At 73.3% G+C, this 115,343-nt stretch carries 91 protein-coding genes and 2 pseudogenes (1 of these 93 running past the window's edge); 50 read left to right on the plus strand and 43 right to left on the minus strand.

From position 1 onward, the window contains the following. Nucleotides 1–116 precede the first annotated feature (116 nt). Nucleotides 117–1,388, plus strand: coding sequence for a DUF2716 domain-containing protein (locus ABT403_RS15140; RefSeq protein WP_344152433.1), 1,272 nt, complete (start codon nt 117–119; stop codon nt 1,386–1,388). Between the two features lie 27 nt (nt 1,389–1,415). Next, nucleotides 1,416–2,162 (plus strand): hypothetical protein, encoded by a 747-nt coding sequence (locus tag ABT403_RS15145; protein ID WP_344153004.1) that lies wholly within the window; start codon nt 1,416–1,418, stop codon nt 2,160–2,162. A 54-nt stretch (nt 2,163–2,216) separates the two neighbouring features. Here the strand turns inward: ABT403_RS15145 and ABT403_RS15150 are convergent, their stop codons facing one another. The 3 genes from ABT403_RS15150 to ABT403_RS15160 all read right to left on the minus strand — a co-directional run bounded on the left by ABT403_RS15150 (nt 2,217) and on the right by ABT403_RS15160 (nt 6,089). After that, complete coding sequence (locus ABT403_RS15150; RefSeq protein WP_344152436.1) at nt 2,217–3,368, minus strand: tetratricopeptide repeat protein; 1,152 nt, start codon at nt 3,366–3,368, stop codon at nt 2,217–2,219. A gap of 298 nt (nt 3,369–3,666) precedes the next feature. Continuing rightward, nucleotides 3,667–4,932: a ParB/RepB/Spo0J family partition protein gene (locus tag ABT403_RS15155; RefSeq protein WP_344152439.1), complete on the minus strand. Its 1,266-nt coding sequence runs from the start codon at nt 4,930–4,932 to the stop codon at nt 3,667–3,669. Continuing rightward, nucleotides 4,929–6,089 (minus strand): ParA family protein, encoded by a 1,161-nt coding sequence (locus ABT403_RS15160; RefSeq protein ID WP_344152442.1) that lies wholly within the window; start codon nt 6,087–6,089, stop codon nt 4,929–4,931. The genes ABT403_RS15155 and ABT403_RS15160 overlap by 4 nt, the downstream gene beginning before the upstream one ends. A gap of 1,170 nt (nt 6,090–7,259) precedes the next feature. Here ABT403_RS15160 and ABT403_RS15165 point away from each other — a divergent pair. The 5 genes from ABT403_RS15165 to ABT403_RS15185 all read left to right on the plus strand — a co-directional run bounded on the left by ABT403_RS15165 (nt 7,260) and on the right by ABT403_RS15185 (nt 12,884). Then, nucleotides 7,260–7,961: a hypothetical protein gene (locus ABT403_RS15165; protein ID WP_344152445.1), complete on the plus strand. Its 702-nt coding sequence runs from the start codon at nt 7,260–7,262 to the stop codon at nt 7,959–7,961. 63 nt (nt 7,962–8,024) lie between these two features. Continuing rightward, nucleotides 8,025–8,444, plus strand: coding sequence for a hypothetical protein (locus ABT403_RS15170; protein WP_344152448.1), 420 nt, complete (start codon nt 8,025–8,027; stop codon nt 8,442–8,444). Nucleotides 8,445–9,600: 1,156 nt separating this feature from the next. Next, complete coding sequence (locus ABT403_RS15175; protein ID WP_425580119.1) at nt 9,601–10,695, plus strand: bifunctional DNA primase/polymerase; 1,095 nt, start codon at nt 9,601–9,603, stop codon at nt 10,693–10,695. Continuing rightward, complete coding sequence (locus ABT403_RS15180; RefSeq protein WP_344152451.1) at nt 10,692–12,281, plus strand: DNA primase family protein; 1,590 nt, start codon at nt 10,692–10,694, stop codon at nt 12,279–12,281. Before ABT403_RS15175 ends, ABT403_RS15180 begins: the two co-directional genes overlap by 4 nt. A 216-nt stretch (nt 12,282–12,497) precedes the next feature. Beyond that, nucleotides 12,498–12,884, plus strand: a complete 387-nt coding sequence (locus ABT403_RS15185; protein WP_344152454.1) for a DUF6009 family protein — start codon at nt 12,498–12,500, stop codon at nt 12,882–12,884. Nucleotides 12,885–13,038: 154 nt separating this feature from the next. Here the strand turns inward: ABT403_RS15185 and ABT403_RS15190 are convergent, their stop codons facing one another. Beyond that, a complete protein-coding gene (locus tag ABT403_RS15190) occupies nt 13,039–13,404 on the minus strand; it encodes a hypothetical protein (RefSeq protein WP_344152457.1) in 366 nt (121 codons plus the stop codon). Between the two features lie 140 nt (nt 13,405–13,544). On the opposite strand from ABT403_RS15190, the gene ABT403_RS15195 reads away from it, so the two are divergent. Together ABT403_RS15195 and ABT403_RS15200 are read left to right on the plus strand one after the other, a co-directional pair. After that, a complete protein-coding gene (locus ABT403_RS15195) occupies nt 13,545–14,090 on the plus strand; it encodes a DUF6624 domain-containing protein (RefSeq protein WP_344152460.1) in 546 nt (181 codons plus the stop codon). 131 nt (nt 14,091–14,221) lie between these two features. Then, nucleotides 14,222–14,773, plus strand: a complete 552-nt coding sequence (locus tag ABT403_RS15200) for a hypothetical protein (RefSeq protein ID WP_344152463.1) — start codon at nt 14,222–14,224, stop codon at nt 14,771–14,773. On the opposite strand, the gene ABT403_RS15205 is transcribed toward ABT403_RS15200, so the two are convergent. The 3 genes from ABT403_RS15205 to ABT403_RS15215 form a co-directional block, all read right to left on the minus strand. Beyond that, on the minus strand, nt 14,767–15,606 hold the full coding sequence (locus tag ABT403_RS15205; protein ID WP_344152466.1) for a class I SAM-dependent methyltransferase: 840 nt from the start codon (nt 15,604–15,606) through the stop codon (nt 14,767–14,769). The two genes, ABT403_RS15200 and ABT403_RS15205, sit on opposite strands and share 7 nt — an antisense overlap. A gap of 404 nt (nt 15,607–16,010) precedes the next feature. After that, entirely contained in the window at nt 16,011–17,333 is a 1,323-nt protein-coding gene (locus ABT403_RS15210; RefSeq protein WP_344152469.1) for an MFS transporter, read from the minus strand. A 375-nt stretch (nt 17,334–17,708) separates the two neighbouring features. Then, entirely contained in the window at nt 17,709–18,365 is a 657-nt protein-coding gene (locus ABT403_RS15215; RefSeq protein ID WP_344152472.1) for a nucleotidyltransferase domain-containing protein, read from the minus strand. Nucleotides 18,366–18,490: 125 nt separating this feature from the next. Here ABT403_RS15215 and ABT403_RS15220 point away from each other — a divergent pair, with 125 nt between their 5' ends. Together ABT403_RS15220 and cutA are read left to right on the plus strand one after the other, a co-directional pair. Further along, nucleotides 18,491–19,060, plus strand: a complete 570-nt coding sequence (locus ABT403_RS15220) for a YrhB domain-containing protein (protein ID WP_344152475.1) — start codon at nt 18,491–18,493, stop codon at nt 19,058–19,060. A 55-nt stretch (nt 19,061–19,115) separates the two neighbouring features. Then, nucleotides 19,116–19,448 carry a divalent-cation tolerance protein CutA gene (cutA, locus tag ABT403_RS15225; RefSeq protein ID WP_344152478.1) on the plus strand — a complete coding sequence of 111 codons (333 nt, stop codon included), beginning with the start codon at nt 19,116–19,118 and terminating at the stop codon, nt 19,446–19,448. Nucleotides 19,449–19,474: 26 nt separating this feature from the next. On the opposite strand, the gene zapE is transcribed toward cutA, so the two are convergent. After that, a complete protein-coding gene (gene zapE, locus ABT403_RS15230; protein WP_344152481.1) occupies nt 19,475–20,554 on the minus strand; it encodes a cell division protein ZapE in 1,080 nt (359 codons plus the stop codon). 182 nt (nt 20,555–20,736) lie between these two features. On the opposite strand from zapE, the gene ABT403_RS15235 reads away from it, so the two are divergent. From ABT403_RS15235 to ABT403_RS15245, 3 genes are all read left to right on the plus strand, one after another. After that, nucleotides 20,737–21,519: an SDR family oxidoreductase gene (locus tag ABT403_RS15235; protein ID WP_344152484.1), complete on the plus strand. Its 783-nt coding sequence runs from the start codon at nt 20,737–20,739 to the stop codon at nt 21,517–21,519. A gap of 94 nt (nt 21,520–21,613) precedes the next feature. Continuing rightward, entirely contained in the window at nt 21,614–22,615 is a 1,002-nt protein-coding gene (galE, locus tag ABT403_RS15240; RefSeq protein ID WP_344152487.1) for a UDP-glucose 4-epimerase GalE, read from the plus strand. Nucleotides 22,616–22,743: 128 nt separating this feature from the next. Next, nucleotides 22,744–23,289, plus strand: coding sequence for a GNAT family N-acetyltransferase (locus tag ABT403_RS15245; protein WP_344152490.1), 546 nt, complete (start codon nt 22,744–22,746; stop codon nt 23,287–23,289). A gap of 73 nt (nt 23,290–23,362) precedes the next feature. Here the strand turns inward: ABT403_RS15245 and ABT403_RS15250 are convergent, their stop codons facing one another. The 6 genes from ABT403_RS15250 to ABT403_RS15275 form a co-directional block, all read right to left on the minus strand. Next, nucleotides 23,363–23,653: a hypothetical protein gene (locus tag ABT403_RS15250; RefSeq protein ID WP_344152493.1), complete on the minus strand. Its 291-nt coding sequence runs from the start codon at nt 23,651–23,653 to the stop codon at nt 23,363–23,365. Nucleotides 23,654–23,836: 183 nt separating this feature from the next. Continuing rightward, complete coding sequence (locus ABT403_RS15255) at nt 23,837–25,267, minus strand: NAD(P)/FAD-dependent oxidoreductase (RefSeq protein WP_344152496.1); 1,431 nt, start codon at nt 25,265–25,267, stop codon at nt 23,837–23,839. Then, nucleotides 25,264–26,454: an MAB_1171c family putative transporter gene (locus ABT403_RS15260; protein WP_344152499.1), complete on the minus strand. Its 1,191-nt coding sequence runs from the start codon at nt 26,452–26,454 to the stop codon at nt 25,264–25,266. Before ABT403_RS15260 ends, ABT403_RS15255 begins: the two co-directional genes overlap by 4 nt. Further along, a complete protein-coding gene (locus ABT403_RS15265; protein ID WP_344152502.1) occupies nt 26,451–27,626 on the minus strand; it encodes an MAB_1171c family putative transporter in 1,176 nt (391 codons plus the stop codon). The genes ABT403_RS15260 and ABT403_RS15265 overlap by 4 nt, the downstream gene beginning before the upstream one ends. A gap of 2 nt (nt 27,627–27,628) precedes the next feature. Then, nucleotides 27,629–28,222 carry a toxin-antitoxin system, toxin component gene (locus tag ABT403_RS15270; RefSeq protein ID WP_344152505.1) on the minus strand — a complete coding sequence of 198 codons (594 nt, stop codon included), beginning with the start codon at nt 28,220–28,222 and terminating at the stop codon, nt 27,629–27,631. Nucleotides 28,223–28,372: 150 nt separating this feature from the next. Then, nucleotides 28,373–29,128 (minus strand): helix-turn-helix domain-containing protein, encoded by a 756-nt coding sequence (locus tag ABT403_RS15275; protein WP_344152508.1) that lies wholly within the window; start codon nt 29,126–29,128, stop codon nt 28,373–28,375. Nucleotides 29,129–30,095: 967 nt separating this feature from the next. Between ABT403_RS15275 and ABT403_RS15280 the strand changes: the two genes are divergently transcribed. Beyond that, complete coding sequence (locus ABT403_RS15280; RefSeq protein ID WP_344152511.1) at nt 30,096–32,174, plus strand: ATP-binding protein; 2,079 nt, start codon at nt 30,096–30,098, stop codon at nt 32,172–32,174. Here the strand turns inward: ABT403_RS15280 and ABT403_RS15285 are convergent. The 3 genes from ABT403_RS15285 to ABT403_RS15295 form a co-directional block, all read right to left on the minus strand. Continuing rightward, complete coding sequence (locus ABT403_RS15285) at nt 32,161–32,517, minus strand: nuclear transport factor 2 family protein (protein WP_344152514.1); 357 nt, start codon at nt 32,515–32,517, stop codon at nt 32,161–32,163. The genes ABT403_RS15280 and ABT403_RS15285 overlap by 14 nt on opposite strands. Nucleotides 32,518–32,615: 98 nt before the next feature. Beyond that, nucleotides 32,616–49,613, minus strand: coding sequence for an SDR family NAD(P)-dependent oxidoreductase (locus ABT403_RS15290; protein WP_344152517.1), 16,998 nt, complete (start codon nt 49,611–49,613; stop codon nt 32,616–32,618). Nucleotides 49,614–49,672: 59 nt separating this feature from the next. Continuing rightward, nucleotides 49,673–51,283, minus strand: a complete 1,611-nt coding sequence (locus ABT403_RS15295) for an aspartate aminotransferase family protein (RefSeq protein ID WP_344152521.1) — start codon at nt 51,281–51,283, stop codon at nt 49,673–49,675. A gap of 284 nt (nt 51,284–51,567) precedes the next feature. On the opposite strand from ABT403_RS15295, the pseudogene ABT403_RS15300 reads away from it, so the two are divergent. From ABT403_RS15300 to ABT403_RS15340, 9 genes and pseudogenes are all read left to right on the plus strand, one after another. Then, nucleotides 51,568–56,268: pseudogene (locus ABT403_RS15300) on the plus strand (type I polyketide synthase); the annotation flags it as partial. A 31-nt stretch (nt 56,269–56,299) separates the two neighbouring features. Beyond that, nucleotides 56,300–62,005: a thioester reductase domain-containing protein gene (locus tag ABT403_RS15305; RefSeq protein WP_344152527.1), complete on the plus strand. Its 5,706-nt coding sequence runs from the start codon at nt 56,300–56,302 to the stop codon at nt 62,003–62,005. Continuing rightward, entirely contained in the window at nt 62,002–63,366 is a 1,365-nt protein-coding gene (locus tag ABT403_RS15310) for an FAD-dependent oxidoreductase (RefSeq protein ID WP_344152530.1), read from the plus strand. The genes ABT403_RS15305 and ABT403_RS15310 overlap by 4 nt, the downstream gene beginning before the upstream one ends. Before the next feature lie 168 nt (nt 63,367–63,534). Further along, entirely contained in the window at nt 63,535–63,960 is a 426-nt protein-coding gene (locus tag ABT403_RS15315) for a YybH family protein (RefSeq protein WP_344152533.1), read from the plus strand. 131 nt (nt 63,961–64,091) lie between these two features. Then, the gene (locus ABT403_RS15320; RefSeq protein ID WP_344152536.1) at nt 64,092–64,985 is read left to right on the plus strand and encodes an NAD(P)-dependent oxidoreductase; all 894 of its coding nucleotides are present in this window, start codon (nt 64,092–64,094) and stop codon (nt 64,983–64,985) included. A gap of 215 nt (nt 64,986–65,200) precedes the next feature. Beyond that, nucleotides 65,201–66,640 carry a flavin monoamine oxidase family protein gene (locus ABT403_RS15325; RefSeq protein WP_344152539.1) on the plus strand — a complete coding sequence of 480 codons (1,440 nt, stop codon included), beginning with the start codon at nt 65,201–65,203 and terminating at the stop codon, nt 66,638–66,640. 35 nt (nt 66,641–66,675) lie between these two features. Then, on the plus strand, nt 66,676–67,863 hold the full coding sequence (locus ABT403_RS15330) for a cytochrome P450 (RefSeq protein ID WP_344152542.1): 1,188 nt from the start codon (nt 66,676–66,678) through the stop codon (nt 67,861–67,863). A 47-nt stretch (nt 67,864–67,910) separates the two neighbouring features. Continuing rightward, entirely contained in the window at nt 67,911–68,678 is a 768-nt protein-coding gene (locus ABT403_RS15335) for a thioesterase II family protein (protein ID WP_344152545.1), read from the plus strand. 41 nt (nt 68,679–68,719) lie between these two features. Continuing rightward, the gene (locus tag ABT403_RS15340) at nt 68,720–69,451 is read left to right on the plus strand and encodes a 4'-phosphopantetheinyl transferase family protein (RefSeq protein WP_344152548.1); all 732 of its coding nucleotides are present in this window, start codon (nt 68,720–68,722) and stop codon (nt 69,449–69,451) included. Between the two features lie 7 nt (nt 69,452–69,458). On the opposite strand, the gene ABT403_RS15345 is transcribed toward ABT403_RS15340, so the two are convergent. Next, nucleotides 69,459–70,325, minus strand: a complete 867-nt coding sequence (locus tag ABT403_RS15345) for a DUF4232 domain-containing protein (RefSeq protein WP_344152551.1) — start codon at nt 70,323–70,325, stop codon at nt 69,459–69,461. A gap of 85 nt (nt 70,326–70,410) precedes the next feature. Next, nucleotides 70,411–70,677 carry a DUF6225 family protein gene (locus ABT403_RS15350; protein ID WP_344152554.1) on the minus strand — a complete coding sequence of 89 codons (267 nt, stop codon included), beginning with the start codon at nt 70,675–70,677 and terminating at the stop codon, nt 70,411–70,413. 117 nt (nt 70,678–70,794) lie between these two features. On the opposite strand from ABT403_RS15350, the gene ABT403_RS15355 reads away from it, so the two are divergent. From ABT403_RS15355 to ABT403_RS15370, 4 genes are read left to right on the plus strand one after another with little or no spacing between them, the layout of a single operon-like run. Continuing rightward, entirely contained in the window at nt 70,795–71,046 is a 252-nt protein-coding gene (locus ABT403_RS15355; protein ID WP_344152557.1) for a DUF6406 domain-containing protein, read from the plus strand. A gap of 10 nt (nt 71,047–71,056) precedes the next feature. Further along, nucleotides 71,057–71,752, plus strand: a complete 696-nt coding sequence (locus ABT403_RS15360) for a class I SAM-dependent methyltransferase (RefSeq protein ID WP_344152560.1) — start codon at nt 71,057–71,059, stop codon at nt 71,750–71,752. Then, a complete protein-coding gene (locus ABT403_RS15365; protein WP_344152563.1) occupies nt 71,749–72,573 on the plus strand; it encodes a phosphotransferase in 825 nt (274 codons plus the stop codon). Before ABT403_RS15360 ends, ABT403_RS15365 begins: the two co-directional genes overlap by 4 nt. Nucleotides 72,574–72,587: 14 nt before the next feature. Further along, nucleotides 72,588–73,109 carry a GNAT family N-acetyltransferase gene (locus ABT403_RS15370; protein ID WP_344152566.1) on the plus strand — a complete coding sequence of 174 codons (522 nt, stop codon included), beginning with the start codon at nt 72,588–72,590 and terminating at the stop codon, nt 73,107–73,109. 4 nt (nt 73,110–73,113) lie between these two features. On the opposite strand, the gene ABT403_RS15375 is transcribed toward ABT403_RS15370, so the two are convergent. From ABT403_RS15375 to ABT403_RS15420, 10 genes are all read right to left on the minus strand, one after another. Further along, complete coding sequence (locus tag ABT403_RS15375; protein WP_344152570.1) at nt 73,114–74,016, minus strand: DMT family transporter; 903 nt, start codon at nt 74,014–74,016, stop codon at nt 73,114–73,116. A gap of 33 nt (nt 74,017–74,049) precedes the next feature. After that, nucleotides 74,050–75,087 (minus strand): D-alanine--D-alanine ligase family protein, encoded by a 1,038-nt coding sequence (locus ABT403_RS15380; protein ID WP_344152573.1) that lies wholly within the window; start codon nt 75,085–75,087, stop codon nt 74,050–74,052. A 53-nt stretch (nt 75,088–75,140) separates the two neighbouring features. After that, nucleotides 75,141–76,190, minus strand: coding sequence for an ATP-grasp domain-containing protein (locus ABT403_RS15385; RefSeq protein WP_344152579.1), 1,050 nt, complete (start codon nt 76,188–76,190; stop codon nt 75,141–75,143). Nucleotides 76,191–76,282: 92 nt separating this feature from the next. Then, nucleotides 76,283–77,182 carry a D-cycloserine synthetase gene (gene dcsG, locus ABT403_RS15390; protein ID WP_344152582.1) on the minus strand — a complete coding sequence of 300 codons (900 nt, stop codon included), beginning with the start codon at nt 77,180–77,182 and terminating at the stop codon, nt 76,283–76,285. Nucleotides 77,183–77,252: 70 nt separating this feature from the next. Then, nucleotides 77,253–78,002, minus strand: coding sequence for an SDR family oxidoreductase (locus ABT403_RS15395; RefSeq protein ID WP_344152584.1), 750 nt, complete (start codon nt 78,000–78,002; stop codon nt 77,253–77,255). A 78-nt stretch (nt 78,003–78,080) separates the two neighbouring features. Further along, complete coding sequence (gene metX, locus ABT403_RS15400; RefSeq protein ID WP_344152587.1) at nt 78,081–79,199, minus strand: homoserine O-acetyltransferase MetX; 1,119 nt, start codon at nt 79,197–79,199, stop codon at nt 78,081–78,083. An 18-nt stretch (nt 79,200–79,217) separates the two neighbouring features. Continuing rightward, nucleotides 79,218–80,216, minus strand: a complete 999-nt coding sequence (gene cysK, locus ABT403_RS15405; protein WP_344152590.1) for a cysteine synthase A — start codon at nt 80,214–80,216, stop codon at nt 79,218–79,220. Further along, the gene (dapF, locus tag ABT403_RS15410) at nt 80,203–81,060 is read right to left on the minus strand and encodes a diaminopimelate epimerase (RefSeq protein WP_344152593.1); all 858 of its coding nucleotides are present in this window, start codon (nt 81,058–81,060) and stop codon (nt 80,203–80,205) included. The genes cysK and dapF overlap by 14 nt, the downstream gene beginning before the upstream one ends. A 76-nt stretch (nt 81,061–81,136) precedes the next feature. Further along, nucleotides 81,137–81,958, minus strand: coding sequence for an arginase family protein (locus ABT403_RS15415; protein WP_344152596.1), 822 nt, complete (start codon nt 81,956–81,958; stop codon nt 81,137–81,139). 77 nt (nt 81,959–82,035) lie between these two features. Further along, nucleotides 82,036–82,785: a YqcI/YcgG family protein gene (locus ABT403_RS15420; protein WP_344152599.1), complete on the minus strand. Its 750-nt coding sequence runs from the start codon at nt 82,783–82,785 to the stop codon at nt 82,036–82,038. Between the two features lie 317 nt (nt 82,786–83,102). Here ABT403_RS15420 and ABT403_RS15425 point away from each other — a divergent pair, with 317 nt between their 5' ends. The 8 genes from ABT403_RS15425 (at nt 83,103) to ABT403_RS15460 (ending at nt 92,429) form a co-directional block, all read left to right on the plus strand. Continuing rightward, the gene (locus ABT403_RS15425; protein WP_344152601.1) at nt 83,103–84,554 is read left to right on the plus strand and encodes an amino acid permease; all 1,452 of its coding nucleotides are present in this window, start codon (nt 83,103–83,105) and stop codon (nt 84,552–84,554) included. Between the two features lie 123 nt (nt 84,555–84,677). Further along, nucleotides 84,678–85,493 carry a helix-turn-helix domain-containing protein gene (locus ABT403_RS15430; protein WP_344152603.1) on the plus strand — a complete coding sequence of 272 codons (816 nt, stop codon included), beginning with the start codon at nt 84,678–84,680 and terminating at the stop codon, nt 85,491–85,493. 53 nt (nt 85,494–85,546) lie between these two features. Beyond that, a complete protein-coding gene (gene cynS / locus ABT403_RS15435; RefSeq protein ID WP_344152606.1) occupies nt 85,547–86,017 on the plus strand; it encodes a cyanase in 471 nt (156 codons plus the stop codon). Nucleotides 86,018–86,095: 78 nt separating this feature from the next. Further along, nucleotides 86,096–87,643 carry an AMP-binding protein gene (locus ABT403_RS15440; protein WP_344152609.1) on the plus strand — a complete coding sequence of 516 codons (1,548 nt, stop codon included), beginning with the start codon at nt 86,096–86,098 and terminating at the stop codon, nt 87,641–87,643. Continuing rightward, on the plus strand, nt 87,640–88,497 hold the full coding sequence (locus ABT403_RS15445; protein ID WP_344152612.1) for a class I SAM-dependent methyltransferase: 858 nt from the start codon (nt 87,640–87,642) through the stop codon (nt 88,495–88,497). The genes ABT403_RS15440 and ABT403_RS15445 overlap by 4 nt, the downstream gene beginning before the upstream one ends. A 49-nt stretch (nt 88,498–88,546) precedes the next feature. After that, nucleotides 88,547–89,617 carry an alanine racemase gene (alr, locus tag ABT403_RS15450; protein ID WP_344152615.1) on the plus strand — a complete coding sequence of 357 codons (1,071 nt, stop codon included), beginning with the start codon at nt 88,547–88,549 and terminating at the stop codon, nt 89,615–89,617. Between the two features lie 47 nt (nt 89,618–89,664). Next, nucleotides 89,665–91,371 carry a carbamoyltransferase N-terminal domain-containing protein gene (locus ABT403_RS15455; RefSeq protein ID WP_344152618.1) on the plus strand — a complete coding sequence of 569 codons (1,707 nt, stop codon included), beginning with the start codon at nt 89,665–89,667 and terminating at the stop codon, nt 91,369–91,371. Between the two features lie 119 nt (nt 91,372–91,490). Then, nucleotides 91,491–92,429 (plus strand): DMT family transporter, encoded by a 939-nt coding sequence (locus ABT403_RS15460; protein ID WP_344152621.1) that lies wholly within the window; start codon nt 91,491–91,493, stop codon nt 92,427–92,429. 18 nt (nt 92,430–92,447) lie between these two features. On the opposite strand, the gene fabV is transcribed toward ABT403_RS15460, so the two are convergent. The 4 genes from fabV to ABT403_RS15480 form a co-directional block, all read right to left on the minus strand. Then, the gene (gene fabV, locus ABT403_RS15465) at nt 92,448–93,662 is read right to left on the minus strand and encodes an enoyl-[acyl-carrier-protein] reductase FabV (protein ID WP_344152624.1); all 1,215 of its coding nucleotides are present in this window, start codon (nt 93,660–93,662) and stop codon (nt 92,448–92,450) included. A gap of 166 nt (nt 93,663–93,828) precedes the next feature. Then, nucleotides 93,829–94,833: a hypothetical protein gene (locus tag ABT403_RS15470; RefSeq protein WP_344152627.1), complete on the minus strand. Its 1,005-nt coding sequence runs from the start codon at nt 94,831–94,833 to the stop codon at nt 93,829–93,831. Between the two features lie 15 nt (nt 94,834–94,848). Continuing rightward, a complete protein-coding gene (locus ABT403_RS15475) occupies nt 94,849–95,388 on the minus strand; it encodes a hypothetical protein (protein WP_344152630.1) in 540 nt (179 codons plus the stop codon). Between the two features lie 87 nt (nt 95,389–95,475). Beyond that, nucleotides 95,476–96,486 (minus strand): glutathione S-transferase family protein, encoded by a 1,011-nt coding sequence (locus ABT403_RS15480; protein WP_344152633.1) that lies wholly within the window; start codon nt 96,484–96,486, stop codon nt 95,476–95,478. A 116-nt stretch (nt 96,487–96,602) separates the two neighbouring features. Here ABT403_RS15480 and ABT403_RS15485 point away from each other — a divergent pair, with 116 nt between their 5' ends. Beyond that, entirely contained in the window at nt 96,603–97,088 is a 486-nt protein-coding gene (locus tag ABT403_RS15485) for an HIT family protein (RefSeq protein WP_344152636.1), read from the plus strand. Nucleotides 97,089–97,099: 11 nt separating this feature from the next. Here ABT403_RS15485 and ABT403_RS15490 read toward each other — a convergent pair whose 3' ends face one another. Further along, a complete protein-coding gene (locus ABT403_RS15490) occupies nt 97,100–97,717 on the minus strand; it encodes a DUF6461 domain-containing protein (RefSeq protein WP_344152639.1) in 618 nt (205 codons plus the stop codon). A 55-nt stretch (nt 97,718–97,772) separates the two neighbouring features. Between ABT403_RS15490 and ABT403_RS15495 the strand changes: the two genes are divergently transcribed. Next, complete coding sequence (locus ABT403_RS15495; protein WP_344152642.1) at nt 97,773–98,132, plus strand: hypothetical protein; 360 nt, start codon at nt 97,773–97,775, stop codon at nt 98,130–98,132. 21 nt (nt 98,133–98,153) lie between these two features. On the opposite strand, the gene ABT403_RS15500 is transcribed toward ABT403_RS15495, so the two are convergent. Then, nucleotides 98,154–98,732 carry a TetR/AcrR family transcriptional regulator gene (locus ABT403_RS15500; protein ID WP_344152645.1) on the minus strand — a complete coding sequence of 193 codons (579 nt, stop codon included), beginning with the start codon at nt 98,730–98,732 and terminating at the stop codon, nt 98,154–98,156. Nucleotides 98,733–98,824: 92 nt separating this feature from the next. Here ABT403_RS15500 and ABT403_RS15505 point away from each other — a divergent pair, with 92 nt between their 5' ends. From ABT403_RS15505 to ABT403_RS15515, 3 genes and pseudogenes are all read left to right on the plus strand, one after another. Next, a complete protein-coding gene (locus ABT403_RS15505; RefSeq protein ID WP_344152648.1) occupies nt 98,825–99,271 on the plus strand; it encodes an anthrone oxygenase family protein in 447 nt (148 codons plus the stop codon). Nucleotides 99,272–99,297: 26 nt separating this feature from the next. Then, nucleotides 99,298–99,702: pseudogene (locus ABT403_RS15510) on the plus strand (DUF4267 domain-containing protein); the annotation flags it as partial. Nucleotides 99,703–100,109: 407 nt separating this feature from the next. Continuing rightward, nucleotides 100,110–100,430 (plus strand): hypothetical protein, encoded by a 321-nt coding sequence (locus ABT403_RS15515; RefSeq protein ID WP_344152651.1) that lies wholly within the window; start codon nt 100,110–100,112, stop codon nt 100,428–100,430. 78 nt (nt 100,431–100,508) lie between these two features. Here the strand turns inward: ABT403_RS15515 and ABT403_RS15520 are convergent, their stop codons facing one another. Beyond that, on the minus strand, nt 100,509–101,402 hold the full coding sequence (locus tag ABT403_RS15520) for a helix-turn-helix domain-containing protein (protein ID WP_344152654.1): 894 nt from the start codon (nt 101,400–101,402) through the stop codon (nt 100,509–100,511). A 249-nt stretch (nt 101,403–101,651) separates the two neighbouring features. Here ABT403_RS15520 and ABT403_RS15525 point away from each other — a divergent pair, with 249 nt between their 5' ends. Beyond that, nucleotides 101,652–102,416: an SDR family oxidoreductase gene (locus ABT403_RS15525; RefSeq protein WP_344152657.1), complete on the plus strand. Its 765-nt coding sequence runs from the start codon at nt 101,652–101,654 to the stop codon at nt 102,414–102,416. A gap of 70 nt (nt 102,417–102,486) precedes the next feature. Here ABT403_RS15525 and ABT403_RS15530 read toward each other — a convergent pair whose 3' ends face one another. Next, nucleotides 102,487–103,626, minus strand: a complete 1,140-nt coding sequence (locus tag ABT403_RS15530; protein ID WP_344152660.1) for an amidase family protein — start codon at nt 103,624–103,626, stop codon at nt 102,487–102,489. A 123-nt stretch (nt 103,627–103,749) separates the two neighbouring features. After that, nucleotides 103,750–103,938 carry a DUF6381 family protein gene (locus ABT403_RS15535; RefSeq protein ID WP_344152663.1) on the minus strand — a complete coding sequence of 63 codons (189 nt, stop codon included), beginning with the start codon at nt 103,936–103,938 and terminating at the stop codon, nt 103,750–103,752. Between the two features lie 193 nt (nt 103,939–104,131). Between ABT403_RS15535 and ABT403_RS15540 the strand changes: the two genes are divergently transcribed. Next, complete coding sequence (locus ABT403_RS15540) at nt 104,132–104,431, plus strand: DUF6479 family protein (RefSeq protein WP_344152666.1); 300 nt, start codon at nt 104,132–104,134, stop codon at nt 104,429–104,431. Nucleotides 104,432–104,594: 163 nt separating this feature from the next. On the opposite strand, the gene ABT403_RS15545 is transcribed toward ABT403_RS15540, so the two are convergent. Together ABT403_RS15545 and ABT403_RS15550 are read right to left on the minus strand one after the other, a co-directional pair. Next, the gene (locus ABT403_RS15545; protein ID WP_344152669.1) at nt 104,595–104,912 is read right to left on the minus strand and encodes a hypothetical protein; all 318 of its coding nucleotides are present in this window, start codon (nt 104,910–104,912) and stop codon (nt 104,595–104,597) included. A 91-nt stretch (nt 104,913–105,003) separates the two neighbouring features. After that, complete coding sequence (locus tag ABT403_RS15550) at nt 105,004–106,368, minus strand: NAD(P)/FAD-dependent oxidoreductase (RefSeq protein WP_344152672.1); 1,365 nt, start codon at nt 106,366–106,368, stop codon at nt 105,004–105,006. Nucleotides 106,369–106,621: 253 nt separating this feature from the next. Between ABT403_RS15550 and ABT403_RS15555 the strand changes: the two genes are divergently transcribed. The 4 genes from ABT403_RS15555 (at nt 106,622) to ABT403_RS15570 (ending at nt 110,692) form a co-directional block, all read left to right on the plus strand. Then, nucleotides 106,622–107,245 carry a 2Fe-2S iron-sulfur cluster-binding protein gene (locus tag ABT403_RS15555; RefSeq protein WP_425580120.1) on the plus strand — a complete coding sequence of 208 codons (624 nt, stop codon included), beginning with the start codon at nt 106,622–106,624 and terminating at the stop codon, nt 107,243–107,245. Continuing rightward, nucleotides 107,242–108,258 (plus strand): FAD binding domain-containing protein, encoded by a 1,017-nt coding sequence (locus tag ABT403_RS15560; RefSeq protein ID WP_344152675.1) that lies wholly within the window; start codon nt 107,242–107,244, stop codon nt 108,256–108,258. Before ABT403_RS15555 ends, ABT403_RS15560 begins: the two co-directional genes overlap by 4 nt. Nucleotides 108,259–108,288: 30 nt before the next feature. Next, on the plus strand, nt 108,289–110,427 hold the full coding sequence (locus ABT403_RS15565) for a xanthine dehydrogenase family protein molybdopterin-binding subunit (protein WP_344152678.1): 2,139 nt from the start codon (nt 108,289–108,291) through the stop codon (nt 110,425–110,427). Nucleotides 110,428–110,488: 61 nt separating this feature from the next. Beyond that, nucleotides 110,489–110,692 carry a hypothetical protein gene (locus tag ABT403_RS15570; RefSeq protein WP_344152681.1) on the plus strand — a complete coding sequence of 68 codons (204 nt, stop codon included), beginning with the start codon at nt 110,489–110,491 and terminating at the stop codon, nt 110,690–110,692. A 70-nt stretch (nt 110,693–110,762) separates the two neighbouring features. Here ABT403_RS15570 and ABT403_RS15575 read toward each other — a convergent pair whose 3' ends face one another. Together ABT403_RS15575 and ABT403_RS15580 are read right to left on the minus strand one after the other, a co-directional pair. Continuing rightward, nucleotides 110,763–111,284, minus strand: a complete 522-nt coding sequence (locus ABT403_RS15575; protein ID WP_344152684.1) for a SixA phosphatase family protein — start codon at nt 111,282–111,284, stop codon at nt 110,763–110,765. 183 nt (nt 111,285–111,467) lie between these two features. Next, on the minus strand, nt 111,468–111,719 hold the full coding sequence (locus ABT403_RS15580) for a hypothetical protein (protein ID WP_344152687.1): 252 nt from the start codon (nt 111,717–111,719) through the stop codon (nt 111,468–111,470). 149 nt (nt 111,720–111,868) lie between these two features. Here ABT403_RS15580 and ABT403_RS15585 point away from each other — a divergent pair, with 149 nt between their 5' ends. Further along, nucleotides 111,869–112,276: a VOC family protein gene (locus tag ABT403_RS15585; RefSeq protein WP_344152690.1), complete on the plus strand. Its 408-nt coding sequence runs from the start codon at nt 111,869–111,871 to the stop codon at nt 112,274–112,276. 78 nt (nt 112,277–112,354) lie between these two features. Beyond that, nucleotides 112,355–113,446, plus strand: coding sequence for a polyprenyl synthetase family protein (locus tag ABT403_RS15590; RefSeq protein ID WP_344152693.1), 1,092 nt, complete (start codon nt 112,355–112,357; stop codon nt 113,444–113,446). Nucleotides 113,447–113,752: 306 nt separating this feature from the next. Here ABT403_RS15590 and ABT403_RS15595 read toward each other — a convergent pair whose 3' ends face one another. Further along, nucleotides 113,753–114,592, minus strand: coding sequence for a class II glutamine amidotransferase (locus ABT403_RS15595; protein WP_344152696.1), 840 nt, complete (start codon nt 114,590–114,592; stop codon nt 113,753–113,755). Between the two features lie 139 nt (nt 114,593–114,731). On the opposite strand from ABT403_RS15595, the gene ABT403_RS15600 reads away from it, so the two are divergent. Beyond that, on the plus strand, nt 114,732–115,343 hold the 5' end (the start) of the coding sequence (locus tag ABT403_RS15600) for a glycosyl hydrolase family 28-related protein (RefSeq protein ID WP_344152699.1). Its footprint extends 753 nt past the window's final position; the window shows 612 of its 1,365 coding nt (coding positions 1–612); it begins with the start codon at nt 114,732–114,734; the stop codon falls past the right edge of the window.

Below are 115,343 nucleotides of genomic sequence, written 5' to 3' on the forward strand. Positions count from 1 at the left end.
GCCCGGTGGGTCTCCCGCGGGCCCCCTCTGTCGCCCCCCGCAACACCCCCCCCCCCCCCGCTCCGTGCCCACCCCACGGGCCGGGGAGGGGGGCACGCCCCTTTACGCTCCCGGTCATGGACATGGGGCAGCGGTGGGCGCGGTGGAACGAACTGCGGGGGCGGGTGCCCGCGTGGCATCCGGTCGGGGTCGTCGTCGCGGCCGACGGGCCGGTGGTGCGTCGGCACTACGGCACCCACGGCACCGTCGAACACTCCCCTCTCCCTCCCGGCATGGATCTCGCCGCTCTGGTCCGCCGGCAGCAGGCGGCCTTCGCTGAGCGTGGTGAGCCGGTGGAGTGGAAGGTGTACGGGCACGACTCGCCGGAACTGGGCCCGGTCCTGACGGCGGCAGGGTTCACCGCAGGCTGGGAGCGCTCCGTGCTGATCGCCGGCCCCCTGCCTCCCGCGACGGAGCCTCCCCCGGAGGGCGTACACGACCTGTACGGCGTGCGGGAGCAGGCCGAGCGGGCATGGGCGATCGCCGCCGGCTCCCCGGGCCCCCACGCGATTCCCTACGCCGAGATGATCGCGGACGGCGCCTCGGTCGAAGGGGACGTGTTCACGGAGGTCCTGCTGGGAGACGACGGCCTGGTCTCCGCGGTCGCCTGGGCCCAGGGCGATGAGCAGCCCTTCACCATCGTCGGCGGGCTGACGAGTGACGACGCGGGCTTCGTCCGGGCCTGCACCAACCGCTGGCGCCGTCGGAACGTGCTCGGGTCCCCCGTCCTCGCCGAGGCCGACGGCCCCTTGCGGGCCAGGCTCCTGGAGTCCGGCTTCACCGAGGCCACCACCGTCCGCTCCTACCGCTGGAGCCCGCTGGGCACCCCCGAGTCCAGCCGGCCCGCCCAGTTCCTCGACTGGCTCCACGACGACGGCCCGCTGTGGGACCGGGTCTACGCGGACTTCGCCTTCAAGCCGAGCGTGACCTGCCGGCCCGCGATCACCGACCCCTCCCCCTCCGCCGTATGGAACCTGCACTCCCACCACCGGCTCGTCCCGGACCTCCCCGCAGAGCTCGACGCGATCGTCCAGCGGGGGCTGCTCGCCGCCACCGAGCCCGGGGAGTTCGTGTACTGGCTCGACTGGCAGCACGGCGGCTACCGCTACGACCCCCGCCGCACGGACATGCCCGGCCGTCCGCCCCGGCCCGGCCTGGGCACCTACCCCGACGGCGACTACTACCTCCACCTCACCCACGACCTGCGCCTGGGCACCTTCGGGCATCCCTGGGAACAGACCCTCACCGTCTGGGGACCCACCCTCCTCGCCGCAGTCGAGGGGGAGCTGACGGAGCTCCTGGGAGACCCGATCAGACGCCGGAGCCAGCCCGTTTCGTTCGGATCTTGAGAGGCTCGCCATACTTCCCGAGTGGAGATGCGAGCCGAGGAGGCAGCGCGACGGTGGCTGGCCGATCAGGGCGTCCGCCAGGTGCGCGAGAACTGGGTGAGCGACGAAGAACCGGACGTGTTGCTCACCGCCAACCAGGTGGCGCACTCCTGGGCCGGTGATGTATTCGCCGAAGACCTGGATGCGGCCGACCAGCTGCGGCTGGCTTTCGGACTGCTGGACCTCCTCGACGAGTACTGGGTCACGTGCGAGATTCGGTTCGCGAACGAGAGTGCGGACGGTCCCTTGCCGGCCGACGTACTGTGGGACGGCTACCGTGAGCGGCTGGAGGCGGACCGGGACGCCGAGGCCGTCACCTACTCGCTGTGGGTGGACTGGTTCGAGGACCATGCCACTTCCGCGTCGGCCTTCGCCGCAGTTCTCGGTATCGACATCGACCGGGTGGTGGCCGAGCCAACGGAAGCCCTGCTCCGCCGCGCCGCTCGGGTTCTGGAGTGTTCGGGACCGGTGCGCTGGACGGTGAAGGAGCTCACGTACCGCACCGCCATGCGGCTCCCCGCCCTGCATGCGGCCGTTTTCCGCGGCCTCCTGGCGAGCTTCCACGACGTTTACGGCGACCTGGAGCCGGCTGCCGCACTCGCCTTGCTCGGCTGGCTGGATCTTCCCACGGACACCCCGCACCTTGCCGAACTGCGCCACGTACTTGCCGCGGGGCACAAGAACCACTACCGCAGCCCTGGTGCCTGGGACGATGCGGTTCGCTCCTGCTCCTGAGCCGTTGGCCTGGCAGAGCGGACTTTTGTCCGCGGACAAAAGTCGGCGGTCACGTCACGGCACGAAGGTCCCCGACCACACCGGGTCGAACGGTGTGGGTTCGCGTCGCCGGAGGATCCGCACGGCCTCTTCCACTCGGCCGAGGTCGATGAGATGACCGGCCAGCAAGGTGGAGTGGGCGGCGCCGCGAGCCTCCAGGACAGCGACGGCCTCCCCGGTACGGCCTGCCTCCGCAAGAAGGTCGGACAGGGTCCAGGCCGTGGCCCACGTACCGCCCTCGGGGTGCTCCCCCACCAGATCGATCGCCTCATCCAGTCGGCCGTCGGCCGCCAGGAGGTTCAGCCGCAGCCTGAGGGACTCCGTTTCGTCCTGGCCGTCGTGGCGCGCTGTGCGGGTGTCGAGGTAGGCCAGGCCATCGGCGACGCGGCCGTGGTCGGCGTACAGGGTGCACAGCATGTCGACGACCGAGTCGTCCGCACCGTCGGGGGAGTCCGCGAGGGTCCGCATCACCTCGACCGCCTCGTCGACGCGGCCGTGCCGGACCAGGAGGGCGGCCAGTGCGTGCGCGGTGTGGGACGGGGACGCCGGGGAATCGTTCGGCTGCCGGTATACGGCGAGGGCGCCGTCGAGGTCGCCGCTCTCCTCCAGGAGTTCGGCGAGACGGCGTACGGCGTGCCCGTGAGGGTCGGATCCCGCATACGCACGCAACTCCTCGATCCGGCCCTGCCGCGCCAACAGGTCGGCCAGCTGGTCCTGGCCGTTGACGGAGGCGATCTGCCGGGTGTGCAGCAGCGCGATCGCCTCGTCGACACGGCCCTGGCGCTCGCGGACCGCGGCGAGCAGGCCGAGGGCCGTATCGGGATCGAGGCCCCGGCAGCACCACGGCTCCTCACAGCGGTGCCCGGCGGGGATCCGCACGGCCAGCAGCCCGGCGATCTCCTCGTCCCGGCCCGCCCCCTCGCTGAGCTCGACGAGAGCGGAGGCGAGGCGGGGGTCCTCGATTCCGGCGATCAGGCGCGTGAGCGCTTCGTCCAGGCATCCGTGCCGGACGAGCAAGCGCGCGAGCAGCTCCAGCTTGAAGCCCCCACCACGGGCGTACGGCCGGGCCTGCGCGATGGCCTCCTCAGCTCTCCCCCACGCCTCCAGCAGTCGCACCTGTGCCTCGACGGCCGTCCACCAGCCGGTGGCGACGTACGGAGCGAGCACCTCCAACGCCTCCTCCTGCCGCCCCCGCTCCCCGAGCAGCCGTGCCCACTCAAGCGCGCAGAACCACTCGCCCTGACGGGCCTGAATACGAGGCTGCGGGACGGGGCGGAGACCCGATGGGGGTCCTCGACTTTTGTCCGCGGACAAAAGTCGGGCGCGGGCGCGGGAGGGTTCCCAGCGCTGCCGCTCCGGAGCTTTGTCCGCGGACAAAGATCTGCGGCGCGTCAGCGACAGCGGCCCCGACTTTTGTCCGTGGACAAAAGTCGGGGCCGCTGTGTCGTGCTGAGCAGACCGGTCGTCAGCGGGCGGTGGACCTGCCGTTGCTGTCGATCAGGAGCATGGTCAGCTCCGCGCGCTGCTTCGGCGGCATGTTCTGGCGGATCGCCTCGAAGACCGCCTGGGGGTCGGTCCATGCCACCGGGGTCGCCTCCCGGCTGCTCGCCTGTTCCGGGATGACCGTCTCCGGCTCGCGTGCGCCAGCCGGTTCGGGCTCGGTCGCTGCTGCGGGCTCGGGCGACGGGGGCGCCGCCTGGGGGAGGGGAGCGGCGATCGTCTCGACCGGTTCGGCCGGGGGAGTGGGGGCAGTGAGGGCTGCCCGGGGTGCCTCCGGGACCGCCGGACTTTTGTCCGCGGACAAAAGTCCGGGCTGCGGGTCGGACTGCTCCGGGGCGTGGGCGACAGGAGTCTGCGCCGTCACTGCCGGCGCAGCCACGGGATCCGGGGCCGGGGCCGATACAGGGGCCGGGGCCGGCGTCGGCATCGGCTCGCGGGTCGCCTCGCGGAGGATCTCCCGCTGGGCCGCCTTCGCCCGGGCCTCCTGGGTCTTGTTCTCCTGGAGGAGGTCCAGCAGCATCGCCGCGTCCGCCCCCGGGCGGTCCTTCGCCGCCCGCGCCAGAAGGCGTCCGTCACGCTCCGGCATGTCGCCCGAGCTGAGCATGCGCTGGATCTCCTCGGGGAGCTCCAGCAGCACCAGCTGGTTGGTCACCCAGGACGGCGACTTGCCCAGCCGCTCCGCCGCCCGCGACTTCGCCCCGTGCTCCCGTCCCTGCTCCGCGCAGCTGTCGACCAGCTGCTGCACACCCCGGGCGCGCTCGATGACGTCGAAGTCCTCGCGCTCGAGGTTCTCCGCCAGGAGGTGGTCGATGAAGTCGGTCCGGGAGACGGCCAGGTCGTCGCGTACGACGAAGTCCAGGGACTCCAGCCCCACGTGCAGCGCGCTCCGGAAGCGGCGCTCACCGTTGATGAGGATGTACGCGGCGGTGCCGATCCGGCCCTCGTGGTCGGGCCAGAGCGAGAGGTACGCACCGCGGCTGACGGCGACGCACGCCGAGAGCTGCGTCTGGCGGAGCTCCTCGCCGAAGCGGGTCTTCTCCTCGTCCGTGCCGAAGTTCCGGCGCGGGTTCAGGGGGGTGGGGGAGACCTGGTCGAGCGGGACGCGGATCAGTTCGTACGCCGGTACGTCGCCCTGCGCGATGGCCTTGGCCCGGCCGCGCTCGCTGCGGCCGGCGGTGCGGCGTGCGTTGCTGAAGGCCGCGCCGGTGCCGAGGAGGTCGCTCTTGCTCATGCCGCGATCCTCCGGGCGATCTCACGCATGGCCTCGGACTGCTCGCACTCCGGCGCGTAGTGCAGCAGGGGCAGCTTGACGCGCACGGCCTCGCGCTGCTCCTTGAGGTCGGAGATGACGGTGATGACGGGCGGGTCCCCGAACTCCTTCCAGCTGTTGAGGGAGGAGGTGACGACGTAGCCCTTGCGGCTGTCGTAGAGGTTGACGACGAAACCGAGCTGCGCGATGTCGATGTCGAGGTCGTCGATCAGGTCCTCGAGCTGCTCGCTGAGCATGTCGTACGCGTCGGCGGAGGTGTCCTCGGCCTGGACGGGGACGATGATGCCGGAGGTCTTAGGGGCCTCGCCCTCGCGGGTGCGGGCGTAGTAGAGGGCGGTGTCCATGGTGTAGCCGAGGCTGGGCGGGCAGTCGACCACGATGTAGTCGAACTCCTTCTCCAGCTCTTCGAGCGCCTTCTCCAGGGCGGTCTCCTTGGTGCGGACGTGGCGGGTGGTGGCCAGCCGGGCGTCGAGGAGGAACGCGTCCTTGCAGGAGGGGAGGAGGAAGAGGCGGCCGGCGAACACGCCGTGCTCGATGGGGACGAGGAGGTCGCGGACGCGGCCGTCGATCTCGCCGAGCATGTGCTTGGCGAGGCTGGGCTCCTTGATGCTGAGCATCTCGGCGCCGAGGTGGCGGGTGAGGTGGCCCTGCGGGTCGAAGTCGATGACGCAGACGCGGGCGCCGGTCTCGGCGAGGGCCTGGGAGAGGCCGTTGCTGATGGCGCTCTTGCCGACGCCGCCCTTCTGGTTGCAGACCACGATCCGGCGCGCACCCTCGTTCGCGGGACGGCGGCGGCCGGTGGGGGAGGGGTGGGTGTCGAGCCAGAGCCGGATGGACTGGGCGAGCCCCTGGTTGTACGGGACCTCGCGCACCCGGCAGTCCTCCTTGAACTCCCCGTACAGGCCGGTGGGGAGGTACGTCGAGAAGGAGGAGGCCCCTGAAGTGTCGACGGCGGTCGCCGCGGACGCGTCGGCACGCCAGGCGTGCACGCCCTCGGTGACGGCGTCCTGGATGTCCACGCCCAACTGCGCTGCGCGGACCTTGAGTTCCTGCCGCAGGGTGGCGGGCAGCTTGGCGACTACCTTTTCCCTGACTTCCGGATCGTATGGAGCGGTCATGCGGGTACCTTACTAACCTTCTCGCGGGAAGGCGAAGAGGCACACCGAAGTATGTTGGCCTGGTATAGGGCGGATTGCTCGGAAAAGATCAGCGGTTACCTTGGCGCAGGAGCGCATCACGAGGCCCTAGAGGGCGGGGTGAGGGGAGGGGAGCGTGATCGCCGGTGCCGCTCACATGCCGCAGCTGGAGTCCCCCGACCCGTTCAACTCCACACCCCGTCCCGCACTCGCGCAGCTCCGTTGAGGTGACGCTGAGGGCTCTGAGACGGCTTCAGCCCCCGCCGAAAGCGCTGTGTGCCCCGCTGACGGCCTCTCAGTGCCGCGAAGGTCGCGGGACACCAGGTGCATGGAGATCGGCGCCCTGAGGTGCCGTTCTGTGGGTCGATTTTCGTGCGCTGCGCCGGAAATCGACGGAGCCGCCCTGAACCCGGGCCCCTCATCAAGCCGCCCAGGGTCGGTAGCTCCTCAGCCCTGGCGGGCTTGCGGTGCCCCGCCGGGGTGGCCGGGCGTCGTCGGCGACTGCGGGTGGGTGGGGCCAGGACATGCGCAACGTGGCTGAGGTGGGCGGTGGTGCGGGTGGCCACTGGCCGTGATCGGTCGGCTCACCCCGCACGGGGGCTCGTGTTCGGTGGTGCGGGTCAGGGCGGGTCGGGTCGGGGCGGGTCGGGTTCGGCCTGATTGGCGGTGCTGCGGGTGCTGAGGCGCGGGGCTGTGCGTCGGCGGGGCTCTTTTAGTAAGAGGGCGCCGCGCTGAAAGGGCCTCTGACCTGCTGGTTTGCCCGAGGCGATGTGTCGCCCGGGACACATTCGGGGTGCGCGAGTGTGTACCTGGCGGGCACATTTCGCGGAAAAATCAAGCAGGGGTTGAGTTTTGGCGGGTGCGGGGCCGCGCGGCTGCTGCGCAGGTCAGGACGGTGCGGGGGAGGGCCGAAAACTGCACCCAAGGATGGGTGGCAGCTACATGTACGTGTCGCCATCGCGGCAACCGAAATCAAGCAGGCGTGTACTTTCGGCGCTTTGCGGAGCGAAAAGTACACGTGGCGTGGATTTTTGGCGCCGTGTTCGAACGAGACGCCGCCCGGAGGGCACCATCGGCGCGTCGCCGCGTCAAAAGACAAGCGGTGCTTGAGTTTTGGATAGCCTCGGACCGCCTGAGTAACAAGGAGGTCACGTGACATCTGATCCGCCCGCCCGTCGTCGGCGCGGGCCCCGACCCGTGCCCGCCCCCACCTCCGGGGGCAGCGAAGCCGAGTACGGAGACATCCTCGCGGTCCTGGGCCAGCAGCTCGGGGAGAAGGTCGCCGAGGCCGCCGATCCCGGGGGCCGTCGTCGGCTCAAGGGTGTACACCTCGAGTTCGCCGCCGACCCGAAGGCCGTGCACGACATGGCCGGGGGATCCGGCTACAGCCTGGCCAGCAACTGGTTCACGCAGCTGCTCGCCCAGCTGGCCGTCGCGAACAGCATCACCAAGTCCCAGCTCTGCGTCTTCCTCTTCGTGGCCGGCGGGCAGGTGCCGGGGACCGGCGTCACCCCGTACACGCAGCAGGAGATCACCGATGGGCTGAACAAGATCGCCGCTCAGAAGGGCGGCAAGATGATCACGCGTTCGACGGTCAACCGCGCCGTGCAGGCGCTGTGCGGCTACAACTGGGTGGAGAAGGCGGGCCGGGGCCGGATCCAGCTCAACGTGCGCCTGTGGTTCCACGGGAACAGCACGGCCCAGCACGACGTACTCGCCGAGATCGCCGGCCGGCACGAGCACGACGTCGCGGCCTTCCCCTACGCTGTGGGCCCGCAGGGTGCCCATCAGGAGGAACTCGACCTCGACTTCGGGGCGGCGGCCGACTATCGCGGAAGGAAACGTACCGGGTGATAGTGCTGCCAGGCCCGTCCTCCACCACGGACCACCGCCACCGCTCACGAGGAAGGCCGTCCCATGGCTAACGTCATGTCTCCGATCGTCGCGGAGCGCATCTGGGCCCTGCCGCTGTCAGGGTCCGCCGTCAAGTTCCTCCAGTACTTGGTCGCACGGAGCGACTTCGGGGGGGCGCTGACGGTCCGGCAGAAGGACATGGCGGCCGAGTACGGGGTCACTCCGCAGGCCGTCAGCGGGCTGATGGCGCCGCTGTGCGAGCTGAACATCGTGCTCAGGCCGCGTAGCGAGGAGCGCAACGGCAACTCGTACCGGCTCCATCCGCTCGCGGCGAAGTACGAGAGCCCGGAGAGCATGGAGGCGGCGTTCCGGGCGGCCCTCGTCCGCATCCAGGCGGGCGACCTGCCCAACCTGAAGCTCCCGACCTACCACCAGGCACCGCCCACGCCGACGACGGGCAGGCCGAAGCTCCAGGTGGCCTGAGCGGAGGTGGGAGGGGGGCCGGAGCAGGGACCGGCACGGCAAGACGAAGGGCCCTCCACTGGGTGGAGGGCCCTTCGTGCCTGAGTAACTTGTGCGCCCACTATATCCGCCGGGGCATGGGTTACGACAGCCGAACCGGGTAGCACACCGGGGCGATGTCAGGCGTCGCGTCTCCGAGGGCCCGCGGGCCGGGCGGCCGTTCCGTGGGTGCCAGAATCGCCGCCATGCCGCTGTGTGACTACTTCTCAGCCCCCGACGACCAGACCGCCACAGCGGTCCTCCGGACGCCCGGAGGACCGGGCGGGGCCCGGTGGCGGGGGAAGTGCTGGAGGGACTGAGCCGGCTGGCTCGGGGGGCTCGGGCTTGCGGGCTCCGGCTGTATTGCTGGTGGGCGTTGTGACCCGTCAGCGCCCGGCCGTTCAGTCCCTACGGTCTTCGGTCCCTCGTACTTCGGCCCAGGGACTGAAGCCAGACGTCGCTGACTGAGCCTGCTTGAGAGGGACCGGAGAGACTCTCCAGCGGGTCTCGTTCAGTCCCTTGGTCCCTCAGTCCCTCAGTCCCTTCGCGTTTCCGCAGGTCAGAGCAGTTTCAAGGACAGAGGCAGGGACTGAAGGGACTCAGTTTTCACTCTTCCAGCCTTTACGTGCGTGCGTGTATGCGCGGGCGTAAGCAGTAGCAGTGCCATATTCGCGTTATAACTAGAAAACTCAGTCCCTTCGGTCCCTGCGATTTCGGCGACGACGGCCTGACCTGCAGGTTTGTCAGTGACCGAAGGGACCAGGGACCGAAGAGGGTCTGACGGCCGTTCCGTCCCTGTTCCAGGGGAGTGGGGATGAGGGGGAGGGGGCGCGGAAGGGGCGTCAGAGTTCAGTCCCTGGCCCAGGGGACTCCCCAGGGACCCCAGGGACCGAAGAAACCGGCAATTCGGGCGGGGCTCCCTGGGCAAGCCCTTGGCAGGCCGCCAGGGGCGGAGGGACTCAAGGGACTGAAAAATCAAAACAGTCACAGCCACCTGCACCGTCTCGGCGTGTCGCTGCGCTAGGCTCCGGCATTGTGAAAGTTTGGTCCCTTCAGTCCCTGCCGGGGAGAGGGGCCAAGTCTCCGACCAGCTCACACAGCCCAACCGAGCCACGCCGCACCGCCGAGGAAGACACACGTGCCAGCCCACAGCGCAACGCCGCCGCCAGCGGCAGCCGTCGGCTCCGCGTACGGGCTTGAGACGGCGCTCCGGCTGGCGGCCGAGGGGATGCCCGTCCACCCCCTCGCCCCAGGGACCAAAACGCCGCCCGCGAACTGCGCCCGCTGCCGCGAGCACCACCACGCCCCCGCCGCCTGCGCCTGCCCGGGGGAGGGGCGCTGGTGCCACGGCTTCCACGCCGCCACCACCGACACCGGTGTCATCAGGGACTGGTGGCGCCGGGAGCCGCGGTTCGGCGTCGGAGTCTCCTGCGGTCCGGCCGGGCTCGTCGTCATCGACGTCGACACCCACCCGGCCCCCCTGCCGGACCGTCAGCGGCTGCTGCCCGGCATCCCCATCGACGAACGGGTCGACCTGAGCGGTCTCGGCTCCGGCTACGACACCCTCGCGCTGCTGGCCGCCCTCCGCCGCCGCCCCGACCCCGCACAGGACGCCGGGACCCTGCGCGTGCGCACCCCCAGCGGAGGCCTGCACATCTGGTACCGCGCCCCGCTGGGAGGCCCCGCCGTCCGCTCCTCCAGCGGCAACGGCACCCGTACCGCCCTCGCCTGGCAGGTCGACGTCCGGGCCACCGGGGGCTACATCGTCGCGCCCGGCACCCGTACGGCGGACGGCGGCTACGACCCCCTGCCCGGCTCCCGCACGCCCGCGCCGCTGCCGCTGTGGCTCAACGCCGAACTCGCCCGCACCGGCCACCACCCCGCCCTCCCGGCGCCGCAGCGGGCCGCGGCACCCCGCCGTGGCCGTACGCGGACCACCCGGGCGAACGGGACCGACGACGCCCACCGCATCCTCGCCCCGCTCCTCGCCGAGGTCCGGGACTGCGCCCAGGCGCCCTCGGGCACCGCGTTCAGCGAGAAGCTCAACCGGGCGGCCTTCACCGCCGGAGGCCTGGCCGCAGGCGGACACATCACCCCGGCTGAATGCGCCGACCTCCTCACCGAGGCCGCGAACGCGGCCCGCCCCGGCCAGTCGCGCCGCAGTCAACTCGTCATCGACTCCGCGCTCCGCGCCGGCAGCCACCGCCCTATCCACCCCAAGGGACGCTCATGAGCAGCGCAGGAAGCACCGGCACCGGCTTCGACGCGCACGCCGCCGCGGAGCAGCTCGCGGTCTTCGCCGCCGAAACGACCGGGACGGCGGCCGAAGCGGAACCGGCGGGGACCGCCGCCGCCCAGCTGCCCGCCCAGCAGGTCTCCACGCCCGGCGGGGCCGCCTCGCGCCCCGGTGACTTCGTCCAGTCCGGCCTGCTCGTCAACCTCACCGACCGCGGCAACGCCAAGCTCTTCGCCCACCTCCACAACCACCGCTTCCGCCACGTCGAAGGCCTCGGCTGGTACGTGTGGGACGAGTACCGCTGGAAGCGCACCGGCGGCGAGAAGGCGGCCATCTGGGCGGCCGGCGACATGGCCGAGGAGATGCCCCTGCACGACCCCCGGGGCCACTTCACCGACCGCGAGCTCGCCCAGCACCGCAAGCGCGCCATGTCGACCTCCGGCGTCAAGGCCATGCTGTCCCAGGCCAAGGCCTCCCCGGAGCTCGCCCTCGACCCCGACACCCTCGACGGCGACAAGTACGCCCTGTGCACCCCCGCCGGCGTCGTCGACCTGCGGACCGGGGAGCTCCGCAAGCCCGATCCGCTCCGCGACCTGCACTCGCGCGCGACCTTCCTGGCCCCCGAGGCCAGCCCCACCCCGCGCTTCGCCCGCTTCCTGACGGAGACCTTCGGCGACGACGACAAGGGCAAGGAGATGATCACCTTCGTCCATCTCCTGCTCGGCTACTCCATCACCGGCGACGTCGGTGGCCAGGTCCTGCCGTTCCTGTACGGCATCGGCGCCAACGGCAAGTCCGCGCTCATGGACATCGTGATCAAGATCCTCGGCGACTACGCGGACGTGGCACCGCCCGGCTTCCTGATGGAGCGCGGCAAGTTCAACGAGCACTCCACCGAGCTCACCGAACTCCACGGCCGTCGCCTGTTCGTGTGCAGTGAGCTCAAGCCCCACGACAAGTTCGACGAGGCCCGCGTCAAGCTCCTCACCGGCGGCGACCGGCTCAAGGCCCGCCGCATGCGGCAGGACTACTTCAGCTTCGAGCCCACCCACAAGCTGTGGCTGCTCGGCAACCACCGCCCCGAGGTCGGCACCGGCGGCCACGCCTTCTGGCGCCGGATCCGCCTCATCCCGTTCGACAGGGTCGTCCCCGACCACCGCAAGATCGACAATCTGGCGGAGGAACTCGTCAACCACGAGGGCGCCGGCATCCTCCACTGGATGATCCAGGGCGCCATGGCCTATCTGAAGACCAAGCCCTCCCTCACCGGACCCACCGTGGTCCGCACCGCCACCCAGGCCTACGCCACCACCGAGGACCACATCGGCCGCTTCCTGGCCGAATGCTGCACCACCGGGGACGGCTCCGACGAGCCGCGCGACTTCAAGGTCGAGCAGGGCGCCCTGTACCGGGCGTACAGCACCTGGTGCCAGGAGGGAGAGGGTCTGCGCCCCGCCACCACGCGCGCCTTCGCCACGCGCATCCGCGCCGAGGTCGGCATCTCCTCACCCGGCGAGATGCTCCGTTCCAACGGCCAGAAGTTCTACCCCGGCCTCGCGCTGCTCGCGGACGAGGCAGGATGAGCCCGTACGGGGCGCCCGGCGAACGGGGCAGCCCGGGGGTGAACCGCCCGGGCCTACTGTCCGCCACCCCATTCAGCCACCTACCATGGACACGCATCGAATGAGCCAGCCACAGCACGCCGACCCGCATTCGGGCATAGCCCGTGCCCGGCGCCCGGTAGCGTGGTCAGTCCGGCCCGTGCAGCAGCTACGTCAGACCGAGAGGGGACCAAGGCCATGAGCTCGCTACTTCAAGCAAGCGATCTCACCCACGAGGACAAGGTGGTGTGGCTGGAAGACCCCGCACAGCTCGACTACGTACGCCAGGCCCTCGACAAGACCCCGCGCCGGCGCGGCAAGCCCCGCTACTACCGGGACGGCCGCATGGTGGGCTTCGCCGAACTCTGCGACAGCGCGGAGGCCGACCCGGACAGCGGACTGCAGAAGCGGCGGGTCTTCTACCTCCTCCCGCACGACCGCGACGCGGAACCGGACGGCCTGTACCGCGCCGGCGCTCCGGGCGAGGCGGTGGATCCGCGCACGGTGGAACCGCGGCAGGTCGGCATGAAGACGGAGCGCTCCCAGCGGGGCGTCGCGGGCACCGGGACGCGCACGGTCGCCTGAGGCGGGCACTCAGCCGCCGAACGGTCGTCCGAAACGGTGTACGTAGTTCGAAAACTCGGTCCCTTCAGTCCCTGACGAGCCTCCGTCTACGCTCTGACCTGCAAGGACTCCCAGGGACCGAAGGGGCGATCCTCCCGGTGGCCCCCACCGGGCTTCAGGCCGCGGCGGACCCGCCCGCTGTGAGCTCGGGGAAGGCGTCCTCCCAGACCTGCCGGATGTGCCGGCTGACCAGGGTGCGCAGGACCGGCCACTGGGCCAGGAGCAGGTCCCGGTTGAGGAGCCGTACCAGTTCCTCGCGCGGCCCCTCGGCCAGGACCGTGCGGTACAGGCCCATGCGCAGGCGCGGCCGGTCCAGGTCGTAGGAGCGCAGCCCGGACCAGGCGACGTGCAGCGGCAGGTGGACCACACCGTGGGCGGGCCCGGTCAGCTCATCGAGGGAGGCGGGCAGCCGGCCCGCGTACCGGGCGCGGAGCGCCTCGGCCGCCGACGGGCCGGGGGTGGGGGAGGACGGCGTGACCATGCCCCTGATTATCCCGCGCCCCGCCCGCCCCGGGGGCGCATTCGTGTGCGTATCCGTCTTCGCCGGCCACGGCAAGCGGCATCCCGGTAGCGTGACGGTGCCCGTCTGGGTGGATGCCCGTCGACCGTGGAGGCCCTCGCATGGATCCGGACGAGCGGCCGGCCCTCCTCCCCGCCGTCGCCGCCGAGCTCCGCCGCCGCGCCTCGTCCGACCAGGCGGCCCGCCGACGGCTCCTTGAGGACGGTGAGCCGGGCGACCTCCTCCGTATCGACGCCGAGAACACCGCATGGCTCAAGGGGGTCGTCGCCGAGCACGGCTGGCCCGGCCTCGGGCTGGTCGGGGAGAAGGGGGCCGATGACGCGTGGCTCCTCGTACAGCACGCCGACCGCGACCCCGGCTTCCAGCGTGCGGCCCTCGCACTCCTCAGGGCAGCCGTCGACGCAGGCGAGGCGCCGCCCGGGCACCTCGCGTACCTCACCGACCGCGTACGGGTGAACGAGGGGCAACCCCAGCTCTACGGAACCCAGTACACGGCCGACGACGCCCACGGCCTCCGGCCGTACCCCGTCCAGGAACCGGAGTACCTGGACGAACGTCGTGCGGCCGTGGGGCTTGAGGCGGCCGCCGTGTATGACCGGCGCCTGCGCGCGACGTACGCCCCCGTGGCGGAGGAGGCCTCGGGATGAGCGGGCCGGCAGGGACTTTCGGCAGCGGGGTCGGGACTTTTGTCCCTTAGGTGGGCTTCATCCTCATGATCAACTTCAGGTGACTGATCAACAGATGCGTGCATCCGTACGCTTTGATGGGGGAAATCCACATGAACTCCGGTACCACCACGTCCCGTACGTTCCGGACCGCCTGCGCCACCGTCCTCGCCACCGCCCTGCTGGTCGCCGTGGCACCGGTCGCGTCGGCCAGCGGCGGGCCGGCCGCGGCGGCGCGGCCGGCCAACGCCGCCGAGGTGGTGAACGTCGACGGGGGCGGCGCCTACCTCGACCTCGCCTCCGCCGGCTACACCTACGAGGAGGCCGTCGAAGCCTTCAAGGACTCCGACGTCGTCACCGTCGTCCGGGGCGACCTGCCCCGCGAGAACGGCGAGGCCCCGTCCCGCGTGGCCCGGGGCGTGTCCCTCGGCTGGTACGTCTACGTCAAGCTGAGCAAGTCCCAGGCCAAGGCCATCAACGCCGGTTCGGCCGCGACCGCGGCCGGGCTCATCGGCGTCATCACCGGCGGCATCGGCGCCGCCGTCGCCGCCGGTGTCTACGCGTACATGGTCTCCCTCGGCAACGAGGGCATCGACCGGTGCAAGAACGGCGTGGAGATGAAGTTCACCTACACCGGCAAGGCCGCCGGGGTGAAGTGCTACTGATGAGGGAGGAGTCCGCCGTGCGCCGTCCCACCGCGCTCTCGACCGGGCTGGTCGTCGGTCTGTTCGTCCTCTTCGGGGTGCTCCTGTGCACCACGTGGAGGTCGAGCGGGGACGGGGTGGCCCAGACGCTGGCGGTCTACCTGACGGTGGCGGTTCCCGGCTGCCTGCTGGTGCTCTGGCTCATGCGGCGCGGGCGGCGGTAGCGGTACGTTCTCGCGCCCCGGATACGGCCGTGGCCCCGCCACTGCCGTGTCCCGGGCGCGGGGGTGGCGCAGGACGAGGACCGCGAGGCCCTCGGCCTCCCGCCGGGTGCTCCGCGCCCAGCCCGCCCGGAGCCGGGCGATCTCGTCCTCGTCGAGGGCGATGTCGCGCCGTTCGGCGGGGGTGCGGTCGGCGGTGGGGGTGATGACGACGAGCGCGCCGCCGGCGCGGAGGCGTTCGCCGAGGGAGCGCAGGACGCGGTCGCGGTCGCGGAGGAAGGCGTACGCCAGGCGCAGGGTGATCAGGTCGTAGCCGGCGGGGTGCAGGGCGGCGGGGTCGTCGCGTTCGACGTCCAGGCGCAGCCAGCGCACGCCGCCCTCGGTGTCCCGGGCGCGGGCCCGTTCGAGCGCGCTGTCGGCGTAGTCGACGGCGTCCACCGCGTAGCCGAGGGAGGCGAGGTGGACGGCCAGTTCGCCGGTGCCGCAGCCCACGTCGAGGGCGCGGCCGCCGTGCTCGGGGGCGGGGACGGGGGCGTGTTCGGCGAGCAGGGCGCGTTCGGCGTCGCCCAGGGGGCGGAAGCCGTGGCCGTCGGCGTAGTGCCGGTGCCATTGCTCGCGGACGGTGTATCCCATGGTGGGGCTCCTCTTCGATCGGGGGCGGTGGCCGGGGGGGCCTGGGGGGTGGGGGCGGCGTTCGACGTTCCGGGTCGCCCTGGCTGGGGGAGGGCCTCGGTGAGGTGCCGCTCTCACTTCCCCCGGGGCACGCCCGTGGCCGGGGACCGCAAGGGCAGGCGCACCGATGCCGAGGGCGACGACGTCGCTCAGGGCTTCGCCCTCGCTGCGGACGGACGAAGCGGCCCACGGCGGCGGTCACCCCGGTGCCGGTGCCGACGTTGAACCTCACCCGCCGGTTCGGAGGTTCAGGAGCCGCCGTGGGCCGGGCGGTCATGGGGAGGGTGCTGCTCGACGCCGCCGTGACGGGTCGTCCCGTGACCGGCGGCGGCCCTTCCGCTCGCGCGCCCGTGGGGCGGTCCGCGTCATGCCGGTCCTTCTTCCATCGAGCCCTTCCAGCCGCTGCGGGCGGCGGTGGCCGGAGCGGGAGCCGGGTGCCCGCCGTCCCCGGGCATGTGCCGCAGGCGGCGCAGCGGGGAGCGGGCCAGGACCAGGAACGGGACGACGAGCAGGCAGGCGCCCACCGTGAGCGCGGGCCGGACGCCCGCCCAGGTGGCGAGCCCGCCGGCCAGCAGCGTCCCCAACGGCCGGGCGCCCGAGGTCAGGCAGAGGCTCACCGCCTGCATCCGGGCCTGCATGCCGGACTCGGTGACCAGCTGCCGGATCGACCGCTGCGTGGTGCCCGCCGCCCCGGCGCAGGCCAGTTGCAGGAACAGGGCCGCGCCGATGACGGCCTGCCAGGCGGGCCCGGGGGAGGCGAGCAGCAGCGGGACCTGGGTGAGCGGCGGAAGGGCGAGGGCGCCGAGCATCATCGGCCCGGGCCCGTACCGCCGTACGAGGGCCGGGGCGACCCACGCGCCGACGGCCGCGCCCAGGGCGCCGACGCCCAGGACCGCCCCGAACACGGTCGGCCCCATCTCCAGCTCCCGCAGCAGGTACAGCGCCCAGAGGGTGTTGAGCAGCGCCAGGGCCAGCGAGGTCGCGGCGTTCACGGCCGTGAGCACGCTCAGCCGGTGGTCGGCGCGCACGTACCGCAGCCCCTCGGCGATCTCCGCCCGCATCCCGGTCTTCCGCGCCCGGGCCGGGCCGTCCTCGCGCATCCGGATACGGGCGGTGCACCAGGCGCTGAACAGGTAGGAGGCGACGTCGCCGAGCAGCGCGCGGGCCGGCCCGAGCAGTGCGGTCAGGGCGGCGCCGAGGTTGTTGCCGGCGGTGGCGGCGACCGCGAACAGCGTGCCCGTACGGCTGTTGCCCCGCTGGATCAGGGACCGGTCGACCAGCCTCGGCAGCAGGCTGATCGCGGCCGCGTCGTGCAGCACGCCGGCCGTACCCCGTACGACGGCGACGACCATGAGGTGTGCCAGGGTCAGCGACCCCAGCGCCCCCGCCAGCGACACGGACGCCAGCGCGGCGGCGCTGACCAGGTCCCCGGCCACCATCTGGCGGCGCTCGGGGTACCGGTCGGCGAGCGCGCCGGCGTGCAGCGCGAGCAGCGCGGGCGGGAGCTGCCCCAGGAACGCCAGCCAGGCGACCTGCCCGGCGGTGGCGTCCAGCCGGAGCACGGCGAGCACGGGGAGCGCCGTCGAGGTGATGGCACTGCCGGCCACGCCGGCGCTCTGCCCGGCGAGGTACCGGCGGAAGTCCCGGTGCCGCCACAGCGACGGTGATGTGGACGCCTCTTCGGTCACGCCCCCCACCTCGCATCGGGCCTTGCCGGGCGGCGGTCACCGACGCCGCGCCGGACGCGCGCGGCAGGGGCGGCGAATCGAACGGGGGCGGTTCGGGGGGCGAGGGGGAGAGCGGTCCGATGATGGGGCAGGGGATGCATGCTCGCCTCCGGGAAGGGGTGTTGAGGGTCGGTCGACGGGCTCAACGAGGGCGTTCGGCGTGTCGAACACACGTCTTTCAGACGTGCCGGAATCCCGGAGAACAGGCGAATGCGCGTTCGTGCCGCCTACACCGACCCGCGCCGGTCCTGGCCCGGGGCGGGGGTGTCGGTTGGCCGAAACGCCGAGGGCCGACGGCGGTGGTGCGGGCGATCCGGTGTGCCGTGTCGCCGTCGGTCAGCGCAGCCGGGCGGTCCAGGGGTGGGGGCCGAGGGTGTGGGTGATGGCGTCCGCGAGCCAGGTGCGTTGGCCCGTGCCGAGCAGCGGGAGGACGGCGTCGAAGTCCTGCTCGTCCTTCGGGCGGGGCCGCTTCGCCTTGTAGTACAGCTGGATCTCAGGCCGCAGGTACGGGATGCCGTCCGGGCTGACGGCCCCGATCCCGGCGACCGGCCGGCACACGGTGGCGTCGCGCCGGGACACCCACGTCCCGCCCCGCCCTTCGTCCAGCATGACCTGGATCCGCCAGGGCCCGCCCGGCTCGGGGCGGCACCAGACGTCGTGGACGCCGGGGTGGAGGTACTCGTCCCGGCGCCAGGGACGCAGGGATCCGGGCGGGTCGGCGGCCCACCACTCCCACCCGGCGAGGGCGTCCTGCACGGCGTGTTGGTCGTCTCGCAGGACCAGGACGTCGATGTCGGCGTGAGGGCGGAGCTCGCGCCCCACGGCCAGCTCGATCGCATGGCCCCCGGCGATCCACCACCGGCACCCGGCCCGGCCGAACAGGCCGACGACCTCGCGCAGGGGCGCGGGATCCCAGGGGGCGGCGCCGTCTGCGGGGGGCCGGCCGAGCCGGGGCTTCGGGTCGTCGGGGCACAGGGGGTCGTTCTGAGGCATCCGCGCACGCTATCGCCCCCTTCCCCGCGCCGGCGCGCCGGTTTTCCGGGGCCACTGCGGGTGAGAGGGCCTGGCGGCGGTGAATCCGCTGGCGCCGGGCCGGCCTGCCGGGCGATGCTGCGATCGTGATCGAAAAGGATGACGCGGTACGCCTCGTCGAGGAGCATCTGGAACGTCGCCACCAGGCGCAGGCCGCCGCCGGTGCGGGGCGGCTCCGGCGGATGGTGATCGTGCGCGTGGCCGAGCACGAGCTCGTCTGGAAGGTCTACGTCCAGTCCGAGGAGTACGCGCGAACGCGCGACCGCGCGCGGATGCTGGTGGGACACGGCCCCTATCTCGTCGACCGTGCCGACGGCGGCCTGCACTCGATCGGAGCCGTCTCCGAGGTCCGGGGGGCATGGGAGGACGACTACCGGGGTCGGATCCGGGGGCTGCCGGTCCGCACGCCGGTGGATGACCTGCACGAGGAACTACGGGCGGAGGCCGAAGCCGCGGACGGGCGCGCGGCGGCCGTTCGGGCCCTTCGCCGGAAGGTGACCGGGCTGTCCCCGGCGCAAGCCCACGCATACGTAGCCGGTCTCCTCGCGGGCGCGGTACCCGCTCAGCTCCTGGCGGTCACCCACCGGGAACTGGTGCCGCCGCTCCACCGTGTACTGGCCGTACGCACCAACGGCGTCGATCCCGACTTCCGCTGAAGGGCGACGGGGTTAGGGTCGTCCGACAGGGCGGACACGGCAGAAATGGGGAAGCGTGGCGACGACCGGCGTGGTGATCGCGCAGACGACGATCGATGACGAGGACGCCGCGCGACGGCTGGCCCGTGGGGCCGTCGAGGCCCGGCTGGCCGCCTGCTCGCACGTCGACGCTCCGATCCAGGCCACCTACTGGTGGAAGGGCGGGCTCGAAACGGCCACGGAGTGGCGGATCTCCTTCAAGACGCCCCGCGAGCGCCTGGAGGCCCTGTCGGAGTGGGTCCACCGCGAGCACTCCTACGACGTGCCCGAGTGGATCGTGCTCCCCGTCGAGGGCGGGTCCGAGGCGTACCTGGAGTGGGTGGCGCGGGAGACCGGCCCCCGCCCGTGACCTGACGGGCCCTCCGCCGGCTCCCGTCAGCGCTCGGCCCCCCGTACCCCGTCCGGGCGCCTGAGCATCGACAGGCGGCTTGCCGTGCGGTCCAGGTCGCGGGGTGGGGTCTGGCCGGTGGGGAGGGGGGAGGTCAGGGGGTCGGAGCCGATGAGGATCAGGCGGACGTCGCGGTCGCAGGCGACGTCCACCAGGTTCGCGAAGCGCTGTCGGCCGTCCGCCGAGGCTTCGGCCAGTGGCGGTACGCCGTCCAGGACCAGGGTGGCGAACCGTTCGGCGAGGGCCAGGTAGTCCGGCACCGCCGTCGAGGCCTCGCACAGGGCGTCGAAGCCGAGCCAGACCAGGTCGTCGCGCACCGCCCGGGCCGGCAGCTCCCGCAGGTGGGCCCGGACGGCGGTGGCCTCGGCGGGCGCCGGGGCGGTGAGACCGTGCGCGTCCAGCGCGGTGTCGTCCGGGGGCAGGCACAGGCCCGTCGCGAACCGGCGGCCGGCCTCCTCCGGTACGCGTAGGCGGCGGAAGTCCACCGGGCCCGTGACGTCCAGGACGTCCATCCGCTGCTCGATGAGCGCGATCGTCGGCTCGAACAGGTGGTGGTAGAGCGGGTCCGGCATCAGGCCGGCGGGCGGGTAGTTGGACGTCGTGACCAGGGTGATCCGGCGGTCCAGCAGCGTGCGGAAGAGGCGGGCGATCAGCATCGCGTCGCCCGCGTCGTGCGCGTGGAACTCGTCGAAGACCAGGACGCGGCTGTCCCCGATCAGCTCGTCGAGAGCGCCGTCGACGGCGCTCTGCCCGTCATGGCGGGCTCCCGGCCGGGTCACCCCGTCGTGCAGCCGCCGGAAGAAGTCGTGGAAGTGCAGGCGGCGTTTGCGGCCGTCGGGCAGCCCCTCGTAGAAGGCGTCCACCAGCCAGCTCTTGCCCCGGCCCACCGGCCCCCAGACGTACAGGTCGCGGGGCGGCTTCGGGAACGTCCAGGCGGGCCGGGCGAGTTCGCCCGCCAGACGCGACAGCCGCTCGACGGCGGCTTCCTGGGCGGGGGCGATCGAGAATCCGCGCCGCGCGGCGGCCTCGTGGAAATGGCGGCGCATGGCCTGGTCTTGCTTGGACACCTGTCAGCTCATTCGTCAGTTCGTGCGTGCGGGTGCGCGGGGGTGTTCTTCCTCTTCCGTGGGACGGGGCTTCGGAAAAGATCATGATCACACCGGGAAGGGCGGGGTGGTAGTGGGGGAGGGGAGATTCCGTCGCAGAACAGGTGCTCGTGGTTGCCGCCCTTGCGCCTCAGGATGGGGGCATGAACGACGACACACACGAGGCGTCCGCAGGGCGGCGGCCCGTCGCGCTCGTGACCGGGGCCGGGCGGGCGGCGGGGATCGCCGCGACCGTGGTGCTGGACCTGGCCCGGGCCGGATGGGACGTGGCCTTCACCTACTGGACCCCGTACGACGCGCGGATGCGGTGGGGCGGCGATCCGGCGGCGCCCGGCGCGCTGCGGGAGGAGGCGGCGGCGCTCGGGGCGAGGACGCTCGCGATCGAGGCGGACCTGAGCGATCAGGCGTCGGCGGGCCGGCTGTTCGACGGCGTGGAGGACGCGCTGGGGAACGTCACCGCGCTGGTGCTCAGCCACTGCGAGTCGGTCGACTCCGGCCTGCTGGACACCACCCCGGAGAGCTTCGACCTGCACTTCGCCGTCAACGCGCGGGCGGCGTGGCTCCTGATCCGCGAGTACGGGCTGCGCTTCCGCGGCCCCCACGGAAGCGGCCGCGTCATCAGCCTGACCAGCGACCACACCGTCGGCAACCTGCCCTACGGGGCCAGCAAGGGGGCGCTGGACCGGATCACGCTGGCCGCCGCCCGCGAGCTCGCCCACCTCGGGGTGACCTGCAACGCGGTCGACCCCGGCCCGACCGACACCGGATGGATGACCCCGGAGCAGAAGACGGACCTGATCCGCGCCACACCATTGGCCCGCCTCGGCACCCCGCAGGACTGCGCGAACCTGGTGACGTTCCTCTGCTCGGCGCGCGGCGGCTGGATCAACGCCCAGCTGCTCCGCAGCGACGGCGGCCTCACCTAGCCGCCCCGGCCGCCTGCGGCACAACGGCTAGGCTCCGCAGGACCTGAACCGGTAGTACGACCGCACCGACGAACGAGGAACAGGGAGCAGACCCTTGAAGGTACTCATCGCAGGGGGCGCCGGCTTCATCGGCAGCACCATCGCCTCCGCCTGCACGGACCACGGCATCACCCCCGTCATCCTCGACAACCTCGCCACCGGCCGCCGCGAGTTCACCGACGGCCGCATCTTCTACGAGGGCGACATCAGCGACGGGGACCTGATCGACCGGATCTTCACCGAGCACCCCGGCATCCGGACCGCCGTCGACTGCGCCGCCCTGATCGTCGTCCCCGACTCGGTCGCCAACCCGCTCGGTTACTACCGCGAGAACGTCGCCAAGGGCATCCGATTCCTCGAACACCTCGTCCGCAACGACTGCCGCAACCTGCTCTTCAGCAGCTCGGCCTCCATCTACCGGGCCGACCCCTCGGACTTCTCCGTCGACGAGGAGTCCGCCCTCGAACCCCTCAGCCCGTACGCCCGCACCAAGGCCACCTTCGAGACGATCCTGCGCGACGTCGCGGCGGCCGGAACCCTCAACGTCATCTCCCTGCGCTACTTCAACCCGATCGGCGCCGACCCGCAGCTCCGCACCGGCCTCCAGATCCGCACGCCCACGCACGCCCTCGGCAAGATGATCGACGTGCACCACGCGGGCGAACCGTTCACGATCACCGGCACCGACTACCCCACCCACGACGGCACCGGCATCCGCGACTACGTCCACGTCTGGGACCTCGCCGCCGCACACGTCAGGGCCGTCGAACGGTTCGAGGCCGTCACGCGCACCACCCCGTACCGGGTCATCAACTTGGGCACGGGCCGCGGAACGACCGTCCGTGAACTCGTCACCGCCTTCGAGGCCGTCACCGGCTCCCCTCTGGCGGCGGTCGAGACCGACCGCAGGCCCGGCGACACGGCGGGCGCCTACGCCCGCGTCGACCTCGCCCGCGAGCTGCTCGGCTGGAAGGCGGAGCACTCGGTCGAGGACGGCATCCGCGACTCCCTGCGCTGGTACGCCGAGCGAGACTCGGTGATCGGACCGCAGGAGTAGCCGGCTCCCCACCCCGTTTCGGCCCCGCCGTGCCCCCGTGGGTGCCCGACGGTGGAAAAACATGCGTGCGGATGCCCCTTCGCCGGTTATCTTGCCTCGTCATGAACCGGCCAAGGAGGTCCCCCAGTATGAGCAGCAGCAGCCCGTCGCCCCTGCCCGAGCGGATCGAGCTGTCGGGGGAGGGGCTCGTCCTGCGGGACTGGACGGAGGCGGACCTCGGTGCCATGCCGGGGCTGTTCGACCACCCGGACATCGCGTACTGGACGCCCATCGTCTCGCCCTTCGACGAGGCGGCGGCCCGCGCCCGGCTGGTCCGGGCCCGGGAGCTGCGCCGCGAGGGTACGACCATCCTGCTCGCCATCACCCTCGACGGCGGCGCGCCGCTGGGCGAGATCATGCTGCGGCGTTCCCCCGAGGGTACGGAGATCGGTTACGCGGTCGGTCCCGCGCACCGGGGTCAGGGGCTCGCGGCGCGGGCGGTGCGGGTGATGGCCGCGTACGCGTTCGAGGAGTGGGGCTCGGAGCAGGTGATCCTGGAGGTGGAGGCCGAGAACACCGCCAGCGTCGCCGTCGCCGGCAAGGCGGGCTTCACGCTGCTCGACGTGCCGGCGATCACCGGGGAGGAGAAGGGGCGGCCCTTCGTCCTGCAGACGTGGGGCCTGAACCGGCCTTGAAACCGGCCGGGCTCGCGGTGGCGCGGTACGTTCCCGCCGCGACCTGATCCGGTCCGGCCGGTCCGGACCGGCCTCAGCCGAAGCGGTGTTCGTCGGCGATGGCGATGAGCTGGACGTCCATCTCGTCCGCCTGCGCGCGCAGGATGCTCGCGACCGTGCGCATCGTGTCCTCGTCCAGACGGGCCGGGGCCGACTCGCCGTCCACCGCCCAGGCGGAGTCGCCGGACTGTGCGTGCAGGTCGAACGTCCGCGCCATGTCGCGGAGCATCGCGGTGACGTCCCGAGCGGCCACGTAGAACTGTCCGTCGGCGCCGCGCCGTACGGGGGTCTCCGCGTCCGTGTGCCGCCAGACCATCTTCCTCACCCCACTGAGATCACGCCCCACCAGGCGGTGCGTCTCTGCCCGGTCCCATCTTGCTCCCAACGGGTGCCGCCGGCGAAGGGATTCGGGGCAATCGGCGCGTCCGCGCGCCGATGTCCACCCTTCCGTGGTCAACCCGCCCGCACGCACCACCCCCGAGCGCGCGGCCTTCCGCCCGGCGCGACCTCAGCCGGCGGCGCCCCCGCCGTGGACCACGGCCAGTTCCCGTGCCGTCAGGGGCGGCCCGTCCAGCGGCGGGTACTGCGGTCCCCGTACGGCTCCCAGCAGGACGCGCGGCCGGACCAGGGTGGTCAGCGGCGCCTGGAGCGAGGTGACGTCCGAGAGGTCCTCCACCATGCTGAACCGTCCGCAGCTCGTCCTCACCAGACGGTCCACGTAGCGGGCCAGGACCCTGTCCTTGAGGCTCGGCCCGCCGCCCCGGGCCTCCGGATAGAACACGTCCTGCCCCATGGCCAGTTCCCAGGCCGCGTCGACCGGTTTCGCCATGGCCCGCTGCACCCGCCGCGCGAGGCCGGGGGCCTCCACCCCGTGGGCGTCGACCGCCCCGCGCAGGACGGCGGCCGTCTGCGCGGCGACCGACATGCCGTGCCCGTACAGGGGGTTGAACGCCGCGAGCGCGTCGCCCAGGACGACGAAACGTTCCGGCCAGTCCCGCACCCGCTCGAAGTACCGGCGCGTGTTGCGCGTGCTCCGGCTGAGGGACACGTCGGTGAGGGGCTCCAGGCCGGAGAGGATCTCCCCGACCACGGGATGGCGCAGCCCGCGCGGGAACGCGGCGAAGTCCTCGGCGTCCCCGCTCGGTTCGCCCGCCCGGGTGCCCGTCTGCGTGACGATCCACCGGCCGTCCTCGACCGGCAGGATGCTCGCGCTCTGCCCCGGCCGCCCGCTGCGCGGATCCGACTGCACGCTGACGATGGGGAAACCCGCGGCCCCCTCCGGCGCCCGGAAGACACGGGTCGCGTAGACCAGGCCGAGGTCCAGCGAGCGCTCGGGCGCGGGACGCACGCCCAGCCGCTCCAGGTGGCGGGGGGTCCGCGAGGCGCGGCCGCTCGCGTCGACGACGAAGTCGGCCTCCACCGCCCGCTCGCGGCCGTCCAGTCCGCGCACCCGCACCCCGGTGACGCGCGAGGCGCTGCCGGTCAGGCCCTCGACCCGGGTCCGCGACAGGACCGTGACCCCGCCCGGGGCCAGGACGTGGTCGCGGACGACGGAGTCCAGGAGGTCGCGGCTGCACCCCAGGACGAAGTGGGTCTCGCGGCCCCAGCGCCGGAACCACCCCTGGGCGCTGAGCGCGACCATCCCGGTCGGGATCGGGATGCGGTTCGCGCCCGCCGCCAGCCAGCGGTCGGTGATCCCCGGCAGCACCGCCTCCGCGGCGTGGACGCCGCCGCTCCAGAACATGTGCGCGTGACGTGCCTGCGGAAGCCCCCTGCGGGGGAGCGGCCCGTCCGGCAGCTCGTCGCCCTCGACGACGAGGACCTCCTCGACCGCGCCGCGCAGCGCGGCGGCCGCCAGCATCCCGGCCAGCCCGCCGCCGATGACGAGGGCCCGCCTGCGGGCCGGTCCCGCGGGAGCCGTACCCGTCGTACCGATCACGACACCGTCTTCCGGGCCACCGGGGGCCGGCCGTGCCCGCCGCCGCCCTGGCCGGCGGACGCGAAGCCCCCGCGCGCCGCCATGACCCGTACCGCCTCGGAGAGGCGCACGAGCCCCTCGTCACTGTCGATCAGCCCCTCCACACCGCCGCCGTCGCAGTCGCCGGGACGGGTACGGAGGGAGTCGAACGCGGCGATCACCAGTGCCGCGTGCGCCGCCGCTTCCGGCTTCAGCGCGCCCGGCCCCGTCGTCAGCACCCGCTCGTCCGGCCCCGTACCCCCTTCGAGGTAGGGGGCGAGGAGCCGCAGGCCGTCGCGGATGTCGCAGGTCCGCCGCAGGTGGCGCCTGCTCAGCGAGGACCACGGGGGGATGCGCACCAGCTCGTACGGGATGACCTCGCGCATGATCTCCCACAGCGGGCCGAGCCGGTGGTACCGCGACCGCAGCCGCCACTGCTTGAGCAGGCTCTGGCCGATGGCGGGGAGGGCGAACCCGACGCACTGGAGCAGCGAGGAGAGCGCGGCCAGCGACGGGGCCACCGTGGTGCTGACGCCGTCCCAGTCGTGGCCGGTCCAGCGCGCGCCGACGGCGAGGAGCTTGCCGGCCGTGTAGCCCATGCCCAGGACCCCGCCGGCCACGATGAGGACGAGCCCGGCGCGCAGCAGACCGGTGACCTCGCGCGCCCAGCGCCAGCACAGCACCGACAGGACGGCCGTCGCCACCGCGTGCGCGACGAGGTAGAGGACGATCATCTCGCGCAGGTACGGGGTGGTGGAGTAGTACGTGTCGAAGTCCTGGAGCCGCTCGTCCGGCGCGTCGCCGAGGGCGAACAGCCCCAGCAGCGCCACGATCACCGCCCCGTAGACCCCGGCGCACCAGAGGGTGGCCGCACGGCGCCGCTCCTCCGGCCCGCCCTGCCACGTCAGCATCAGGTTGATGACGCCGGCGCTCCCGGCGGTGACGACGGCGTAGACCAGCGGGGCCGAGAAGTTGGCGACCCCGGTCAGGGCGTTCACCTCGGACACCGTCGGCGGCGCGGCGAAGAAGAACACCACGGCGCCGAGGGGGATCACCACGCCCACGGAACGGACCAGCGGATCCCGCCAGTGCCGCACCAGCCCGGGCACCCGCACCGCGAAGGAGACGAGCAGGAGGAGGGCGGGGAGGTAGTAGTAGACGCTGCTCAACGGACGGCCCCCCCGGCTGCCGCCCGGACGGCGGCGGTCCTCTTCGCGGTGTGCGCGAGCGCCTGGGAGATGCGGACCAGGTCGCGGTCCTCGCCCGCCGGCTCCTGGAGGGTCCGCGACGAGGCGATCACCCGCCCCTCGGGGTCGGCGCGCATCGTCTCCACCGCGGCGAGCACCATGACGGCGTCCGCGCCGGCCTCCGCGTGGTCGGCGGCGGCGCCGCCGGCGACGGCCTCGGCCAGGGCGCGCGCCCGCAGGCCCAGGTCGAAGTAGGGGTTGAGGGTGAGCAGCCCGTCGTGGATCAGCGACTCGCGCTGGAGGCGTCGTACGCCCACGGACGCGAGCAGCGGCACGCTGACGGCCGCCGGCGTCGGTGCCAGCCCGCCCACCAGCTGGCACAGCGGCTCCAGCCGCCGGTAGCGGGTCCAGTCCTGCCAGCGTCCACGGAAGCGCCGTACGACGATCGGGAGCACCATGCCGGTCGCGATGAGGGGCCCGGCCGCCGAGGTGAAGGCCCGGGCCACCTCGGTACTGAGGACGTCCCAGTCCGCCCCGGCCCACCGGGCGCCGAGGGCGGTGAACTTCAGGAGGCCGAAGCAGATCGCGAGGCCGTAGCCCGCCACCACGAGGGCCAGGCCGGCCCTCAGTTCTCCTCCCACGTGGCGCAGCCAGCGCCAGCACAGGGAGGCGATGACGGTCGACGCCGCGGTGTGGCCGACGAGGTAGAGGACGATCATCTCGCGCATGTACGGGGTGTCGGCGTAGTAGGTGTCCAGGTCCCGCAGCCGCTCGACGGGTGCCTCCGCCAGCCAGAACAGGACGGCGATGGCGACGCAGAGGGCCACGTAGCCGGCGATGCACCAGCGGGTGGCCCGCCGGATCCGCTCGGGGGAGCCGCCCCGCCAGTTGATGACCAGCACGATGCCCGACGCGGCGCAGGCCATGGCCCAGAAGTAGTCCAAGGGGGCGGCGGCGTTCGGGACGCCCGTGAGCTCGTTGACCTTCGCGACCACCGGGACGGAGGTGAAGAAGAACACCCCCACGCAGGACACGAGCATGGCCATGACGGCGCGGAGCAGGGGATCGCGCGGGTTCCTCAGCAGGCCGGGGAGCCGGAGCAGGGCGGCGAGGCCGCCCAGCACCGTCGGGAAGACAACGGTCGGATCGGGCACGGTCAGCCTCGGACCCCTCGGTTGCAGAGCGCGGCCTCGATCCGGCCGGAGCGGGTCCCGCGGTCGAGCTCGGGGGCGTCGGAGACGGTGAGGAGGTGCCGTACGGCGTGCGCCAGTTCGAGCCCGTAGCGCTCCGCCGCCCGCTCCTCGATCCGGTGCTTGCGGGCGGCGGTCCCGTCCTCCTTCAGCAGGACGGGGCTCTGCCGGCCGGCCACCGCCAGCGCGGAGGCGACCACTTGCTGGAGGTCGGCGTCGTGGTGGAGGAGCCGGGCGGCCACGGAGCCCTCGGACACGTGCCGGTGGCAGTGGCCGAGTTCGAGGTGGCGCAGTTCGTGCCCGGTGATGACGATCTGGTGCTCTGCCACGGTCCGCTGCTCGACGATGATCAGGTCCCGGTCCCCGAGGTTCAGGGCGAGGCCGCTGGCGGTGCCGGGAGGGAAGGACGTGGCGCGGAATTCGATCTTCCGCCCGCGCCGCCGGCCCATGGCCTCGCAGAGCGCGCGGCAGATCACCTCGGCCGCCACCGGGGACTTCAGATGGCCGAGCCCGCCCACCATGGCGCTGACGGACTGCCGTATCTCGCGCTGCTTGAACACACCCGACTCCTCTATGCCCCTCTCCCACGGAGAGCAGGAACGCGACCCCGCGGATTCCACGCGACCGGCCCGTACCGCCCCGCACGACGGCCGTCCGCCCGACCAGCCCCCCGTCCGCGCCGTGAAGCCCGGCGGAGGTCGCCCACGTCCTCAGCCCCGCCCGCCGCCGGCGGTGACGCCGCCGGACACCGTGTCCGGCCCGGGGTCCGGCCGGTTGCCCGGTTTCGGCGCGGGTCCGTCCGTACTCCCGCCGGCGCCCTCACCCAGGCACTCGTCCATGTACTGGTCGAGCCATTCGAGCAGCTTGGTACGGGCCCGGTCCGGCAGCAGCGCCGCGCGCAGCGCGATGCCGTCGACTCCGTGCCGCTCGTACAGGCTCGGCCGCCGCCCGGCACCGGCCGCCGCGAGGGCGTTGCGCTCGCTGTGCTCCTGGTACTCCCGCAGCAGCGTCTTCTCGACGCCGGCCAGCGCGCAGATGAGCGCCTCGGCGTCCTCCGACTGCAGGAACCCGGCCGGGCGGCCGAAGAACCGCTCCAGCCGTGCGCAGTGGTCCATGGTGGGGCGGCGGTCCCCGCCGAGCAGGGCCTGCACCTGCTGCCGGGAGATACCGCTCTCGCGGGCGATCTCCCCGTGCGAGTACTTGCGGCCGTTGTCCTTGCGGTGGGTCTCGTGGAGCAGGTCCAGCCGCTGGCGGAACCGCTCGTGGATGTCGGGCTCACCGGCCGCACGCCCCTGGAGCAGCGCCCGTACGACGTCGAGGGGAACCCCGCAGGCCCGGTTCAGCGTCTCCGGGTCGAGCACCTCGTCCCGGCTCCGGCCGAGCTTGGCCCCCAGCCCGACGACCCGCTCGACGGCCGTGGCCAGCCGGGGGGCGGGCGCGGGTGGTACGGGGAAGGCTTCTGTCACCGGCTGTTCCCCCGAGGTCCACGCATGACGACTCCTCCCGGCCCGGCCGGAAGGACAGGGCCACGGCAGGGGCCCTTCACCGCCGATCCTGCCACAGCCGTGGCAGCCGGGCCATGGATCTCCGGCCAAACCGCCACAGTTGTGGCAGGAACGTGACGGTCCCTCACCTGCACGGACTGCGCGGCGGGTGGCGGTGCGGGTGGCGGTGCGGGTGGCGGTGCGGGTGGTGGGGCGGAAAAAAATCGGCCGCCCGTATTGATAACGGCGAGGGGAAAGTGGTGCATTCTGAGGATATTCGAGCCAGGTAAAGTTCTGGCATGGTAGCGGAAGTTGGGATTCAGTCGCCCGTCTGAACATCGTTGCGCTCGGCAATGATCAAGTGTTAATATCCGGCTACTTATACCTAGGTGCGGGCGAGGGGGATCGGATGGGCGCGAAGCGATGTCGACCGCATCGAATCACTCGTGTGTCCGGTCGCGCCGGTGTCCGTCCGCCGGGTCCTGGCGCGTCGTCCAGATAGGCGCGCGCCGGCCGCTGTCGGCGGTCCGGCGGTGCGGCCCTGCGGTGCGGCCCGGAATGATCGCCCTCGCGTGAGCGTCACGCTCGTGGCGCGGTGTCCCGTGTGTGAACAGCGTCGTTCACCACGGTGGGTGTGCCGCCCCGGTCGAGAGGGCGGGGGCCCGGAGAGCGTTCGGCCGCTCCGTCCCGCTGCCCTGCGCGGACCGTCGGCGTCGGCATTTCTTGGTCATGGCAAACGGGGGTCATCATGATTCAATTTCGCGTGCTCGGCCCATTGGATATCGTCCGGGACGGTGAGCGGGCCGTTCTGGGCGGGGTAAAGCAGCGTGCATTGCTGGGGCGTCTTCTCCTCGAACCCAATCAGGTGGTCGCGACCAGTCGCTTAGTCGATTCCCTCTGGCCGGACGGGGATCCGCCCATCACGGCGAGGAAAATCCTCCAGAATTCCGTGTGGTCGCTGAGGTCGGTCCTGCGGTCGCTTCGCGTCCCCGAGCAGCAGCCCGCGCTGATCACACGTTCTCCCGGCTACATGCTCCAGGTCGACCAGGAGATGGTCGACGTGCACGTCTTCACCCGGCTGCTGGAGCTCGGGCGCAAGAAGATGGCCGACGGGCTCCCGGCCGAGGCGGCCGCGGTCCTCCGGGACGCACTGGACTTGTGGCGCGGGAACGTCCTGGCCGACCTCGCGGAATCCGGGATCGTCTGGCCGGAGTCGAACATCGTCGAGAACGCGCGGATCGACGCCCAGGAGCTGTACTTCGAAGCCAAGCTGGACTGCGGTCAGCACCGTGAGGTGATCAGCGGCATCGAGAAAATGGTGGAGGCCGAACCGCTGCGCGAACGGGCCCGCGGGCTGCTGATGCTGGCCCTGTACCGGTCCGGCCGGCAGAGCGAGGCGCTGAACGTCTATCACCGTATGCACCTCGAACTCGTCGACCAGCTCGGCCTGGAGCCCGGTCCGTGGCTGCGGGACCTGCAAGGGCGCATCCTGTCGCACGACCCGACGCTCGACCAGACCTCACGTGCGGCGGCCGTCGGCGAGGTGCCGGAGGCGGCCGAGCGGCCGCCGGCGCCCGAGGCGGCTCCCCGGCCCTTGCCGCAGGCGGCTCCGGACGAGGGCGGGGGCGAGGAGGAGCTCGTGCACGGCCTGATGGACGCGACGGCCGGCGGGGGCCCTCTGCCGCCCTCCCCGGCGCTGTCGCACCGCCGGGAGGTGACGGTGATGATCGTCCGGGCCCACGTGGGGTCCGAGGTGGGTACGGCACACCCCGCCGGAGTCGACGAACTCCTCGACGGGATCCACACCCTGGTCAGGGCGGGTGTCGAATGCTGTGGGGGAGAGGTCCTCGCCTCCGTGGGCTCGGCCACGATCGCGTTGTTCGACCTCGACGACCCGGGGGAGGGCGCGGCACGGGCCACCCAGCTCGCCCTGCTCCTGCGGGACAGCCTCGACATGTCGGACGAGAACCGCCACGGGCTCACCATCCGCGCCATGGTGGCGACCGGTGAGCTGCAGCGGCACTTCGACCCCGCCCCCCGCCGGACCCGGGTCTCGGTCAACGGCACGCTGCTGGACCAGTGCTGGGAGATATTCCCCCAGGTCCCGGCCGGCACGATCTGGGTGTCCGACCGGACCAGGTCGCTCACGCTCGACCAGGTCTCGTACCTGACGATGGCGGCGGACAAGCTGCCGTACTGGGTCGCCGAGGCACGTTCGGTGGAGTACCCCGTCGAGACCAAGCCGTTCATCGACCGGGACCACGAGATGGAGATCCTGCAACGGACCTTCGAACGGGTCGAGCAGCGCAGCCTTCCCCATCTGGTCACCGTCCTGGGCGACCACGGCACGGGGAAGAGCCGTCTCCTGATGGAGTTCTGCCAGCTGCTGGAGGAGAAGGCCGGGGCGGCTCCGTTCGTCGTGAAGTACCGGGTGAGCCGGTCGGTGGGCATCGACCCGCTCGCGGTGATCGAGTCGTTGCGGTCGTACCACCGGGCCGCCGGCCTCCCGGTCGCGACCGGGGCGACCGGGGCGACCGGGGCGACCGGGGCCGGGAGGCCCGGGGAGGTGTGCCGGGAGGGCGAGGCGGAGGGCCTCGTGCAGGCGCTCGCTCTCCACCACCCCGTCGTCATCGCGGTGGACGACCTGCATCTCGCCGACGAGGCCACCCTCGCCTTCTTCGACCGGCTCGGCGCAGGCACCCAGTCCGGGATGCTGTTGATCGTCGCCTGCGCCAACGAGGACTTCCACCGCCGTTTCCCCCACTGGGGGCTGGGGCGGTGGAACAGCACGCGGATCCTGCTGGAGCCCCTGTCGGTCGATGCCGTCGGCCGGCTGTTCGAGAACCTGATCGAAACGATCGGGGACTGCATCGCCGAATCCACGTGGAGGACTTTCCACCGGATTTTCGGCGATCCCGATTCCGGATCAACGAAACGGGCGCGCCTTCTGCGGGCGCTTCCGCTGGTCGTCGGAACGAATTCGTTTCCCGGTGACCATGCGCCGGAAGAATGGGTCAGTAGCCTGTGAAGAAGCCGTACAGCTGGGCGATCCGGCCGTCCTCCAGGATGGCGACGTCGAACCCGCTCACCACGGGTGCGCCCCCGGCGGGGCCGACCTGCCAGGAGAAGTGGACCGCGTCGTGATGGGCGAGGACGGTGCCGGAGGTGAAGTGCATCCCCTTGAAGCTGCGTTGCGCCCCGGCGAGGTAACCGGCGATGGCGGATGTGCCGCGGGCCGCGATGTTCGGATCGGTGTACCTCGCGTCCGGGGTGAACACTTCCTCGATCAAGGCCTGCCGGAGCCGGTCGTCGGATTCATTCCATATCGCGATGTAATTCGCGACCAGCTGTACGGCACCGTTCTTGTCCATGACTCAACACCCTATCAACGAATATGTGATTGATTACGTCGTTCGGAGGAATTCCGGTCGGGGACGGCGCGAGCGCCGTCCCCGACCGGAAACCCGGCTCAGTCGAGGCCGTCGACCATGGCGAACAGGTCCGCGTCCTCCACGTGCTCCAGGCGCGCGAGGTCCCTCCCGGCCCCGTGGTCACCGTCGCCGCGGGCCCCCGGCGCGGCGCCCACCAGCTCCCGGAGCCGTTCCACGGCGTCCGCGTCCAGCGCTCCGTCGCGGATCAGCGCCTCCAGCCGGTCCAGCAGCGGTGCCGTCTGGCGGGCCGTCACGATGGCCCGCAGCTGCTCGGCCAGCAGGGCCGGCGTCGGATAGTCGAACACCAGCGTGGTCGGCAGGCGTTCGCCGGTGACCGCCGTCAGCCGGTTGCGCAGCTCCACCGCCGTCAGCGAGTCGAACCCGAGGTCCGTGAACGGTGCCTCGGCGGCGATGGCCGACACCCCCTCGTGCCCGAGCGCCGTGGCGACCTCCCGGCGGACCAGCTCCAGTGCGGCCCCCGGCTGGTCCCACGCGACACCCGGAGCCTGCCGCTCCACCCGGGCCGCACCTTCCTCCGGCACGGAGTTCCGTACGGGCCGGGGTGCGAGGTCCCGGAGCACGGAGGGCGGGTGGGGTGCGGCGCCGAGGGCGGCCCGGTCGACACCCGTCACCGCGAACACCGCGTCTGGGCCTGCCGCTCCACCCGGGCCGGCGAGTCCGGCCGTGGCGACGTCGAAGGCGGCCAGCGCCTCGGACACCGCCAGCGGCCGCAGCCCGAGCGCGAGGATGCGCCTCAGGTCCGCGCCGGACAGCCCGTCGCCCATGCCCGTCTCCCACAGGCCCCAGGCCAGGGAGACCGTCGGCAGTCCCCGGGAGACGCGGTATTCGGCCAGGGCGTCCAGGAAGGTGTTCCCCGCCGCGTAGTTGGCCTGTCCGGCCGTGCCGAGGAGCCCGGCGATCGAGGAGTACAGCACCAGCGGCCGGTCGCCGGCCGCCTCGTGCAGGTGCCAGGCGGCATCGATCTTGGGCCGCAGCACCGCGTCGACCTGCTCGGGCGTGAGCCCGTCCAGCGTCCCGTCGGCCAGTGTTCCCGCCGCGTGGACGAAGGCGACGGGCCGGTGACGGGCGACCAGCCGGGCCAGGGCCTCGCCGTCGGCGACGTCGCAGGCCGCCGCCGTGACCTCGACCCCTTCGCCGGCGCCCGCGATCTCGGGGGCGCCGCCGCTCCTGCTGACCAGGAGCAGCGAACGCGCACCGTGCTCCGCCACCAGGTGCCGGGCCAGCTCCGCGCCCAGCGCACCGCTCGCGCCGGTGATCATCACCGTCCCCTCGTCCCAGGGGACCCGCCCGCCCGCGAGGGCTTCCTCCCGGTGCGGCCGGGCGTCGTCCGGCCGCCGGTACCGGACCAGCCTCGGGACGAGGAGCTCCCCGTCCCGGACCCGGACCTGTTGCTCCTCCAGCTCGCCGGACGCGTCCAGGAGAGCCCGCACCGCGTCCCGGACGTCGCCGGGTCCGTCCCCGTCCGGGTGGTCCACCAGGAGGAAGCGGCCGGGGTGTTCGGTCGCCGCACTGAGGACGAGACCCCGCACACCGGCATGGGCCAGATCGGAGCCGACCACCACCGCGAGCCGTCCGGCGGTGTCGCCCGCCAGCCGGTCGCGCAGCACACCGAGGGTGTGGTGGACGGCGTGCCGGGCCCGCTGCGGCAGGTCACCCGTACCCGCCTCGACCCGCACGACCGTGTAGCCGCCGCCGTCCTGCGGCGGGCCGGCCGCGTCCGGCCGGCGCCAAGCGGAGGTGTACAGCAGGCTCTCGCCCACCGCCGAGGGCGCGAGGGAGGCGAGCGGCCGCAGGACCAGCTCGTCCACCTCGACCAGGACACGGCCGTCCTCGCCGGTCACCAGCAGGCGCACCGCCTCCGGACCCGTGGGCGTGATGCGGGCGCGCAGCACCGCGTCGCCCGCCCCCGCCGTGCCGTGGAACCGCACCCCGCTCCAGGAGAACGGCAGAGCCGCCGGCCGCCCGTCGCCGGCGACGCCGGGCAGCAGGGCGTGCAGGACCGCGTCCAGCAGCGCCGGGTGCACGGCGAAGCCCGGGGCGGACAGGGCCGGTTCCGCGGAAGCCACCTCGGCGAACAGCTCGCCGTCGTGCACGAGCAGCGCCCGCAGCCCCTGGAAGGCGGGCCCGTAGGCGTAGCCGTGGTCCGCGACCCGCTCGTACAGCCCGGTCAGGTCGATCTCGGCGGCTCCCTCCGGCCACGGCTCCGCCTCCGGCACGGGCCCGGGCGCGTCCACGGCCAGGGTGCCGACGGCGTGCCGGGTCCACGGAAGGCCGTCCGGACCGCCGTCCTCGCTCCGGGACCAGAGGGTGACCTCGGTGCCGTCGACCACCAGCTGCAGGACGAGGGCCCCGGATTCCGGCACGACGACGGGTTCGGTGACGGTGAACTCCGCGAGGTGGCCCGCCGACGCGGCCAGTTCCACCAGCGCGGTGCCGGGGACCAGCACGCTGCCCCGCACCCGGTGGTCGCCGAGCCACGGCTGGGCTGCCAGCGACAGCCGGCCCGTCGAAACGGTTGCCGCGCCCTCGCCCGTACCGCCCGCCGCGAGGTCGACCGCGGCGCCCAGCAGCGGGTGCCCGGAAGCACGCAGTCCGGCGCCGGCCACATCGGTCCGTCCGGCCGGGGCGAGCCAGAACCGCTTGCGCTGGAACGCGTACGTCGGCACGTCGACCGGTCCCGCGCCCGGGAACACCGCACTCCAGTCGATTGCGGCACCCCGGGTGAACAGGGCGCCGAGTGCGGCCGCGACGCCCTCCGCCTCCGGCCGGCCGTGTCGCCGCAACGGCACGGCGACCGGCGAGTCCGGCTCGTCGGCCGGGAAGGCGGCGGCGATCATGCCGGTGAGCACCGCGTCCGGACCCACCTCCAGGACCGTGCGCACCCCCGCGTCCCGGGCGGTCTCCACCGCCTCGTGGAACCGGACCGTGGCGCGGACCTGGTTCACCCAGTACTCCGGATCGGTCCACTCCCCGGCCGCACGGCCGGTGACCGTGGAGACCGCGGAGATCTCCGGGGCGTGATACGTGAGCTCCCGGGCCACCGCCCGGAACCCGTCCAGCATCGGTTCCATCAGCGGTGAGTGGAAGGCATGGCTCACGGACAGCCGCTTGGTACGCCGGCCCCGTCCGGCGAACCGCTCCTCGACGAAGGCCAGCAACGGCTCCTCGGCACCGGACAGGACGAGCGAGGCCGGGCCGTTGACCGCCGCGACCGACACCCCGGCGGGCAGCTCCAGCCCCTCCAGTTCGGCCGGGGCCGCCTCGACGGCGACCATCGCACCCCCTCGGGGCAGAGCCTGCATCAGCGAGCCCCGGGCGGCGACCAGCCGGGCGGCGTCGGCCAGCGAGAGCACACCCGCGACGTGCGCGGCGGCCAGCTCGCCGATCGAGTGGCCGAGCACCACGTCGGGCCGGACTCCCCACGACTCCACCAGGCGGAACAGCGCGACCTCCACGGCGAACAGCGCGGGCTGCGCCGTACCCGTCTCGTCCAGGCCCTCCCCGGTCGCGATCGCCGCGCGGACCGTGGCCCGCAGCGACGCGTCGAAGTGGGCGCAGACCTCGTCGAAGGCCGAGGCGAAGACCGGGTGGGCGGCGGCCAGTTCGAGGCCCATGCCGGCCCGCTGCGCCCCCTGCCCGGTGAACGCGAAGGCCAGACGGCCTCCCTGCGCCCGGACCGGTACCGCGTCCCGCAGGGCGGCCGGGGTCGTCGCGGCGATCCGGTACGGCAGGGCGGCGCGCGAGGCCAGCGTGTACGCCTCGTCCGCGGTGGACAGGCCCGCGACCCGCTCCGCCTGCTCGGCCAGCGCCTCCTCGGTGCGGGCGGACAGCACCCACGGGAGCGCGGCCGGCGCGGGGCCGTCCTGACCGCCGGAGGCCGGGGCCGCCGGGGCCGGGGCTGCGGAGACCGGGACTTCGGAGACCGGGACGGCCTCCGCCTCCTCGAGGATCACGTGGGCATTGGTGCCGCCGAACCCGAAGGAGGACACGCCCGCCCGGCGGGGCCGCGCCCCGCGCGGCCACGGACGGGCCTCGGTCAGCAGCGCGATACCGCTCTGCGACCAGTCCACGTGCCGGGAGGGGGTGCCGACGTGCAGGGTGGCCGGGGCGACCTCGTGCCGCATGGCCTGCACCACCTTGATGATCCCGCCGACACCCGCCGCCGCCTGGGCGTGCCCGATGTTCGACTTCAGGGACCCGAGCAGCAGCGGCTGCCGCCGGTCGCGCCCGTAGGTGGCGATCAGGGCCTGGGCCTCGATCGGATCGCCCAGCCGGGTCCCCGTGCCGTGTGCCTCGACGAGGCCGATGTCGGCCGGCTCTAGGCGGGCCGAGTCGAGCGCGGCACGGATCACCCTCTCCTGGGCGGGGCCGTTGGGTGCCGTCAGCCCGTTCGAAGCGCCGTCGGAGTTCACCGCCGAACCGCGCAGCACCGCGAGCACCCGGTGCCCGTTGCGCCGGGCGTCCGACAGCTTCTCCAGCAGCAGCATGCCCGCTCCCTCGGACCAGCCGGTGCCGTCGGCCCCGTCGGAGAACGACTTGCACCGGCCGTCCTCGGACAGACCGCGCAGCCGGGAGAACTCCACGAACGGCGTCGGCGTGGCCATCACGGTCGCGCCGCCCGCCACCGCGAGCTCGCACTCGCCACGGCGCAGCGCGCTCGCGGCCAGGTGCACCGCGACCAGCGACGAGGAGCACGCCGTGTCCACGGTGAGGGTCGGTCCCTCGAACCCGAACGTGTAGGCCAGCCTGCCGGAGGCGATGCTGCCCGCGCTGCCGCTGTACAGGTAGCCCTCCACGCCCTCCGGGGGCAGGTCCGCCCGGGAACCGTAGTCGCTGTACATGACGCCGACGAACACTCCGGTCCGGCTGCCCCGCAGGGCCTGCGGGTCGAGCCCGGCGTGCTCCACCGCTTCCCAGGTGGTCTCCAGCAACTGCCGCTGCTGGGGGTCCACGGCGAGCGCCTCGCGCGGCGACAGACCGAAGAACCGGGCGTCGAAGCGGTCGGCGTCGTGCAGGAAACCGCCCCGGCGGGTGGTGGAGGTGCCCGGGTGGTCCGGGTCGGGGTGGTACAGCCCGGCGGGCCAGCCCCGGTTCACGGGGAACCCGGAGGTTCCGTCGCGGCCGTCGGCGACCAGCTGCCACAGGTCCTGCGCGGAGGTGACCCCGCCGGGGTAGCGGCAGGCCATGCCGACGATCGCGATCGGCTCGTCGGGACCGTTCCCGTCCGTGACGGGCCCCGGCCGGGGCGCCGAGGGGGCGGGCCGCTCCTCGGCCGCCACGAGGCCGAGGAGGTGCTCGGTCAGCGCCGCCGGGGTGGGGTGGTCGAAGACCACCGTCGCCGACAGCCGGCGGCCGATCGCGGTGCCGAGCCGGTTGCGCAGCTCGACGGCCGTGAGCGAGTCGAAGCCGAGCTCGCTGAACGAGCGCTCCTCCTCGACGTCGTCCGGGTCGGAGTGACCGAGGACCGCCGCGATCTGAGCGCGGACGGTCTCCCGCAGGTCGCCGGGCCCGGACGGGTCCCGATCCGTCGCGCCGGCCCCGTCGTCCCGTACGGCCGCCGCCGGGAGCGCCGCCGGTCCGGCCAGGTCGCGCAGCACCCCGGGGAGGTCCGTGCGGCCCGACAGCACGGAGCGGTCGAACCGGGTCAGGGCGAGTACGGCGGCGCCGTCGCCGGCCACCGCGCCCAGGGAGGCGTCGAACAGGCCGAGAGCCTCCTCGGTCTCCAGCGGGCGCAGGCCCGAGCGGGTGAGCCGCTGGACGTCGGTGCCGGACAGTCCCGCGGAGATGGTGCTGGTCTGCGCCCACAGGCCCCAGGCCAGCGAGACGGCGGGCAGGCCCAGCGCACGGCGGTGCTCGGCGAGGGCGTCCAGGAACGTGTTGGCCGCGGCGTAGTTCGCCTGGCCCGCCGTGCCCAGCAGCCCGGCGACCGATGAGTACAGGAACAGCGGCCGGTCCCCGGCGAGTTCGTGCAGGTGCCAGGCGGCGTCCACCTTCGGGCGCAGCACCGCCTCGATCCGCTCCGCCGTCAGCCCGCCGAGCGTGGAGTCGGAGACGACGCCGGCGGTGTGCACCACGGCGGCCGGCGCGTGCGCCGCGAACACCTGTTCCAGGGCCGTCCGGTCGGTCACGTCGGCGGCCACCAGGCTCACCTCGGCGCCGAGGGCGGTCAGCTCGTCACGGAGGGCCGCCGCACCCGGCGCGTCCCCGCCCCGGCGGCTGAGGAGCACCAGGTCCCGCAGCCCGTGCCGGACGACCAGGTGCCGGGCCAGCACGGTGCCGAGGGTGCCGGTCGCGCCGGTGATCAGCACCGGTCCCGTCCCCAGTCCGGCACCGCCGTCCGGGGTGCCCCCGGGGCGGGCCACACGCGGGACCAGGATCCGGCCGTCCCGGAGCGCCAGTTCCGGCTCCGGTGTCCGCAGCGCGGCGTCGAGCAGTGTCGCGTCGGCCGTCTCGGCGGCCTCGACCAGCACCAGCCGCCCCGGGTTCTCCGCCTGGGCGCTGCGGACCAGGCCGCGCACCGCGGCGTGCGCCAGGTCCGGCGCGATCACGAAGGCGTGGCGACGGCCGTCGTCCTCCGCGAGGACCGTGCGGAGCTCGTCGAGCACGGTGTGCACCAGGGCCCTCGCCGTCTTCGCGACGTCGCCCCCCAAGGAGCCGGCCACGGCCGCGACACGGTGCGGGACGGCCGGTTCGAGGCCGTCCTCGGGGGCGGGGGCCTCCCGCCAGACCACGGTGTGCAGACCCGCCGGCGCATGGCTGCCGCCGACCGGCAGCAGCGTCAGCTCGTCGGCCGTCAGCACCGCCCGGCCGTCGCGGTCGTGGACCGCCAGGCTCGCGGCGCCGCCGCGCACCGTGACCCGCGCGGTCAGGGCCGTGGCGCCGGTCGCGTACCGGGTCACCCCTGACCAGGAGAACGGCAGGACCGCCGGCGCGGCGGGGTCGACGACGCCCGGCAGCAGGACGTGCAGGACCGAGTCGAGCAGGGCGGGGTGCACGCCGTACCGGGCGGCTTCGCCCGCGTACCGCGGCGCCAGTTCCACCTCGACGAAGCGGTCCTCGCCGAAGTGGCGCACCGACCGGAGTCCCCGCAGCGCCGGGCCGTACCCGTAGCCGTGCTCGCCGAGACGGTCGTACGCGCCGCCGAGGCCGACCGCCTCGCCGGCGGGTTCCACGGGTGCGGGGGCCGGGCGCCGCCCGGGGACCAGGACGCCCCGGGCGTGGCAGGTCCACGTGGCGGAGTCGTCGCCGGCGGCTCCCGGGCGGGAATGGATCAGCAGCGCGCGGCTGCCGTCCGGCCCGGGCGCGTCCACCCGCACCTGGACCGTGACGGTCTCGCCCTCGGGTACGGCCAGGGCGGTGGTGAAGGTCAGTTCGGCGACGGTCGGGCATGCCACGAGCTCCCCGGCGTGCAGCGCCATGTCCAGCAGCGCCGTACCGGGGACGAGGACCTCGCCGCGGATGCGGTGGTCGCCGATCCACCCGCCCCCGCCGATCTCGCCGGTCAGCACGGTCCCGCCGTCGACGAGGGTGACCGCGGTGTCCAGCAGCGGATACGCGGAGGACGGGGTCTCCAGCCAGTACCGGCGGTGCTCGAAGGGGTAGCGCGGCAGCGGGACGGCACCGGTGTGCGGGAGGACCGCCGACCAGTCGACCGGTACGCCCCTCAGGTGCAGGGAGCCGAGCGCCGCGAAGGCGGTCTCCAGGTCGTCGCGTCCGGCACGCAGCATCGGGACCGTGACGCCGACGCCCGGGCCGGCGTCCGCGTCCTCGTCCGCGACCGCCTGTCCGACCAGCGCGGTCAGCACGCCGTCCGGGCCCAGCTCGACGAACTCGGTGACCCCGCTGCGGCGCAGGGTGCGCACTCCGTCGAGGAACCGCACGGCTTCGCGGACATGGGTCACCCAGTAGTCCGGGGAGGTCAGCTGACCGGGGGTGGCGATCTCGCCGGTGACGTTCGAGACGACCGGGATCCGCGGCTCGTGGAAGGAGACCGTGTCCAGGGCGGCGCGGAATCCGGCCAGCACCTCGTCCATGTGGTGCGAGTGGAAGGCGTGGCTGACCGCGAGCCGCCTGGTCCGCCGGCCGCGGCCGGCCCAGTGCGCGACCATCGCGGTCACGGCGTCGTGGTCGCCGGACACCACCACGGACCGGGGTCCGTTCACCCCGGCGACCGTGGCGCCGGGGACCAGCACCTCGCGCACCTCCTCCTCGGACGCCTCCAGCGCGGCCATCGCGCCGCCGTCGCGGGCGGACTGCATGGCGGTCCCCCGGGCCGCGACCAGGCGGCAGGCGTCGGGCAGGTCGAACACCCCGGCCACGTGGGCCGCGGCCACCTCGCCGACCGAATGCCCGAGCAGGTAGTCGGGTACGACACCGTGGTGTTCGGCGAAGCGGTGGAGCGCGACCTCGACGGCGAACAGCGCCGCCTGGGTGTACGCGGTCCGGTCGAGCAGCGCCGCGTCGGCGGTCTCGGGCCCGGCGAACAGCACAGCGGTCAGCGGCCGCTCCAGGACCGGGTCGAGATGGGACGCCACCTCGTCGAGCGCGGCGCGGAAGACGGCGGAACGCTCGTACAGCTCGCGCCCCATGCCGGCCCGCTGGGAGCCCTGTCCGGTGAACAGGAAGGCGGTGGCCCCCCGGCCGCTTCCGTGGCCCTGGAGCACGCCCGGCGCGGTGGTGCCCGCCGCGACGGCGCCGAGGCGGCGCAGCAGCGACTCCCGGTCCGGGCCGATGACGACGGCCCGCCGCTCCAGCAGGGCCCGGCCCCCGGCGAGCGTGCCGGCGACGCCGACGAGATCGAGCCCGGGGTGCGCCTCCAGGTGGGCGCCGAGCTCCGCGGCCCGGGTGCGCAGGGCCTGGTCGGTCCGGGCCGACAGCACCAGCGGCAGAACCGGCAGACCGGTTCCGCTCCCCGCGTCGGGGCGGGCGGTGGAGGCCGGGGCGGCGACCGGGCCGGCCTGCTCCAGGATCACGTGGGCGTTGGTGCCGCTGATGCCGAACGCGGACACGGCGGCGCGCCGGGGCCGGCCGGAGTCGGGCCACTCCCGCTGTTCGCCGAGGAGTTCGACCGCGCCGGCGGACCAGTCCACGTGGGGGGAGGGCTCACCCAGGTGCAGGGTCCGCGGCTGGATACCGTGCCGCATCGCCTGGACCACCTTGATGACACCGCCGACGCCGGCGGCCGCCTGGGCGTGGCCGAGGTTCGACTTCAGCGAACCCAGGCGCACCGGTTCGGCGCGGTCCTGGCCGTAGGTCGCCAGCAGGGCCTGGGCCTCGATCGGGTCGCCGAGCCTCGTACCGGTGCCGTGCGCCTCGACGAGGTCGACGTCGGCGCCGGTCAGGCCGGCGTCGGCGAGGGCGGCACGGATCACCCGCTCCTGCGAGGGTCCGTTGGGAGCGGTCAGGCCGTTGGAGGCGCCGTCGGAGTTCACGGCGGAGCCGCGCAGCACCGCCAGCACCTGGTGCCCGTTGCGGCGGGCGTCCTCCAGGCGTTCGACCAGCAGCAGACCGACGCCCTCCGACCATCCGGTGCCGTCGGCGTCGGACGAGAAGGACTTGCACCGGCCGTCCTCGGACAGCCCCTTCTGCCGGGAGAACTCGACGAACGTGCTCGGCCCCGACATGACGGTGACGCCGCCCGCCAGGGCGAGGTCCACCTCGCCCGAGCGCAGCGCGTTCGCGGCCAGGTGCAGGGCGACGAGCGAGGACGAGCACGCGGTGTCGACCGTGATCGCCGGCCCCTCCAGGCCGTAGCTGTACGCCAGCCGTCCGGAGATCACGCTGGAGGTGTTGCCCGCCAGCAGGAAGCCCTCCACCTCGCGCGGGGTGGCGGGGAGCCGCGAGGCGTAGTCGTCGTACATCACGCCGGTGAACACGCCGGTCCGGCTGCCGCGCAGGCCCGTCGGGTCGATGCCGGCGTCCTCGAAGGTCTCCCACGCGGTCTCCAGCAGCAGCCGCTGCTGCGGATCGGTGGCGAGCGCCTCACGGGGCGACATGTCGAAGAACGCGGCGTCGAACAGGTCGGCGTCGTGCAGGAACCCGCCGTGCCTGGTGTAGCTGGTGCCGGTGTGGTCCGGGTCGGGGTGGTAGAGCCCGTCCAGGTCCCAGCCCCGGTTGACGGGGAACTCGGAGATCGCGTCCCGGCCGTCCAGCACCAGCTGCCACAGGTCGTCGGCCGAGCGGACACCGCCGGGGAAACGGCAGGCCATGCCGACGATGGCGATCGGCTCGTCGCTCCGGCCGCGGCCCTTGCGCCTCGGCCCGTCGGCGGCCCGCCGGTCCGTGCCCCCGTCCGGGTCCCGGGCGAGGAACGCGGCCAGGGCCTGCGGGGTGGGATGGTCGAAGACCAGGGTGGCGGGAAGCTGCCGCCCCGTGGCCGCGATCAGCCGGTTGCGGAGGTCGACGCCGGCCAGGGAATCGAAGCCCTGCTCCCGGAACGCCTTGCCCGTGTCGAGCGCGGCGGGGTTGGGCAGCCCGAGTACGGACGCGGTGGTGGCCCGGACGAGGTCCTCGGCCTGCTTCGCCGTCAGCGCCGCCCCGGTGCGCCCGGCGGCGGGGGCCGTCCCGGCCGCCTTCGGGCGGCGCCTGACCAGCCCCGTCAGCAGGGGCGGCACGGGGTCCGAGGCGGACAGCAGGGACGGCTTGAAGAGCGCCGGAACGGGCAGGGCCTGGCCGGCCGTTGCCCCCGGAGCCGTCGTACCGTCGCGCAGGGCCCGGTCGAACAGGGCGAGGCCCTGCGCGGCGGTGAGCGGCGCCACCCCGGAGCGGGTCCAGCGGCCGAGGTCGGAGGCGCCCAGGGACTGCCCCATGCCCTCCTGCCACAGGCCCCACGCCAGGGAGGTCCCCGGCAGGCCGAGGGCGCGGCGGTGCGCGGCCAGCGCGTCCAGATAGGTGTTGGCGGCGGCGTAGTTGGCCTGGCCGGCGGTCCCGAGCAGACCGGAGACCGAGGAGAACAGCACGAAGGCGTCCAGCTCCCGGTCCGCGGTCAGTTCGTGCAGGTGCCGGGCGGCGTCCGCCTTGGCGGCCATGACGGCGCGGACGCGGTCCCCGGTCAGTGCCGGGAGCGTGGCGTCGTCGAGCACACCGGCGGTGTGGATCACCGCCGTCAGCGGCGCGTCGGCGGGCAGGCCGTCGATCAGCGCGGCCAGCGCGGCCCGGTCCGTCACGTCGACGGCCTCGATGCGTACGCCGTCCAGCTCGGCCGCCAGCTCGGCGGCGCCGGGCGCGTCCGGGCCCCGGCGGCTGACGAGCAGGAGGTCGCGCACGCCGTGCCGGTGGTGGAGGTGCCGGGCGACCAGTGCGCCGAGCCCGCCGGTGCCGCCGGTGACCAGGACCGTACCGCCGGGGGTCAGGGCAGGTGTCAAGCCGTCGCCGCCTGCGGACACCTGGGCGGCCCTGGTGATCCGGGGTACCAGGAGCAGGCCGTCCCGCACGGCCAGTTGGGGTTCCCCGGAGCGTACGGCGGCCTCGACGGCGTCCGCGGCCTCGGCACCGCCCGGGAGGTCGACCACGATGATCCGGTCCGGGTACTCGCTCTGGGCGGTGCGGGCCAGACCCCACACCGAGGCCGCCGCCGGATCGCGCACGGCGTCGCCGGGTGCGGCCGCCACCGCGTCCCGGGTGACGAGGACCAGGCGCTCGTCCGGGCCGGGGCCGGCAGCCGTCCAGTCCTGGACCGCCGCCAGGGCCGCGGCGGCGGCGTCCCCCGGGCCGGCGGCCGGGGCGATCTCGACGACGGTGGGCCGCAGCCCGTTGGCCGCGTCCGTGGCCGGGGCGGTCCGGGGGTGCCAGGTCAGCTCGTACATCGGGACGGCGTCGGCGGCGGTGCGGGCCGACGTCCGGAAGGCCAGACCGTCGACGGAGGCCACGGGCGCGCCCGTGGCGTCGGCGAGCAGCAACTCGTAGGTGTCGCCGCCCGAGGGGGAGATCCGGGCGCGGAACTCCGTTCCGCCGACGGCGCCCGCGTGCAGCCGCACGCCGCTCCACGCGAAGGGCAGGCGGGTGCCCTCCCCGCCGTCGACCAGCCCCAGGACGATGGGGTGCAGCACCGCGTCCACCACGGCCGGGTGCAGGAGGAAGCCGGGTTCGGGGGCGAGGCCGTCGGGGATCCGGACCTCGGCGTACGCGGTGTCGCCGTCGTGGTGGACCGACCGCAGCCCCCGGAACGCGCCGTCGTAGGCGTAGCCGCGTTCCGCGAGCCGCTCGTACGCGTCCTCGACGGGCAGCGCCGCACCGGCGGGCGGCCACTCCGGCAGGTCCTCGGCGCCGGACTCCGCCCCGGTGTCGTCGAGCAGCCCGGAGGCGTGCCGCGTCCACTCCTGCTCGCCGTCGGGACGGGAGTGGACCGTCACCTCCCTCCCGTGCACGGTCACCTGGAGCTGGACGGAGCCGGAGGCGGGGAGCTCCAGCGGGCTCTCCAGCGTCAGGTCGGCCACCCCTGGCAGGCCCACCCGCTCGCCCGCGAACAGGGCCATCTCCAGGAACGCCGTCCCCGGCAGCAGCACCGCACCGTCGACCACGTGGCCGGCGAGCCACGGGTGCCCGGCCACGGAGACCGTGCCCGAGAGCACCACCTCGTCCCGGTCGACGAGTTCCACGACCGAGTCGAGCAGCGGGTGCCCCGACCCGGTGCGCGCCGCACGCGGCGGCAGCCAGTAGCGGTCCCGGCGGAACGGGTGCGTGGGCTCCTCACCGCGGGCCCGGGCGAGGCCCGCCGTGAAGACCTCCGCCTCGGACCCGGCGGACCGGCTCAGCGGGACGGCACGGCGCACCCCGGCGGACCTGATCAGCGGAGTGAGCGCGGCCGACGGCCCGACCTCGACGAACAGACCGGCGCCGGCCTCCCGCAGGGCGGTCACCGCGTCGTGGAACCGCACGGTGCCCCGGATCTGGGCGGCCCAGTGCTCGGCGTAGCCGGCCGGGTCGGCGGGCAGCGGGCGGCCCGTGACCGTGGAGATGACGGGGATCCTCGGCGGCCGGTGCGTGATCGTGCCGGCCACGGCCCTGAACTCGTCGAGCACGTCATCCATGTGGGGGGAGTGGAAGGCGTGGCTGACGGTCAGCCGGGTGACCCGGCGGCCGCGTTCGCGCCACCCCGCGGCGACGGTCTCGGCGGCCTCGGAGTCGCCGGCGATCACCACGGACGCCGGGCCGTTCACCGCGGCCACCACGACGCCCTCGACCAGGGTCGCGGCGACCTCCGCCTCGGTGGCCTCCACGGCGATCATGGCTCCGCCGGAGCGGGCCCGCTGCATCAGCCGCCCCCGGGCGGCCACCAGCTTCGCCGCGTCCTCCAGCGAGAACACCCCCGCCACGTAGGCGGCGGCGAGCTCGCCGATGGAGTGGCCCGCGAGCAGGTCGGCCTCCAGCCCCTGATCGGCGGCCAGGCCGGCCAGCGCCACCTCGAAGGCGAACAGCGCGGGCTGGGTGTACCGGGTCTGGTGCAGTGCGTCGGCCTCCGGCCCGTCGCCGAGCATGAGGTCCTTCAGCGGCCGGTCCAGGTGCGCGTCGAACGCGGCGCACACCTCGTCGAGGACGCGCGCGAACACCGGGAACCGGGCGTACAGTTCGCGGCCCATGCCGGGCCGCTGCGCCCCCTGGCCGGTGAAGACCATGGCCGTCGGGGTCCGTTCGCCCTCCTCCAGCACGACGTGGGCGTTGGTGCCGCTGATGCCGAACGCGGACACGGCGGCGCGGAGCGGCCGGCCGGCACGCTCCCAGCGCCGGGCCCGCGTGAGCAGCTCCACCCGGCCGGACTCCCAGTCCACCCGGGAGGTCGGCACGTCGGCGTGCAGGGTGCGGGGCAGCACCTCGTGCCGCATGGCCTGGACCGCCTTGATCACGCCGGCGACACCGGCGGCGGCCTGGGTGTGGCCGATGTTCGACTTCAGCGAGCCGAGGTAGAGCGGGACGTCGCGGTCCTGCCCGTAGGTGGCGAGGACGGCGTCGGCCTCGATCGGGTCGCCGAGGGAGGTGCCGGTGCCGTGTGCCTCCAGCAGGTCCACGTCGGCGCCGGTCAGGCCGGCGTCGGCCAGCGCGGCGCTGATGAGCCGCTGCTGGGACAGTCCGCTGGGCGCGGTCAGTCCGTTGGAGGAGCCGTCGGAGTTGATCGCGGTCCCCCGGATCACCGCGAGCACCGGGTGGCCCTGGCGGCGGGCGTCCGACAGCCGCTCCAGGACCAGCACGCCCGCGCCCTCGGACCATCCGGTGCCGTCGGCGTCGGCCGAGAACGGCTTGCACCGGCCGTCGGAGGCCAGTCCGTGCTGGCGGGAGAACTCCTCGAACATGCCGGGGGTGGCCATCACGGTCACGCCGCCGGCGACCGCCGCCGAAGCCTCGCCGCCGCGCAGGGCGCGCACTGCCAGGTGCAGGGCGACGAGCGAGGACGAGCAGGCCGTGTCCACGGTGAGGGTGGGGCCGACGAACCCGAGCTGGTAGGCGATGCGGCCGGAGAGCACGCTGGGCGTGGTGCCGGTGAGCACGTAGCCCTTGACCTCGTCGCCGGCCTCGTGCATCCGGGGGCCGTAGTCGGAGGAGGTGCCGCCGATGAACACGCCGGTGCGGCTGCCCCGCAGGGACTTCGGGTCCAGGCCGGCCCGTTCCAGGGCCTCCCAGGTGGTCTGCAGCAGCAGCCGCTGCTGCGGGTCCATGGCCAGTGCCTCCCGGGGGGAGATCCCGAAGAACTCGGCGTCGAACTCGGCCGCGGTGTCGAGGAATCCGCCGGTCCGCGCGTACCCCTCACCGGGCTGCCAGCCGCGGTCGGTGGGGAACGCGCCGGTCACGTCCCGCTCGTCGGCGACCACGCGCCACAGGTCCTCGGGAGAGGCGAGTCCGCCGGGCAGGCGGCAGGCCATGCCGACGATCGCGATCGCGTCCTCGTCGCCGCCGCCCGAGGGGGCGTACGGGCTCCGGCGGGCGGCGGCACCCGGATCGATCCCGGTCTCGGAGAAGTAGCCGATCAGCTCCCGGGGCGTCGGGTAGTCGAACAGCAGCCCGCTGGGCAGCGGGCGTCCGGCGGCGCTGGACAGGCTCTCGATCAGTTCCACCGTCATCAGGGACGAGAACCCGAGATCGCGGAAGTTGGTGTCCGGCTCCACGGAGTCCGGGTCGGCGACCCCGAGGGCCTCGGCCACCCGGACCTTGACCAGCGTCGCCGGATCCGTACCGGCCGGCCCGGCGGCGAAGGCCCCGGCGGCGGCCGTGGTGCGGGTTTCCCCGGTCCAGAAACGCTCCCGCTGGAACGGGTAGCCCGGCAGCCGGACCCGCCCGCCGCCGGCGCCCTCGAACGCCGGCGCCCAGTCGACGTCCTCGCCGCCGACGAACGCGGTCGCGAGGCCGCTCAGGAGGGCGGTCCGCCCGGCGGAACCGGCCCGCTCGGCCGCCGGTTCCGCGTCGAGCGGTGCCTCCCCGCCGGTCGTGGGCCCGTCGGCCGTGATCAGGTGGGGCACGGACCGCCCCTCGGCGAGGGCGTCCAGCCCCGTGCGCAGCTCGTCGGCGTCGGAGGCCAGGACCACGGCCCGGTACCGGAAGGGCGTCCTGGTCGTGGCGAGGGAGAAGCCGAGGTCCTGCGGGGTGGCGTCCGTCGCGCTCAGCAGGGCGGCGTGCGCCCGCAGCGCGGCCGGGGTGCGGCCCGAGACGGGCACGGGCACCTGCCGGGGAGCGCCGGGCTCCGGCAGCCCGGGGGTGGGCCGGCCGCCGGACGGCGGCTCGCTCAGGACGACGTGGGCGTTGGTGCCGCCCATGCCGAACGACGACACGCCCGCGATCAGCGGACGGTCCGGGTGCGGCCAGCCGGAGAGCTCCGTCGCCATCCGCAGCCCGAGCTCGTCGAACGGGATGTCCGGGTTGGGGGTGAGGAATCCGGGGCTCGCGGGCAGGAGGCGGTGCCGGATGCCCAGGACGGCCTTGAGCAGGCCGGTGATGCCGGCGGCGCCTTCGAGATGCCCGATATTGGTCTTCACGGACCCCACCAGCAGGGGGTCCGCGGCGCTGTTCCCGTCGGGCTGCCGGCCGGAGAAGACGGCGCCGAGGGCGGCTGCCTCGACCGGGTCGCCGACCGGGGTGCCGGTGCCGTGGAGTTCCACGTACTGCACCTGGTCCCGGGTGATGCCGGCGCGCCGCAGCGCGGCCCGGATCACCCGTTCCTGCGCCTGCGGGCTGGGGACGGTGAGCCCGGGGGTGGCGCCGTCGTTGTTGACCGCGCTGCCGCGCAGCACGGCGTAGACGTCGTCCCCGTCGGCGAGGGCCGCGCGCAGCGGCTTGAGCACCAGTGCCACGGCGCCCTCGCCGCGTACGTAGCCGTTGGCGCGGGCGTCGAAGACGTGGCTGCGGCCGTCCGGGGACAGACCGCCGAACCGCTGCGCTCCCAGCGCTCCCTCCGTGAGGAGGTTGAGGTTCACGCCCGCGGCGATGGCGACCGGGGACTCGCCCGACCGCACGCTCTGGGCGGCCAGGTGGACCGCGACCAGCGACGACGACTGGGCCGTGTCCACCACGACGCTCGGCCCGCGCAGGTCCAGGGCGTAGGAGACCCGGTTGGCGATGACCGCCCGGTGCACACCGGTGTTGGTGTGCGGGGTGATGTGTTCGTCGCCGCCGCTCAGCACGAGGCCGGCGTAGTCGTCGCGGAGCGATCCCACGAAGACCGAGGCGGCCGAGCCGGCCAGGGAGGCCGGGACGATCCCGGCGTCCTCCAGCGCCGTCCAGGCCAGTTCGAGCACCAGGCGCTGCTGCGGGTCCATCGCCGCCGCTTCCCGTGCGGAAATGCCGAAGAAGGCGGCGTCGAAGTCCCCGACCCCGTCGAGGAAGGCGCCGTATCGCGTACCGCCGTCGAGTCTGACCGAATCCGAAATGCTGTCCCGCCGGTCGTGGGGGACCTCGGTTATCGCATTGCGGCCGTCACGCAGGAGGTTCCAGAATTCCGTCGCCCCGGTTGCCCCGGGGAGACGGCAGGAAACTCCGACGATCGCCACCGATTCGTCGTGACCGTCCTTGTTCCCGTCGTGCCATGTCGTCATCTGAAAAGCCTTTTCCTTCGTCATCCTGGACAGTCGCAATGCGAGGGGTACCGAGATTCCTAGGCGGCGGAGGCCCCGGCCGGCCCGGCCTGGAGGAGGGCGGCGCCGTCCTGGTCGCGGAGCACGGTCAGCAGTCCGCGCAGGCCCGCTTCCAGCCGGGCGATCTCGGCGTTCGTGAGGTGGACGGACGGTTCGAGCCGGAGGGTGTTCACGGCGCTGGCGGTCGGCAGGACCCGCAGGGCGTGGACCCGCAGCAGATAGCCGGACAGCAGGTAGCCGAGCAGCCCCGCGCGGGCCTGTTCGGCGATGACCTCCGAGGAGGAGTCCGACTGGTCGTGGAACTCCAGGCCGAGCATCAGGCCCTTGCCCCGGACCTCCTTGACGACCGTCCCGAACTCCTGCTGGAGCTTCCTGAGCATGTCCGCGAGGCGGCTGCCGCGCTCGGCGGCCAGCTGGTAGGCCCGGCCCCCGTCCGCCTCCAGCAGCTCGACCGTCCGGATGGCGACCGACGTGGAGAACGCGTCCTTCGCGAAGGTGGAGCTGTGCACCAGCTCGAACTCCCGGCGGTAGCGGGAGGCGCGCACCAGCGTCACGGCCGCCTTGGCGACACCGCCGCCCAGGCTCTTGGCCAGGGTGAAGTAGTCGCCCTGGAGGCCGACGTGGGAGGCGGCGAAGAAGGCGCCGGTGCGCCCCATGCCGCTCTGCACCTCGTCCACGACGATCGGGATGCCGGCGGCCTCGCAGGTGCGCCGGACGTGCTCCGCGGTCCGGCGGTCGAACACCCGGATCCCGGCCTCACCCTGGACCGGCTCCAGGACGAAGGCGGCGACGGCCGGCACCTCGCGCTCGACGACGCGCACCGCGCCGTCGTCGACCGCGAGGTCGAACACGGTCCGGCGCACCGACTCGATGGTCTTGGCCAGGGCGTCCGGCTCGTGCACCGGAACGAAGCGGCACTGCGCGGCCAGCGCCGAGAACGGGCTGCGGAAGCCGGCGTTGTGGGTGAGCTGGACGCTGCCGACCAGCTTGCCGTGGAACGATCCCTCCGGGGCCAGGAACACCGGGGCCGCCGCCAGGCGCGGGGCGTTGGCGGCGCGGACGGCGGCGATCACCTCCTCCATGGCGGCCCCGAACGAGACCCCCGAGGCCGTGGCCAGACGGCCGTACGAGCCGCTCCCGTCGACCCCGGCCCCGGCCGCGACCGCCGCGCGGGCCCTCTCGATGTTCCCGTCGATCTCCCCGGCCAGTTCGGTGAGGCGTGCGACCCGGTCGAACTCGGCGTGCTTCATCGCGATCTCGACCGCTTCGGCGCCGCTGTTGGCGAAGATCGCCGAATAGCTCTCGGTCGTGGCGAACTCGCGGCGGATGACGGCGTTGATCTTCTGGGCCAGTTCGTTGGCGTACGGGTGCTTCGAGAACTGCGCGTGGACCGGCACGCCCTGGTCCAGGAGCTCCTTCGCGTACCCGACGATCTCGGGGTTGCTGTGGCCGAGGATCGTCGAGCCGTAGCCGCCGACGAAGTCGAGCACGGGTACCTCGCGGCCCGTCTCCTCGCGGAAGAAAAGGGTGTCCTTTTCCGCCCTGGAATAGTGGACGTCCAGGCCGAGCGAGGCGAGCAGCCCGCCGAGATAGGGCTCCGCAAGGTCCTGCTGTTCGGTGTCCGGATTCATTCGGGTCGGGTTCCCATTCTCTGAGGGCCTAGTTGCCCGGAACCCTACCGAGGGCCCGTAACGGGACCGTAATCAGACGCTAATCGGCGCATCAGTAACCGGTCACCGGAGCCGTTCTCCGGGTAAAGGACGCCGAGTTACCGCTGCACGGAAACCGCTGTACGAGACTGTGAGGCGATGACGAGTCGTAAGGGAAGTCCTCCGGAAAGGAAAAAGTCCGTGAACCGTAGCGAGGATTCGACGTGAGCACTGACGAGAACCAGCTCCGCCAGTACCTCAAGCGGGCCGTGGCCGACGCCCAGGCAAGCCGCAGGCGGCTGCGCGAGATGGAAGAGAAGGACCGCGAGCCCGTCGCCATCATCGGCATGGCCTGCCGGTACCCCGGCGGCGTGGACTCGCCGGAACGCCTGTGGCAGGTGGTCGCCGACGGCGTGGACGCCGTGAGCACCTTCCCGGAGCACCGCGGCTGGCCCCTGCACCGGCTCTACCACCCCGACCCCGACGCCGTCGGCACCTCGTACACCGACCAGGGCGGATTCCTGCACGACGCGGACCGGTTCGACCCGGAGTTCTTCGGCATGTCGCCGCGGGAGGCCCTGGCCACCGATCCCCAGCAGCGCCTCCTGCTGGAGACGGCCTGGGAGAGCTTCGAACGCGCCGGGATCCCCGCCGACTCCGTCGCCGGCAGCCGGACGGGCGTGTTCATCGGTTCGATGTACCACGACTACGGCTCCCGTCCGTACCTGCCGCCCGAGGAGTTCGAGGGCTACCTGTACAGCGGCAGCGCCGGAAGCGTCGCCTCCGGCCGGCTCTCCTACGTCTTCGGGCTGGAGGGCCCCGCCGTCACCGTCGACACGGCCTGCTCCTCGTCGCTGGTCGCCGTCCACCTCGCGGCGACCGCCCTGCGCCGCGGCGAGTGCGACCTGGCCCTCGCCGGCGGGGTGACCGTGATGTCCACCCCGCAGGCGTTCGTCGAGTTCTCCCGGCTGCGCGGACTCTCGGCCGACGGGCGCTGCAAGTCCTTCGCGGCCTCCGCCGACGGCACCGGCTGGGCCGAGGGCGCGGGCATCCTGCTCGTGGAGCGGCTGTCCGACGCCCTGCGCAACGGGCACGAGGTGCTCGCCGTGATCACCGGTACGGCGACCAACCAGGACGGCGCGAGCAACGGACTCAGCGCCCCCAACGGGCCCGCCCAGGAGCGCGTCATCCGCCAGGCCCTGGCCTCCGCCGGGCTGACCGCCGCCGACGTCGACCTCCTCGAGGCGCACGGCACCGGCACCCCCCTCGGCGACCCGATCGAGGCCAACGCCCTGCTCGCCGCCTACGGCAGGGGACGCCCGGCCGACCGGCCGCTGAGGCTCGGGTCGTTCAAGTCGAACGTCGGGCACACCCAGGCCGCCGCCGGAGTCGGCGGGATCATCAAGACGGTCGAGGCCATCCGCCACGGCGTCATGCCCAAGACCCTGCACGCCGACGAGCCGACCCCCCACGTCGACTGGAGCTCCGGCACGCTCTCCCTGCTCACCGAGGCGCGGGACTGGCCCGAGCTGGACAGGCCGCGGCGGGCCGCGGTGTCCGCCTTCGGCTTCAGCGGCACCAACGCGCACGTCATCGTGGAGCAGGCACCGCAGCAGGCCGCGGAGGAGCCCGCTGCGGAGCCCGCCCCCGCAGGCGTGCGGTCCGCTCCGGTCCTGCCGTTCCCGCTGTCGGCACGGTCCCCGAAGGCCCTGAGCGCGCAGGCCGAGCGGCTCGCCGCGCTGCTCACCGACCGCCCCGGCCTCGGCCTGACCGACCTCTCCTGGTCCCTGGCCGCCACCCGGACGGCCATGCGCCACCGCGCCGTCGTCCTCGCGGGCGACCGCGACGAGCTGCTGAACGGCCTCGCCGCCCTCGCCGACGAGGACTCCGGCACCATCACCGGCACCAAGGACGAGGGCCGGATCGCGTTCATGTTCACCGGCGGCGGAGCCCAGCGCGCCGGAATGGCCCGGGAACTCGTCGAAACCTTCCCGGTGTTCGCCGCGGCCTTCGACGAGGTCTGCACGGCACTGGACGCACACCTGCCGCGCCCGCTGCGCGAGGTGATCGAGTCCGGCGACGAACTGGACCAGATCGACTACACCCTCGCCGCCCTCTTCGCCGTCGGGGTCGCGCTGTTCCGCCTCTTCGAGACGTGGGGCGTCCGCCCCGACTACCTGGTCGGCCACTCGACGGGCGAACTGATCGCCGCCCACCTCGCCGGCGTGCTGTCGCTGCCCGACGCGGCGGTCCTGGTGACCGCCCGGGGGCGGCTGATGCGCTCCCTGCCGGAGGGCGGCGCGATGGTCGCCGTCGAGGCCACCGAGGAGGAGGTCCTCGAGACCCTCGACCCCGACGGCCGCGCCGTGATCGGCACGGTCAACGGCCCGCGCGCGGTCGTCCTCTCCGGCGACGAGGACGCCGTCCACGCCGTCGCGGCGCTCTGGAAGGAGCGCGGCCGGTCCGTCAAGGTGCTGCCGATCCTGCGCGCCTCGCACTCCCCCCGGATGGAGCCGATCCTCGACGAGTTCCGCTCCATCGCCGAACGGCTCACCTTCCACCAGCCCGGGTTCGGGATCGTCTCCACCGTCACCGGCCGGGTCGACCACGGCGACTGGACCACCCCCGAATACTGGGTGCAGCAGATCCGCCGCCCGGTCCGCTTCCTCGACGCGCTCCGGACCCTGGAGGCCGAAGGCGTCACCACCCTCCTCGAACTGGGCCCCGACGGAGTGCTGTCCGCGCTCGCCGCCGCCGGCGTCGACCACGCCGTCGCGGTGCCCGCCATGCGCCGCAAGCAGCCGGAGCCGCGGTCGCTGATGCACGCGCTCGCCGTGCTCCACACCCGGGGCGTTCCGGTCGACTGGGACGCCTTCCACGCGGCGGCTCCGGTGCGCAGGGTCGCCCTGCCGACCTATCCGTTCCAGCGCGACCGGTACTGGCTGGAGCCCTCGGCGGAAGCCGCGGCCGCCGCCGGGGCGCAGACCGGCGGCCCGGAACCGCTCGGTTCGCTCCACGAGATCGCCTGGCTCCCGGACCTCGTCCTCCCCGCCGCCCGGACCGTGCCCTGGGCGCGGCTCGCGGAGTCCGGCGACGCGGCGGACACGGTCCCCTCGTACCGCGGGCTGTCCGCCTTCGGGGAGGCCCTCGACGCCGGAAACGCCGTCCGGGCCCTCGTCGTCCCGCTCGCGGCCGGCCCGGACGGCGACCCGCACCGGCTCACCGGGCAGACCCTGGAGCTGCTGCGCACCTGGCAGGCCGACGAACGCTTCGCCGGCATCCGCCTGGTGCTCGTCACCCGGGGCGCCGTCGCCACGGCGGACACCGAAGCGCCCGATCCGGCAGCCGCCGCCGTCTGGGGCCTCGTACGCTCGGCCCAGTCGGAGACGCCCGACCGGATCCTCCTCGTGGACACGGACGCAGGCCTCGACACGGACGCAGGCCCCGACACCGGCGCCGGCCCCGACACCGGCGCCGGCCTCGACGCGGACGCCGAGCCGGTCCCCGCGGAGGTGCTCGCCGCCCTGCTGGGCGCCGACGAGCCGCAGGCCGCCCTCCGGTCGGGACGGGTCCTCGTCCCCCGGCTCGGCCGGATCCGCCCCTCCACCGCGCAGGACGGGGGCCCGGACGGCCCCGTGTGGAACCGCGAGGGCACCGTCCTCGTCACCGGCGGCACCGGAGTGCTCGGCTCCGCCGTCGCCCGCCACCTCGTCACCCAGCACGGCGTCACGGACCTCCTCCTGGCCGGCCGCAGCGGGCCCGACGCGCCGGGTGCGCAGCACCTGCTGGCCGAGCTGACGGAACTCGGCGCGAGGGTCCGCATCGCCGCCTGCGACGCCGCCGACCGCGAGGCCCTGGCCGCCCTGCTCGACGCGATACCCGCCGACCGGCCGCTCACCGGGGTCGTGCACGCCGCCGGAGTGCTGGACGACGCCCTGCTCCCGACGCTGACGCGGCAGCGGCTGGACACCGTCCTGCGCCCCAAGGCGGACGCCGCCCGCAACCTCCACGAACTCACGCGTGACGCGGACCTGACGGCCTTCGTCCTGTTCTCCTCGACGGTCGGGGTGTTCGGCGGGCCGGGCCAGGCCAACTACGCCGCCGCGAACACCTACCTCGACGGGCTCGCCCAGCACCGCCACGCCCACGGACTGCCCGCCACCTCGCTGGCCTGGGGACCCTGGGACACCGAGGGCGGCGTCAACGCCGCACTGGGCGAGGCGGACCGCGCCCGGTTCCTCCGCGCGGGCTTCGTCGCGACCGGCGTCAAGGAGGGGCTGGAACTCCTGGACACGGGGCTCGCCACGGGCCGGCCCGCGCTGGTCGCCACGGCCTTCGACACCGAGGCCCTGCGCGCGCTCGACCGGGTGCCCCCGCTGCTGCGGTCCCTGGTTCCCGCCGGGGGAGGGAGCACGGACGGCGACACCGAGGTCCCGATGGCCCGGCGGCTGTCCGCGATGAGCGCGGCCGAGCGCACCGACTTCGTCCTCGGCCTGGTCCGCGGCCGGGTGGCCGCGGTCCTGGGCCTGGCCGACCCGGACTCCGTCGACCCCGAACAGCCGTTCAGGGAACTCGGCTTCGACTCGCTGACCGCCGTCGACATGCGCAACCGGCTCAACACCGTCACCGGCGCACGGCTGCCGGCCACCGCGGTGTTCGACCACCCGACGCCGTCGAAGCTCGCCGCCTTCCTGCTCGCCCTCATCGCCCCGGACGAAACACCGCAGCCGAAGCCCGCGCCGCTCGCGGCCCTGGACGAACTGGAGCGGCTGCTCACCACCGAGGAGGCCGGCGGCACCCGCGACGAGATCACCGTACGGCTCCAGACCCTGCTCTCGCGGTGGCTGGAGGCCGGTACGCAACCGGACGACGAGTCCGGCGAGGACCCGGACGACTCCCTCGCCACGGCGTCCACCGACGAACTCCTCGACTTCATCGACCACGAGCTCGGTCGCGCCCCCCACTGACCTCCGACTTCTGGAACAGGTAATTCCCCTCATGGCGGATGAGAAAAAGCTCGCTGACTACTTGAAATGGGTCACCGCGGACCTGCGGAAGGCCCGCCAGCGCATCGCGGAACTGGAATCGGGCCGCACGGAGCCCATCGCCATCGTCGGCATGGCCTGCCGCTACCCGGGCGGCGTGCGGTCGGCCGACGACCTCTGGGAGCTCGTCGCGAACGGCCGGGACGGCATCACCGGCTTCCCCGCCGACCGCGGCTGGGACATCGACGCCCTCTACGATCCCGACCCGGACGTCCCGGGCACCACCTACACACGGGAAGGCGGCTTCCTCGACGGAGCCACCGAATTCGACGCCGACTTCTTCGGCATCTCACCGCGCGAGGCGCTCTCGATGGATCCCCAGCAGCGGGTGCTGCTGGAGACCGCCTGGGAAACCTTCGAGCACGCCAGGATCGACCCGACCTCCCTCAAGGGCCACGGCGTCGGCGTCTTCGTCGGAGCCGTGGAGCAGTCCTACCTGGGGCTGGCCGGCCCGGAGGAGTTCGAGGGCTACCTCCTGACGGGCAAGCTCGGCAGCGTCGTCTCCGGCCGGCTCTCGTACTCCTTCGGCTTCGAGGGCCCCTCCATGACCGTGGACACGGCATGCTCCTCGTCCCTGGTCGCCATGCACCTCGCGGCCCAGTCGCTGCGCACCGGGGAATCGTCCCTCGCCCTCGCCGGCGGTGTCACCGTCGCCGGCACCCCCGGCGGGTTCGTCGACTTCTCCCGGCAGCGGGGGCTGGCGCCCGACGGCCGGTGCAAGTCCTTCGCCGCCGCCGCCGACGGCACCAGCTGGTCGGAGGGCGTCGGACTCGTCCTGCTCGAACGCCTCGGCGACGCCGTGCGCAACGGACACCGGGTGCTGGCCGTCCTCAGGTCCTCGGCCGTCAACTCCGACGGAGCCTCGAACGGGCTCACGGCCCCCAGCGGCCCGTCGCAGGAGCGGGTCATCCGCAGCGCCCTCACCGGCGCCCGGCTCGACCCCGCCGACGTGGACGTCGTCGAGGCCCACGGCACCGGCACCCGGCTCGGAGACCCCATCGAGGCACAGGCGCTGCTGGCCACCTACGGCGCCGCGCACACCCCCGAACACCCCCTGTTCCTCGGCTCGCTGAAGTCCAACATCGGGCATTCGGTGGCGGCCGCCGGTGTGGGCGGGGTCATCAAGATGGTCCAGGCACTGCGGCACGCCGCCCTGCCCCGGACCCTGCACGTCGACGAGCCGACCCCGCTCGTCGACTGGGACGCGGGCGCGGTCGAGCTGCTCACCGCGCACCGCCCCTGGCCGCAGACCGGCCGGCCCCGCCGGGCCGCCGTGTCCTCGTTCGGGGTCAGCGGAACCAACGCGCACCTGATCCTGGAGCAGGCACCCGGACAGGAGGAGGCCCCCGCCCGGGACACCGTCCCCGTGCCCGCCCCCGCGCGGGACGCCGTCCTCCCCGTGCCCGCCCCCGCGCCGCTGCCGGTACCCCTGTCCGCCAGGAGCGGCCGGGCCCTCGCCGCCCAGGCGCACCGCCTCATGACCTTCCTCGACGACCGCCCGGACCTGCCCGTCGAAGACCTCGCCTACTCGGCGGCCACCACCCGGGCCGCGCTGCCGTACCGGGCCGTGGTGGTCGGCTCCGACGCCGAGTCGCTGCGTGCCGCTCTGCGCCCGCTGGCCGAGGGCGGGGCCCGGACCGGTGCCGCCGCCCCGGCCAAGGGCAGGCTCGCGATGCTCTTCACCGGCCAGGGGGCCCAGCGCGCCGCCATGGGCCGCCGCCTGTACGAGGCGTTCCCGGCGTACGCCGAGGCGTTCGACGCGGTCCGCGCCGCGCTCGACCCGCACCTCGACGTCCCCCTCGACGACGCGCTGGACGACGAGGCCCTGCTGAACGAGACCGGGAACGCCCAGCCCGCGCTGTTCGCGCTGGAGGTCGCCCTGTACCGGCTCTACGAGAGCTGGGGCATCACCCCGGACTTCGTCGCGGGCCACTCCGTAGGCGAGCTGTCCGCGGCCCACGTGGCCGGAGTGCTGACGCTGCCCGACGCGGCCGCCGTGGTCGCCGCCCGCGGCCGGCTCATGCAGGCCCTGCCCCCGGGCGGAGCGATGGCCGCCCTCCAGGCCGGTGAGGCGGAGATCGCGCCGCTGCTGGACCGGCCCGACGGGGCCGTGGCCATCGCCGCGGTCAACGGCCCCATGGCGACGGTGGTGTCCGGCGACGCCGACGCCGTCGCGGAGATCACCGACACCGTCCGGTCCTGGGGACGGCGCGCCAAGCGGCTCACGGTCAGCCACGCCTTCCACTCCCCGCACATGGATCCGATGCTCGACGAGTTCGGCCGGGTGCTGCGGAAGGTCACCCTCAACCCGCCGGCCGTACCCCTCGTGTCCTCCCTCACCGGCCGGCCCGCCACCGAGGAGCAGCTCCGCTCCCCGGAGTACTGGGTCGACCAGGTGCGCCACCCGGTCCGCTTCCACGACGCGGCCCGCACGCTCGCCGGCCACGAGGTCACCGTCACCCTGGAGATCGGCCCCGCCGCGGTGCTGTCGGCCTTCGTCGCCGAAGGCACCCCGGTCACCCCGGTGCCCGCCCTGCGCACCGGCCGGGACGAGGCGCGGGAGGTGCTCACGGCACTCGGCGGGCTGTGGTCCGCCGGGATCCCGGTCGACTGGCACGCGGTGTTCGCCCGCTCCGGCGCGCGCCCGCTGGACCTGCCCACCTACCCGTTCCAGCGGGAGCGGTACTGGCTGGAGTCCGCTCCCGCCGCTCCCGTCGCGGCCCCGCCGGCCGCCCGGGACTCGGTGTTCCACGTCGGCTGGTCCCGGACCGACCCGGTCGCACCCGCCGTCCCGCCCGTGACGGCGGTCCTGGGCCTCGCCGGAGCCGACGGCCCCGGCCTGCGGGAGGCGGCCCCGGGCGAACCCTTCGCCGACGTGGCGCAGGCCCTGGCGGCCCTGGGCCCGGAGGCCCGGTACGACGCCCTGCTGGTCCCCCTGGTGTTCTCCCCCGGCGGAGACGTGCCCCAGCGGGCCCAGGAGACGGCACAGCGGGTGCTCACCCTGGTGCGCTCATGGCTGGCCGACGAACGGACCGTAGACGTCCCCCTCGTCGCCGTCACCCGCCGGGCCGTGGCCGCGGACGGCTCCGGAACCGACGTGTCGGACCTGGTCGCCGCACCCCTGTGGGGTCTGCTGCGCTCGGCCCAGTCCGAGGCACCCGGCCGGATCGTGCTCGTCGACGTGGACGAGGACCCCCGCTCGTGGGCGGCCCTGCCGGCCGTCCTGGCGTCCGGACGCCCGCAGGCGGCCCTCCGGTCGGGCGAGATGCTCGTCCCCGGCATCGCCGACCTCCCCGAGCTCTCTGACCTCCCCGACCTCCCCGATCTCCCGGGGGACGGAGGGGGCAGCGGCGGTGTCCGGTGGCGAACCGACGGGACCGTCCTCATCACCGGCGGCACCGGGGCCCTCGGCGGCCTCTTCGCCCGCCACCTGGTCCGCGCCCACGGAGTCTCCCGGCTCCTGCTGGTCAGCCGCCGGGGTCCGCAGGCCGCGGGCGCGGCCGCACTGGTCGCCGAACTCACCGCACTGGGAGCCGACGTCCACCTCGCCGCCTGCGACCTCGCCGACCGGGACGCCCTCGCCGGCCTGCTGCGGACCATTCCCGAGGCGCACCCGCTGACCGCCGTCGTCCATGCCGCGGGCGTGCTCGACGACGGGATGATCCGGGACCTGACGCCCGACCGGCTGGCCGCCGTCATGCGGCCCAAGGTGCACGCCGCCTGGCACCTGCACGAACTCACCCGGGACCGCGACCTGGACGCCTTCGTCCTGTTCTCGTCCGTCGCGGGCGTCATCGGCGGCACCGGCCAGGCCAACTACGCCGCCGCCAACACCTTCCTCGACGCACTGGCCGCGTACCGGGCCGGCCTGGGCCTGCCCGCGACCTCGCTGGCCTGGGGCCTGTGGGCGCACGAGCACGGCATGAGCGGGCACCTGACCCGCGCCGAACTCAAGCGGATCGCCCGCTCCGGCCTCCTCACCATCACCGAGGAGACCGGACCGGAGCTGCTGGACCTGGCACTCCGCGCCGGCCCGCCGGCCCTGGTGGTCACCCCCGTCGACCGGCACGCGCTGCGCGGCAACCTGCGCAGGGCGCCGCTCCTGCTGCGGGGCCTCGTCCAGGACCCGGCGGCCGGGGACGGGCCCGAGGCAGGGGCCGAACTCCGGCCGGACCGGCTCGCGGGGCTGTCACAGGAGCACCGCGCGGAACTCGTGTCGGAGTTCGTGCGCCGCGAGGTGGGCCTCGTACTCGGCCACTCCGCGTCGGCACCGGTCGACGGGCACCGGCGCTTCTCCGACCTCGGGTTCGATTCGCTCACCTCGGTCGAGCTGCGCAACCGGCTGAGCGACGCCACCGGTCTGAGGCTGCCGCCCTCGCTCGTCTTCGAACACCCCACCCCGGCACGGCTGGTGGAGCATCTGGCCGCCTTGCTGTCCGCGGCGGGACCGGACGCCGCCGTCGGCGTCGACCTCGCCGCCGAGGTGCGCCTCGACGCGGACGTCCGGGCGGCGGACGAGGTCAGCCGGGTGGCCGCCGACCCCCGGGAGGTCCTGCTCACCGGCGCCACCGGGTTCCTCGGGGCCTTCCTGCTCCGCGACCTGATGCGGTCCACCCGGGCCACCGTGCACTGCCTGGTGCGGGGTTCCGACGAGGCCGAGGCGCTCCGCCGGCTGGAGGCGAACCTGGAGTGGTACCAGGTCCGCGACGCCATCGACCCGGACCGGCTCCGCGTCGTCGTCGGTGACCTGGAGGCACCCCGACTGGGCCTGTCGGACGAGACGTTCGACGCCCTCGCCCGCCGCGTCGACGTGGTCTACCACGCCGGAGCCACGGTCAGCTGGGTGCGCCCCTACGCCGAACTCGCCGCCGGCAACGTGGGCGGCACCCGGGAGATCCTGCGGCTCGCCGCGGCCCACCGGACCGTTCCGGTGCACTACGTGTCCACCACGGGCGTGTTCCCGGCCCCCGGCCCCGGTGCCGGGCCCGCCGCCGTGACGGATCCGACGGGCCCGGGGCACCTGCTGCACAACGGGTACCTCCAGAGCAAGTGGGTGGCCGAGCAGGTCATCGCCCTCGGCAGGAGCCGCGGACTGCCGGTGTCGGTCTACCGGGTGGACGTCGTGAGCGGCGACCGCGAGACCGGCGCCTGCCAGACCAAGGACTTCGTCTGGCTGAGCCTCAAGGGCCTGCTGGAGTCCGGAGCGGTGCCCGACGGCCTCGCCGGGGTCCTGCACATGGTCCCGGTGGACTACGTCAGCGGAGCGATCACCCACCTCGCCACGCGCGAGGACTGCGCCGACCGGGTCTTCCACCTCTACAACCGGCAGGACCAGACCTTCACCGAGTTCGTCGGCCACCTCCGCTCCTTCGGGTACGAACTGCCGGAGCTGGGCTGGGCCGACTGGTCGGCCCGGGTCCGCCGGGACCGGAGGAACGCCGTCGTCCCGCTGCTGGACTCCTTCGAGGGGATGAACGCCGGCAGCGGTACCACCACCTACCCGCCCATCGACGTCTCGGACACCGAACGTGCCCTGCACGGCACCGGCATCACCTGCCCGCCGGTCGACCGGGACCTCTTCGAAAAGTACGTGAACTTCTTCGTCCGCGCGGGCTGGTTCCCGTCTCGCGGACCCGCCCAGGAAGAACAGAAAGGGTGACCGACACCGTGGAGAACGCCGATCGTGAACGTGTGATCGTGCTCGGTGCGAGCATGACGGGCCTGCTGGCCGCGCACGTACTGGCGGACCGGTACGCCGACGTCGTGGTGATCGACCGGGACGACCTGCAGGGAGACGACTGCGGCCGGGCGCACAACGAGCCCCGGCGGGGCGTCCCGCACGGCGGACACCTGCACAACCTGCTGGCCGCGGGGCTGCTCGCGCTGGAAGACCTCCTCCCCGGCATGACCGAGGAGCTCGTCTCCGCCGGCGCGGTGGCCGGCGACGGTACGGCCGGCGTCCGGTGGGTCGTCAACGGCACCCGGATGCCCACACCGCACTCGGGCCTGCCCCTGCTGTCGGTGAGCCGGCCGCACCTGGAGCGCAGGGTCCGCCGCCGGGTGCGGGCTCTGCCGAACGTGACCTTCCTCGAACGCACCGAGATAGCGGAACCCCTGACCTCGGCCGACCGGTCCACCGTCGTCGGCGTCCGCGTCCTGCAGGGAGGCACCCACCGGGACCTGACCGCGAACCTGGTCGTCGACGCGACGGGCCGGCGGACCCGCACCCCCGCGTGGCTCGCGGAACTCGGCTACCCCGCCGTCGAGGAGGAACAGCTCACCGTCAACGTCGGCTACACCACCCAGTACTACCGGCTCTCGGCGGACCGGATGCCCGGCGAGGTCTCCATCGACGTCGGCGGCTCCGCCACCGTACCGAGGGGTGCGCTCTGCGCCAGGATCGAGGACGGCCGTGCCGTGGTCACCGGCTACGGCATGGCGGGCGAGTACCCTCCCCGCGACACCGCCGGATTCCACGACTTCCTCAAGTCGCTGGCCGCCACCGACATCTACGACACGGTCCACGACCAGGAGACGATCGGTGAGCCGCTGTCGTACCGCTTCCCGGCGAACCTGCGCCGCCGGTACGAGCGGATGGAGTCGTTCCCCGACGGGCTGCTCGTCCTGGGCGACGCCGTGTGCAGCTTCAACCCCGTCTACGGCCAGGGCATGACGGTGGCGGCACTGGGCGCCACCGTGCTGCGGGACCACGTGTCGCGGCCCGGGCCGGTGGACCCGAAGGCGTACCTCGCCGACCTCGCGGCCAAGGCCGTCGACCACGTGTGGGAGCTGACCACCGGCGCCGACCGGGCCTTTCCCGGCATCGGTGGCGAGCCGACCGCCGAGCAACTGGCCGAGTACGCCTACCTGGACCGGTTGCTGGACGCCGCCTCGCGGGACGGGGACCTGCTCGTCGCCTACGCCCGCGTCGCGTTCCTCCTCGACCCCGCGGCGGCGCTGGCCGCCCCGGAGATCCAGGAAGCGGTCGAGCGGGCCTCGGGCCTCGAGGCCCGGCCGTAGCGGACGGCTTCCGCCCGGCCGTTCCCGGGCGGTCTTTCGCCGGTAATCGCGGCCCGGCATCCCGAAGGTGCCCGCGATTACCGGCAGGAGACCGGATCGGGGAGTGCCCGCTGATAGCGTCCGGATCAATGTCCGGATGCCACGGAAAACGAATGGAGAAACGGCGTCGTGAGTGAAATCCAGTACACGCTGGTGGCTGATATCGAGAAGCATCAGGAAGCGTTCGGAATAGCCTTCAACTCCGGTGACGCGGATGCGGTCAACGCGATGTACACCGACGACGCGGTCGGAATGTGGGAGCCCGGCTTCCCGGTCTACGGGCAGGCCCGCCGGGATTACGTGGTGGAGTTCCTGGCGAAGCGCAAGCCCTCCGTGGAGGCGACCGTCCGCCAGCAGCTGGTCGTCGGGGACACCGCGATGCTGATCGTCGAGTGGCAGATGGAGGCGCTCGACGAGAACGGCGAACCCGAGCACCTGGAAGGCGTCGCGGTCGACGTGCTGCGCCAGGGCGAGGACGGCTACTGGCGTTACGTCGTCGACAACCCGTACGGCGTCAGCGGCCCGTGGGACGCCGAGAGCGAGCCGCAGGGCTGACCCGAAGACGCGGGTACGGGAGCCGGCCGCACACGGCCCCGTACCCGCCCCCCCCCCGCAACGCGCCCACCACGCGCCCCTCACCACCAAGCATCGCGGCCCGCGCCGCACGAAGACATGGAGAAACCCCTGTGACCACCTTCGCCCCCTCCGCCTCCCCGGTCACGGTCGTCGGACTGGGTCTGATGGGCCAGGCCCTCGCCTCGGCCTTCCTGGCCAAGGGCCACCCCACGACCGTCTGGAACCGCTCGGCGGGCAAGGCCGGCGAGCTCGTCGAAGCCGGCGCCGTCCTCGCGGACTCGGTCGAGAGCGCCGTCGAGGCGAGCCCGCTCGTCGTGGTGTGCGTCTCGGACTACGACGCCGTGCACGGGCTGCTCGACCCGGTCGGCGCCTCGCTGGCCGGCCGCACCCTGGTCAACCTGACCACGGCGAGCTCCACCCAGGCCCGGGAGACCGCCGCGTGGGCGGCCGGGCTCGGCGCCGACTACGTGGACGGCGCCATCCTGGCGCTGCCCCAGGCCATCGGCACCGCCGAGGCCACCCTGCTGTACGCCGGCCCGAAGAGCGCCTTCGAGAAGCACCAGGCCACCCTCCAGGCCCTCGGCGAGACCGGCACCGTCTACCTCGACGAGGACCACGGACTGTCCGCCCTCTACGACATGTCCGTGCTGAGCATCATGTGGGGCGTCCTCAACAGCTTCCTGCACGCCGCCGCGCTGCTGGCCACGGCCAACGTCAAGGCCACGGTGTTCGCGGAGATGGCCACCACCGCGATCAACGTGACCGCGGACTACGTCTCCGCGTACGCGCAGCAGATCGACGAGGAGAAGTTCCCGGCCACCGACGCCACCGTCAACGTCCACGTCGGCGGCATGCGGCATCTGCTCGAGGAGAGCGAGGCGCTCGGCGTCAGCACCGACCTGCCGCGCTTCTTCCTGGAGCTCGCCCAGCGCGCCGTGTCCGACGGGCACGCCGAGGACAGCTACGCGGCGCTGATCAAGCAGTTCCGCGGCCGGGCCGCCTGACCTTTTCCGGATCGCCCGGGAGCAGCGACGGGAAACCGGGGCGGGCGCCTTTGCCCGTCCGGTTTCCCCGGCCTGCCCGAATTCCACGCAGACACCACGCGGTTTCTTTGCCCAACCATACGGGGGAATTCATTGTGATCGACCGTCACGGCAGAACGCGCACGGCCGCGTCCCGCGCTTCCTTTTCGCGGAGGAACGTGCTGAGAGCGGGCGGCATGGCCATCGCGGGAACCGCGCTCGGCGCCGGTTTTCCGGGAATGGCCGAGGCCGTCGAGGGTGATGTCACCACCCGCACCGTCTATGACACGATCGTGGTCGGAGCCGGCCTGGCCGGACTCACCGCGGCCCGCGAACTCCGGAAGAAGGGCCATCGGGTCCTCGTCCTGGAGGCGCGCGACCGCATCGGCGGACGTACCTGGACCGACCGGTTCAACAGCTGGGAGATCGAGCGCGGCGGCGCGTGGGTGGACCCGTTGCAGCCCCACGTCTGGCGCGAGATATCCCGCTACAACCTGGCGATCGTGGCCGACCAGGGCCCCGAGCGCGTGCTCATGCCCACCCCCAACGGGTTCGCGGAGACGGACCCGGTCACGGCCTACACCCGCCAGGGCGAGCTGTTCACCCCGTTCTTCGAAGGTGCGCGCGACTACTTCCCCAAGCCCTACGCGCCGTTCACCCGCGAGGACCTGATCACGCCGCTCGACGGCCTCTCCCTGCGCGACCGGCTGAACCAGCTGAAGCTCTCGCCGGCGGACGAGATGCGGATGACCGGCACCACCGGCCTGTACGGCTCGCCGAGCTCGCGCGGCTCGATGCTCCAGCTCGCCCAGTGGTGGGCACTGGCCGGCTGGAACTACACCGGCTTCTCCGGCGTCAACACCTACCGCCTGGCGCGGGGCACCATCGCGCTCGCCGACGCGATCCTGGCGGACGGCCGCCCGGACCTCAAACTGGGCTCCCCGGTCGCCTCCGTCACCCAGCAGAGCGGCCGGGTCAAGGTGGTCACCCGGGCGGGGGCCGCCTACACCGCGACCGAGGTGATCATGGCGGTGCCGGTCAACGTCTGGAAGGACATCACCTTCAGCCCGGCGCTGCCGCAGCCCCACCGGGACGCCACCACCGAGGGCTACGGAGTGCCCCGCCAGCGGAAGCTCTTCCTGGACCTGGCCGCCCCCGCCGACCGGTTCATCGCCGAGGCACCCGAGGGCTCGCCGTTCGTCATCATGGGCCGCCTGAACGACGACGCGCCGGTCGTCGCCTTCTCCGTCGACGCCACTCTCGACGTCAGCAGCCGCGCCCAGGTCGAGGCCGCCGTGCGGAAGATCCTTCCGTCGGCGACGCTGCGGGACTACACCGTGACGGACTGGGAAGCCGCCGAATTCTCCCGGGGCGGGCCCGCCTACCGCCGGCCCCACCAGCTCACCCGCCTGCACAAGGCCATCAACCGGCCCTTCGGACCGGTGAGGTTCTGCGCGGACGACCTCGCGCTCGGCTGGATCGGGTACATGGACGGCGCCATCGAGTCGGGGCTGCGCGCCGCCGGTTCGCCGACGCTGTCGCCGACGCCCGGCGAGGCACAGAAGCAGGCCGACGCCGCGCGCGTGGCCCTGCCCGCGGTCGACCGCAGGATCCACCGGACCCTCTTCGGCCTGTGACGACAACCCAGCGGCACTCAGATCAGGGGGCAATCATGCCGGCACTCGAGAAATCCGCGACCGAACCCGTGGACGCGCTGTTCGCCTGGTTCCGCGACATGCAGGGACAGCACGCGGTCCACCACGACGACGAGTACGGCTGGCAGCTGTTCCGCCACGCCGACATCACGCGGGTCCTCACCGACCCGAAGACCTTCTCCTCGGACACCGTACGGCTGTTCAACGAACCCCAGCCGGACCTCGACCTGTTCCTCACGGGGAACCTGGTCACCAACGACCCGCCCCATCACCGCCGGCTCCGCCGGGCCATCAACCAGTCCTTCACCCCGCGAGCGGTGGCCGGTCTCGCGGAGCGGATCACCCGCACCACCGAGTCCCTCCTCGACGGGCTGTCCGGAGCGGACACCTTCGACCTGATCGACGCCGTGGCCTACCCGCTGCCGATCATCGTCGTCGCGGAGATGCTCGGGCTGCCGCCGGAGGACGTGCCGATGTACCGGGCATGGGGTGACGCGCTGGGCGCGCTCGACGCGGCGACCGTGCCGCCGAAGGTGATGGAGTCCGAAGTCGCCCCGGCCATCCGGGAGATGAACGAGTACATCCTGAGCCACGTGCACCGGCGGCGGCGCGACCCGGCCGACGACATGCTCACCGGGCTGGCCCATGCCAGTGTGGACGGCGAGCCGCTGCGGGACGAGGACCTGCTGGGCCTGGTCGGCCTCACCCTCTTCGCCGGCCACGCCGCCTCCATGGCGATGATCGGCAACGCCGTCCTCACCTTCGACCGGCACCCCGAGGTGCTGGCCGCCGTGCGGGCGGACCGGAGCCTCGTGCCCGGCGCCGTCGAAGAGCTGATGCGGCTGTACCCGCCCTTCTCCCGGATGGCGCGGGTGACCACGGCCGAGACCGAGATCCGCGGGCAGCGGATCGGTAAGGACGAGCTGGTCACCCTGTGGATCGGAGCGGCCAACCGGGACACGGAACGGTTCACGGACCCCGACCGGTTCGACATCCACCGCGACACGGGCGGCCACATCGCCTTCGGACAGGGCATCCACTTCTGCCTGGGCGCCCCGCTGGCCCGCCTGGAGGTCGGCATCGCGCTCAACGCGCTGTTCGACCGCTTCGAGCACATCGCCGTGGACCACGCGGCCGGCGTCGAGTTCGAGAACCCGATGCAGATCATCTGCCCCCGCCGGCTGCCGGTCCGGGTGTCCGGCTGACACCGGCCCGGGCGCCGTCCGGCAGCCTGACGAAAGGCCCCTCTCCCATGACCGACTCCTCCTTCCCTGAGGACCTCTGGCTCAGGAACTTCCATCCGACGCCCGGTGCCCCCGTACGGCTGGCCTGCTTCCCGCACGCCGGCGGGTCGGCCAGCTTCTACTTCCCCATGGCGCACGCCCTGTCCCCCGACGCCGACGTCCTGGCGGTCCAGTACCCCGGCCGCCAGGACCGGCGCTCGGAGCCGGTCGTCACCGACATCACCGTCCTCGCCGACCACGTCGCGGACCGGCTGGCGGCCGGGGCCGACGGCCGGCCCCTGGCCCTGTTCGGGCACAGCATGGGATCGCTCGTCGCGTTCGAGGTCGCGGACCGCCTCCAGGCCGCCGGCACCCCCGTTTCCGCCCTCATCGTCTCCGGCCGCCGCGCCCCCCACCTCCACCGCCCGGACGACATCCGCAACCGGTCGGACGACGGCGTCGTGGCGGAACTGCGCGAACTCAGCGGCACCGATGCCGGGCTGCTGGGGGACGAGGAGATCATCCGCATGATCCTGCCCGCCGTCCGCGGTGACTACCAGGCCGTGGAAACGTATCTGCGGGCCACCCCCGCCCGCCTGACCTGCCCCGTCCTGGCCCTCGTGGGAGACAGCGACCCCCGTGTCGCCATCGACGACGTACGAGGCTGGGCCGACCACACCACCGCCGGATTCGACCTGCGGATCCTGCCCGGCGGCCACTTCTACCTGGTCCCGGAACGGGCTGCGGTGGAGGAAGCGGTCAGGGAACGCCTGGGCACCCTGCCCGTGGCCGGCTGACGGCGGGCACGCGTGGCCCACCGGACACCCACGGACATCACATGATCGAGGAACTGCTGCCGGCCGCCGTCGCCACCCGGGAATCCTTCGGCCACCTGCCCGAGTCGGAGCTGTACGCGGAGGAACGGGAGCTCGTCGCCGCCAGCGTGGAGCAGCGCCGCCGCGAGTTCACCACCGTACGGGGCTGCGCCCGCCGGGCCCTTGCCGCACTCGGGGTCCCGCCCGCCCCCATCCTGCCGGACCGCCGGGGCGCGCCCCGCTGGCCCGACGGGATCGTCGGCAGCATGACCCACTCCACCGGCTACCAGGCGGCCGCCGTGGCCCGCAGGCACGACACGGTGTCGATCGGCATCGACGCGGAACCCAACGAGCCCCTTCCCTCGGCCGGAACGCTGGCCCTCGTCACGCTGCCCGAGGAACGGCGCTGGCTGTCCCGCCGGCAGGTCCTGAGGCCGGACGTCTGCTGGGACCGGCTGCTCTTCAGCGCGAAGGAGAGCGTCTACAAGGCGTGGTTCCCGATCACGGGCACCTGGCTCGACTTCGAGGACGCACTGGTCACCGTGGACCCGGACCGGGGCACCTTCCACGCCCGCCTGCTGGTGCCCGGCCCCCTGGCCGACGGCGTCCGGCTGACCGGGTTCAGCGGCCGCTGGATGGCCCGCCGGGGCATGCTGCTCACGGCGATCGCCCTCCCGGCCCGGGCCCGGGTGCGCCACACCCCGGCGCGCCACGGCCTCGGCACCGCCCACAGGGCACTGATGGGGAGCGGATAGCCAGGCCCTACCTGGTCGGGCGCGTCCAGGCGCGGACGGCCAGGAGGCCGGTGGTGCCGAGGTCGAGGTGCGGTGTCACGGTCACCGGGTCGGCGCCCTCCTTCGCCCGCACCCGGACGTGCGGGACGTTGACCGGGTCCCCGGATTCCGTGGTGTTGCGCCACATGAGGCCGGAGAGGGCGCTCTCGCCCGGCTTCAGGACCAGGGGCCGGGCCGGGTCGTCGAATCCGGTGCCGGTCGTGATGCCGCCGCTGCCCCGCACGATGCGGATCCCCCGCACGGGTGACAGGTCGCCGTCCAGGAGTTCCAGCTGCGGGTAGCCGTCGAGTGCGTAGTCGGTCTTCCCGCAGTTCTCCAGACGGAGTCCGACCACGCGCAGCCCCATCGCGGCGTCGCCGTCGTCGGCGGTGACGCGGACGCCGGAGGGCGGGCACGCGCCCGCCTCGGGCGGTGCCTCGGCGGCGGGCACCTTGGTCACCCGGGAGACCTTGACGCGGGTCACCCGCGACGACCCCGGGCCGGGCGCCCCCAGCCGGACCGTGCCGCGCACGGTGGCGCCGGGGCCGACCGCGCGTAGGGTCGCGGTGGTGTTGCCCATCACCTCGCCGGCGTCGGTGGTGAAGTCGAACAGGATCGTGTACGCCAACGCCCCGGTGCCGCCGTTGGTGACCTCGTAGGCGGCCGATATCCCGGAGTCGCCGGCCGGCATCGGATCGGCGCGGCCGCCCGGTCCACCGGAGCCGGAGGGGACGGTCACCGAGGTGATCCGGACCCCGTCGGCGGGCGGCGCGGCGGGTGCGGACGCCGGGGCACCGCATCCCGCGAGCAGGAGGAGGACGGTGAGGGCCGGCAGGAGGCGCTGGGGTGGACGCATGGGCCCACCCCATCAAGGGCGTCGGGACCGGGCCGTGGCGCACGCCACAGTTCCCGTCACAGACGTGTCACGGTCCCCGGCGTCGTCAGTCGACGTCGAGGTGGTAGGCGCCCGCCCGGGCGTCCGCGAACAACGTGAACTGGACGTGGGGCGGCCCGTCGACGCCGTCGGCGTCGCTATCCACCTCGACGGGCTCGGCGTCCACCAGGACGTACTCCCCGTACCCGTCGAAGTCACCCGGCCCGTCAGCGACCCCGACGTGGATCGGTGTCTCGTCGGGCAGATCCGCGAGAGCTTCACGCAGCCGCGCGGCGGTCCATACCTGCGGGGCGTGCTCGAACATGTCAGCCATGTACAGAAGCTAGAACCACCCCCGCCCGAACCGTGGTTCGCCGCGCCGTGTCTTGTGGGTGGTGGTACGGAAGAGGCCCCTGGGGAAGTCCGGGGCGGCTCGGATAGGATAAGAGAAATGATCAACGAAGTGAGGCTCTGGCACGGAACGGCCGGAGAGTCGGACGACGCCCGGTTCGCGGTGATTCACGTCTATGCCCCGCCCGGTGAGCCTCTCACCGTCCGCCTCGCCGTCGCTGCCGACGGGGAGCAGAAGTACACGCTGGGCGTCGGGGACGTCTTTCCGGTGCGCGACGAGACCTGGACCCTTGACCGCGTGGACGGGCCCGGGAGCGACGACTGGGTCGTCATCCTGCGCAAGGTCCTCTGACGGACGCCGCGTGGGGGAACACCGGAACGAGACCAGGGCCGCCTACGACGGGGTCGTCGAGCTGTACGCGTCGATGTTCGCCGATCGGCGGCTGGAGGCGCAGCCCTTCGCGCGGAACATGATCCGCACCTTCGCCGAGCTGGTGCGCGCGGCGGGGAACACGCGTGTGGCCGACGTGGGTTGCGGGCCCGGGCATCTCACGGCCATGCTGCACGACCTGGGCCTGGACGCCTTCGGGCTCGACCTCTCCCCGGGCATGGTCGCCCACGCCCGGCGGGCCCATCCGGAACTGCGGTTCGACGAGGCCCGGATGGAGGAGCTGCCCCTCGGGGACGGGGCGCTCGGCGGGGTGCTGGCCCACTACTCGACCATCCACACCCCGCCCGGTGAACTGCCCGCGCTCCTCGCCGAACAGGCCCGCGTCCTGGCCCCCGGGGGCCTGCTCCTGGTGTCGTTCTTCGGGACCGACGGCCCGGACCCGGTCCGCTTCGACCACAAGGTGACGCCCGCCTACAGCTGGCCGCCGGACCGCTACGCCGAACTGCTCACGGCGGCCGGCCTCACCCCGTTCGCCCGCCTGCTCCACGACCCGGCCTCCGCACGCGGCTTCCTCGACGCACACTTGCTGGCCCGCCGCCCGTCCCGGTCCCGCGGCCCTGCCTGCCGCCCGTCCGGTCCGGCCCGCACGGCTAAGCTGGCCCGGTGATCGAGGACGGTGCCACCGACCAGGGCAGTGTGACGACCGTGCGGCGGGTCGGCGAAACGATTCGGCGGCCGGGCGGGGTGTGGACCCCCGCCGTGCACGCCCTGCTCGTCCACCTGGAGTCGGCCGGTTTCACCCGAGCCCCGCGCGCACTCGGTACCGACGGGGGCGACGAGGTCGTGTCGCTACTGCACGGGGAGCCGGCCTTCAGCCCCTGGCCAGCCGTCCTGCGCTCGACCACCGGAATCGGGGAGCTCGGGACATGGCTGCGCGAGTACCACGCGGCGGTCCGCGACTTCCGGCCCCCGGCCGGCGCCCACTGGCGCGGCCGGGAGGAGCCGTGGGCGCCCGGCATGATCATCCGGCACGGCGACCTCGGCCCCTGGAACTCCATCTGGAACGGCGACCGCCTCGCCGGCTTCATCGACTGGGACTTCGCCGCCCCCGGCCACGCCCTCGACGACCTCGCCCAGCTGGCCTGGTACGCCGTCCCGTTGCGCCCGCCGCAGCAGCAGCGCAGGGCCTTGGAGGTCTCCGGGGACGCTGTCCTGCGCAGCCGTCTCGACTCCCTGTGCGGCGCCTACGGAGCGAGCCCGGCGGACGTCCTGGACGCGCTCGACGGGCTCCAGGCCCGGGAGGCGGAGCGCATCGAACGGCTCGGCGGGCAGGGGGAGGAGCCGTGGGCGGCGTTCCTCGCGCGTGGCGACGCGGCCGAGATGCGGGCCGAGCGGTCCTGGCTCCGCACCCGGCGCGCCGTCCTCCTCGGCGACGCCCACGGCCCGCCGGCCGGTCGAAATACCCGTGCGGCCGGTCCGCACGCGTGATAGTCCTCCCTGTCATGGGGGATCTCGTGACCGCACGGCTCGTACTGCACCCGCTGACCGCCGGCGAGGCCGAACGCGTCGTGGCGGGTGTGCCGGACGCCGCTGACCGGTGGGCGGCCGGGTACCCCACCGACGGGGACGTGCTCGCCGCCCGGCGCTACCTGGACGTCTGCGCGGAGACCGGTGACCCCCACCCGTTCGGCGACTTCGAGATCCGCCTGCGCGAGGACGGCCGCGCGATCGGTGGCGCGGGCTTCCACGGAGCGGCGGACGAGAACGGCTGCGTCACCGTCGGCTACGGCCTCGTCCCCTCGGCGCGGGGCAGCGGCTACGCCTCCGAGGCCCTGCGCGCACTGCTGGGCTTCGCCCGCGCGCACGGCGCCACCCGCGTCCGGGGCGACGCCGACCACGACAACCTCGCGTCCCACCGCGTCATGACGGCCGCCGGTATGCGGCCGGCCGGACAGGACGAGCGCGTCAGGTACTTCGAGATCGTCTGGGGCGGGGACGCACCGGTCGGCGCACCACCCGCGTAGTCCGTCACGACGACCGCGCCCGCTGCGTGACCACGATGCAGGCGAGGACGACGACGGCCGTCACCGGTGCGGCCGGCGTGAGGTGTTCGCCGAGCAGGAGGACGGCCCAGACGAGCGTCAGCAGCGGCTGCGCCAGCTGGAGCTGGCTGGCCCGGGGCACCCCGATGCGGCCCATGCCCTGGTACCAGAGGACGAACGAGCCGAACTGCGAGACCGCGGCGATGTACGCCATGCCCACCACGGCCTTCGTCGTGAGGTGCACGGGCTCGTGCGGGAGCGCCCACGCGGACACCGCCAGGTTCACCGGGGCGGCGAGCACCACCCCCCAGGCGATCACGCGCCAGCCCGGCATGTGCGCGGAGACCCGCCCCCCTTCGGCGTAGCCGGCGGCGCAGATCAGGAGGGCGGCGAAGAGGTAGAGGTCCGCGACCGTCGGGCGCCCCCGGTTCTGGGACAGGGTGAAGACGATCACGGCGAGGGCGCCGGTCCCGGCCGCCGCCCAGAACACGGCCGAGGGGGAGCGCCGGGTGCGCAGGGCGGCGATCGTCGCCGTGGCCATCGGCAGCAGGCCGATCACGACGGCCGAGTGGGCCGTGGACGACGTCTGCAGGGCGAGGGTGGTGAGCAGCGGGAACCCGATGCCGCACCCGGCGGCGACGACCAGCAGCGCGGGCCAGTCGGCGCGCGCCGGGGCCGGTGCCCGGGTCCACAACAGGGCCGCCGCCGCGATCAGGGCGGCCAGGACCCCGCGGACTCCCGCGGCGCTCCACGGGCCGAACCCGTCGAGCGCCCACACCGTGCCCGGGAAGCTGAAGGAGAACGTCGCGACGCCGAGGGCGGCGAGGAACGTCCCGTTCGATAACGGCGATATTCGCGTCAGTGTGAGCGTGCTGTGCTGTGCATCCATGATTCCCACATCGGTTGAGAGCGGATCGGTGGGTCAGCGGGTGGCGAGGGACACGATGCGCTCGGCCAGGTCGGCGTAGGTCCAGCCGGCGCCGGAGGCCCCGAGCGGCAGCAGGCTGGTGGCGGTCAGGCCGGGGAGGGCGTTGACCTCCAGGCACATGGGCTCGCCCGCCGCGTCACAGCGGAAGTCGGCGCGCGAGTAGGTGTGCGGGCCGAAGCCCAGGGCCTCGTGCGCGCGCAGGGCGAGCTGCTGGAGACGGGAGGCGAACTCCTCGGGGATCCGGGCCGGGCACACCTCGCTGACCGCGCCCGGCTGGTACTTGGCCGCGTAGTCGAACAGCGGCGTACTCAGCTCGATCTCGATCACGGGGAGCACCTGGCCGCCCACCACCCCCACGGTGAACTCCCGTCCCGACAGGAACGGCTCCACCAGCAGATCGCCGCCGTCGGCCCGCATCTGCGGTGCGAGGCGCTCCAGTTCGGCGAGGGAGTCGGCCCGGTGCACCGACACGCTCGATCCGTCCGCGACGGGCTTGGCCACCACCGGTCCGGCCGCGACCAGCCGCCGCACCTCCTGCGGGACCTCGTCCGCGGCGGCCGGCCACAGCGCGCGCTCGGTGACGGGCACCCCCGCCGCCGCCAGTACGGCCTGGGCCCGCTCCTTGTGCCAGGCCGCCGCGCAGGCCGTGCTGTCGGCGCCGGTGAAGCGGACGCCCGCCGCCTCCAGCCGCTCCTGCACCCAGCCGTCCTCGCCCCAGCCGCCGTGGAGGGCGGTGAAGACCAGGTCCGCGTCGCGCAGGAGCGCCGGCAGGGCCCCGCCGTCGAAGTTGGCCGCCATCCGCTGCCGCAGCCCGTGCCGTTCGTGGCCGGCCGGCGGCTCCTTGCCGACCTCGAACCCGTCCACCACGTCGCCCGGGTGCAGGGGCCCCGCCAGTACGGGCTCCCCGGCCGCCGGATCGACCAGCAGCACCTCGTGTCCACGCTCCAGCAGCGCGCGGGCCACCGAGCTGCCCGAGGCCAGGGAGACGTCTCGTTCGGGGCTTTCTCCACCACACAAGATCACGATTCGCATGCCCGTATTGTGTCCTCTTCCGTACCCTCCCGCACATGACGTCCGGCCGAAACTCACCAGTACGGACGCGACGGCAGCAGGGCCGGACCGGCTGTTCGCGGGGGGTACGCGGGGAGCGGCGCGGGGGAGTTGCCCGTGAGGGAACGCAGGTGCAGTTCGGCGAGCCGCGGGCCCGTAGCGGGCACCGGAACCCCCTCGGCCGCGCCGTCGCGGGCGCCGACGGAGATCCCGTCGAGGACCAGGGCACCGTCCCGGCCGCGCGACACGTCCGCGTGGAAGAGGCAGTCCCGGGGCGCGGGCAGGGCCCGCAGCGCCGCGACGGCCAGCGCGCACAGCGCGGCGGCCAGCAGGTCGTGCGGCTCGGGCGGCTCCGGGGGCTCCGGTGGAGCACCGACGGCCGGGAGTCCGCGGCGGGTGCCGGCGCCGGCGCCGCCACCGGGCGCGGCGCAGGACCGCACCAGCCGGATCTCGCCGTTCACGAGGACCCCGTCGACGTGGAACGCCTCGTGCTCCAGAGCGGTCTCGGCCAGCAGGTGGGCGCCGTCGTCCGTGCCCGTCTCGGGATGGCGTGCGAGGAACGCCGGGAGGTCGTCCGGCGCGTGGAGCACCTCGACGTCCTCCGGCCCGCCGCCCCGGCGCGGTTTCACCACGACCGGATACCCGTGCCCGGCGATGAAATCGGCCAGATCCGTGGCGTGGCGGACCGCGGCGAAGGGGAGCAGGGGGACGCCCGCCTCCCAGAGCGCCGACTTCATGGCGTACTTGTCGCGGAACGCGTCCACGCCCGCCGCGCTGTGCCCCGGGACCCCCATGGCGGCCCGCAGCCGCGCGCCGCGCGACAGGTCGGACTCCGAGAGGGCCAGCAGCCGTTCGAAGGCCCACTTCTCGTGCAGGCGCAGGGCCAGGAGCTCCACGGCCGGGTTGGCGTGGAACTCCTCCACGACCTCGACGTGGGCGTACCCGTCGAGCGCGGCGGTCCGCTCGTCCGGGTCGGCCGGCACGGCCGCCGCGTCGGTGATGAGGACGACGTCGTGCCCCTCGCCCAGGAACTCGGGGTAGCGGTACTGGGCGACCGGGGTTCGGTTGAGTACGAGGAACCGCATCTTCTCTCCATGGGGGGTTGCCACGCAGATGCACGCAGATGCACGCAGATGCATGCAGAAGCACGCTGCGGCCGGACGGGCCGCGCGGGCCGCTACGGCTTGAGCCGCTCGGCCAGGGCCTGGGCGAAGCGCAGGGCCCCGTCCTCGCTGAAGGTGAGGTTGAGGGAGGGCTCGCAGAGCTCCATCTCCAGCACCATCGGGCTGCCGTCGGCGTCGCGGACCAGGTCGACCCGCCCGCAGACCAGCGGCAGGTCCAGGCCCAGGTGCGCCACCGAGGCGGCCAGCGCGGCCGCCGCGACGGCGCGCTGGTCCTCGTCGGCGTCCCGGGCCTGGCGGAAGTCGAGCGTGGGGACGTGCACCGTGCCGTCCTGCATGAGCATCGCGCCCTTGTGGATGGCGTGGCTGTAGACGCCGTCGAAGAAGGTCAGGTCGGTCTCGCCCTGCCGGTCGACGGACTCCACGTAGGGCTGGAGTATGACGTGGCTGCCGTTGGCGAGGAGCCGCGCGACGTGCCGGGACGCCGGCTCCTCCAGCGACCTCGCGTACCGCTGGACGTCCTTGGAGTAGCAGCCGTCGGTCGGCTTGACGACGAACTCGGGGGTTTCGGGGCGGGCGGCGAGGAAGTCCCGCACCGCCGCCGGGGCGTCCGACCCGGGCGCGATGACCGTGGTCGGGATGACCGGGACCCCGTGCGCGGCGAGGTCGGCCAGATAGCGCTTGTCGAGGGCCCACCGGACCAGCGGCATCGGGGTGATGAGCCGTGTCACGTGCGAGACGCGCTCGCAGAAGGCCAGGAACTCGGCCTGCCGCTCCGCCCAGGTCCAGGGGGAGCGGAAGACGACGGCTTCGAAACGCGACCAGTCGACGGTCTCGTCCTCCCAGTCGCACACCTCGGCGGTGATGCCCACCGTCCTGCACGCCTCCAGCAGCGGGGGCATGTCGTAGTCGATGGGGAGGCTGACGGCGTCGGTGACCAAGGCGAGGATGCCCATGAGCGGATCCAATGCTGGGAGGTGGCTGAGGGGTCGGTCGGCGGGGGCGGTGCGGTGCGGTGGCGGCTGCCTACCAGGGGACGAGGTCTCCCCGGTGCACGTAGCCGCCCGTGGGGCCGTCGTCGTCGAGCAGGGCCATCGTGACGGCGGTGGACGCGCCCTCGGGGATCTCGAGGTCGCCCGCGCCCTCGTTCATGTCGGTCTTGGTGTATCCGGGATGGACGGCGTTCACCTTGATCGGCGTCTCGCGCAGCTCGTAGGCGAGGTGCACCGTCCAGGAGTTCAGCGCGCTCTTGGAGGCGCTGTACGCGGGCAGCGACTTGAACATGGGGCTGTACGCGTAGGACTCCGGGTCGCTGTGCGTGGCCAGGGAGCCCAGCAGGCTGGAGACGTTGACGATGCGGCCGGCCGGCGACTTCCGCAGCAGCGGCAGCAGGGCGACGGTCGTCTCGACGACACCGAAGAGGTTGGTGTCGAAGGTTTCGCGCCACTGGCCCATCGGCTGCTGGGACGGCTGCCTGCCGTACTCCTCGATGCGGATCCCGGCGTTGTTGACGAGGATGTCGAGGCGGCCGTGCTCGGCCTCGATCCGGGCGGCGGCCGCGGCGATGCCGTCGGTGCGGGTGATGTCGAGCACCAGGGGTTCGACGTCCAGGCCGGTGGCGCGCAGCTCCGCCGCCGCTCCGGCGACGGCGGCGCCGTCGCGGCCGCTGAGGAGCACGTGGACGCCCTTCTCGGCGAGCTGGCGTGCGATGTCACGGCCCATGCCGCGGTTGGCACCGGTGACGAGGGCTATCTTCTTCGGGGACTGCCCGGACAAGGGGGACTCTCCATATCGTGAAGTGCGCGTGGAGCGCGCGTGCGGTGCGCGGATGTGCGGGGGGCGGGCCGCGCCCCGTCAGGCGACGATCGCCAGGAACTTCGCCACCGGCGGACCGAAGCGCTCGATGTCCACCAGGAAGGCGTCATGGCCGGCCGGGGTGTCCACCGGCAGGAATCCGACCTCGGTGCCGCCCGCCGACAGCCCCTCGGCGATCTCCTGCTGCTGCGACAGCGGGAAGAGGATGTCGGACCGGGCCCCCATCACCAGCGCCCGCTCGACCCGCATCCGCGACAGCGCCCCGGCGGCGCCGCCGCCACCGCCGTCACCGAGGTCGAACTGGTCCATGGCGTGGCTCAGGTAGAGGTAGCTGTTCGGGTCGAAGCGGTCCGCGAACCGCTGGGCGTGGAAGTCCAGATAGCTCTCGACCTCGAACTCCGGCCCGAACCGCTCCTGGTCCGCCCGGTGCCGCCCGCCGATCCGGCTCCGGCCGAACCGGCAGTCCCACTCCTGCGCCGAACGGTAGGTCATCATCCCCAGCTTGCGGGCGGTGAGCATGCCCCGCCGGGGGCCGTCCTCCTCGTCGTAGTGGCCCTGGAGCCAGCCGGGGTCGGACCGGATCGCCTCCCGCTGGAGGGAGCGGACCGCGATGGAGAAGGGCAGCGCGTGCACGGCCCCGGACAGGCTGATGTGCGTACGGGCCAGATCCGGATGCCGGGCGAGCAGGGCCAGCGCGCTCATCGCGCCCATGGACGCGCCCACCACGCAGGCCAGGCGGCTGATGCCGAGCACCCGTACGGCGTGGGCCGCGGCGTCGGCGATGTCCTCGATCGACAGGTCCGGGAAGGAGAGCCGGTAGGGCTCACCCGTGCGCGGGTCGATGGAGGCCGGGCCGGTGGAACCCTTGCAGCTGCCCAGGGAGTTGACGCAGATCACGTGCCAGAGATCGGTGTCGAGGGGCTTGCCGGGCCCCACCATGGCCTCCCACCAGCCCGGGGTGGGGTCGTCCGGCCGGGACGCCGCGTGCGCGTCCGGTGAGAGGCCCGTGAGCACGAGAACGGCGTTGTCCCGTGCCGCGTTCAGGCTCCCGAACGTCTCGTAGGCGATGCGCGCGCCGTACAGAGCGCCGCCGCGCCGCATCGGAAAGCCGTCCGGCAGTTCGATGAAGCGGGAGGTCGGGGGTATGAATTCCCTCATGCGCCTGCTCCCGTCGCCCTAGTTACCGGAGCCGGAGCCGGAGCCGGAGCCGGAGCCGGCGTCCAGCGAGGCCAGCCAGGCGTCGTCCGAGCCCTCGTCGACCCCGTCGAAGAGGAAGGTCGACAGGTAGCGCTCACCGGTGTCCGGCAGCATCGCGAGCAGAACCGTTCCCTCGGGAGCCCGCTCGGCGATGGACAGCGCCGTCGCCACGGTGGCACCGGCCGAGATGCCCGCGAAGATGCCCTCCTCGGCGGCCAGCCGGCGGGAGGTGTCGCGCGCGGTCACCTCGTCCATGGTGACCAGGTCGTCGATGACGCTCCGGTCGAGGACGCCGGGGACGAAGTTGGGCGCCAGGCCCTGGATCTGGTGCGGGTTCCACTCCCCGCGGGCGAGCATGGCGGCGTTGCTCGGTTCGAGGGCGACGACGCGCACCTCGGGACGGGCGACCCGCAGCATCTGGCCGACACCGGTCAGGGTGCCCGTGGTGCCGAATCCGGTGACGAAGTAGTCCAGGCGGCGGCCCGCGAAGTCGGCGAGGATCTCCGAGGCCGTCGTCTCGCGGTGGTAGGAGGGGTTCGCGGGGTTGTCGAACTGCCGGGCGCGGAACCAGCCGTGCTTCTCCGCCAGCTCGTCCGCGATGAGGTTGCCGCCCTTGCTCCCCAGATGGCCGGGGAAGAGGACGAGCCTGCCCCCGTAGGCGCGGATCAGCTTGCGCCGCTCGACCGAGTACGTGTCGCCCATGACGGCCACGAACCGGTAGCCGCGCGCGGCGGCCACCATCGCCAGGGCGATGCCCACGTTCCCGGAGGTGCACTCGACGATCGTGTCGCCCGGCTTGAGCAGCCCCTTGGCCTCGGCGTCCAGGACGACGGAGAGCGCCAGGCGGTCCTTGACGGAGCCCCCGGGGTTGAAGGACTCCACCTTCACGTAGATGCTGGTGTGCTCGGGCGCCATCCGCTGGAGCCGGACGATGGGGGTCCGGCCGATGGTGTCGAGGATGCTGTTAAACAGAGGCATGGAGGAAGGTTCCTTCGTAGACGAATGCGGCCGGCCCGGTCATGAGGACGTCCGCGGCGTCGTCGGGCCAGCTGATGCGGAGCTCCCCGCCGGGCAGGACGACGGAGACGTTTCGGTCGACGCGGCCGCGCCGCATCAGCACGGCGGCCGCGGCGCAGGCCCCGCTGCCGCAGGCGAGGGTCTCGCCCGCGCCGTACTCGTGGACCCGCAGGTGCACGCGGTCGCGGGATTCCACCCGGGCGAAGCCCACGTTGACCGTGGGGAGGAAGAGCCCGGACTCCTGGACGGCCCGGCCGACCCGGGCGACGGGGGCGGTGGCCGTGTCGTCGACCTCGATCACCGCGTGCGGGTTGCCCATGGAGACGGCGGCGAACCGCACCCGCGTCCCGTCGCCCAGCTCGGCCTCGTACAGGTCCTGTTCGTCGCCGCCCTGGCCGAACAGGGGGATGCTCTCGGGTGCGAACTCCGGTACCGCCAGGGCGACGCGGAAGGTGTCCGGTCCGAGGACGTCCACCGCGTGCGTCCCGCTCGGGCTGTCGAGCGCGAACCGCGGGCCCCGTGCCAGGCCCGCGCGGACCGCCCAGGCGGCGACGCACCGCGCGCCGTTGCCGCACTGCGGCGAACGCGACCCGTCCGCCGTCCAGATGTCGAAGGCCACGACGGCCCGCGCGCTGCGCGGTCGCCTGATGCCGAGGATGAGGTCGCAGCCGGCGCCCTTGTGGCGGTCGGCCAGTGCGCGGCACAGCTCCGGGGAGGGGTCCGGCCCTTCACGCAGGTCCAGCACCACGAAGTCGTTGCCGGCTCCGTGCATCTTGGTGAAGGGAAGCGTGGTCGGCGTACTCATGCGTATCACACCCGTTGTCAGGTTCAGGCGGTCGGTCGTCGGCGGGCCGTCGTGGCCCTCGTGGCCTTCGGGGACGTCAGGGGCGCGCCGCGGCGGCGTCGAAGGCCGGGGCGACCATGTCGAGGATGACGGCGACGGCCTCCCCCGCCCGCTCGCTGTCGGCGGGGGCGTTGAGCTCCGCCAGCTCGACGCCGATGAGCCGCTCCGCCGGGATCGCCTCGAAGATGGCCCGGATCTGGGCCGGGAACATCCCGTCCGGAACGGTGTAGTCGGCCGGTATGGAACCCGGTTCGAGCACGTCCCAGTCGATGTGGATCCACACGGGCGCGTCCTTGACCGCGTCCAGGACGGCCTGCGCCGTGGCCTCAGCCGGGGGGATGACGCGTACCCCGGCCTCCCGGATGAGCTCGCGCTCGCGTGCGTCGATGTCGCGCGAGCCGACGAGGACCGCCTGCTCGGGGCGCAGGCCCGCGCCGTGGCCGCTGTCCCACAGTCCGCAGGCGCCGGAGAGGACCATGCCGCCCAGGTATCCGGTGTCGGTGGTCGCCGGGGTGTTGAAGTCGCCGTGTCCGTCGATGTAGAGCACCACGGCGTCGGGGTGCTCGCGCGCCACGACGGGCAGGGTGGCGAGGCTGACCGAGCAGGTGTTGTTGATGAGGACGGTGAGGTTGTCGCTCCTGATGCTCTCGGTAGCGGCCTCCCGCACCGCGACCAGGGTCTCGCGGGCCTGGGGGAGGGCGACGCTCCAGTCGTCGTCCGCGTGCGGCGCCGGCTGCCCGACGTAGTGGCCCTTGAGCCCGTACCGCTCCTCCAGCGCCCGCGCGGTGCGCGCCGCGCCCTCGATCATCCAGGCCGCCCGGTCGGCCACCCGGCCCTGGGAGACGATCAGATCAATCATCGGCTGAAATCCTGCTTTCGTGAGGGTGCACCACGTCTGCGGGGTGCACCGTGAAAAATGCGGCCGGAGTCGCCGGCTTATGCTCCGCGGAAGGCGAAGGGGCACACGTCCGCCCTCTCCCGGTTCTCCTCCACGAGGCCGTACTGCATCCATTCGAGGGCGCCGGTTCCGTAGGAACCGAGCTGCTGGGCGTGCGGGGTGCCGTCGTAGCGGGCGATGCGGCCGCGGATATTGGAGCGCACTTTTCGGCCGCTCGGCGTATCTCCCGCGAACACGTCGAACCGCTCGCGCGGATTGATCACGAGGGCGAAGTGCCGGCCGAGGTTGCGGCTGCGGCGCACCTGGTGGGCGGGGCTGCTCATGTTGATGAACAGCGGCATTCCATGGAAACACATGGACCATGCTTCGGACTGCGGGTCCTTGTCGACGCCTTCGGGCCACGGCGTGGGATCGATCGCGTGCAGCTCCTGGAGGACCCACCAGCCGAACGCGTGGTACCGCTCGACGGAGTCCGCCGTGACGGAGTCCGCTGAAAACACGACGACCAGCGGATACGCGGTGTCCAGCGCGCCGTCCCAGTCCCTCGACAGCTCGACGTAGTCCTTCAGACCGGCACCCAGGTGCCGGATCCCCTTCCTCCCGGACCCTTCCACGAAGATGAACTTCACGAGTTTTTTGCGGAAGGCGTTCCTCGAGAAAACGCAGGGGAAACCGGGGTCCGTGAGACGGGATGCTATGTCCTCGAAAGCATCACGACGCCATCCGTTCAGATCGTCGCCGATCTGTTCCTGACTGATTAATTCGGCGTTCTCGCCTGATTCATTCAACTGAACGTGTCCCTTCCCCGAGCAAATGGCCGGCGGGGTAGCAGCTCACTTCAATTCACAATCCGTGGATGATGCCATCGTCATTCAAGAGGTGTCAAGGCCGGTCGCAGTGGCTGGAAACGTGCGATTCCGAACGACCCGTATTTTTTGCGGGCCAGGTCGGCGGGCGCGGGACGCCGAACCGGCAATCATTTGCCGGTCGACCGGCAAATGATTGCCGCTTGACGGCTGCTTAAGATCATTGGCAGCATCCTTGAGGTCACCGCCCGATTTATTCACGGGGGAACAATGGATTTTTTTGATAAGGACTTATCGGCATGACCGTTCCGCAGCCCGAAGAGACGGAAAGCGGGTACCACCGGGGGCTCGGCACCCGGCAGGCCCAGATGATCGCCATCGGCGGGACCATCGGGACGGGGCTGTTCCTCGGCGCGGGGACCGGAATCTCCCAGGCGGGCCCCAGCCTCATCCTGTGGTACGCCGTCGCCGGGGCCATCCTGTTCATGGTGGTCCGGGCCCTCGGCGAACTCCTGATGTACCGCCCCGCCACCGGGAGTTTCGCCGATTACGCGAGGGAGTTCCTCGGGCCGTTCTGGGGGTACGCCACCGCGTGGACCTACTGGATCATGTGGGTCACCACCGGCATGGCCGAGATCACCGCGGCCGGCACCTTCGTCCGCTACTGGGCCCCGGGCTTCGAGCAGTGGAAGACGGCCCTGATCTCCCTGGTCGTGCTCACCGTCGCCAACCTGATCACGGTGAAGATCTTCGGTGAGCTGGAGTTCTGGTTCGCCATGATCAAGGTCACCGCGATCCTGGGCATGATCCTCATCGGCGTGGGCGTGCTGACCCTCGGGTTCAGCGACGCCGGCGACACCGCTTCCGTCACCCGCCTGTGGGCCGACGGCGGCGTCGCGCCCAACGGGGTCTGGGACTCGCTGATGACCCTGCAGATCGTGCTCTTCGCCTACCAGGGCGTGGAACTCGTCGGCGTGACCGCCGGGGAGACCAAGGACCCGCACAAGAACGTCCCGCGCGCCATCAACACCCTGCCCGTCCGCTTCGCCCTGTTCTACCTGGGCGCCCTCATCGTCATCCTGTCCGTCGTCAGCTGGACCGAGTTCCGCCCGGGCACCAGCCCGTTCGTCGCCGCCTTCGTGAAGATCGGCATTCCCGCGGCGGCCGGCATCGTCAACTTCGTGGTGCTCACCTCGGCCCTGTCCTCCTGCAACGCGGGCGGCCTGTACGCCACTTCGCGCATGCTGCGCGCCGCGGCCCTCAACGGTGACGGCCCCAGGTCCCTGGCGCGGCTGACCGCGCGGGGCGTTCCCCGGACGGCCCTGATCGTCTCGGCGCTCGTCATGGCGGTGGGGGTCGGCGTCAACGCGATCGACCAGGAACACGCCTTCACCTACATCACCAGCGTCTCCACCGGCGGGGCCATCGTCGTGTGGAGCATCATCCTCGTCACCCACCTGCGCTACCGCCGGGCCGTGAGCGAGGGGCGGGTGGCCGGTTCGCCCTACCGCATGCCCGGTGCCCCGTACACGAACTGGCTGGCCCTCGGGTGCTTCGCCTTCATCACGGTGCTCATCGGCTGGGACGACGACACCCGGATCGCGCTGTACGTGATGGCCGTCTGGGCGGTCGGCCTGACCGTCGGCTACGCCTTCCGCCGCCGGCGCACCGGCGGTGGTGACGGGTCCTCCGGAACCCCGGACGGATCAGCCGCGCCGGCGGTCGGGGCCGCCTCCCGCGACGGCGGCTGAGACCACGGCTGAAAAGCATCTGCAAGCTGTTCGCACCTGCGGTATGACCAGAATAAAACGCTACCATTGCCTCACATTTGCGCCGTACCGGTCGGTTGTGGTCCGAGGGAGACTTTGAAGCCCATGGGGTGCTTAGACGACGAAGGGCCCCAGGACAGGGCCGCGGAGCACAAGAGGCTCGCCCCCCTGCTCCGCGCCTGGCGGCTCACCGCCGGTCTGACCCGGGGACGCAGGAAGGCGCTCTCGCAGAAGGAGGTCGCCGAAGCGGCCGACGTCAGCGAACGCTGGTACCGCAGCCTCGAAACCGGCGGAACCGTCTCCCTGCCCCCGGAGGTCCTCGACCGGCTGGCGCAGGCCCTCTCCCTCGGCGTCGACGAACGTCTCACCCTCTACGCCCACGCCCTCAGGGGCTCCGCCTTCACCCGTCCGTACACCGTCGGCCGCGAGGGTCTGCCGGACAGCCTCCGCCGCCTCGTCGAAAGCCCGCTCCACGCACCGGCCTACCTGATGGACCACGCGTGGAACGTCATAGGCCACAACGCCTACATGGCCGTCTGGTTCCCCTGGATCGTCCGCGACCCCGCACCCAACCTGCTGCGCTGGGCGCTCACCTCGCCCGAGGCGCGCGCACAGCTCACCGACTGGCATGTGCATGCCGAGCACTACCTCGCCCAGCTCCGTTTCTCGCTGCTCAACTGGCCGGAGGACCGGACCCTCGACGAGCTCCTCGACGAGGTGCTGGAGGTGGCCGAGTGCCGCCGCATCTGGCACGGCCCGACACAGGTGCTCGCCTACCGCCAGGGACACCGCTTCCGGCTGCGGCTCCCGCACGTCTCCGCCCAGGACCTGACCGTCTCCACCCAGGTCCTCCTCTCCCCCCACCACCCCGGGGTCCGCTTCGTCATGCTCCTCCAGGACCGGGCCGGGCCCGCCCGCTGAACGGCGGCCGCCCGCCGCACCCGGCCCCTTCACAGGGAACGGAAGTACCGACCATGCTGCACGCCCAGTTCGACCCGACCGCCCGCCAGGCCCTGGCCGCGACCGCCGTCGAGGCCAAGACCCGGCGGGACCTCAGCTGGCAGGACATCGCCGACGCCGCCGGCCTCTCGGTGGCCTTCACCACCGCCGCCGTCCTCGGCCAGCACCCGCTGCCCGAGAAGTCCGCCGAAGCCGTCGCCGCACTGCTCGGCCTTGACGAGGACGCGGCGCGGCTGCTGCGCACCGTCCCGCTGCGCGGCTCCCTCCCCGGCGGTGTCCCCACCGACCCGACCATCTACCGCTTCCACGAGATGCTCCAGGTCTACGGGACCACCCTCAAGGCCCTGATCCACGAGCAGTTCGGCGACGGCATCATCTCCGCCGTCAACTTCCGGCTCGACGTGAAGAAGGTCGCCGACCCCGAGGGCGGCGAGCGCGCCGTCATCACCCTCGACGGCAAGTACCTGCCGGCCGAGCCCTTCTGACCGCAGGGATCCGCCGCCCCCCTCCACACACGCTTTCAGAGATCCAGAGATCCAGAGATCAGAGAACAGTGGGAGATCATGTCAAACCCGTTGGTCCAAGGGCTCATCGACCGGCTCCAGGACGCCACGGACACCGGAGTCCTGACGGACTGCGCCTCCGGCCGGACCGTGACGGCCCGCCAGTTCTGGGACGACTCCCGGCAGGTGGCCCTCAGACTGCGGCGGATGGGGATCGTCCGCGGTGACCGGGTGGCCGTCACCATGCCGGCGGGCGAGGTGTTCGCGCACCTCGTCTACGGGTGCTTCATCATCGGAGCGGTCCCGGCCTTCGTCGACGCCGGCACGAGCCGGGAGGTCCTCGCCCGCTGCGTCGAGGAGCTCGACCCCGCCCTCTGGGTGAGCGCCACCCCCGTACCCGGCCACACGACCCACACCCCGGACCGCTTCGACGTGCGCTACGACCTCCCCTCGCAGGAGGAGCCGCCCGAGCCCGAGCCGGCGCACCCCGACGACACCGTCCTCCTCCTCTACACCAGCGGCACCACCGGACTGCCCAAGGGCGTCCCCTGGACCTGCTCCCAGCTGGCCTCCTACCTGCGCGTCCAGCGGCAGTCCTACGAGCGCTTCGGCGTCCGCTCCGAGTTCGCCTTCTTCCCCCACCTGGGGATCAAGGCCATCGCGATGGGCCGCCGCGCCGTCATCCCCGACCTGGCACAGACCCAGCCCGCGCTGCTCCCGATCGCGGACGCGGTGCGGCAGATGAGCACCTACGGCTGCGACTACGTCTTCGCCTCGCCCGTCTTCTGGCAGCGCCTGACCGCGTACTGCGCCGACGCCGCCGTGCCCGCGCCCCCGGTCAAGGTCGGCGCCACCGCCGGAGCGGCCGTGAACCAGGAGATGCTCGCCGGCCTCGCGCGGGTGATGCCGCAGGCCCGCCTGTACGTGCCCTACGCGAGCACCGAGGCCCTCATGCCGATCACCCTGATCGACGCGGAGACCCTCGCGGACCTCACCGAACGCGGCACGAAGCAGGGCCGGGGCGTGCCGCTCGGCCGGGCCGTCGACACCCGCGTCGCCGTCATCGACTCCGCCGCCACCGAACTGCGCCACCTCACCGACGCGGACTTCCTCGCGCCGGGCCGGATCGGCGAGCTGGTGGTCAGCGGCCCCCGCGTCACCACCGAGTACTTCCGGCGCCCCGCGCTCACCGAGTACGCCAAGCTCCGCCACACGGAGGACGGCTCGCTCTGGCACCGGATGGGCGACGTCGGCTACCTGGACGAGGACTCCGTCGTGTGGTTCCTGTGCCGCAAGAAGCACGTCGTCGACACGGAGTTCGGGCGGCTCTACCCCGACCAGCAGGAACAGGTCTACAACCACCACCTGGGCGTGTACGCCAGCGCGGTCGTCGCGCGGGAGGGCGGCTCGCGGGTGTTCCTGATCCTGCCCGAGTCCTCCTCGGGACAGGTGAGGCAGGAGGACGTCGTCCCCGTCGCCGAGCGGTTCTCCCTGCCCGTTCCCACCCTGCTCTTCTACCCCGGGCCGCTGCCGGCCGACCGGCGGCACAACAGCAAGATCGACCGCGAAGAACTGCTGGTCTGGGCGACGGCGAAGGAGGGCGCATGAGGGAGGAGATGCGTTTCTCCGAACTGATGGAGTACTACCTCGAGGCCTGCTCCGACCGCAAACAGGTGACCGAGCACCTCGACGAGCTCCTGTCGAGCTTCACGGGCGCCACCGTCATGGACTGCTCGGTCGGCACGGGCTTCATCACCCTCGACCTCATCCGCGAGGGGCACAGCATCATCTGCGCGGACGGCAGCGCCGCCATGCTGGAGCGCTTCGAGGCCAACGCCGCCGAGCTCGGCCTCGACACCAAGCCGATCCACCTGGACTGGGCGGACCTCGGCGGGACCTTCCCCGGCGTGTTCGACCTGATCATCTGCCGGGGCAACTCCCTGGTCTACGCCGACGTGTGGGACGAGGACACCCACGACGGGGACACCCACGACGAGGACACCCACGACCAGGACACCCCGGCCGTCGGCGCGGCCGCCGTCGCCGGGCACCTCCGCAGCATGTACGCGGCCCTCAAACCGGGCGGCTTCCTCTACGTCGACATACCCGTGCCCGCCGACCCCGCGCGCCCGCAGGAGCGCATCCACCACACCCCGTGCGAGGTGCGGGGGCGCAGGGTGTCGGTCTCCGAGACGATCACCCTGCTCCCCGGGGCGGGCCTGCGCCGCTGGGACGTGCGCATGGAGATCGGCGACGAGGTCTTCTCCTTCACCCGCCACTCCCACGTGCTCGACCGGGAGCAGCTGACGCACGCGCTGCGGCGGGCCGGGTTCACGGAGCCCGTACCGCTGGAGGGCAACACCCTGCGCGACCACTACGAGGTCCTCACGGCCCGAAAACCGTTCCCCAACGTCATGACGAGGTTCGCCGCGCCGGTGCCGGCCCTGACGGAGTCCCGGTGACGGGCTCGGGCCCGCACCTCGCGGCGGCACGAGAGGATGAGGTCCAGGGATGTCCCGACCGCTGAAGGCGATCGTCCACGCTTCCGCCCTCGCCCACAACCTGGCGGTGATGCGCAGGATCCAGCCCGGCCGCAGGATGGTGGCCGTCGTGAAGGCCGACGGCTACGGACACGGTCTGGAGAACGTGGTCCGCGCCGCCGCCCCGGAGGCGGACGCCTTCGCCGTCTCCTCCGTCGAGGAGGCCCTCGCCCTGCGCGCGGTCGAGGCCCACAAACCCGTCCTCCTCCTCGAAGGGTTCTTCGAAGAGGCCGAGTTACCCCTGCTGGAACGATTCGGCTTATGGCCGGTGGTGCACTCCCCGGAGCAGCTCGAACGGCTTGCCGCGTACCGCTCGGAGCTCACCGTCTGGCTGAAGGCCGACACCGGCATGAACCGCCTCGGGTTCCGCGCCGCCGAATGCGCGCGGATCGTGGAGCGGATCAGGACGTCCATGCCCCACATCACCCTGCGGGGCCTCGTCAGCCACCTCTCCTCGGCCGACGACCCCGACAGCCCGCTCACCGGCTGGCAGTACAAGGAGTTCGGGCACCTGGCCGTGGCCGGGGCCGAGTACTCCGTCTCCAACTCCGCCGGCATCTTCACCGCACCGACGCTCCCGGACGAATGGCTCCGCTGCGGCATCGCCCTCTACGGCGCCTCCCCCCTGGTGGGGCGCTCGGCGGCGGAGCTGGGCCTGCGGCCCGCCATGACCCTGGAGAGCGAGCTCATCAGCGTCCGCCCCTGCCTGCGCGGCGACACCATCGGCTACGCCGCCACCTGGGAGTGCCCCGAGGACATGCCGGTCGGCGTCGTCGCCGCCGGCTACGGGGACGGCTACCCGCGGCACGCGCCCGCCGGCACCAGAGTCCTGATCGGGGGCACCCCCGTCCCGGTCATCGGCCGGATCTGCATGGACATGTTCATGGTCGACCTGCGGGCCCTTCCCGGCGCGCGGGCCGGCGACCGGGTCGTCCTCTGGGGCGAGGGCCTGCCGGTCGAGGAGATCGCGGCGGGCTCCGGAACCATCCCCAACGACCTGCTGTCCGGGCTGACGTCCCGCGTCCCCCGCCTCGTCGCCTGACCCCGTACGCAAGCGATTCCGAACAGAGACACCGGAGGAACCACCAGATGCTGACCTGTGGACTCAAGCTGACGCACGACGGATCCGTCGCCCTCTTCGACGACCGGAAGCTGCTGTTCAGCGTCGAGGTCGAGAAGATCGACAACAACCCGCGCTACAGCTCCCTCACCGACCTGCAACTGATCCCGCGCATACTCGGGGACTTCGGCGTCAAGGTCGATGACGTCGACGAGTTCGTCATCGACGGATGGGACGGACAGGTCAACGGCCGGGTGGACGTCACCGACCGGGGGACCGCCGCCGAGATCCTGCTCGCGCCCTACCACGAGGGCGGCACGGCGAACGTCCTGCGCGCCGCCCACACGGGCACCTTCACCCTGGACGGGCGCGAGCGGCCCTTCAGCAGCTTCTTCCACGTATCCAGCCACCTGATCAGCGCCTACTGCACCAGCCCCTTCGCCGGCCGCGGCGAACCCTCGATGGCCCTGGTCTGGGACGGCGGCATGTTCCCCCGCCTCTACTACGTCGACCCGGCCCGCAACACGGTGGAGAACGGCGGCCCCGTCTTCCCGCTGATCGGCCACGCCTACGCCACCGCCGGCCACCACTTCGGCCCGTGGAAGCGCACCGCCCACTCCGAGACCGCCGACGACCTCTCGGTCGCGGGCAAGCTGATGGCCTACATCGCCCTCGGCACCTCCCGACCGGAGGTCAAGGCCGTCCTGCGCCAGGAGTTCGAGAACCACTTCGCCGGCTCCACGGAGACCGCCCGCGCCTTCCGCGCGCAGATCGGCGGCTGGGGCACCCAGTTCGAGCGGTCGGTCACCCACCTCCACCCGTTCTACGAGGCCGTCTCGCGCGGTGTCGCACCGCTCGGCGTCAGCGACGAGGACGTCCTGGCCTCCGTCCACGTCTTCCTCCAGGAGCTCCTCATCGAGAAGCTCAACGAGAAGATCCGGGCGTGGAAGGGCGCCGGCCCCTGGAACCTCACCTTCTCCGGCGGCTGCGGCCTCAACATCAAGTGGAACAGCGCCCTGCGCGCCGACGCCCTGTTCGCCGACGTCTGGGTCCCGCCCTTCCCCAACGACTCGGGCGCCGCCCTCGGCACCGCCGCCGCGCGGATCGTCGAGACGCAGGGTCTGGTCCCGCTGGAGTGGCACGTACGCAGCGGCCCGCAGCTGCGTCCGACCGAGACCGTCCCCGCCGGCTGGACCGTCGAGGACTGCACCCCGGCCCAGCTCGCCGCGGTCCTCCACGACACCGACCAGCCGCTGGTCATGCTCAACGGACGGGCCGAGCTCGGCCCGCGCGCCCTGGGCGGCCGCAGCATCCTCGGCGCCCCGGTCAGCCCGGGCATGAAGGAGGCCCTCAACAAGATCAAGGGCCGCGAGCACTACCGTCCCGTCGCCCCCCTGTGCCTGCTCGACGCCGCGCCCGAGGTCTTCGAACCCGGCACGCCCGACCCGCACATGCTCTTCGAGCACCGGGTCCGGCCCGAATGGCTGGACCGGGTCCCCGCCATCACCCACCTCGACGGCACGGCCCGCCTGCAGACCGTCAGCACCGAGGACGACCCGGTGCTGGAGGAGGTGCTGCGCGCCTACCACCGGCTGAGCGGCGTCCCGGTGCTGTGCAACACCAGCGCCAACTACAACGGCAGCGGCTTCTTCCCCGACGTCGCCTCCGTCATCGAGTGGGGCGGCGTGGACCGGGTCTGGAGCGAGGGGAAGCTCTACCGGCGCACGTCGGTGTGACCGACGGGTAACCGGAAAACCGGAAAACCGGACAACGGCAGGACCGATCGACCGGCCCGGGGGCATCGCACCATCGCCGCCCCCGGGCCACACGTGCGGGCGACGACGGAGGCGACAGGGTGGAAACGGCGGTACCGAAGGGGAAGGCCCCACGGCGGATCGACGGGAGAACGCTCGGCATCCTGCTCGGCGCGCTGGGCGTGCTGTGCTTCAGCTTCACCCTCCCGGCGACGAAGTTCGCCGTCCGGGAGTTCCATCCCGTCCTGGTGGCGGCCGGGCGTACCGTCCTCGCCTTCCCACTGGCCGCCGGCTACCTCCTGCGCGCCGGAGGGGCCAGGCCGCCCGCCCGCGCGCTGAAGAAGATCGGCTTCCTGGTCTTCGGGAACGTGGTGGGCTTCCCCCTCTTCACCGCCTTCGCCCTCGTGTACGGCTCCTCGGCCAACGCCGCCGTGATCCTCGGGCTGATGCCGCTCGCCACGGCGGTGATGGCCTCCTTCCGGGGCGACGAACGCCCGACCCGCGCGTTCTGGGCCTGCGCGGTGGGCGGGGCGCTCGCCGTGATGAGCTTCAGCCTCGCCCGCAACGGCCTCCAACCACCCGCCCCGGGTGACGTGTTCACCGCGCTGGCCGTCGTCACCGGAAGCCTGGGCTACGCGGAGGGCGCCGCCCTGACGCGGGAACACGGCGCCATCCGGGCCATATCGTGGGGCATCGTCTTCGGCATGCCGCTGGCGCTGACGACCTGCGTGGTCACCTGGATCGTCACCCACCAGCGCCTCGACGGCCTCACCCTCCCGGGCGCGTCCGGCTTCCTCTACGTGGCCCTGGTCAGCTCCTTCCTCGCCTTCATCCCCTGGAACACCGGCCTGGCCCGGGGCGGCGTGGCCCGCGTCAGCCAGGTCCAGCTCCTCCAGCCCCTGCTCACCCTCGCCTGGTCGGCCCTCCTGCTGGGCGAACACGTCTCGGCGTGGGCGATGGCGGTCTCCCTCCTGGTCCTCCTCTTCGTCCTGGGCGCGGCCCGCACGAAGACCCCGCGCGACCGCCCCCCGACGGCGTGACCCGGCCCCCGGGCCCGGTCAGGAGCCGGTCGCCGGCCAGGGGACGTCGGTGGCCACCGGGGCGGTGTAGTCGATGCCCGGGACGGAGAAGCCGTACAGGCGCCGCACTTCGGCCTGGAACCAGTCGAGGTCGGCGAGAGCGGCGATGGTGTCCGTCGTGGCGGCCTCCCAGCGTTCGGCGACGGACGCCTGGACCTCGGGCGTGAGTTCCCAGGTGTCCAGGCGGACGCGGCCCTCGTCGTCGACGGCGAGCGGGGCGCCGCCGGTGAGCTGGTCCCACAGGGCGGCCAGCTGGTGGACCGGCGGGACCAGGGCTTCGCCGAGAACCCCGCGCAGCAGGCCCGTGTACAGGGCGATGCCGGGGATGGCGGTGGAGGACTGGGTGACGGCCGCGCCGTTGACGGAGGTCACGGCCCGCCCGCCCACCGTCGTGCCGAGCCGCTCGTCCAGGGCGCGGGCGGTGGCCTCCAAGTGGGCCTTGGCCGCGCCGATCGTGCCCTGCCGGTAGATCGCGGCCGTCAGCGGCGACCCGATGTACGACAGCGCGACGGTGGTGAAGCCCTCGCCGAGGAGCCCCCGGCCGGCCAGGTGGTCGACCCAGCGTTCCCAGTCCGCACCGCCCATCACGGCCACGGTCTGCTCGACGTCATCGCCCCCGGCCGGCGCGGTCTCGACCTCGCGGACCTCGGGAACGCCCCGGTCGTCGAAGACGAGGGTCTTGGTGCGGTTCGCCTCGCCGATCGGCCGGAGGACGGAGGCGTACGTGGCGCCCGTGTCCGGGTCGGTGCGCCGGGGCGCGGCCACCGAGTAGACGAGGTAGTCCAGCCTGCCGCCGAAACGCCGCTCGATGAGGTCGGCGACCTGCTCCTTCATCGCGTCGGAGAACGCGTCACCGTTGAGGAAGACCAGGTCCCGCCCGGCGGCACGGGCGATGTCGGCGGTGGCGGCGGTCCGGTACCAGCCGGCCGTGGCGGTACGCCGTTCCGTCGGAGCCTTCTCGAAGGAGACCGCGATGCCCCGGATCCCGGCCCGCTTGAGGCCGGCGACGGTGGCCGCCAGACCGTACCCGGCCGAGGAGCCGATGACCAGGGCCACCGGCCCGTCCCCCTCCGGCACGCCGGCGGAGTCGGGACACGCCCGCCACATGTCGGCCACCAGCCGTGCGCAGCCGGCCGGATGGGAGTCGAGGAAGAGGAAGCCCCGGTTACGGGGGATGAGAACGCGCTCGCTCACGATGGCAGTCCTTGGATCGACGACGGGTTCGCGGGCGCGGCGCCGGCCGGCCGGGCCACCGCGCCCTGCAAGTCTGCGACAGGACGCACACGGTGGGTCGCCCCACAGGGGACAAGGATCACGAAGTGATCTTGGAGTGTTCCGCCACTTCCGTCAGTCCCCGCGCCTACTGGATGCTCCAGCGGTGCGGATGTCCGGGGTCGCGGGGACAGGCGAACACGTTCAGCTCACCCCAGCGTCCGACCGTCACCTCGGTGGGGGTGGCGCACCCGTGGCCGGAGGGGCCTCGGTCCTCCAGCGGTGTCCAGCTGCCGCTGCCGCCGTCCCATTCCGTGGTGTCGACGGTCAGCAGCAGGTCCATCGGCGCCGCGCAGGTCAGGCAGTCCATGGGGTACGGGTCGGTCGCGTGCCAGGAGGCGAAGCCGCCCACGCGCCAGCCCGGCGGGATGGAGAGGTCGTACTGGTACCCGGGCGGCTCCGCCTCATCTTCGAGGGAATCCTCCCAGGCGTCGATCCGCGCGCACAGTTCCTCGGGCAGCAGCCCGGCGAAGGGGTACGTGACCACCTGCTCCGGGTGCAGCACACAGGGCTCGGGCAGGAAACCGTCGGCCCCGACGACCGACGGCTGCGGCGGCGCGGCCAGCACCTCACCGACCTCCCACGACCGCCGCCAGCGCAGGTGAAGCGCCAGGTCGTACCGGCCCGGGCCGTGCGCGGCGAAGGGACACCAGAACACCTGGAGCAGATCGCAGTCGCCCGGCCCCGCCGGCAGGTCGGGAACGTCGCGCCGGTACAGCTGGGCGAGGCCGACCATCGGCAGCGGATCGCTCTCGTCGGCCCCCGGGATCCGGTGCTCCCGCCGCAACGCGCCCAGGAGCTCGCGCTCCTCGTCCGTGGGGCCCGGCGCCTGCTCGCGGGCCCATGCGATTGCCAGGATCCGCCGCGAGCGGCGTATGTCGGCCGGGCGCCGGCCCCGCCCACGACCGTGCGCCTCGCCGCACACCGGCCACGGCTCGCCGGCGGGCCAGAGCAGAGGACCCCCCACGGAACTGTCCGAGGGCCCGGGCACACCCGGCCGCGGATGCAGCCGCGTCGTCGTCCCCCGAAAGCCGCCCAGCTCCGGGAAGAGCGCCTCGACGTCGAGCGGGCGCGGGGGAGTGGTTCGTGTCATGGACGAGACCCTAAGTCAGATCCGTTCGTGGATCAGTCGCAAGCGTGGACCGAGGCGATCGCCGAGTTCGAGGATGAAGGCCTCGCTGAGCGGCGGCCAGTTGTGGAAGCGCACCGCGAGGTTGGCGACGTGCAGGGCCCAGGGCCCGCTCCAGTCGCCGAGGAGTGCGGCGGTGGCGCAACTCTCGCAGGTCACGTGGGGTTCGGTGCGCGCCAGCCAGGTTTCGACCAGCGTGAAGTGAGTGTCCGGATCGAGCGAGACGGAGCAGTTCGGACAGGCCGGCGGGGTGTAGTTGCCGCCGGGGCCGTGGACTTGGCGTCGACCGATGACGTCGACTCCGTCCCCGAGGGGACCCGTGTCGTGGCGCGGGTCGCGGACCGCCGCCGCCGCGTCCGGGCCGGGGACGTACCGACTTGGTCGCCAGAGCGGGTCAGGCCGGTCGTTGGGCCGAACGATCCGCCGCTCGACCAGCCAGTCGGCGACGTCCGCCGCCCGCGCGGGCGCGTCCCCGGCCGGGACGGTCAGTTCCACGATGATGATCGCACTGTCGCTCATGGCCGTGATCCTGCCATCGGCCTCCGACAACGGAGCGACCGGACGCGGTAGGGGGCGGGGCGCCGGCCGGTCCCCGCCCGGCGCGCGTCAGGCCTGCGGCGCGGACCGCAGCGGCGGGACCGTCTCCGCAGGGGAGGGGGGCCCGGGCGGCGTGCCGTCGCCGAAGGGGCGGCCGCCGAGGGCTTCGCGGCCGTGCGGCTCCAGCCAGCCCGACGGGTCGGGGCCGGCGGGCACGATCCCCGTCGGGTTGATGTGTCCGTGGACCACGTAGAAGTGCTGCTTGATGTGCCCGAAGTCGACGGTGTCCCCGAATCCGGGCGTCTGGAACAGGTCCCGCGCGTACGCCCACAGCACCGGCATCTCCGTCAGCTTCTGCCGGTTGCACTTGAAGTGGCCGTGGTAGACCGCGTCGAAGCGCACCAGCGAGGTGAACAGCCGTATGTCCGCCTCGGTGATCGTGTCGCCGACGAGGTAGCGGGAGCGCTCCAGCCGCTCCGAGAGCAGGTCGAGGCGGGCGAAGAGGCGCCCGTACGCCTCCTCGTACGCCTCCTGCGACTTGGCGAACCCGGTGCGGTAGACGCCGTCGTTCACGTCCCGGTAGACGTCCTCGCCGACCGCGTCGATCTCCGCGCGCAGCGCGGCCGGGTACAGGTCGGGCGCGCCGTCGCGGTGGTACGCGGTCCACTCCAGCGCCATGTCGAGGGTGATCTGCGCGTAGTCGTTGGTGACGACCTTGCCGCTCGGCACGTCCACGATCGCGGGCACGGTGATGCCCCGGTCGTAGTCGGGGTCGCGGGCGAGGAACGCCTCCTGGAGCCGTTCTATCCCCAGCACCGGGTCACGGCCCCCCGGATCGAGGTCGAAGGTCCAGCTGCGCTTGTCGTGCGTCGGCCCGGCCACGGCCATGGGCAGGGCCTTCTCCAGGCCGAGGAGCCGGCGGATGATCACCGCACGGTGGGCCCAGGGGCAGGCGCGGCTCACCACGAGACGGTAGCGGCCGGGCTCCACGGGGAAGCCGTCGCGTCCGTCGGCGGTGATCCGCGTGGTGATGTAGCGGCTGTCGCGGGAGTACCCCTTGCCGGGGTTTACGTTGCTCACCCCTGGGCCATACCCAGGTTTCACGCCGCCGAGCGCCCGCTCCACCACCGCTCCGCCGTCCCTCGTCCCGGCGTGGGCGCAGGGCGCGCACACCGCCGCCGACGACAGGAGTACCGATGGAACGACGGCCGATGGACCTCGGAGCGTACGTCGAACGGACCCGTAGCGGCCCGTGTTTCGTCTGCGCGTTCCTCGCCGGAGACCCCGGCTATCCGCACGAGACCGTCCACGAGGACGAGGAGCACATCGCCTTCCTGGACCGGTGGCCCACGCTGCCGGGCAAGGTCCTCGTCGCCCCGAAGGCGCACATCGAGCACGTGGTGCGCGACCTGGACGAGGCGGCCTACGGCCGGCTGATGCTCTTCGTCCGGGAGGTGGCCCTCGCCGTCGAGGCCGTGTGCCGGCCGGAACGCACCTACCTGTACTCGCTCGGCAGCCGGCAGGGCAACGCGCACCTCCACTGGCACATCGCCGCCCTGCCGCCCGGAGTCCCGTACGCCGAACAGCAGTTCCACGCGCTGATGACGGAGAACGGGGTCCTCACGCCGTCGCCGCAGGAGTCGGCCGCACTGGCCGCACGCCTGCGCGAGGCGCTCCGCTAGATCGGGCGGCGTCAGCGGGTCCGGATCCGGGCGGTGGCGCAGGTGAACGTCGTGTCCTGCAGCAGCTCCGGAGTGACGGCGACGCCGGTCAGGTGCTCCGCCAGGGCGAACGCCGCCGGCGCGGACAGGTCCGTCTCCGGGGGCTCGCCGTCGAGGTGGAAGCCGGTCCGCTCCATGACGCCGAGGAGTTCGTCGGGCGTGCTGCCGCTGCGGTCCTGCGGGAACATGGGGTCGAACTCCAGGCGCAGCACCCCGTCCTCGGCCCAGAGGAACGTGCCGACGGCGTTGACGTTGATGAAGTGGGATATCCAGCTCGTCCCGGCGGAGGCCGGCAGCGCCCGGTCCCCGGTGACGCCGAGGTAGCCGTTCGGCTCGATCAGGAGCGTCCACTCGCCCACGGTCGTCATGCCGATCAGCTGTTCGTCGCCGTCGCCGCCGGCCTGGTCGTACCGGGCGAAGGCGGCGTCGGTGAGCGCGGCTATGCCCCGCAGGGGCGCCTCCGTCCGCCCGCCGAGCCGGGCCACCACCTCGGCGGGGGCCAGCCCCCGCACCAGCGTGAAGCAGTACGCCTCCGCGATGTCGGGAAAGTCGTCCTCGAACCATGCGTAGTCCGCCGCGGTCTTCATCATGCCGTCCATCCTCGCCCCTGCCTCTGACAACGGCGGCGCGTGCCATGATCTGCCGGTGAGCGAGTACCTCTGGCCCGGGGAGGACGGCGGGCGCGTGCCCGATGTCGCCTCGGCGTGGCCCGAGACCGTCCGCCGGCTGCCCGTCGGTACGCCCGTCGCGGGTGAGGTCGTCGGCCGTCGGGCCTTCGGTGTCTTCCTCGCTCTCGACGGCCACCCCGACGCCCTGGGCCTGGCCAGGATCGACCGGATGCCCAGGGGCAGGGAACTGCCGCCCGTGGGACGGCGCGTGACCGGCGAGGTCGTCTGGCACGCGCACCACAACCACCAGGTCGGGGTCGCCCTCGACGAGTGGGCCGGGCCCGGGAACCCACTGCCCGGCCTCCGCGCCGGCCAGGCCGGGCAGGCCTTCCGCTAGGGCTTCCGCCGCGACGGTGGGTCAGGCCACGGCGAGCCGGTCCACCAGCAGTTCCACCCGCCGCGCGGCGTCCTGCGGCAGCAGCCTTCCCGTCCGGGTCAGGGTCGCGAGGCCGTGCAGGGACGCCCAGAACACCTCGGTGAACAGCCCTGCGGGGACGCCGTCCCCCGCGACCTCGCCCAGGGTCTCCATCAGCGCCGCGAACGCGTCCTTCAGCGGCTCCGGGGTGTCCTCCCGCGCGTACGCCAGGCCGCCGTCGAGCTGGAACAGGGCGTCGTAGACGGCGGGGTTGCGTTCGGCGAAGTCGAGGTAGGCGCGGGCGAGGGCGGTGACCCGCTCGCGCGGGCCGTCGGCGGCGGCCGCCGCGGCACGCACCGCCACGGCCATCTCGGCAGCGCCCTCCAGGGCGACGGCGCCGATGATCTCGCGCTTGCCCCGGAAGTGGCTGTAGAGCACGGGCTGGCTGTATTCGATGCGCTCGGCGAGCCGGCGCGTCGTGACCGCGTCCCAGCCCTGCTGTTCGGCGAGTTCGCGGGCCGTCGCCACGATGAGGCGCTCGCGGACCGCCCGTTCGCGTGCCTTGCGTTCGTGTACTGACATGACCTGGATCCTAGCACCGCTAGACAAGCAAGCGGCAGCAGGGCTAGCGTTGCTAACGACACCTAGCAACGCTAGATCCCAGGAGGGGCTCCATGCTCAGCGCACTTGAGGTCATCACCACCGTCGTCGTCGGCCTGATGGTGGGGGTGGAGTTCTCCGTCGCCTTCGTCATGAACCGGATCTTCAACGCCCTCCCAGAGGACGCCGGTCAGCGGGCCCGCTCCCACGGCGGCCGCATGCTCGGCGCCGTGATGCCGTTCTGGTACGTCGGCTCGCTCGTCCTCGCCGCGCTCTGGGCCGTGGCAGGGCGGCACCACCCGGGCACCGGCCTCGTCGTCACCGCCGCCGCGCTGCTGATCGTCAGCGTGATCATGTCGGTCCTGCTGCTCGTCCCGATCAACAACCGGAGCAAGACGTGGACTCCCGACAACCGGCCGGCCGACTGGAAGGAGCAGATGAACCGCTGGGACCGCTACCACTACGTCCGCGTCGCCGTCATCATCGCCGCCTTCACCCTGCTGGTCACCGCCCTCACCTGAGACCACCGCCTCAAAGGAGTTCCACCATGTCACTGAAGAAGATCAATACCGTCCTGGCCGCCGTCGTCACCCTGTTCGTGCTCTACCTCGGACTGTCCTTCATCGTGATCCCCGAGACGTCCACCCCTGGCGTCGGCCTGCCCACCTGGCCCGAGGGCGACGGCGGCGGCTTCCTCGTCATGAAGGGCATCCGCGAGTTCTCGATGGGCCTGGTCATCGCCATCCTCCTGGTGACGGGCCACCGCCGCGCCCTGGGCCTGGTCCTGCTGATGGAAGCCGTCGCTCCGTTCGGCGACATGATCAACGTCCTGGCCCACCACGGCTCCGTCGCCGCCGCGTTCGGCATCCACGGCCTGACGGCGGCGGTGATCGCCACCAGCGGCCTGCTGCTCCTCCGCGAGACGGCCGGACCCCCGAGACCTCCGCCCCAAGGCCCGCCACCCGGACCGCCTGACGCCTGCCCGCCCGCCACCACCCCGGCCGTGGCACCCCGGAACCCCCGTCCCACTAGCCTGCTTCCGGGGCGCGGGTACGTCCAGGAACCGGCGCGCACGGCCGGAGGATCCACCGCCCCTCAGCCCGTCACCCCTCGGGAGCTCTGCGACATGCCGGCACGGCCCACCCTCATCGTGGTCAGCGGTCGCCGAGGCCGCCTACCAGGACCGGCTCTGGCGCCCCGGCCTCGAACGGCTCCACCCCGCGGGCCGCCGAGATCGCGGCCTTCGCCCGCGCCCCCGCGTAGCCGGTACGAGCGGCGGGTGCGGTGAGTACGAGGCGCAGGGCGGCCCTGAGTACCTCAGCGCTGCCGGCCGCCGCCGGGAGCCGCTTGGCTGTGCCCATGCGCGAAACGACCCAGGACCCGACCGCCACCCCTCCCGCCGGGGCCGAACCCTCGTGGCGGACGACCGGCTGGGCGCTGGCCCTGATCCCCGTGGCCTTCTTCTTCGGCGCCCTCGCTCCGATGGCGGGGGACGCCCACCCCCGTACCGTGGCGGTCACCACCGCCCTGTGGTGGGCGGCCTGGACCGTCAGCCCGCTGCTGGTGCTGGTCTCCCGCCTGCTCCCCGACCGCCCGGCCCCGGCCAGGGCGGGGCGCTGGGCGGGGCGGGCTGCGCTCGTCCCCCCGGTGGCCGTGATCCTGCTGACGCTCACCCTCTGACGGTGCGGGAAACCGTTCGGCGGCCCCCGCGCCCCGTCCCCGCCCGCACCGGTGCCGCTGATCCTGCGCGGCCCCCGCTCAGCCGCCGGCCGGCCCGCGCCCCCCGTCCCTCCGCAGGGCCCCGGGCGTCAGGCCGGTCGTGCGCCGCAGCACGCGGGTGAGGTGGCTCTGGTCGGCGAACCCGTGCGTCACGGCGATGTCGGCGATGCTGGCGTCGGTGTGCAGCAGCGCACTGCGGGCCCGTTCCACCCGCTGGCGCAGCACGTACTGGTGCGGGCTCTCGCCCACCGAGGCGCGGAACAGCCGGTTGAGGTGGGCGGAGCTGACCCCGGCGACCGCCGACAGCTCCTCCAGCGTGATGCGCCGGCCGAGGTGGAGGTGGATGTAGTCGCGCAGCTCCGCCAGGCGCCGTGCGGGCAGACCGCCCTCGCGTGCCGGCGGGCCGCCCCCGGCGGCGCAGCGCCGCAGCACCACCGCCGCTGCGGCCTGCACCAGCGACTCCGCGTACAGGGCGTCGACCGGGCCCCCGTCCTCGTACGCGCCGACCAGGCGCTGTACGAGCAGGGTCAGCAGCGGGTCGGTGAAGTGGAAGTCCGGCGCGAGCTCCAGCTCTCCGCGCACCCGGGCCCCGCCCTCCTGCGCGTACTCGTCCAGCCAGCGCGGGTCGAGGGCGAGCAGCATCAGCTCGACGTCCTCCCGCCAGCGCGGCCGTGACGCGTAGCCCGCCGGGTTGACGAGGGCCTCGCCCGGGTGGAAGCGGGCGCGGCGCGCGGTGCCGTCCGCGTTCCACGCCAGGCTCGCGGGCGTGCCCGTGTGCACCACCAGCACGTGCCGGTCCGGCGGTTCGAGCGGGGGGTTCGCGGTCCCGGATCCGGCGGCGTGTTCCACGGCGCGCTCCACGACCGCGTGCCCCATGTCCCGGGCGCTGCCGCTGAGACGCCGCAGCCCCGGCTTGATGTGCGAACCGACCACGCCCACGATTCTCCCCGTCCCCCACCCGCGAGGCGAGCGGTGCCACTGTACGCACAGGTCCGCGGGCACACGGTGACCAGTGCGCCGCCGCGCGCCCCGTACCGGCGATGCGCGGATCGTCCCACCGGCCGCGCGGATCGTCCAAGAACGCGCCCCCGGACGCCGTGCATGCTGCGGGAGACGGGGCGCGCCGGATCGCACGTCCCGGGGGCAGTCCCTGCCCTCCCGTGCTCTCTCAAGGAGAACGACATGGTGAACACCCCCACCAAGACGCTGGCCGGCAAGGTCGCCTTCGTCGGCGGCGCCTCCCGCAACCTCGGCGGGCTCATCAGCACCACCATCGGCGCCGAGGGCGCCAAGGTCGCGGTCCACTACAACAGCGCCTCCTCCAAGGCCAAGGCCGAGGACGTCGTCGCGCAGATCAACGCCGGCCCCGGTGAGGCCTTCGCCATCCAGGCCGACCTGACCGACGTGTCCGAGATCGAGCGCGTCTTCGACGAGGTCGTCAGCCGCTTCGGGAAGCTCGACATCAGCGTCAACACGGCGGGCATGGTGCTGAAGAAGCCCCTCACGCAGATCACGGAGGAGGAGTACGACCGGATGTTCGCGGTCAACTCCAAGGCCGCGTTCTTCGTGATGCGCGAAGCGGCACGCCGGATGGAGGACGGCGGGAAGATCATCACCATCGTGACCTCCCTGCTCGCCGCCTACACCGGCCTGTACTCCTCCTACGCCGGCAGCAAGGCCCCGGTCGAGCACTTCACCCGCGCGTTGTCCAAGGAGCTGTTCGGCCGCAACATCTCCGTCAACAACATCGCCCCCGGCCCGATGGACACCTCGTTCTTCTACCCGGCCGAGGACGAGGACTCCGTCGCGTACCACAAGTCCTCCGCGATGAACGGAGACCTCACCAAGATCGAGGACATCGTCCCGTGGGTGCGGCACATGCTCACCGACGGCTGGTGGGCCAACGGCCAGACCCTCTTCCTCAACGGCGGCTACACCACCCGCTGACCCCGCCCGACGGGCTCCCGGCGCGCGCCCGCCGCCGGGAGCCCGGTGCTTGCCGCCTGCGGCCCGGCGGTCACGTGCGGTGCCACGCCCCGGCGGCTCCGAGGAGCAGGGCGTCGGCGTGGTGACGGGCGATCAGCTGGAGGCCCACGGGTTCGCCGTCCGGCGTGCGGCCCGCGGGCAGGGTGATCGCGGGGTGGCCGGAGAGGTTGAAGGCCCAGGTGAGGGCCACGCTCATGCGCGTCCCGGGGCCGTCGTGGCCGTGCGGCGGGTGTGGCGTCGTGGGGGTGGCGAGGAGATCGGCCTCCTCGAAAACCCTGTGCAGGGCCCGGGCGTTGGCCTGGACGAGGGCCTCGGTGTGCGCGTCGGCGGTGCCGGCGCGCAGAGCGGTCCAGGCCGGGGCGGGATCGCGCAGCCGCACCGGGTGGTCGACGAGGCGGCACAGCCCGGCGCGGGCGATCCGGTGCAGGGCGCGCAGCGCCGTGGCCGCGACGGCCGGGGCGGTGTCGGCGTAGCCGAGGGAGGACGTCCAGACGACCCGCAGGCTCCCGCCGACCGGGACCGGGACCGGGACGGGTGCGACCGCGCGGAGGTAGGCGAGGGCGTCGGCCGGGTTGCGGACGATCACGCCGGGGCTGGCCAGCCCGGCCCGGTCACGGGCCGGCAGCAGGCCGTTGGTGGGCTTGAAGCCGATGGCACCGCACCACGCGGCGGGTATGCGTACGGACCCCGCTCCGTCGGAGCCGGTGGCGAGGGGCACGAGACCTGCCCCGACGGCGGCCCCGGACCCCGCCGAGGAACCGCCCGGGGACCAGGCGGGGTCCAGCGGGTTGAGGGTGGGGCCGCGGTCGGTGGAGCCGTAGGTCTGCCAGCCCGTCCGGGCGCGCGGCACGGAGGTCGCGCCGATCGGTACGCACCCCGCGGCGACCAGACGCCGGTTCTGCGGGGAGCCGGCGCCCTCGATCGCCTTGACGGCGATCGGCACGCCGGCCAGCGGCAGGCACACCCCACGGGCCACGGCCGCGTCGACCTCCGCCGCCCGGGCCCGGGCGGCCTCCGCCCACAGGGCGGTGAAGGCGCGCAGCGCGCCGTCGCGTCCGGCGCTGACGGCCAGCGCGGTGTCCACCACCTCGCGGGCCGTGACCTCGCCGCAGCCGACCAGACGGGCGATCCCGACGGCGGGAAGCGAGGTGTACAGGCGGTCGTCGAGCATGCGGAACTCCTGGCCCGGGTGTCGTGTCGCAGGGCCCCATCGTGCGTGCTCGACCCGGCCGCCCGCCACGGGTTTCGCGAGTGCCCCGCGCTCACCGTGGGGCCGGCCGAGCGGTCGGGCCGGCTACATGGGATCCATGGTCCCGCTGCCCGGGCCGTTCTCCTGCTCGCTCTTCTCGCGGATGTGCAGGGCCTTGTCCCGCAGCCGCTGCCGCTCGGCGGGGTCCGTCGCCCGCTGGGCCGCCTGCTCCAGCTCCTGCGCCTTGTCCCGCATCTGCCGGGCTCGTTCGCTCGGCCCGCTGTCCTTGCCCATGACCGCTCCTCGTGTGGTGGGGGAAGTGTGAGCACCCCGAGCCAAACAGGATCGGGCCGGGTCCGCCACCGGAGCCGCCGGTGACGGGCGCGGTCCGGCCGGGCCGTTTCGCCGCCGACCCGGCGGGCAGCCGCGACGTGGAGAAGAGGGCCGGAGGCGCCGGGTGGCGGCGCCCGGCGAAAGGAGCAGCTCCATGATCGACTCGGCCGCCGTGCTCGCCTTGAGCGCTACGGGAACCGCGTTCGTCTCCGCGCTCGGCGTGATCGTCATCGTTCTGCTGGTCGGCGCGGTGTGGTGGGGCGTGAAACGGCGCGCCGCCGAGCCGGAGCCGCCCACCACGGCCGGGCAGCCCCGCCGGCCGGCCGGTGCCGGGCGTCCCGAGGTGCGCCGCGAGACCGACGGGCAGCCGTTCCCCTCGGACGGCAGCCGGCGCACGGCGCACGAGCTGAAGGGCTACGGCAACTTCGGCTCCCCGGAGGACGAGCGGTCCTGACCGACGGGCGGTCCTGCGGACGGGCGGGCCTGACGGACGGGCGGTCCTGACCGATGAGCGGTGCTGACCCGGGACGCGGGGCCGGCCCGGGACGCGGGGCCGGCCCGGGACGTGAGGCCGGCCCCGGGCCGGACCCGGCCCGCCACCCGAGCCGCCCGGCGCTTCAGGGGCGGCGGAAGTGGCGGGCCGACATTTGGCCCTGGGCGTAGGGGTCCGCGTCGGGGGTGTAGGGGCCGCCGTGGCTGGCGAGGAGGTCGGTGATCCGGTGCCATTCCGCCAGGGCCGCCCGGGTGGGCGCGTCGGCCCCGGCGGCGTCGCCGACGGCGGCCAGCAGGCGTTCCAGCGCGGCCGCCGTCTGGTGGTGGGTCATGCCCACCGCCTCGGCCCGCACCCGGTCGCGGGCCTCGACCTCGCCCTCGGACGGCTCGTGCGGCTCCAGCGCGGCCTCGACGACGGCCTCCGCTTCGTCGGACATCGACATGGCACCCCCCTCTTCCGTTGCCGAGGACGCCCCTACCCCGCGCACGGGCCGGCAATCACCCAGACCTCAGGACCTGCGGCCGGGGCGCCGGTCAGCCCGCCGCGCGCAGCGCCCGCGTGTGCTCCCGTACCTGCGCCGGCGTCAGGTACGCGTCGGTGCGCTCGAACTCCCGCAGCCTGGGCGGCTTCGCCGACTGGAAGCCCATGCGCACGAAGTCGTCCCCGGCCACCGCGTTCAGCAGCCAGTTGGTCATCACCCGCGTCTTGGCCACGCCGGTGCGCAGCGCCGACCAGTGGTACCCCCGCGCCACCGCCTGGGCGGGCAGGCCGCGCAGCGGGACGCCCAGCGGCTTCGACACGGCGTCGGTGCCGCCGAGGTCGACCACCAGGCCGAGGTCCTTGTGCACGTACGGCCGCAACGGCCGGCCGCGCAACGAGGCGATCACGTTGTCGGCCAGGGTGCGCCCCTGCCGCAGGGCGTGCTGCGCCGTCGGCGGGCAGATCGCGCCGTTCCCGCCCCGCGCGAGGTCGGGCACGGCCGCCGCGTCCCCCAGGGCGAAGACCCCCGGCGCCTGCGGAACGGTCAGCTGCGCGGTCACCACCAGCCGCCCCCGCTCGGTCTCCGCGTCCATCGTGCCGATCAGCGGGCTCGCCGCCACTCCGGCGGTCCAGATCAGGGTCCGGCTCGGCAGTACGCGCCCGTCGGTCAGCGTCACCTCCTCGGGGCCCGCCTTGGCGACGCTCACCCCCAGCGACACCTGGATGCCCCGGCGCCGCAGGATGTCCAGGGCCGCCCGCCCCAGCGAGTCGCCCAGCTCCGGCATCAGCTTCGGAGCCAGGTCCAGCAGGTGCCAGCTGATCCGGCCGGGGTCCAGCCGGGGGTAGCGCCTGACCGCGTGATGGGTGAGCCGCTGGAGGCACGCCGCGGTCTCGGTGCCCGCGTAGCCGCCGCCGACCACGACGAAGCACAGCCGGGAGGCGCGCTCGGCCTCGTCCTGGCTGGCGTCCGCGAGGTCGAGCTGCGCGATGACGTGGTCGCGCAGGTACGCGGCTTCGGCCAGCGTCTTCATCCCCCGCGCGTGCTCCGTCAGGCCCGGGACGTCGAAGGTGCGGGTGATGCTGCCGGGCGTCAGGACGAGGTGGTCGTACGCCTGATGGCTCTCCTCGCCGGTGATCCCGCGGATGACGCAGACCTTGGCCGCGGTGTCGACGCCGATGGCCGCGCCGGGGATGATCCGGGTGCGGTGGCGGCTGCTGCGGCGCAGGGAGACGGCGATGGACTGCGGGGTCAGGACGCCGGAGGCCACCTGGGGGAGCAGGGGCAGGTACAGCTGGTACGCGTTCGGGGTGACCATCCGGATGTCGGCCTCGCCGGGGGACAGCCTGCGCTCCAGACGGCGTACGCATTCCACTCCGGCGAAGCCCGAACCCACCACGAGGATCCTCGGTCGTGCCACGGTTTCCGTCCTTTCCCAGGGCTGACGGGTCACCCGCGCATCTGCCCACTCGCACGGCCCCCGTACCTCCCGCGCCGCCGGCCGGCCCGTGTCCGGCAGGTCCCCGCGTCCGGCCGGCCCGCGTCCGGACGTCGGCCATACGGGGGAGGCCCGGGGAGACCTCCGGGGGCGTGGGGCGCGCGCGGGCCCGGAAGGGGCCAGGCTGGGCGGTGGGACGGACGTTCCTCCCCAACGGACGACAAGGGAGTCCGCCGTGGCCCACGCAGCCGACCCGCCCGCACCCCCGCCCCCGCACGCCCCGCCGGACGGCGCGCCCGCAGGTGACGTCCGCTCCCGCGTGAGCCTGCGCGTCAACGGGGTCCGCCACGACCTCGACCTGGACCACCGCGTCACCCTCCTCGACGCCCTGCGCGAGCACCTGGACCTCACCGGCGCGAAGAAGGGCTGCGACCACGGGCAGTGCGGCGCCTGCACCGTCCTCGTGGACGGCAGGCGCGTCAACGGCTGCCTGCTGCTCGCCGTCACCCTCGACGGCTGCCGGGTCACCACCGTGGAAGGCCTCGCCGCACCCGACGGCACCCTCCACCCGCTCCAGCGCGCCTTCATCGAGCACGACGCCTTCCAGTGCGGCTACTGCACCCCCGGCCAGCTCTGCTCCGCCGTCGGCGCGCTCCGCGAAGCCGCCGCCGGACACCCCTCGCACGTCACGCCCCCCGCGCCCCAGGAGGCCCCCGCCGCGCTGACCGAGGCGGAGATCAGGGAACGGCTCAGCGGCAACCTGTGCCGCTGCGGCGCCTACCCGGCGATCGTCCGGGCCGTCGCCGACGCCGGCGCGGACGCCGCGGCCACCAGGACCGGAGCGGACGTGATCGCGTGAAGCCCTTCGCCTACGTACGCGCCACCAGCCTCCGCGAGGCCGCCGACGCCTACGCCGCCCACCCCGGCGCCCGCTACCTCGGCGGCGGCACCAACCTCGTCGACCTGATGAAACTGGGCGTCGAGACCCCCACCACCCTCATCGACGTCTCCCGGCTCCCCCTGGACGAGATCACCGAACTCCCCGACGGGAGCCTGCGCATCGGGGCCACCGTCCGGGGCAGCGACCTGGCCGCCGACCCCCGGATCCGCGCCCGCCACCCGCTGCTCGCACAGGCCCTGCTCGCCGGCGCATCCGGCCAGCTGCGCAACGTCGCCACCACCGGCGGCAACCTGCTCCAGCGCACCCGCTGCGGCTACTTCCAGGACCTCTCCAAGCCGTGCAACAAACGCGAACCCGGCAGCGGCTGCGCCGCCCGCGACGGCATCCACCGCGACCACGCCGTCCTCGGACACTCCCCGCACTGCATCGCCACCCACCCCTCCGACCTGGCCGTGGCCCTCGCCGCGCTGGACGCCGTCGTCGAGCTGTACGGCGGACCGGACGCCACCCGCACCGTCCCGGTCACCGAGTTCCACCGGCTGCCCGGTGACCACCCCGAGCAGGACACCGTCATCCGCCCCGGAGAGATCATCACGGCGGTGCTCCTGCCCGCCCCGCCGCCCGGCGCCGTCTCGCTCTACCGCAAGGCCCGCGACCGCGCCTCGTACGCCTTCGCCCTCGCATCGGTCGCCGTGCTCCTCGACCTCGACCCCGGCAGCGGCCGCGTACGCCACCTCGCCCTCGCCTTCGGCGGCCTCGCCCACCGGCCCTGGCGCGCCACCACCACCGAGGCGCGGCTGGCCGGCGCCGAGCCGCACCCCGACACCGTCCGCGCGGCCGTCGACGCCGAACTCGCCGCCGCGCGACCCCTGCGCGACAACGCCTACAAGATCCCCCTCGCCCGCAACCTCGCCTGCGACGCCGTCGCCGCGCTGGCCGGAACGCGCCCCGCTTCCCCCGCCACCCCTTGAGCGGCGCCGCCGACCAGGAACAGGACCACGATGACCGCCACCTCCGCCCCCGTCGACACCACCACCGCGACCGCGCTCGGTGCCCCCGTCCCGCGGCGCGAAGGCCGGGAGAAGGTCACCGGCACCGCGCTGTACGCCGCCGAACGGCACCTGCCGCGACGGGCCTACGCCTGGCCGGTGCCCGCGACGATCGCCCGCGGCCGGATCACCGCCGTCGACACCGCGGCCGCCCTCGCCCTGCCCGGCGTGCTGGGCGTCCTCACCCCCTACGACGCACCGCGCCTGGGTCCCTCCGACGACCCCACCCTCCAGCTCCTCCAGGACCCGCGGGTACCGCACCGCGGCTGGTACGTGGCGCTCGCCGTCGCCGACACCCTGGAGGGGGCCCGCGCCGCCGCCGACGCGGTCCGCGTCAGCTACGAGGCCGAGCCCCACGACGTCGTCCTGCACGAGGAACACCCCGGCCTGTACACCCCGGAGGAGGTCAACGGCGGCTACCCCGCGCACCGCGAACACGGGGACCCGGACACGGCGTTCGCCGCCGCGCCCGTACGCGTCGACGCCCGCTACGCGGTGCCGCCCCTGCACAACCACGCCATGGAGCCGCACGCCGCCACCGCGGACTGGGACGCCGGGCGCGGCCACCTCACCGTGTACGACTCCTGCCAGGGCACCACGGTGGTCCGCACCGTCCTGGCCGGCCTGTTCCAACTGCCCGAGGACCGGATCACCGTCCTCGCCGAGCACGTGGGCGGCGGCTTCGGATCCAAAGGCACACCGCGCCCCCACGTCGTCCTCGCCGTCATGGCCACCCGGAACTACGGGCGCCCCGTCACCGTGGCCCTGCCCCGGCAGCACATGGCCGCCACCGTCGGCCACCGCGCGCCCACCCTGCACCGCGTCCGGCTCGGCGCCCGCCCCGACGGCACCCTCACCTCCCTCATCCACGAGGTCGCCACGCACACCTCGCGGGTACGCGAGTTCGTCGAACAGGCCGCCGTGCCCGCACGGGTGATGTACGCGGTCCCGGACAGCCGCACCACCCACCGCGTCACCGCGCTCGACGTGCCCACCCCCTCCTGGATGCGGGCCCCCGGCGAGACCCCCGGCATGTACGCCCTGGAGTCGGCCATGGACGAGCTGGCCGACGCCCTCGGCATGGACCCGGTCGAACTGCGCGTACGCAACGACGCGGCCACCGAGCCCGACAGCGGCCGCCCCTTCAGCAGCCGCCACCTGGTGGAGTGCCTGCGCGAGGGCGCGAGCCGCTTCGGCTGGACCGGCCGCCGGCCGCCCCTGCGCGAGGGGCCGCTCCTGATCGCCGGAGGCGTGGCCGGCGCCACCTACCCCGTCTACATCGCCCCGGCCGGCGCCCGCGCCCACGCCCGCCCCGACGGGAGCTACCTCGTCGAGGTCAACGCCACCGACATCGGCACCGGCGCCCGTACGGTCCTCTCCCAGATCGCCGCCGACGCCCTGCGCGTCCCGCTCGACGCCGTCGCGCTCTCCCTCGGGAACAGCGCGCTGCCCCCGGGCCCCGTGGCGGGCGGCTCCACCGGGACGGCGTCCTGGGGGTGGGCGGTGCACGACGCCTGCACCGCCCTGACCGACCGGCTGGCCCGCCACCACGGGCCGCTGCCCGACGGCGGCCTCTCCGCGTCCGCCGACACCACCCAGTCCGCGAAGCAGAAGTCCCCTTACGCGCGCCACGCCTTCGGCGCGCACTTCGCCGAGGTCCAGGCGGACACGGTCACCGGAGAGGTACGCGTACGCCGCCTGGTGGGCGTCTTCGCCGTCGGCCGCGTCCTCAACCCGCGCACCGCCCGCTCGCAGTTCATCGGCGGGATGGTGATGGGGCTGGGCATGGCGCTGACCGAACACGGCGGCCTCGACCCGGCGTTCGGCGACTTCGCGGAGCGCGACCTGGCCGCCTACCACGTGCCGGTGAACGCCGACGTGCCGGCCATCGAGGCCCACTGGATCGACGAGCACGACAAGCACCTCAACCCGATGGGCGGCAAGGGCATCGGGGAGATCGGCACCGTCGGCGCGGCGGCGGCCATCGGCAACGCCGTGAGCCGGGCGGTCGGCCGGCGCCTGCGCGAGCTCCCCCTGACCCCGGACCGGGTCCTGGCCGCCCTCGCCGACGAGCCGCCCCGGTCCGTGTGAGATCCGGCGGACGGGGCAGCCGAGGGAGGAGACCGGGAACGCCCGACCGAGGAGGACGAAGGTGACCGAGCACGAGAACCACCCCCAGAAGCACGTCAAGGGCACCCCTCCTTCGAAGGCCCCGGGGGAGAGCGGCGACCGCGAGGCCCGCGAGCAGGCGGAGGACGCCGTCATGCCCGGCGGCAAGGACGGCGAGGCGGGCGACGCCCTCACCCCGAACACCGACGCCCAGCGCCGCACGGCCCGCGACGGCCACCGGCACTGACGGAGACGGGGACTGGGAGGGGGGCTGGGACGGTGACGGGGACGGCGACGGGCACGGCCCACGGCCGGGTTCAGTCGTCGCCGGGCGCCCGGAAGGCGGCCAGGCGCGCCGCACCGGGCGCCAGCCCGTCCCAGCCCCCGTCCACCGTCAGCACGGCGATCGCACAGGTCGGGAACCCCGCCCGCAAGCGCTGCACGAGCTCCTGCGGCCCGTCGCCGCACAGGCGCGCGGCGAGCTCGTGGACGGCCGGATTGTGGCCCACCAGCGCCAGGCCGGCCACCGCGGCCGGGGTCTGCGTCACGGCGGACAGCAGACCGTCCGCGTCGGCCTCGTAGAGGCGGTCCTGGTAGAGGGTCGGCGGCGGCAGGCTCAGCCGGGGCAGCATGAGCTGCCAGGTCTGGCGGGTCCTGCGGGCCGGCGAACACAGCGCCAGGTCCACGGCGAAGCCGGACCGCTCCAGCCAGTCGCCCGCCTGGGGCGCGTCGTGGGAGCCGCGGTCGGCGAGCGCCCGGTCGAAGTCCTCGGTGACGTCCTTGGGCACCGCCTTGGCATGCCTGATCAGCACGATCCGGCGTTCACCCTGCTCCGGCACGGTCCCCACCTCCCGATCGGGGCGCTGAGCCGGTACGCGGGCGCGTGGATGGGGAGAGGGGTGCGCGCGCGTACCCGGGCCCGGCGTCCGAGAGGCCGCTCGCACTTCCGGCCGCCGTTCCCAGGATAGGTCCGACGCCCGGCCGAGGCGTGCCGACGCGTGCCGACGCAGCCGGCGCCGACGTCAGACCAGCCGCCGCCGTGAGAAGACGGCGCGCACCACGATCCGGAACGTGAACCACGCCCCCCGGGCCGCCCACCGCACGCCCCATGCCGCCGTCCGCGTCATCACCCGCCTCGTCACCCGCGTCGACACGCGCCGGGCGACGGCGCGGGGCGCCATCCGCCGCAGCAGCCGCCGGCGCCTCCTCCTTCCGCGCCGGCCCCGCCCGGCGAGGGCCTTCGCCGCCGGGACCTTCCGGCCGATGATGCTCATGAGGCGCCCCCTTTGTCCCGGTGTGCGCCGTGTGGTCCTTCTGCGCCGTCCCACGGATTCCAAACGCGGAACCGGCGGACGGCGCCGGACGTCACCACTCCCGGGATGACGCCATGTGTGCGCACGACGACACCGGGCACACGCGCTCCATGACCGTACCCAAGACGAGCGTCCTCGTACTGGACTGCGCGGAGCCCGAACCGCTGGCCCGCTTCTACGCCGCCCTGCTGGGCGCCCGGGTCGGCCCGGCCGGGGACGACGCCGGCCTCCTCCTCGTGGCCGGCCTCTCGGGCCCGCTGCTGGGCATCCGCCACGACCCCGACCGCGTACCGCCCAGCTGGCCGCCGCCCGAGGACCCCCAACAGCCCCACCTGCGGATACTGGTCGAGCCGGAGGCGCTCGACGAAGCGGAGCGCGAAGCCGTGGCGCTCGGAGCGCGCCCGGTGGAGGCGGCGGGCGGCGACTCCCGCCCCGGCAGCAGGACGACCCTGCGCCGCTACGCCGACCCGGCGGGCCACGCCTTCGTCCTGGCGGCCGCGCCCAGGCCGTCCGGCTGAACCACCGGCCCCGGGCCGCCGCCCGCCCGCACCGGAGGCGGCGGCGGGCGGTACGCGGGGACATGACAGGCTGGGCCGGTGAACGACGCCCTCACCGCCGCCTGGCGGCGCGCGGCCGGCCATCAGCGCCGGTTCGACGCCCGCTTCGCCGACTACCTCGATTCCCTGACCGACCCCGCGGGCGGCGGCCTGGAGATACCCGGGCGGGGCACGTTCCCCGCCCGCGCGCTCCAGCTGGTGCGCGAACTGTCGCTGCGCGGCGGCAAACGGCTGCGCGTGATCCTGCTCCATGAGGCCGCGGCCCTGGTCACCGATGAGAGCGTTCCCGGACTGGACGAGGCCGCCATCAGCATCGAGCTGCTGCAGACCCACGGCCTGATCCACGACGACATCATCGACGACGCACCCACGCGCCGCGACGGCCCCTCCACCTACTACGCCTACCGCCGGGACTTCCCGGACCGGCCCGACACCGCCCTCGCCCTGGCCGTCCTCGCCGGCGACCTGGCCGCCTTCCTCGCCGGCCGCGTCCTGCTCACCGCCACCCTGCCCCCCGACCGGGCCCTGGCCATGGCCGCCGTCCACGCCGACACGGCCGCCTCCACCGTGGCGGGACAACTCCTCGACCTGGAACGCGACTTCCACCCCGCGCCGGACACCGGGCTCCTGCACGAGGTCACCGAGTACAAGTCCACCCGCTACTCCATCCTCGCCCCGCTGCGCATGGGCCTGCTCGCCGCCGGCGCCGACCTCGCCCCGTACGACGCCGAACTGCGCCGCTACGCCACCGCCCTGGGCATCGCCAACCAGATCCACGACGACTGGCTCGACCTGTTCGGCGACCCGCAGGCGCTCGGCAAGCCGGTCGGCTCCGACATCCGTTCCGGCCGCCGCAGCTACGCCGTCCGCGCGCTCCTGGCGGTCTGCGACGGGAAGGAACGCGAGCTGGTGGACGAAGCCCTGGGAGACCCGGGCTGTGACGAGGACACCCTCGACCGCGTACGCGGCATCGCGCGGGCGCACGGCGTCGACCGGCGGCTACGGGCCGACGCCGACCACCACGCCCGCCGGGCCGCGTCCCAGACCGCCACGTGGCGCGAGCGCTGGCGCCCCGAGGCCGTCGCCTTCTTCGCGCACATGCCGGCCTGGAGCATCACCCGCGACCACTAGGCCGTCCGTCCCCGTTTAAGGCCGCCGATCAGGGAAACCCGCCTCCTATGGAACCCACGGAACCCACGGAACCCACGGAACCCATGGAACCCACGGAACCCACGGAACCCACGGAACCCATGGAACCTGCGGAGCCCACGGAAACTGCGGAGCCCCCGCCCCCCGTGCCGCGTGATCCGCCGAGGTCGCCGGGCAGGCCCGCCCCACCGGCCGGTCCGCCCCGCCCGGACGGGCCCGCACCGGACGGGCCCGTCCCCGCCCCGGAGCCCAAGCACCCCCGCCCGCCGGAGCCGCCCGACTGAGTGATCAGCCCGGTTCCGGGAGGAAGGGGAAGTAGTCCGGTTCCGCCCCGGACGGGATGACCGCGCAGCTGCCCTCGGGAAGCTCGTTCCACATCCCGGGCAGGTCGCCGAGCGGCTCGGAGACCACGATCCGGGTGTCGTCGGAGACCTCGTCGAGGTAGCCGAGGTCGGGGTGCAGGCGCCGGACGGTCTCGGCACGGCTGCTGTAGAAGAGCGACCGGGACGCGCCCTGACTGGAGTACCGGAAGGCCCAGACCCGCTGCCCGTCGGAGACCGCCACCGTCATCTGGAGCGGCTCCGGCACCCCGTGCTCCTTGCCGACCCGCTCCACGAACCCGGCCATTCTGGCGACCGCGCCCGGGACGTCCTGGTCGAGGCCGAAGGTGATCGCGAGATAGAACATCACCTCGGAGTCGGTGGACCCCTCGATGCACGAGAAGAGCGCCGGATCGACGGCCATGCACAGGTCCCGCTGCAAGCGGTGGAAATCGGCGATGGACCCGTTGTGCATCCACAGCCACCGGCCGTGGCGGAACGGGTGGCAGTTGGTCTGCTGCACGGCCGAACCCGTCGAGGCGCGCACGTGTGCGAAGAACAGCGGGGAACGGACGTGCGAGGCGAGCTCCCGCAGGTTGCGGTTGTTCCAGGCCGGCGCGGTGTCCCGGAAGACCGCCGGTGTCCCGTCCCCGTCCGTGCTGTACCAGCCGATGCCGAAGCCGTCGCCGTTGGTGGTCTCGACGCCCATCCGCGCGCGGAGACTCTGGTTGATCAGCGAGTGCTCAGGGCGGTAGAGGACGGCATCGAGCAGCAGGGGCGAACCCGAGTAAGCGAGCCAGCGGCACATCCGCACCATCCTCCGCTTCCCAGTGGGCAGCCACCGGAACCGTGATCTCCTCACCCCAGGGTAGTCCGTCGGCCCTCCCCCCGACGGGCGTCGCGATGGCAAGATCATCTCCGTCGTCCGTCATCACGAGGGGGAGACCATGACCGAACAGCGCAAGACGGCCCGCCGTGCCCTGCTGACGGGAGCCGTCGCCGGGCTCACCGGCACCGCCCTGGCAGCCGGCGGCGGTACGGCCGCCGCGGCGGCCACGGCCGCCGGAACGCCCGACTGGTTCGACGTCAAGGCCCACGGCGCGATCGGCGACGGCTCCGCCGACGACACCGCCGCCGTCCAGCGCGCCCTCGACGCCGCCGCCGCCGCGGGCGGCGGCACCGTCTACTTCCCCGTCGGGAAGTACCTCGTCAAGCCCGCGGCCGGCACCCCCGCACTTGCCGTCAAGGCCGACGGCATCCGCCTCGCCGGCGCCGGGGCGAAGGCGTCCATGCTGGTCAAGGGCGGCGACGGCATCCTGCTCCGGATGTCCGGCACGGGAGCGGCCTACTCCACCGGCGCCACCCACCGCCGCTACTGCTCCGTCGAGAACCTCGGCTTCAACGGCAACGGCAAGACGGGCCTGCTGCTGGAGCTCTACTACAACAACAACTCCTACTTCCGCGACGTCTTCATGACCTCGAACAAGGACATGTGCATCGACGCCGTGGAGTTCTGGGACTCCCGCTTCTACAACCTGGTCATCGAGGACTGCACCGGC

It is taken from the genome of Streptomyces sp. NPDC000075, from assembly GCF_040301925.1.
In the GTDB taxonomy this organism is placed as follows: domain Bacteria; phylum Actinomycetota; class Actinomycetes; order Streptomycetales; family Streptomycetaceae; genus Streptomyces; species Streptomyces polychromogenes.

Coding starts and splice junctions, on each gene's coding strand:
- ABT403_RS15490 (WP_344152639.1), bottom strand. CDS start 97,717: ATGATGAAGACCGCGGCGGACTACGCATGGTTCGAGGACGACTTTCCC.
- ABT403_RS15505 (WP_344152648.1), top strand. CDS start 98,825: ATGCTCAGCGCACTTGAGGTCATCACCACCGTCGTCGTCGGCCTGATG.
- ABT403_RS15155 (WP_344152439.1), bottom strand. CDS start 4,932: ATGAGCAAGAGCGACCTCCTCGGCACCGGCGCGGCCTTCAGCAACGCA.
- ABT403_RS15440 (WP_344152609.1), top strand. CDS start 86,096: ATGTCAAACCCGTTGGTCCAAGGGCTCATCGACCGGCTCCAGGACGCC.
- ABT403_RS15335 (WP_344152545.1), top strand. CDS start 67,911: ATGACCGACTCCTCCTTCCCTGAGGACCTCTGGCTCAGGAACTTCCAT.
- ABT403_RS15545 (WP_344152669.1), bottom strand. CDS start 104,912: ATGTCGATGTCCGACGAAGCGGAGGCCGTCGTCGAGGCCGCGCTGGAG.
- dapF (WP_344152593.1), bottom strand. CDS start 81,060: ATGAGTACGCCGACCACGCTTCCCTTCACCAAGATGCACGGAGCCGGC.
- ABT403_RS15290 (WP_344152517.1), bottom strand. CDS start 49,613: ATGACGACATGGCACGACGGGAACAAGGACGGTCACGACGAATCGGTG.
- ABT403_RS15245 (WP_344152490.1), top strand. CDS start 22,744: ATGAGCAGCAGCAGCCCGTCGCCCCTGCCCGAGCGGATCGAGCTGTCG.
- ABT403_RS15565 (WP_344152678.1), top strand. CDS start 108,289: ATGACCGCCACCTCCGCCCCCGTCGACACCACCACCGCGACCGCGCTC.
- metX (WP_344152587.1), bottom strand. CDS start 79,199: ATGAGGGAATTCATACCCCCGACCTCCCGCTTCATCGAACTGCCGGAC.
- ABT403_RS15235 (WP_344152484.1), top strand. CDS start 20,737: ATGAACGACGACACACACGAGGCGTCCGCAGGGCGGCGGCCCGTCGCG.
- ABT403_RS15500 (WP_344152645.1), bottom strand. CDS start 98,732: ATGTCAGTACACGAACGCAAGGCACGCGAACGGGCGGTCCGCGAGCGC.
- ABT403_RS15415 (WP_344152596.1), bottom strand. CDS start 81,958: ATGATTGATCTGATCGTCTCCCAGGGCCGGGTGGCCGACCGGGCGGCC.
- ABT403_RS15580 (WP_344152687.1), bottom strand. CDS start 111,719: ATGAGCATCATCGGCCGGAAGGTCCCGGCGGCGAAGGCCCTCGCCGGG.
- ABT403_RS15370 (WP_344152566.1), top strand. CDS start 72,588: ATGGGGGATCTCGTGACCGCACGGCTCGTACTGCACCCGCTGACCGCC.
- ABT403_RS15205 (WP_344152466.1), bottom strand. CDS start 15,606: ATGGGATACACCGTCCGCGAGCAATGGCACCGGCACTACGCCGACGGC.
- alr (WP_344152615.1), top strand. CDS start 88,547: ATGTCCCGACCGCTGAAGGCGATCGTCCACGCTTCCGCCCTCGCCCAC.
- ABT403_RS15145 (WP_344153004.1), top strand. CDS start 1,416: ATGCGAGCCGAGGAGGCAGCGCGACGGTGGCTGGCCGATCAGGGCGTC.
- ABT403_RS15385 (WP_344152579.1), bottom strand. CDS start 76,190: ATGCGGTTCCTCGTACTCAACCGAACCCCGGTCGCCCAGTACCGCTAC.
- ABT403_RS15595 (WP_344152696.1), bottom strand. CDS start 114,592: ATGTGCCGCTGGCTCGCTTACTCGGGTTCGCCCCTGCTGCTCGATGCC.
- ABT403_RS15445 (WP_344152612.1), top strand. CDS start 87,640: ATGAGGGAGGAGATGCGTTTCTCCGAACTGATGGAGTACTACCTCGAG.
- ABT403_RS15350 (WP_344152554.1), bottom strand. CDS start 70,677: ATGGCTGACATGTTCGAGCACGCCCCGCAGGTATGGACCGCCGCGCGG.
- ABT403_RS15325 (WP_344152539.1), top strand. CDS start 65,201: ATGGCCATCGCGGGAACCGCGCTCGGCGCCGGTTTTCCGGGAATGGCC.
- ABT403_RS15525 (WP_344152657.1), top strand. CDS start 101,652: ATGGTGAACACCCCCACCAAGACGCTGGCCGGCAAGGTCGCCTTCGTC.
- ABT403_RS15485 (WP_344152636.1), top strand. CDS start 96,603: ATGGAACGACGGCCGATGGACCTCGGAGCGTACGTCGAACGGACCCGT.
- ABT403_RS15180 (WP_344152451.1), top strand. CDS start 10,692: ATGAGCAGCGCAGGAAGCACCGGCACCGGCTTCGACGCGCACGCCGCC.
- cynS (WP_344152606.1), top strand. CDS start 85,547: ATGCTGCACGCCCAGTTCGACCCGACCGCCCGCCAGGCCCTGGCCGCG.
- ABT403_RS15535 (WP_344152663.1), bottom strand. CDS start 103,938: ATGGGCAAGGACAGCGGGCCGAGCGAACGAGCCCGGCAGATGCGGGAC.
- ABT403_RS15455 (WP_344152618.1), top strand. CDS start 89,665: ATGCTGACCTGTGGACTCAAGCTGACGCACGACGGATCCGTCGCCCTC.
- dcsG (WP_344152582.1), bottom strand. CDS start 77,182: ATGGGCATCCTCGCCTTGGTCACCGACGCCGTCAGCCTCCCCATCGAC.
- ABT403_RS15585 (WP_344152690.1), top strand. CDS start 111,869: ATGACCGTACCCAAGACGAGCGTCCTCGTACTGGACTGCGCGGAGCCC.
- ABT403_RS15375 (WP_344152570.1), bottom strand. CDS start 74,016: ATGGATGCACAGCACAGCACGCTCACACTGACGCGAATATCGCCGTTA.
- ABT403_RS15190 (WP_344152457.1), bottom strand. CDS start 13,404: ATGGTCACGCCGTCCTCCCCCACCCCCGGCCCGTCGGCGGCCGAGGCG.
- ABT403_RS15380 (WP_344152573.1), bottom strand. CDS start 75,087: ATGCGAATCGTGATCTTGTGTGGTGGAGAAAGCCCCGAACGAGACGTC.
- cysK (WP_344152590.1), bottom strand. CDS start 80,216: ATGCCTCTGTTTAACAGCATCCTCGACACCATCGGCCGGACCCCCATC.
- ABT403_RS15530 (WP_344152660.1), bottom strand. CDS start 103,626: ATGCTCGACGACCGCCTGTACACCTCGCTTCCCGCCGTCGGGATCGCC.
- ABT403_RS15355 (WP_344152557.1), top strand. CDS start 70,795: ATGATCAACGAAGTGAGGCTCTGGCACGGAACGGCCGGAGAGTCGGAC.
- ABT403_RS15295 (WP_344152521.1), bottom strand. CDS start 51,283: ATGAATCCGGACACCGAACAGCAGGACCTTGCGGAGCCCTATCTCGGC.
- ABT403_RS15345 (WP_344152551.1), bottom strand. CDS start 70,325: ATGCGTCCACCCCAGCGCCTCCTGCCGGCCCTCACCGTCCTCCTCCTG.
- ABT403_RS15475 (WP_344152630.1), bottom strand. CDS start 95,388: ATGAGCGACAGTGCGATCATCATCGTGGAACTGACCGTCCCGGCCGGG.
- ABT403_RS15430 (WP_344152603.1), top strand. CDS start 84,678: ATGGGGTGCTTAGACGACGAAGGGCCCCAGGACAGGGCCGCGGAGCAC.
- ABT403_RS15170 (WP_344152448.1), top strand. CDS start 8,025: ATGGCTAACGTCATGTCTCCGATCGTCGCGGAGCGCATCTGGGCCCTG.
- ABT403_RS15425 (WP_344152601.1), top strand. CDS start 83,103: ATGACCGTTCCGCAGCCCGAAGAGACGGAAAGCGGGTACCACCGGGGG.
- ABT403_RS15215 (WP_344152472.1), bottom strand. CDS start 18,365: ATGCCTCAGAACGACCCCCTGTGCCCCGACGACCCGAAGCCCCGGCTC.
- ABT403_RS15200 (WP_344152463.1), top strand. CDS start 14,222: ATGAACTCCGGTACCACCACGTCCCGTACGTTCCGGACCGCCTGCGCC.
- ABT403_RS15160 (WP_344152442.1), bottom strand. CDS start 6,089: ATGACCGCTCCATACGATCCGGAAGTCAGGGAAAAGGTAGTCGCCAAG.
- ABT403_RS15195 (WP_344152460.1), top strand. CDS start 13,545: ATGGATCCGGACGAGCGGCCGGCCCTCCTCCCCGCCGTCGCCGCCGAG.
- ABT403_RS15140 (WP_344152433.1), top strand. CDS start 117: ATGGACATGGGGCAGCGGTGGGCGCGGTGGAACGAACTGCGGGGGCGG.
- ABT403_RS15340 (WP_344152548.1), top strand. CDS start 68,720: ATGATCGAGGAACTGCTGCCGGCCGCCGTCGCCACCCGGGAATCCTTC.
- ABT403_RS15305 (WP_344152527.1), top strand. CDS start 56,300: ATGGCGGATGAGAAAAAGCTCGCTGACTACTTGAAATGGGTCACCGCG.
- ABT403_RS15540 (WP_344152666.1), top strand. CDS start 104,132: ATGATCGACTCGGCCGCCGTGCTCGCCTTGAGCGCTACGGGAACCGCG.
- ABT403_RS15285 (WP_344152514.1), bottom strand. CDS start 32,517: ATGGACAAGAACGGTGCCGTACAGCTGGTCGCGAATTACATCGCGATA.
- ABT403_RS15470 (WP_344152627.1), bottom strand. CDS start 94,833: ATGACACGAACCACTCCCCCGCGCCCGCTCGACGTCGAGGCGCTCTTC.
- ABT403_RS15185 (WP_344152454.1), top strand. CDS start 12,498: ATGAGCTCGCTACTTCAAGCAAGCGATCTCACCCACGAGGACAAGGTG.
- ABT403_RS15330 (WP_344152542.1), top strand. CDS start 66,676: ATGCCGGCACTCGAGAAATCCGCGACCGAACCCGTGGACGCGCTGTTC.
- ABT403_RS15515 (WP_344152651.1), top strand. CDS start 100,110: ATGCGCGAAACGACCCAGGACCCGACCGCCACCCCTCCCGCCGGGGCC.